The sequence below is a fragment of the Membranihabitans marinus genome (genome assembly GCF_019802045.1).
GTDB classification, from domain to species: domain Bacteria; phylum Bacteroidota; class Bacteroidia; order Chitinophagales; family Saprospiraceae; genus Membranihabitans; species Membranihabitans marinus_A.
Genome location: NZ_JAHVHU010000020.1, coordinates 1 through 82,929 on the forward strand (window position 1 = coordinate 1; position 82,929 = coordinate 82,929).

Annotated in this window: 62 protein-coding genes and 2 tRNA genes; 38 read left to right on the plus strand and 26 right to left on the minus strand. The window is 44.1% G+C overall.

The features are described from left to right. From KUV50_RS17395 to def, 4 genes are all read left to right on the plus strand, one after another. On the plus strand, positions 1–267 hold a 267-nt coding region (locus tag KUV50_RS17395), incomplete at its 5' end, for a T9SS type A sorting domain-containing protein (RefSeq protein WP_222581468.1). Positions 268–1,823: 1,556 nt separating this feature from the next. Continuing rightward, positions 1,824–5,579 carry a T9SS type A sorting domain-containing protein gene (locus tag KUV50_RS17400; protein ID WP_222581469.1) on the plus strand — a complete coding sequence of 1,252 codons (3,756 nt, stop codon included), beginning with the start codon at positions 1,824–1,826 and terminating at the stop codon, positions 5,577–5,579. 139 nt (positions 5,580–5,718) lie between these two features. After that, positions 5,719–6,135 (plus strand): Holliday junction resolvase RuvX, encoded by a 417-nt coding sequence (gene ruvX, locus KUV50_RS17405; protein WP_261395377.1) that lies wholly within the window; start codon positions 5,719–5,721, stop codon positions 6,133–6,135. 7 nt (positions 6,136–6,142) lie between these two features. Then, entirely contained in the window at positions 6,143–6,694 is a 552-nt protein-coding gene (def, locus tag KUV50_RS17410) for a peptide deformylase (RefSeq protein ID WP_222581470.1), read from the plus strand. Positions 6,695–6,735: 41 nt separating this feature from the next. On the opposite strand, the gene KUV50_RS17415 is transcribed toward def, so the two are convergent. Next, the gene (locus tag KUV50_RS17415; protein ID WP_222581471.1) at positions 6,736–7,356 is read right to left on the minus strand and encodes a viroplasmin family protein; all 621 of its coding nucleotides are present in this window, start codon (positions 7,354–7,356) and stop codon (positions 6,736–6,738) included. 44 nt (positions 7,357–7,400) lie between these two features. Between KUV50_RS17415 and dprA the strand changes: the two genes are divergently transcribed. Next, positions 7,401–8,498: a DNA-processing protein DprA gene (gene dprA, locus KUV50_RS17420; protein ID WP_222581472.1), complete on the plus strand. Its 1,098-nt coding sequence runs from the start codon at positions 7,401–7,403 to the stop codon at positions 8,496–8,498. Positions 8,499–8,770: 272 nt separating this feature from the next. After that, a complete protein-coding gene (locus KUV50_RS17425; protein ID WP_222581473.1) occupies positions 8,771–9,436 on the plus strand; it encodes a DUF6962 family protein in 666 nt (221 codons plus the stop codon). On the opposite strand, the gene KUV50_RS17430 is transcribed toward KUV50_RS17425, so the two are convergent. From KUV50_RS17430 to KUV50_RS17445, 4 genes are read right to left on the minus strand one after another with little or no spacing between them, the layout of a single operon-like run. Then, a complete protein-coding gene (locus tag KUV50_RS17430) occupies positions 9,437–11,014 on the minus strand; it encodes a Na+/H+ antiporter NhaC family protein (protein WP_261395380.1) in 1,578 nt (525 codons plus the stop codon). A 1-nt stretch (position 11,015) separates the two neighbouring features. After that, positions 11,016–12,254 (minus strand): aspartyl protease family protein, encoded by a 1,239-nt coding sequence (locus KUV50_RS17435; RefSeq protein ID WP_222581474.1) that lies wholly within the window; start codon positions 12,252–12,254, stop codon positions 11,016–11,018. 35 nt (positions 12,255–12,289) lie between these two features. Beyond that, a complete protein-coding gene (locus KUV50_RS17440; RefSeq protein WP_222581475.1) occupies positions 12,290–13,693 on the minus strand; it encodes a DUF937 domain-containing protein in 1,404 nt (467 codons plus the stop codon). A 39-nt stretch (positions 13,694–13,732) separates the two neighbouring features. Beyond that, a complete protein-coding gene (locus KUV50_RS17445) occupies positions 13,733–14,647 on the minus strand; it encodes a bile acid:sodium symporter family protein (protein ID WP_222581476.1) in 915 nt (304 codons plus the stop codon). Between the two features lie 260 nt (positions 14,648–14,907). Between KUV50_RS17445 and KUV50_RS17450 the strand changes: the two genes are divergently transcribed. Then, on the plus strand, positions 14,908–18,231 hold the full coding sequence (locus tag KUV50_RS17450) for a DEAD/DEAH box helicase (protein WP_222581477.1): 3,324 nt from the start codon (positions 14,908–14,910) through the stop codon (positions 18,229–18,231). On the opposite strand, the gene queE is transcribed toward KUV50_RS17450, so the two are convergent. Continuing rightward, positions 18,232–18,864 (minus strand): 7-carboxy-7-deazaguanine synthase, encoded by a 633-nt coding sequence (queE, locus tag KUV50_RS17455; protein ID WP_222581478.1) that lies wholly within the window; start codon positions 18,862–18,864, stop codon positions 18,232–18,234. A gap of 269 nt (positions 18,865–19,133) precedes the next feature. Then, positions 19,134–20,210, minus strand: coding sequence for a glutamate 5-kinase (gene proB / locus KUV50_RS17460; RefSeq protein ID WP_222581479.1), 1,077 nt, complete (start codon positions 20,208–20,210; stop codon positions 19,134–19,136). Between the two features lie 101 nt (positions 20,211–20,311). Between proB and glyA the strand changes: the two genes are divergently transcribed. Next, positions 20,312–21,586, plus strand: a complete 1,275-nt coding sequence (gene glyA / locus KUV50_RS17465) for a serine hydroxymethyltransferase (RefSeq protein ID WP_222581480.1) — start codon at positions 20,312–20,314, stop codon at positions 21,584–21,586. A gap of 5 nt (positions 21,587–21,591) precedes the next feature. Here the strand turns inward: glyA and KUV50_RS17470 are convergent, their stop codons facing one another. After that, positions 21,592–22,368: a tRNA pseudouridine synthase A gene (locus tag KUV50_RS17470; protein ID WP_222581481.1), complete on the minus strand. Its 777-nt coding sequence runs from the start codon at positions 22,366–22,368 to the stop codon at positions 21,592–21,594. 301 nt (positions 22,369–22,669) lie between these two features. On the opposite strand from KUV50_RS17470, the gene KUV50_RS17475 reads away from it, so the two are divergent. Beyond that, positions 22,670–24,244 carry an ArnT family glycosyltransferase gene (locus KUV50_RS17475; protein ID WP_222581482.1) on the plus strand — a complete coding sequence of 525 codons (1,575 nt, stop codon included), beginning with the start codon at positions 22,670–22,672 and terminating at the stop codon, positions 24,242–24,244. A gap of 278 nt (positions 24,245–24,522) precedes the next feature. On the opposite strand, the gene KUV50_RS17480 is transcribed toward KUV50_RS17475, so the two are convergent. After that, positions 24,523–25,269, minus strand: coding sequence for a glycosyltransferase family 2 protein (locus tag KUV50_RS17480; protein WP_222581483.1), 747 nt, complete (start codon positions 25,267–25,269; stop codon positions 24,523–24,525). Between the two features lie 429 nt (positions 25,270–25,698). Between KUV50_RS17480 and KUV50_RS17485 the strand changes: the two genes are divergently transcribed. The 4 genes from KUV50_RS17485 to KUV50_RS17500 all read left to right on the plus strand — a co-directional run bounded on the left by KUV50_RS17485 (position 25,699) and on the right by KUV50_RS17500 (position 32,769). Then, positions 25,699–27,336 (plus strand): NAD+ synthase, encoded by a 1,638-nt coding sequence (locus KUV50_RS17485; RefSeq protein ID WP_222581484.1) that lies wholly within the window; start codon positions 25,699–25,701, stop codon positions 27,334–27,336. Between the two features lie 148 nt (positions 27,337–27,484). Next, positions 27,485–30,154, plus strand: a complete 2,670-nt coding sequence (locus KUV50_RS17490) for a c-type cytochrome (RefSeq protein ID WP_222581485.1) — start codon at positions 27,485–27,487, stop codon at positions 30,152–30,154. 76 nt (positions 30,155–30,230) lie between these two features. Then, positions 30,231–30,782, plus strand: a complete 552-nt coding sequence (locus KUV50_RS17495) for a ferritin (RefSeq protein ID WP_222581486.1) — start codon at positions 30,231–30,233, stop codon at positions 30,780–30,782. Between the two features lie 511 nt (positions 30,783–31,293). Then, a complete protein-coding gene (locus tag KUV50_RS17500) occupies positions 31,294–32,769 on the plus strand; it encodes a sodium:solute symporter (protein WP_222581487.1) in 1,476 nt (491 codons plus the stop codon). Here the strand turns inward: KUV50_RS17500 and KUV50_RS17505 are convergent. Next, the gene (locus tag KUV50_RS17505; RefSeq protein ID WP_222581488.1) at positions 32,766–33,320 is read right to left on the minus strand and encodes a GNAT family N-acetyltransferase; all 555 of its coding nucleotides are present in this window, start codon (positions 33,318–33,320) and stop codon (positions 32,766–32,768) included. The genes KUV50_RS17500 and KUV50_RS17505 overlap by 4 nt on opposite strands. Positions 33,321–33,368: 48 nt before the next feature. Beyond that, positions 33,369–34,289 (minus strand): AraC family transcriptional regulator, encoded by a 921-nt coding sequence (locus KUV50_RS17510; RefSeq protein WP_222581489.1) that lies wholly within the window; start codon positions 34,287–34,289, stop codon positions 33,369–33,371. 616 nt (positions 34,290–34,905) lie between these two features. Between KUV50_RS17510 and KUV50_RS17515 the strand changes: the two genes are divergently transcribed. The 3 genes from KUV50_RS17515 (at position 34,906) to KUV50_RS17525 (ending at position 42,601) form a co-directional block, all read left to right on the plus strand. Further along, a complete protein-coding gene (locus KUV50_RS17515) occupies positions 34,906–38,277 on the plus strand; it encodes a SusC/RagA family TonB-linked outer membrane protein (protein WP_222581490.1) in 3,372 nt (1,123 codons plus the stop codon). Between the two features lie 12 nt (positions 38,278–38,289). After that, positions 38,290–39,906, plus strand: a complete 1,617-nt coding sequence (locus KUV50_RS17520; protein WP_222581491.1) for a SusD/RagB family nutrient-binding outer membrane lipoprotein — start codon at positions 38,290–38,292, stop codon at positions 39,904–39,906. A 349-nt stretch (positions 39,907–40,255) separates the two neighbouring features. After that, entirely contained in the window at positions 40,256–42,601 is a 2,346-nt protein-coding gene (locus KUV50_RS17525; RefSeq protein ID WP_222581492.1) for a hypothetical protein, read from the plus strand. Positions 42,602–42,820: 219 nt separating this feature from the next. On the opposite strand, the gene KUV50_RS17530 is transcribed toward KUV50_RS17525, so the two are convergent. Together KUV50_RS17530 and KUV50_RS17535 are read right to left on the minus strand one after the other, a co-directional pair. Beyond that, complete coding sequence (locus tag KUV50_RS17530) at positions 42,821–43,210, minus strand: VOC family protein (RefSeq protein ID WP_222581493.1); 390 nt, start codon at positions 43,208–43,210, stop codon at positions 42,821–42,823. A gap of 102 nt (positions 43,211–43,312) precedes the next feature. Continuing rightward, positions 43,313–44,920, minus strand: coding sequence for a beta-N-acetylhexosaminidase (locus tag KUV50_RS17535; RefSeq protein WP_222581494.1), 1,608 nt, complete (start codon positions 44,918–44,920; stop codon positions 43,313–43,315). 35 nt (positions 44,921–44,955) lie between these two features. On the opposite strand from KUV50_RS17535, the gene KUV50_RS17540 reads away from it, so the two are divergent. Then, positions 44,956–45,873 (plus strand): SMP-30/gluconolactonase/LRE family protein, encoded by a 918-nt coding sequence (locus KUV50_RS17540; protein WP_222581495.1) that lies wholly within the window; start codon positions 44,956–44,958, stop codon positions 45,871–45,873. Positions 45,874–46,055: 182 nt separating this feature from the next. After that, complete coding sequence (gene asnA, locus KUV50_RS17545; RefSeq protein ID WP_222581496.1) at positions 46,056–47,081, plus strand: aspartate--ammonia ligase; 1,026 nt, start codon at positions 46,056–46,058, stop codon at positions 47,079–47,081. Positions 47,082–47,237: 156 nt separating this feature from the next. Here asnA and KUV50_RS17550 read toward each other — a convergent pair whose 3' ends face one another. The 3 genes from KUV50_RS17550 to KUV50_RS17560 are packed head-to-tail and all read right to left on the minus strand — an operon-like array spanning position 47,238 to position 51,615. Further along, positions 47,238–47,540, minus strand: coding sequence for an LpxD N-terminal domain-containing protein (locus KUV50_RS17550; protein WP_222581497.1), 303 nt, complete (start codon positions 47,538–47,540; stop codon positions 47,238–47,240). Between the two features lie 24 nt (positions 47,541–47,564). Then, positions 47,565–48,926 carry an McrC family protein gene (locus KUV50_RS17555; RefSeq protein WP_222581498.1) on the minus strand — a complete coding sequence of 454 codons (1,362 nt, stop codon included), beginning with the start codon at positions 48,924–48,926 and terminating at the stop codon, positions 47,565–47,567. Beyond that, the gene (locus tag KUV50_RS17560; protein WP_222581499.1) at positions 48,919–51,615 is read right to left on the minus strand and encodes an EVE domain-containing protein; all 2,697 of its coding nucleotides are present in this window, start codon (positions 51,613–51,615) and stop codon (positions 48,919–48,921) included. The genes KUV50_RS17555 and KUV50_RS17560 overlap by 8 nt, the downstream gene beginning before the upstream one ends. 622 nt (positions 51,616–52,237) lie before the next feature. Between KUV50_RS17560 and rseP the strand changes: the two genes are divergently transcribed. Next, positions 52,238–53,572, plus strand: coding sequence for an RIP metalloprotease RseP (rseP, locus tag KUV50_RS17565; protein WP_222581500.1), 1,335 nt, complete (start codon positions 52,238–52,240; stop codon positions 53,570–53,572). Positions 53,573–54,319: 747 nt separating this feature from the next. On the opposite strand, the gene KUV50_RS17570 is transcribed toward rseP, so the two are convergent. Then, positions 54,320–55,096 carry an NIPSNAP family protein gene (locus KUV50_RS17570; protein ID WP_222581501.1) on the minus strand — a complete coding sequence of 259 codons (777 nt, stop codon included), beginning with the start codon at positions 55,094–55,096 and terminating at the stop codon, positions 54,320–54,322. Between the two features lie 257 nt (positions 55,097–55,353). Here KUV50_RS17570 and KUV50_RS17575 point away from each other — a divergent pair, with 257 nt between their 5' ends. From KUV50_RS17575 to KUV50_RS17610, 8 genes are all read left to right on the plus strand, one after another. Next, positions 55,354–55,695 carry an ArsR/SmtB family transcription factor gene (locus KUV50_RS17575; protein WP_222581502.1) on the plus strand — a complete coding sequence of 114 codons (342 nt, stop codon included), beginning with the start codon at positions 55,354–55,356 and terminating at the stop codon, positions 55,693–55,695. A 21-nt stretch (positions 55,696–55,716) separates the two neighbouring features. Next, a complete protein-coding gene (locus KUV50_RS17580; protein WP_222581503.1) occupies positions 55,717–56,550 on the plus strand; it encodes an arsenite methyltransferase in 834 nt (277 codons plus the stop codon). A 35-nt stretch (positions 56,551–56,585) separates the two neighbouring features. After that, the gene (locus tag KUV50_RS17585; protein ID WP_222581504.1) at positions 56,586–57,203 is read left to right on the plus strand and encodes a low molecular weight phosphatase family protein; all 618 of its coding nucleotides are present in this window, start codon (positions 56,586–56,588) and stop codon (positions 57,201–57,203) included. A gap of 141 nt (positions 57,204–57,344) precedes the next feature. Beyond that, entirely contained in the window at positions 57,345–57,932 is a 588-nt protein-coding gene (locus tag KUV50_RS17590) for a YdeI/OmpD-associated family protein (protein ID WP_222581505.1), read from the plus strand. Between the two features lie 243 nt (positions 57,933–58,175). Further along, complete coding sequence (locus KUV50_RS17595; RefSeq protein ID WP_222581506.1) at positions 58,176–60,923, plus strand: PSD1 and planctomycete cytochrome C domain-containing protein; 2,748 nt, start codon at positions 58,176–58,178, stop codon at positions 60,921–60,923. Between the two features lie 61 nt (positions 60,924–60,984). Beyond that, positions 60,985–62,478 carry a DUF1501 domain-containing protein gene (locus tag KUV50_RS17600; protein ID WP_222581507.1) on the plus strand — a complete coding sequence of 498 codons (1,494 nt, stop codon included), beginning with the start codon at positions 60,985–60,987 and terminating at the stop codon, positions 62,476–62,478. 35 nt (positions 62,479–62,513) lie between these two features. Continuing rightward, on the plus strand, positions 62,514–63,938 hold the full coding sequence (locus KUV50_RS17605) for a c-type cytochrome domain-containing protein (RefSeq protein WP_222581508.1): 1,425 nt from the start codon (positions 62,514–62,516) through the stop codon (positions 63,936–63,938). Between the two features lie 283 nt (positions 63,939–64,221). Then, the gene (locus tag KUV50_RS17610; protein WP_222581509.1) at positions 64,222–64,791 is read left to right on the plus strand and encodes a YceI family protein; all 570 of its coding nucleotides are present in this window, start codon (positions 64,222–64,224) and stop codon (positions 64,789–64,791) included. Here KUV50_RS17610 and KUV50_RS19810 read toward each other — a convergent pair. The 3 genes from KUV50_RS19810 to KUV50_RS17625 all read right to left on the minus strand — a co-directional run bounded on the left by KUV50_RS19810 (position 64,778) and on the right by KUV50_RS17625 (position 65,212). Continuing rightward, a complete protein-coding gene (locus KUV50_RS19810) occupies positions 64,778–64,978 on the minus strand; it encodes a GIY-YIG nuclease family protein (protein WP_222581510.1) in 201 nt (66 codons plus the stop codon). The genes KUV50_RS17610 and KUV50_RS19810 overlap by 14 nt on opposite strands. A gap of 12 nt (positions 64,979–64,990) precedes the next feature. Next, positions 64,991–65,074, minus strand: a tRNA-Leu gene (locus tag KUV50_RS17620). Between the two features lie 54 nt (positions 65,075–65,128). Continuing rightward, a tRNA-Leu gene (locus KUV50_RS17625) sits at positions 65,129–65,212 on the minus strand. 359 nt (positions 65,213–65,571) lie between these two features. Between KUV50_RS17625 and KUV50_RS17630 the strand changes: the two genes are divergently transcribed. Both KUV50_RS17630 and KUV50_RS17635 read left to right on the plus strand, forming a co-directional pair. Beyond that, on the plus strand, positions 65,572–66,378 hold the full coding sequence (locus KUV50_RS17630; protein ID WP_222581511.1) for a sulfite exporter TauE/SafE family protein: 807 nt from the start codon (positions 65,572–65,574) through the stop codon (positions 66,376–66,378). 129 nt (positions 66,379–66,507) lie between these two features. Next, positions 66,508–66,894: a DUF302 domain-containing protein gene (locus tag KUV50_RS17635; RefSeq protein WP_222581512.1), complete on the plus strand. Its 387-nt coding sequence runs from the start codon at positions 66,508–66,510 to the stop codon at positions 66,892–66,894. Between the two features lie 327 nt (positions 66,895–67,221). On the opposite strand, the gene KUV50_RS17640 is transcribed toward KUV50_RS17635, so the two are convergent. The 5 genes from KUV50_RS17640 to KUV50_RS17660 form a co-directional block, all read right to left on the minus strand. Beyond that, positions 67,222–67,734: a hypothetical protein gene (locus tag KUV50_RS17640; RefSeq protein WP_222581513.1), complete on the minus strand. Its 513-nt coding sequence runs from the start codon at positions 67,732–67,734 to the stop codon at positions 67,222–67,224. 35 nt (positions 67,735–67,769) lie between these two features. Continuing rightward, on the minus strand, positions 67,770–68,111 hold the full coding sequence (locus KUV50_RS17645; RefSeq protein ID WP_222581514.1) for a hypothetical protein: 342 nt from the start codon (positions 68,109–68,111) through the stop codon (positions 67,770–67,772). A 104-nt stretch (positions 68,112–68,215) separates the two neighbouring features. Next, the gene (locus KUV50_RS17650) at positions 68,216–68,857 is read right to left on the minus strand and encodes a LuxR C-terminal-related transcriptional regulator (protein WP_222581515.1); all 642 of its coding nucleotides are present in this window, start codon (positions 68,855–68,857) and stop codon (positions 68,216–68,218) included. A gap of 3 nt (positions 68,858–68,860) precedes the next feature. Beyond that, on the minus strand, positions 68,861–70,216 hold the full coding sequence (locus KUV50_RS17655; protein ID WP_222581516.1) for a hypothetical protein: 1,356 nt from the start codon (positions 70,214–70,216) through the stop codon (positions 68,861–68,863). 17 nt (positions 70,217–70,233) lie between these two features. Continuing rightward, positions 70,234–71,328 carry a mannose-1-phosphate guanylyltransferase gene (locus KUV50_RS17660; RefSeq protein ID WP_222581517.1) on the minus strand — a complete coding sequence of 365 codons (1,095 nt, stop codon included), beginning with the start codon at positions 71,326–71,328 and terminating at the stop codon, positions 70,234–70,236. Positions 71,329–71,506: 178 nt separating this feature from the next. Here KUV50_RS17660 and KUV50_RS17665 point away from each other — a divergent pair, with 178 nt between their 5' ends. From KUV50_RS17665 to KUV50_RS17675, 3 genes are all read left to right on the plus strand, one after another. Further along, positions 71,507–72,199, plus strand: a complete 693-nt coding sequence (locus KUV50_RS17665; RefSeq protein ID WP_222581518.1) for a hypothetical protein — start codon at positions 71,507–71,509, stop codon at positions 72,197–72,199. A gap of 49 nt (positions 72,200–72,248) precedes the next feature. Beyond that, positions 72,249–72,935 (plus strand): hypothetical protein, encoded by a 687-nt coding sequence (locus KUV50_RS17670; RefSeq protein ID WP_222581519.1) that lies wholly within the window; start codon positions 72,249–72,251, stop codon positions 72,933–72,935. Positions 72,936–73,108: 173 nt separating this feature from the next. Then, complete coding sequence (locus KUV50_RS17675) at positions 73,109–73,753, plus strand: SDR family oxidoreductase (protein ID WP_222581520.1); 645 nt, start codon at positions 73,109–73,111, stop codon at positions 73,751–73,753. Positions 73,754–73,872: 119 nt separating this feature from the next. Here KUV50_RS17675 and KUV50_RS17680 read toward each other — a convergent pair whose 3' ends face one another. Continuing rightward, complete coding sequence (locus KUV50_RS17680) at positions 73,873–74,619, minus strand: hypothetical protein (RefSeq protein WP_222581521.1); 747 nt, start codon at positions 74,617–74,619, stop codon at positions 73,873–73,875. 214 nt (positions 74,620–74,833) lie between these two features. Between KUV50_RS17680 and KUV50_RS17685 the strand changes: the two genes are divergently transcribed. The 6 genes from KUV50_RS17685 to KUV50_RS17710 form a co-directional block, all read left to right on the plus strand. Further along, positions 74,834–76,150: a vanadium-dependent haloperoxidase gene (locus KUV50_RS17685; protein ID WP_222581522.1), complete on the plus strand. Its 1,317-nt coding sequence runs from the start codon at positions 74,834–74,836 to the stop codon at positions 76,148–76,150. A gap of 165 nt (positions 76,151–76,315) precedes the next feature. Continuing rightward, positions 76,316–77,836 carry a 2,3-bisphosphoglycerate-independent phosphoglycerate mutase gene (gpmI, locus tag KUV50_RS17690; protein ID WP_222581523.1) on the plus strand — a complete coding sequence of 507 codons (1,521 nt, stop codon included), beginning with the start codon at positions 76,316–76,318 and terminating at the stop codon, positions 77,834–77,836. Further along, positions 77,820–78,371, plus strand: a complete 552-nt coding sequence (locus tag KUV50_RS17695; RefSeq protein ID WP_222581524.1) for a hypothetical protein — start codon at positions 77,820–77,822, stop codon at positions 78,369–78,371. The genes gpmI and KUV50_RS17695 overlap by 17 nt, the downstream gene beginning before the upstream one ends. A gap of 91 nt (positions 78,372–78,462) precedes the next feature. Further along, a complete protein-coding gene (gene odhB, locus KUV50_RS17700) occupies positions 78,463–79,719 on the plus strand; it encodes a 2-oxoglutarate dehydrogenase complex dihydrolipoyllysine-residue succinyltransferase (RefSeq protein WP_222581525.1) in 1,257 nt (418 codons plus the stop codon). A 354-nt stretch (positions 79,720–80,073) separates the two neighbouring features. Further along, a complete protein-coding gene (locus KUV50_RS17705) occupies positions 80,074–81,054 on the plus strand; it encodes a nucleoside hydrolase (RefSeq protein ID WP_222581526.1) in 981 nt (326 codons plus the stop codon). Positions 81,055–81,870: 816 nt separating this feature from the next. Continuing rightward, positions 81,871–82,929, plus strand: a 1,059-nt coding sequence (locus tag KUV50_RS17710; RefSeq protein ID WP_222581527.1) for a PKD domain-containing protein, incomplete at its 3' end; no start/stop codon positions are given.

The window sequence follows — 82,929 nt, forward strand, 5'->3', positions numbered from 1 at the left end:
GATTCCGGATTTGCCTTGTACCAAAACACACCAAACCCCTATGCGGGTCAGACTGTGATTGGATTTAAATTGCCTGAAGCATCCAAAGCGACCTTGAGCGTGTACGATGTAACTGGTAAAGTATTGAAAATCGTAGAAGGTGAATACAGCGAAGGCTACAACGAAGTGAAGTTGACAAGTTCAGATCTTAATGCGACTGGCGTATTGTACTATCAATTAGATACAAAAACGTATACCGCGACTAAGAAGATGATCGTGATAGAATAAGTAGTTGCGCATTTGCGCTGCTGCAAAAACATTCAGTCTGGATCATGAGTAACTGATGTTTTGAATGAACCGAGGATATTGAATGATAAAATCGGTTTTTGGGATGGCCTCTCTCCGCCCTCGTTTACGGGGGATTGGAGGGGGGCTTTTTTTATTTAATTATTATAGAGTCTTGTGCTTCCTGTATTGGGGGAGCGTATATCCAAACCGAAGCAGGTGAACGTGGTATGCTCTGCGATTTATACGGTCTTTTTGTATTTGAGAATGACTTTATAGCGCTCGTACGTGCAATGTGCCTGGTTACATCCTGGAAAATATTTTTTACGGCACAGAAAAAGCTTTCATGGACACTGGAATTAGCTCATCAAATCACCTCAACCTAGTTAATGCATTACGTTATCCCTGGGGCGTTTCTTATTTATCAATTATGAATGCCAAGACCCTTGGATATTTTAGAACCAGTTTTAAACTAGGGTTGAATTTTGAATCATACTATTGTTGTCTGGCAGAGCGCTTAGTTTCCTCTCAGTTTCTTACGGATAATCGGGCTAGAGCCTACGGTTCATCACGGCAAGAACGTTTCTTTATTCAATCATCTTTGCACCTGCATAACAATTATTAGTACAATATCGTGGGTTAGCGAAGTAAGTTGCCCACCATGAATGGTACAGCTTAATGCTGTGCAAGGCCGAATTGACCACCCGTACTGACTGCTAATCAAGTTGAAAGCCCAAAAGGGCGAGTTTTGAGCGCTACCAGACTCCTGCCTTTCGAAATTTATATTCCTAAAATAATGTTTGGTATAATCTTTGCTACTTATAAAGCAAATACTTACACCTATGAATTTTTGGTTATTTTTACTAATTCCACTTGTCCTTGGCATGATCAAAAAACAAAAAGATCGTTATTCAAAAGTTTAGTCTTTTGAGCAATTGATTTTTAGTGATCATAAAAATGTCGACTCAAAAACTGTCAAATCTGATCTGGTAAATGGATCACCTCGTTCTTCGTTTGACTTTATATGAACAATACTACCTTGTCGAGAACCCCCCATATGGTATTCCATCCTATCTATTCCTGAACGCTTTTTCACGTGTACCCTCTTTTTTTTAGATGACTTTTAAATCACAGTAGTACAGCGATTAATGTAATTTATTCAGTATATGTGATGCGTTTTTTAAAAGCTTTTCGAGCTCTTAAAATCACTTCCTACACCACCATGTCTTCAGAAAAAGTGTTAAATATTACGCATTATAAAAAAATATAATGTATCATTGCATTAGTAAACAAGGAACTATTAATGATAATTAATTATAATATGTAGTGTTGTTCCAAATATGAAGTCGATTTATAAAGCGTGGTCTACTTTTTCCAGTGGTTTCAAAACTACGATTATCGCATTTTCGCGATAAGTCTCAGCGGCAAAAAAGAGTCCGTTTGAGAATGAAACTAGCTGGCAAATATGGTCTGCTTGCTTATGTAATCATGAATCTTCAAGAAACGGCATATCTGCGTAGAATAATTAATACAACTAATTATTAACAAAATAAGGTCTCATGATGAAAACTATTACACAACGAATAGTACCTGGGAGAGGTGGGTACTATTTCACAGGAATGATTTTATTACTAATGAGTATATTCATTCCACAGAAAGCCTACTCACAATGTCTGACAAATGCACAAGACGACTGTGACAATACAAGTCCGATCGTGCTCCAGCTTGACGCTAGTGATGTATTTACCTTGCGCATATTTGAAGATTTTTATGACAGCGATCCGGTGGGTTGCGATCCGTCAAATTTTATGGTTCAAGTAACGGATTTAACGGGAGACTCACTAATAGTAGATGCCTCACCGATGGATCCTGATTTTGTGTACAACAATGCCTGTAAATATGTTGGTCAAAACATGAAAGCGGAGCTATTTTATACAGGTGGAAATACGATGATCCCGGTCTGTGAGCGAAAAGTTATTTTATTACCTGAAATCACATGTACCAACGCGACCTTCTATTGCAATCACCCTGTATTTGAAGAGAACATGGACGAGCAGGTCCTGCCAATTCAATTTGGCTGTGATAATTATGACCCGTCAAACCTGGATGTGCGAATTAGCAGTGAATATTGGGATGATATGTCTACAATGGATACGCTGTTTCGAGTTTGGGAGATAGGAGTAAACAACAATAAATCAGTCATTACCTGCACAGATACCATTTTAAGAGAGGCCATCCCAATTGCCGATATTATTATCCCTGCTGATACCATCATATCATGCGAAGCATGGAATGGTGTGTCACCTGATCCTGCCGTTACTGGCGTTCCCTATTTTATTGTAAATCCCGAATCTCCGCAGCCGGATACCATTTATTTGGATGAAGGACAAGTAACGCATTGTGTGAACGTCCAATACATGGACGATGTTGGGATACCACTTGATTGTGAGCTCGGTTCTTATGCAAGAACCTGGCAGGTCCGGACTGATGCCGGAACGGTAGAAGGTATCCAAATGATCACAATTATAGATTCAGTGGGTCCGGAAGGAGAATTTCTTTTTACTGCGGTTGATTCTATTGAAACCAATATAGGAGACTCTGTCATGAACCTTCCGGTATTTCAGGTTTCTACAGGAAGTCATGGTTGTGAATCGGACGGGAATTTACCTATTTTATATGCTTCTGACCCTTGTAGCGGAGTTCATGGAGTTTCTGCACAAGTGACTGATGGCAATGGTCAGGTACATTCTTTGACAAACGGTGGTCCTTTCATGGGCTTTGACCAGGGTAAATACCTGGTGACATACACAGCTTCAGATTCGTGTTGGAATCAATCCACTTTTTATATATGGGTAGAGGTCGTGGATTTGGTGAATCCGGTAATTTCACTGAGTACAGAGTACAACATCACATTATCTGACGAGGTTACCTGGCTTAATCTGGAGGATTTTGCTGCACACCATATATCTGATAATTGTGGTCTGGAAATCGTAGTCGGTCGTCGCGTTGGAGATCATGCAACAGCCTGTGGAGCCGATGATTCTACATCGATAGTAGGCATGTATCGTCAAAAGTATGCAGATTGGCTTGAGAGCGATGGTTGGAACTGTACAGAACTTGTAGATGTAGATTCGGGTTGGATGGACAAAATACCGTTCTGTTGTGCAGATCTTGGATCTGAAATTATGATTGAATTAATGGCTATTGACCAATCATGCAACGTAACGCGCAATATGACCGTTGTGGTTCCGATCAGTAAAGGAGGAGCAACAATCTTTGAGCGGTTGCCTGATGTATCATTGGCGTGTGAAGCATGGACTGAGCATTATGAAGGATTGATTTACGGAGATACGCTCCCCAATAATCTTAATATTGATTCTTTGGATAAGTATTTTGGGACCTACCTGCCTTTTACACCTGGGAATAATGTCGAAATAGGAACTATTGTCGTAGAAGATGTAGACTGTTATGTAGAAGAGGGATTGATGGTCAAAGAAGAATCTCTTTTTGAAACGCACAATGGATTGTTTCGATCTTCCTGCGCTGGAGAATTGACGCAAGAAGCCGAATTGGTCTACGATGATGGATGCAATACCTTTACCATAACACGACGTTTTCTAATCAATGGCAATGTCATGGCCGTTCAGGAAATATCTACGGAAATTCGATGTCCGTTTGAGCCGGAATTATTTGATTATCCGGCAAGTGCCGATACCATGATAACTATTTCGGATTCGTCTATATTGAAAGATCCTTCGTACTGGGTTGGGAATCGATTTAACCTGACAACTGAAGGACCGGAATACAAAGGCGCCGATTGTCGGGTGATCGCTACGGGCTATGTAGATAAGCTGCTCGATGATATGTCCAGTAATAACCCCAATGAAGCCTACGCGGTGATCATGCGTACATGGTGTATGGCTGATTGGTGCAGCAGTGATCTGGGACCTGATTGGAAATCATCCATTGGTCAGGACGGTATTATTACCTGGACACAGAATATTAAAATATTTATAGATCCCGATAACCCCGATGTATCTATCGAAAAACCGGATCCGGATAAAGTGGAAGATGATGTAGTGGTACCACCGGTCTCTAAAGATGTAGTTCAGATCGAAGGTCGCATCAGAACCGAAGATGCACTGAATGTAAATAACGTAACTGTTGAGGTGCAGACCTCCAATCACAACGATGAAATGGTGACCAACGAGAGTGGTTCCTTTGAGATGAAAGTCGATCAAGGCAGCCGGGTGAAAATCAGGCCTGTCAAGAAAGGTGATTTAGGCAATGGATTGTCAACCCTGGATTTGATATTGATTCAGCGTCACCTGCTCCGCAAAAAGCTCATAACGTCGCCCTATAAGCTTATTGCAGCAGATGCGAACAATGATCAACGACTTACTCCTGCAGACGTGTTATTTTTACGACGAGTGATATTAAACAAGATGCAGGGATTGGAAGAAATGACCTCATGGAAATTCGTAGACGCCAATTACACTTTTATCAATCAAAAAGCATCGTACTCGGAAGACTATCCGACTGTATTGGATATTGAAAGACTTAGTGATAATCTGAAAAGTGAATTTATCGCTGTAAAACTTGGAGATGTAAACCAATCCGTGAATGTGAGCCGATCTTCCAGCCGGGCAACCCATCCGGTCACAGCGGTGAAAGTACAGGATCAGTTTGTGAAATCTGGTGATGTAGTTGATATTCCATTGAAGATCATGGAAGCTGTTAATCTGACGGGCGTTCAGTTTGCACTTCACTTTGATAATCAAACGCTCGAGGTACTCGATGTCCGGGGGGACCAATTGAATCTAAGTCCGGAAGAATGGACCATCCAGGATGGCATGGTCAAAATGAGCTGGACCGATATCAATTCTTTGGCATTGAAAAAAGGTGATCAGATGGTTACTGTACGGGTTCGTGCCAAACGAAATGTGAATTTGAGAGATGTAGTTTCTTTTAACACAGGAGCAATTGAACCTGAGATTTATGATGAAGCTGATGTAGTTCGAGGGCTAGGTTTGACTTTCAGCAATGCTCATGAAGGGGTGTTTGCGGTTCATCAGAATCGTCCCAATCCTGTCCAGGGTGAGGCGGTCATCGACTATGAACTCGACCAGGAAACAACAGTCCATTTGCAGATACACGATGTAACGGGCAAGTTAATCCACACACAAAAGAGCATGGGTGTCAAAGGATTGAATCAATTCCGCATCCAAGCTGGTGAATTACAGAGTGGGGTATTGTACTATACCATCACAGATGGCCTGCATAGTGCGACCCGTAAAATGGTGGTTATTAAATAAAGCAGAAGTTATTAATTAGACCTTAGTAGTTTTATAAGGCTGTGTCTCTGGGCACAGCCTTTTTTATTGAACTTTGTGCTTGTTTTTTGGTTCAATTGATGGTAGAATTAAAATAGGCGCAATAAATTTATATTTTTGCATGATGGGACGCATGATGGGCATTGATTATGGTACGAAAAAGACCGGAATAGCTGTGACTGATCCACTTCAGATTATAGTTAACCCATTGGAGACTGTGGAGACCAAAACTCTTTTTGAATTCCTGACGGATTATTTTGAAAAGGAAGAAGTAGACAAAGTGATTGTAGGCGAACCATTTATGGCGGATGGTTTTACGCCCGCACAACATCACAAAGCCGTAATGAGATTTGTGGACCAGTTTCGTAAGAAATTTCCGGATTGCGAGGTGGATTTAAGCGATGAGACCTATAGTAGCCGGCACGCGCGTGAAATCATCAATCGTTCAGTTTCGTCCAGGAAGAAACGACGGAATAAATTATTGGTCGATAAAATATCAGCGACCCTAATATTACAACAATACCTGAATCATATTTAGATAATCTATGAAGTTACCGATTTATGCATATGGCCACCCTGTACTTAAAAAAGTAGGAAAACCGGTGGAAACAATGGATGACAGTCTCAAAGCATTTATTAATGATATGTGGGATACCATGTACCATGCTTCGGGGGTCGGGTTGGCAGCACCTCAGGTCGGCGCGTCCAAGCGAATATTTGTAGTCGATACGGTACAGATCATGGATGATGATGAAAAGGACAAAGGCATCAAGCAGGTATTTATCAATCCCGAAAAACTGGAAGAAAGCGGTACTGAATATGCGTATGAAGAGGGCTGTCTGAGTATCCCGGACATTCGCGCAGACGTGCATAGACAGCAACGCATCAAATTATCCTATCTCGATGAAAACTTTGAAGAACAAACAGCAGTTTTTGAAGGACTAAATGCCCGGGTTATACAACATGAGTATGATCATTTGGACGGTGTGTTGTTTGTCGAACGTATCAATCCTTTGAAAAGAAACATCCTGAGACGCAAACTGGATAAGATTCGCAAAGGAAAAGTGAAAGTAGATTACCCGATGGAGTTCGTATAGCTCTTCTGGACGACGGGAGAATACAACTCAATATCAGGACCTTATTTACGACCAAAATCAGCCGGAATCTCGCCCCATTTTTTAGTTTCCCATTTTAGGATCCTATTCTTGATCGGATGGGTTTTGATCCATGCCAGTGCCCGATCGACAAGATCAAATATTTCTTTATTCCGGGCGGTTCGCTGCAGTGTGGTTTTTACTTTTTTGTTCCGTACCCAGGACATGGCAGTACGCGAATCACTATATATGGGGACATCGTGCAGTCCCTGTTTGTCCAGGAGAGCCAATGCATGGACCAGTGCCAAAAATTCACCCAGGTTGTTCGTCCCTTGCTCAAACGGACCCGCGTGAAAAATTTGTTCTTTGTTGTGGGTCCACACTCCTTGGTATTCTACAGTACCCGGATTGCCACTGCTGGCAGCATCAACGCTTAGGCTATGAGGGATGTAAGGTGCATTGGATAGTGGCATTTTTCTACCTTTATTTTTCAATTCCTTTTTCCATCCATTTCGAAACGCAACGGTGGCTTTCTCCAGGGAAGGATATGATTTGTATTTAGCGTTCGGAAAGTCTTTTATTTCAGCTTGAGCCGCAGGCCAGTTTTCATAAATCCCTGGTTGGTGTCCTTCCCAGACCACGTAATATTTTTTCTTTTTTGGCATATAATTGATTATTTTCAAAGCATTCACGTTTAGCCGCTTTAGGAATGCAGGACAAAATTAAATTTATCATCGCATTATCCCAGATTAAGGGCGTCGGATTTCGCCGTTCCCATCAGATTATTCAAGAATTTGGAAGTGCAGAGTCCTTCATTACAACTTGTCTGAAGCATCCAAACCGCATTCCGTCCGTTATTCGCGAAAATTGTACGCGGAGTAATATCACGCAGGCATTGGAACATGCAAACCGACAACTAAACTATTGTGAAAAAAATAATGTTCACGTGTTGGCGTATTTTAATAAAGCCTATCCCTATCGGTTGCGACGGTATGACGACAGCCCGCTTGTCCTTTACTTCCGGGGAAATACAGACCTCAATGGAAGTCGAATGATTGGTATTGTCGGTACGCGGAAAATGACTTCTTACGGAAAGTGGATGGTAGAGAATTTGGTCAAAGACTTGAGAAATTATGGTGTGACTACGATCAGCGGATTGGCTTACGGGATAGATACTCAGGCCCATCGGGTCAGTGTGAAATACGGAATTCCTTCGGTGGGTATCATGGCGACGGGAATAAATCAAGTGTATCCGGAGCAAAACAAGGATCTGGCCGTTCGCATGACCCAATGTGGCGGAGTGCTTACTGAGTACGGAATCAACGTAAAAGCAGAAGCCTACCATTTTCCTGCCCGAAATCGAATCATTGCCGCGCTTTCTGATGCTCTGGTGGTGGTAGAATCAAAAGCCAAAGGGGGAGCTATGATTACGGCCGATCTGGCTTTCGGCTATGGAAAGGATGTTTTTGCCTTTCCAGGTAAAACCACAGATACCTATTCCCGAGGAACTAATTTTCTGATCAAATCCCAGAAAGCCCAGCTTATCGAAAATACTGAAGATCTTCTTATGGCAATGTCCTGGGATGCCATCGGTCTATCAAAGTCAACCCAGCCCACATTATTTGATGAATTGACTGAAAAAGAGCATAAGTTTCTCACGGAATTTGAAAAAAATAAAGCATTTCATATTGATCAGGTTCGGGCCAGACTTCAATACTCCAGCTCAGAAATTGCTGCTATGCTGTTGACACTTGAACTCAAGGGGGTGTTGAAAACTCTGCCCGGCAGCCGGTATATGATCGTGTAGCCGGTGGTTGAGTGCTATTGATCAATGGCTGATGACCATCCAGAGGCCACATGGACTCCATGGGGATTTATTTCGATGATCACATGAAAGGTCTTGTTTTGAAGGGCAGCGTTAAACTGCCTGAATGCTTCTGGATTATACCCTGCAGAATGTCTGTGATTACAATCAAATCGTGCTGGGATATAAATTTCCAATTTCGGGGCAGGAAACTAAATTTATATTTACTTTGTGGGGATTAAAAAAAACGAGTTATAGTTTAAACAAAAACTGAATTGCAACAGCCCTCCATTTATCCCTTTGGAATACGAATCGATGAACCCGTGACCACTCTGACCGATCTGGTCATCGCAGCCATTTGCTTTTATGCTTTTTTTGCCTTGCGAAAAAAGAAAGGAACACATAAGGTCTATTATTTAATTCAGGGTTACTTTCTGTGTATAGGTTTTTCGACCTTGCTCGGAGGATTGATCGGACATGGTTTCCTTTATGCGTTTACGCCCCAGTGGAAATTCCCTGGTTGGGCAATTAGTATGGTGGGAATCAATCTGATCGAACGGGTGATGCTGTCGTTTTCCAAATCATTTATTCGACCCGGTTATGCCCGGTTTTTTTCTATGGTCAACATCGTTGAGTTATTGGTATTTGCTTATTTAACCTTTACAACGCTCAATTTTGCCTATGTAGAAATTCACACCGCGTATGGGTTGATGATTTTTGTGCTTGGATTTAGTTTGTATCACTACTTTAAAGGAAACCACAGTGAAATGATGCGCTATTTTATCTGGGCCGTTTTCGCTGTAATCGTAGCTTTCTTTTTCTTTGCCACCAAGATCGGTCTGGGCATCTGGTTCAATTACATGGACATCAGTCATGTTTTTCTCGCGCTATCAGCCTGGTTGTTTTATAAAGGAGCTGCTGTCATGCTGGAGAAATTGTGATCAGTGCAGGATAAAACCAAACACCAAATACATCACCGTACTGATTCCACCTACGATAAGTGCATAAGGTAATTGGGTTCTTACGTGATCTACATGATCTGTCGCTGATGACATGGACGCTATAATCGTCGTATCGGAAATCGGTGAACAATGATCACCAAATACACCGCCACCCAACACGGCTGCTAAAGAAAGGGAAAAATGTATTCCCGTACTGTCAATGAGTGGGATGGCAATACCGATCATAATGGCAAAAGTTCCCCACGATGTCCCTGTAGAAAATGCGATAAATGCACTCGTGACAAACAATAAAGCGGGAATGATGGCCGGGGTCAGAAAGGACCCTATGAGGTGACTGACATACAATCCAGTGCCAAGTTCCTTGCAAACATTGCCGATCGCAAAAGCTAATAACATCAATAAGGCCAAAGGAACCAAAGCGGCTATTCCTTTCATAATCCAGTCAAAGTTTTCCCGAATCCCCATGATCCCTTGAACTTTGTACATCGTCATAGCGGTCAGGATCGCCAGCGTCACGGAAATTAATACGGCTTTGGAACCGGAACCTTGTCCCAGTGCAATCATTAGTCGGCTACCCAGCTCTTCATCGGTCGGCAGGTCTGTCCATCCGGTGTACAAGAGGATTACGGGCATGGCTGCAATCATGACCAGGATGGGAACCACCATGTTTCCGGCCTTGGGAGTCGCACCATCGGCAATATCTGTTTCGAGCATATCTTCACTAATCATCGGTGTGGCACCCTCCCAGAGAACTTCCCCCCTTTGCGTTCGTTCTTCAGCGCGTTGCATGGCAGGGAGATCCCAGCCGAACCATATTACAGCGGGGACGGTTGCCAATGCCAACAATGCATAAAAATTAAAGGGGATGGCTCCCAACATGGATATAAATGGCTGGTCTACGGACATCGTTGCCAGCAGTCCCATAATAAATGCCCCCCATCCGTTCAGCGGAAATATAATGCAGGATGGAGCCGAACCTGAATCAATGATATATGCGAGTTTTTCACGCGCGATCTTATACTGATCGAAGAGCGGTCTGAAGATGGCCCCAACGGTCAACACGGATATGCTGCTTTCGACGAAGATCAAGACACTGATTACCCAGGCGTACATCTGAACCGTTATTTTTCCATTCTTTGCGTTTTTGAGTTTTTTGCTGACCCATTGAATAAAACCGAGAACGCCACCCGATCGTTGAATAAGAAGGATCAACGCACCCACTAAGGCACTGAACATAATGGTCCGACTGTTCCCAGCGTCAGAGAACACATTAACCAATCCCTCGAGCGTGTCCAGAAACCCACGCGAGATGTTCCAATCATTGAGTATGATCCAACCCAACAATATGCCTGAAAGCAGTGAGAGGTATACCTGTCGCGTTCGGATGGCAAAAATGATGGCCAGGAGTGGCGGGATTAAACTTAAAAATCCATAATCCATGGTCCAAAAATAGGTAAATATTTTTGGATCTTGTTTTTTCAGTCGCCGAAGTAATTCGGAAAAAGATCTGTACGAGGAACCACGTTCATCGCAATGGATAAAACAATCTGATAGCAAATTAATCGAAAAGTGATTTCAGCCGAAATTCTTTTTTGATTTTGTTCCCGTTTCGATCCAGGGTCAACTTTATTCTTTTTCCGACCTTACCGCCCAACTTATAGGTAATGCTATTCAGGTTGTAGAAAAAGGACGGCCAGAAATTGAACCTGCGGATCACATCCCCGGCTTTGATTCCCGCCAGATCGGCCGGACTCCCCGGAATAACTTTTTGTACCTGAATGATTTCAAACTCGGGACCGGTCGCTATCAGGATTAATCCGCTGCGGTCCACACGAAATCGTTTATTGTATTTTTTATTGGGCTTGATATAGAGCATGGAACCGGGGTAGTCTATGTAAACATCAAACCGGGACAGCAAACTATTCCCAATCAAACCATTTCGATTAAGATACAGATGACCTATGCTATCGATATCCAGTTCCTGGAAGCTAGTGATCAGATTTTTAAATTCGTAATCCCCAAATTGCAGATGATCTATTTTTCCCATGTGTCCGGTTAATACGCCACCCAGTCCCATTCCCAGATTGCCAGGGATGAGCGTTTCCGGAAGTTCCAGGTGGTCCATGGTATTGTTGTAGATCAATATGGGGATAGCGGAACCGGAATCAATCAAAAATTTCAGTTCTTGTTCCACATCTCCACCCGATCGGATGGTTGTGGTCAGATAAGGCTTGTTTTTGGTGATGGTGATTGGGATTTTTTGATATTCCGGGCTCGGATCAAAAAATTCTTTTTTAATGAACTCAAGATAGTTTCGTTTATTGTTAATGTGCAGTACATACCGGTTGAAAACATTGGCACCCAAAATCCCGTCAATTTGCATGCCCAGCATTTCGTCCAGGTGTAAAAAATCCTGTTCAAGAACCAGCACATTGGATCGGATGAGTAGTTCATCCTCGATATTGAGATTGGCATTTCTTGAAATAAAAGCGGAAACCTGAGTGCTGAGATCTGATCCATATAAAGGAATCGATTTAAAATAATCCATCTGCAGCAGATACGCCAGTTCTTTTTTTATGATTATGGTGTACTCACTGCCTGTGTCAAAAATGAATTTGGTGGGAAGTGTATTCTCCAGTTTTATATCCAGTATGATAAAATTTTGAACCCGGGAGAAATCGAAGCGTATGGAACGTTTAAACTCATCACCAAAAGTATAACGCCTCGTATCCTGCGCCATCAGAATACAGGCCGGGAGTAGTATCAAAACCAAACTTATCCACAGTCGGTGCATCATACCTGAATATAACACATCGGTGGAAGAATGATCCGTTATTCGTCGATATTTAACGAGTCCGCTGGATTTTCCGGTGCATTATAGAATAGCAAAGCAACTTTTTTATCACTCACTAGGGCTGGTTGACTGGCCGCTTCGAGAACAATGGAATCACCATCTTCCGGCGTAGCCTCCATTTCGGATTCAGAATCCTGTTTTGTGGACAGCTTTTGTGTTTTGAGACTCGATCTGTTGACCCTGACACGCTCCGAATTAATTCCGAACGCTGTAAAATAGTTGGTAAGATTTTTAACCTGTTGACTGACGACCCCTGGTTTTTGTTTTTGAAACGTAGAGTCGTAATATATTTGGATATCCATTTTCAAGGTGGGATAAGATCGTATCACGGATAAGATTTCGGCGAGCTCTTTGTTGGCGGAGGGTGTAAGTACCGCCGAAGAGTCTTGGAATTTGATCGCCGGATTGACAAACCGTAACGTATCATTGACCTGGCCTTCGTTTTGGCTGAGGTGCATGAGCAACGAGTCCGTTATGCTGAATTTGGTCACTTTGAGTATGGTGTTTCCTGGTAAGGTGTAAGATCGTTCATTGTCCTGGATCAGACTGTCACTCTGAATAAAGTTAAATGGATTGTCGGGTTGACTTTCAACAGGCTTACTTTGAAACTTTTGAAGTAAAAATAGCGACAGTGCAGATACTGCGAAAAGCGCTAACCAGGGCCAGACTAATTTTAAAAATAACCTGTGATCTGATAGGGAGGTGGAATTCCTTGGTTCTTTCGGTGGCTCTGGTTTTTCCTTTTCAGTTATTTGAGAAGTGGATTTTTCTTCGGTGTTAGCATTCGGAGCTGCCTCCTTTGGTGCATCCTGGTTGGGTTCTGAAGAAGGTGTGTAGGTGATACCGAGTACTTTTGCCAGACCCGGAAATCGGGAGCCGATATGCGGTTCGTTTTCCAGGAGGAGGGCAGCGACTTGCTGCTCGTTCAGTTCTTCATCATGGACGATCCGGCCGATTAATCCAAGTGAGAACGGCGCAATCATTCTGTTGGCTTCAATCAGATCCTCTTCCGTAGTCTGATATTTTTCGGAAAGGAAATGCTGAATTTTTTCAAAGGCTTTATCGGTCCCTTCATCAAACACAAAAGCCAACAGGCTGTTACCCAGTTTTTTGGTGTCGGATAACCTTTCTTTGGACTCAAATATTTCCGGAATCTGATTGATGATAGCTCCATCGTGATTTCCTTTTTCCAGCAGGTTTTTGATGGTTTTAGCGCCTTTGTCTTTTTTGGCCTTGTCGATCAGACCACCGAGGATGGATGCATGAATAATGGTCAGGTGCTGATAAGTCACCTCGTCGATAGCAAGATTGTCTTTTTTTAATTCATCAAAGAGTGCCGGTTTAATCTCCTGATCGAATATTTCAAGTAAGTTGTGAGTCATATTTGTCCATTATTGCCATACAAATATAAGATTGTTTTATTAATTCAGTTTTTTAACGAATCGCCCGATGATTCCTCTTGACCAATACTCGGATAGGAAAAACCCCGAAACGAGATCCCAGACACCCCACCAACCAGCCACCAAAGCCATTCCACCTAAGCCATTGAAGAAATTAAAGATAAGAATGAGTCCCAGACCGGCGTTTTGAATTCCTGTCTCGAATGCAATGGCACGGGCATTTTCTTCGGATTCACGGAGCCATTTGGCGAAGAAGTACCCTATGAGGTAAGAGCCTCCATTGTGAATCAAAACCAAAGCAAATACCAATGGGAGATACTCTTTGGCATTGGAGATGTTTTGTGACAAAGCAATCACGATGATTATCAAAAGCAAAAGGACTGATAATGGTTTGATAATTTTTCTGATGCGATGCGTCAGACGGGGCATAAAACGGTTAAACCCCATGCCAACAGCGAGCGGGATGAGAATGAGCTGGAGTAAGATTCCGATCATATCGCCCATGTCTACATTGAGCGCTACCTCATGCTGCAATTTGAAAAAATACTGCGAATAAATAAAAAACATAAAGGGTGTGAGAATCACAGAAAGTAGAGTAGCTATCGATGTCAGCGTGATGCTGAGCGCAGTATTACCCCCCGAACGATGGACCAGATAATTGGAAATGTTACCTCCGGGGCAGGCAGCCACTAACAACAGCCCCATCTTCATGCTGTTGGGCATATCCCAGAGGAGCACCAGTATGAATGTAAATACAGGCAGCAGTATGAGTTGGGATACCATTCCGATCAATGTTGATCGTGGAGATTTCACGACACGTCTAAAATCATCTAAGGTTAAGTCCAGGGCTACACCGAACATCATAAACCCCAAACAGTAATTGAGTAAACGTAGCTGACTTTCGTCAAAATGGAGGACCATGCTATCTACATCCATAAAAATTCATTTATCTTAGTCCGTGCAAAGTAAACTAATATCCCGGTATCTATACGCAGGGCTTGTATTACGCTGGTTTTGTTACTATGATTGTGATGGTAACGATGAAAGACTTTTGAAATCAGGCCCAAAATGGTTGCCAAAAAAAACCGGCAGCACGTCCATCGTCGGATCAGTAAAATGAAAGGGGCGTGGATCTGCCGCGCTGATCGTGGCGGATCAAGATCGGGGTCAACGGTAAAAAGATCACACTGAGGTTTATGAAAACTCATGTCTTGCAAATTCTTGTAGATTCCTTACATCGTATTTCTACAATGGAATCCAATGATACGGATAAATATTTCCTTTTATATGATGCTTTTGCTCTGTTTTTGTCGCAAGTAATCAAAGAATATGACCCGTCGTCATTTGAAAGTCATATCTTGCCATATTCACTCTTTGGTTCACTTTGTATTGAGAAAAAGATTCCCGAACATTTGCGTTTTGCTGGGTTTAAGATTTTGCGAACGCATCATGAAGCATCATCCGATTCTTTTTCTCCGCAGTACAATAACCTATATTGGTTGACCATTGAACTCGCCCACCATTTTAGTGAAAAAAAATTACCGGCTGAAATTACAAAAAACCAAGTATTCCCTGCTGATGAATTTTGGGTTGAGCGCATTCCCCGGGTGCATTATTCTGAAACGAAGGTGGTGCTATTGTCCAAAAAAGAGAAAACGGATCTTACATACACGGCGTATTGGGTGGATTACCATGGTCGAATGGTGACCATCCGGCCGGATAAACTGATGCGTATTCGGAATCAGATTCAGGCCTTGAAGGATGCCGATCAGGAATTGTATTTTCCGATTACGGTCCAACTGTTTGATGTCGATGCCCGCCAGGATGTGTTGGTTCCCGCTGCCATGGTTTTTTTGCCAGATTATCTGATCGATATCACAGCGGTGTCCCAGTGTTTTACTCCTTTTGGTGAAGTGCCCTCCAATTATTTGCTTCGAAAGATTCAACCGTTTTCAAGCTCTCATCATTTGTTGATCGGAAATTGTGTGAATCAATTGCTGGATGAGCTCATCTTTCGTCCTGATATGCAATGGGAAGAAGCACTTCCGTTGCTTTTTCGCATCAATGAATTAACCTGGGCCACTTATTCTGATGGGGATACGAGACAACATATCAAGACGATCGCTGCACAATTTAAAAATTTGAAAAATACCATCCGATATGAGTTCATGGAGAACGGGGTACAAAAAGAATACTGTGCGGTGGAACCTAGTTTTTATTCACCGAAGTACGGCTTGCAGGGACGGCTGGACCTGCTTTATGACCACCCTGATCCGACCAGGCCCAAGATAATTATCGAGCTAAAAAGTGGTAAAATATTTCGCCCCAATTCCTATGGATTAAATCATCCACACTATATTCAAACGTTGCTTTATGACCTGCTGATCCGATCCGCTTATCCCGATGACATGGATCCCATTAATTTTATTTTGTATTCAACTGAAGAAAGTAATAATCTTCGTCATGCTCCCGCTATCAAGGATTGGCAATACGAGGCACTGGGCGTCCGGAACCAACTGGTAGTTATGGAATGTCGTCTGGCTCAGTGGACCAAAAACCCCGCCACGCTTTACGACATCCTGAAAGAAAAAAATGAACATCTGGTAGGCTATGCAGACACCGACCGCACGGCTTTTTACACCTCTTATGAAGAGGCCGAACCTGTGATGCGTGCGTACTTTGATGCATTTCTGACCTTTCTTACCCGGGAACAGATGACCGCCAAGCTTGGAACATTCAGTTCGGATCGAAAAGGTCAATCCCAGTTGTGGGCGTCGTCTACAGTAGACAAGGATCAACAATATTTATTGCTGGCAGGTTTGGAAGTAGAGAAAGATCAAAGCCAGGAATCGAATCCTATCGTAACCTTTAGAAAGACCACGGCAACCAATCCTTTAGCCAATTTCAGAACCGGAGATGTGATATTGACGTATCCTTCTGAACGAAAAGATTCCCCGGTGCAAGGGCAGGTGTTTCGGTGTTCTCTGGTGGAGATTTCCGCAGAGCATGTGGTAGTCAGGCTGCGTGCGCGTCAGTATAGACCGATATTTTTGGAGGGAACGTCGTGGTATATAGAACACGATCATCTGGACAGTTCATTCCGCCAGATGAATCAATCCCTGATTCGTTTATTGGATATGCCGCCTGGGGAAGCAAAAGTATTTCTTGGGCTCAACCCACCCAAACGTCCGGAGGTAATCGATGAATCGACCGAGTGTAATTCGATGACCAAAACACAGCAGCACGCCCTAAATGAAATGAAAGCGATCCAAGATTATTATTTGCTGTGGGGCCCTCCCGGTACTGGTAAAACGAGTGTTTTGCTGCGAAATTTTGTCGCAGAAAAATTGCGTAATCCGGCTCTAAAGATTCTATTGGTGGGGTATACCAATCGAGCTGTGGATGAGATTTGTGGAGCTGTCCTGGGGATTGAGCATATTGATCAGGACCAGGTACTTCGGATTGGTTCCCGGTACGGGACGGATCCTGAATACCGTCATCTGTTGATGCGTGAGCGCAATCAGAAACTAAGGAGCCGGGCTCAATTAGTTGAAATGCTGGAAAAAAGTCGGGTGGTGTGCGGTACGATTGCTTCCATTTCGGGACAAGATGAACTGTTTGATCTCATCGGGTTCGACTATTTAGTTATTGATGAAGCGTCACAGATCCTGGAACCCGCGCTGATCAGCTTGCTGAGTCTTGGAATTCCTTATATCCTAATCGGGGATCACAAACAGCTTCCGGCTGTAGTGAATCAATCACTTGATGAGACTTATACGGATGTAGCTTGTCTTCATGAAATTGGGCTGTACTACCTGTCCAATTCTTATTTTGAACGATTGTTTAAATTGGCTCAAAAGAACGAATGGCAATGGGCATATGGAATATTGACCCACCAGGGTCGAATGCATCAGGATTTGATGACCTACCCCAATCTTTATTTTTATGAAAATATTCTTGAAATTCTGCCTTTTCCGGGTGGAAAGCAGACCACAGCACTGGAACCGGTCCGGGAAGTGGAAAATAGGCTTGAACGCGTGCTGATTTCCCATAGAAACCTGTTTATTCCCACGAAGAGCCAGAATTTTATCAACCATAAAATCAATCCGGAAGAAGCAGACCGGATTGTGACCATTATCCGAACCCTCCGGTCGATCCGACCCGATTTACCAGCCTCTGAAATTGGCGTAATTACTCCTTACCGGGCGCAAATCGCAACGATCCGACATGCTATGGCCGAAGCAGGTTTGTCAGATAATGCAATTACGGTGGATACGGTCGAACGATATCAGGGAGGGGCCAAGGATGTGATTATCATATCGTACTGCATCAATTCGCTGTCACAGATACATCTGCTGAAGGAATCGATGACCCCGGAAGGCGTTGATCGAAAACTCAATGTCGCCATGACCCGTGCCCGCGAACAGATTGTGTTTTTAGCCAATGAGGAATTGATGCACGAACATCCGCTTTATGAGGCCCTGCTATATCAATATGTCCGCCATGAGGTGATTTCCTGATCATTTGATACGGATGATCTTGTGAGTTTGTAAGCTGAGGTTCCAAACCGGGTTCTTTAGGCAATACGCGATGCAAGTCTGTATATTTTCTTCTGTATGATCATCATCCATGGGAGAAATGTAGTAGTGTGTGAACTCCAGGTCTTCCCAATCCTTTGGATTCATGCCGCCCTGTGGATAGACGATTTTTAACTCATCGCCCGTTCGTTGAACGATTTCCGTGTTTTCTTTAGGACTCACGCAGATCCAGTCCAGCGGAAGGTCGATTTTGATCGTCCCATTGGTTTCGATGCCTACTTCAAAACCATACTGATGGAACGTATCGACCAGCGGTTGATCCAGCTGAAGCATGGGTTCGCCACCGGTGCATACCACGTACTTCTTCGAAAAGCCATCCGGGTATAACGCTGTTGCTTGCCGAACTACTTCTTCCGCCGTGGCGTATTTACCTCCATTTTCACCATCCGTGCCCCAAAAATTGGTGTCGCAAAATTGACAAATAGCCTTGTGGCGATCTTCTTCACGCCCGGACCAGAGATTGCATCCGGAGAATCGTAAGAATACTGCCGGCCGACCGCTTTGACCACCTTCACCCTGGAGGGTGTAGTACATTTCTTTAATTTTGTAACTCATTCAGATTTCAGATTCTGTTTCTCATTTTCTCCCAAGTCACAAAGGTAAGGAATTGTCAGGAGGTTTGGATGATTGCTTAATTTCTGGAGACGATTACGGTGTGTTCTGAAGATAAAAATAGAATTGGCCTGGTATAAAAAGAGCCCCATTTGATTCGCTTGTTGCTACAGGTCCTCTGCTGCCAATCTCAATTCAAAACTAAAAATTTAAAATTCACAATCATTTCACCATCAATGCCCCTTGATCTAACCCTGACGATCAACAGCTACTTATACCACATACAAATAATCGTAGTGCACCAACGGTTTTTGATGATTCTCACCGATGCGCTCCTGGGCGAGTTCTGAAGCGTACTGCGCCCGTCCTAATGCGATAATTTGACCAGCGGTGTTGACCAGTTCAATAATATCACCTTTGGAAAAATTTCCGTTTATAGCCGTGATACCTACGGGGAGCAAGCTGTTGGCGTGTGAAGATTGCAGTGCTTTTACAGCGCCTTCATTGATCGTGACACGTGCCGCCGTGAAATGCTGGGCATGTGCGATCCATTTTTTACGGCCATCCTTGGTGTCGGATGGAATAAAATGGGTGTGCGGTGTGGTGCCCTCTAAGACCTGGCGAAGTATATCGGGGTGGGTTCCATCGGCGATGTGGACAGCGATCCCCAGTCGGGCTGTTTTTCGGGCCAGGTACACCTTGGTCTTCATCCCTCCGCGACCAAAACTGGAGCGGCCGCCGATAAGAATGGACTCTGAAATGGATTCATCCGGATGAAATTTTTCTACCAATACAGAATCAGCTTCCCGGGGATTTCCACTGTAGACACCAGCAACATTGGATAGAATGATTAAGGCATCCGCGCCTACCATGGCTGCCACAAGGCCGGCCAGCTCATCGTTGTCGGTGAACATGAGCTCCGTTACGGAAACGGCATCATTTTCATTGATGATGGGGAGTATTCCCTGTGCGGTTAACTGGGTGATACATTGCTTTATGTTCAGATAATGACGCCGGCTGCGGAAATCGTCCCGGGTGACCAGCACTTGAGAACAAAGCATATTTTCGGCTTCAAAAAATTTTTGGTATTCTCGGATCATTTTGACCTGTCCCAGAGAAGCCCACACCTGTCGCCGGGCAATTTCGTCCTTTGCATCCATCATCAAACCATAGCTGCGTCCAAAAGCTACTGCGCCGGATGAAACCAGAATCACCTCGAGCCCGGCCTGGGAAAGTGCGGAAATCTGTTGCACCAGACTTTTCATCCGATACAGATCGGGGGCTCCATTTTCCTGACTCAGGACATTGGAACCGACCTTAACCACTATTTTCTGATATGGTGTTTTCATAAGTCGGGTCAAATTTAATGAAAGGCCCCACAAAATCAATCTATTCAATCCGGAATTTAATTGGAAAACGCTACCTTTGCACTCTCAAATCTAAAATCAGAATGAAAGATACTAAAATAGCCCAACTGATCGAGCAGGAACTCCACAGACAACGCAGTGGAGTAGAGCTCATCGCTTCTGAAAATTTTTGCAGCAGCGATGTTATTGATGCCATGGGGAGCGTCCTGACAAACAAATACGCAGAAGGTTATCCCGGAAAGCGGTACTACGGAGGATGTGAAGTGGTCGATGAAGTAGAGCAACTGGCTATAGACCGCCTCAAAGAGCTCTTTGGTGCAGAATATGCCAATGTTCAACCGCATTCCGGATCCCAGGCGAATGCAGCCGTTTATCTGGCCGTGCTCAAACCTGGAGATACGATTTTAGGATTTGATTTATCGCATGGCGGGCACTTGACCCACGGATCACCGGTCAGTTTTTCCGGAAAACATTTTGATGCGCAGCATTACGGTGTGAACAAGGAAACAGGTCGGGTAGAGATGGAACACGTGCGTGAAAAAGCGCTGGAAACCAAGCCTGCACTAATTATTGTTGGTGCATCAGCCTATTCCCGAGATTGGGATTATGAAGCCTTTCGGGCTATAGCGGATGAAGTAGGTGCGCTGTTAATGGCGGATATTGCTCATCCGGCCGGGTTGATCGCGGCCAAAAAACTGAATGACCCGATGCCCCATTGCCACATCGTCACTAGTACCACCCACAAGACCCTGCGGGGCCCCCGGGGGGGAATTATAATGATGGGTAAAGATTTTGACAATCCGTGGGGGCGCAAAACCCGGAAAGGGAAACCGATTAAGATGTCGTCCATTCTCAACAGCGGCGTTTTCCCGGGTATGCAGGGTGGACCTTTGGAACACGTAATCGCGGCCAAAGCGGTGTCTTTTCTGGAAGCTTTGCAGCCAGAATTCAAAGATTATGCAGAGCAGGTTATCGCGAATGCACAAGCCATGGCAGAACGTTTTGTAGAAAAAGGCTACCAAGTGATTTCCGAAGGGACCGACAACCACATGATGCTGATCGATCTTCGAAATAAAGGATTGACCGGTAAAAAAGCGGAGAACACCTTAGTGAAAGCCGACATTACCGTGAACAAAAACATGGTGCCTTTTGATACCGAATCCCCGTTTGTGACCTCCGGTATCCGGGTGGGCGCTGCGGCGGTGACCAGCCGTGGATTGACCGAGGATCATTGCCGTCAGATCGTTGATTGGATCGATGTTATTCTTCAGGATCCCGACAATGACACTATGATCGCGGATACCAAGACCACGATCAATACCTATATGAATGAATTTCCGTTGTATCCTGAACGGTAGGGGGATTATAGATCTTGGATCTTAGATTTTGATTTCATTGATTTCTCGATATATGGATATCGAATATCACTGAGGAACAGTCCATGCGCCGGTACGGACCAGATATCTTTTATTTGCTCGCCCCGGGACATCGCTCTTTCCAGGTCTTCCATAGTGATTCTGCCTTCGGCATAGCGCAGGCTTGCACCGGTAATTAGCCGGACCATTCCTCGTAGAAATCGGTTGGAGGTGATGTGAAGTTCGATGCCATCCTGGGACTCCTGCCATTCACAGCGGGACAGCTGACACCGGTGGTGGTTGACATCAGAGTGCACTTTGGCGAAGGTTTGGAAGTCTTCGTACGTGGTCAATTTTTGGCTGAATTCATTGAGCGTGTCGAGGGAGAAATTAGCGGCCCGGCGGTAGTAGAACGAGTATTTTTCCCGAAATGGGTTTTTGTGAGAATGAATATGGTAGATGTAGGACCGTTCGGTGGCATCAAAGCGAGCGTGGGCCTCTTCGTGCACGGGCCAGATTTTAATGATCGCTACATCCCGGGGCAGAAAGTTGTTCAGACGAAAAAGAAAAGAATCATCGAGTACGGCCTCAACGACCGTGTGGGCAAAAAAGTCCAATGCATGAACTCCACTATCCGTACGGCCGCATCCCATGATGGCGACCTCGGTCTGCAACATCCGGCTCATCCGGTCTTCGATGACTGCCTGGACACTAGTGACATTGGGTTGTCGTTGCCACCCGGCATAGGCCTGGCCGTCATACATGAGCTGTAAGAAATACTTCATAGATCAAAAGTAAAAAATATCCGATATTTGACGGTTGATGACACCTAGCGATTGGGATAAAATATAATTATAGGAATTGACGACGCAATTTTAAATGTAGGAACGAGGAGAAAAACAAGACCACATCCATCCGCGTCTGATGAAGCTACTCAGCGGTACCAGTGGCTCAAGCAACGGTGGTTAATGAAGTGAATGTCCAATAAAGCAAGTCAAAACCGCGAGAGCCCCCATGCTATAGGGTGTTTATTCCGTACAAGTCCCTGAAAGGCACTGCAATTATCGGGTTAAATCACAGAACAGTTTGAATGAATTCTTCAAATATCGTAGCCATTTTATCTTTTGGATGTTGTTGTTCGCGGTAGCGTGGAGCTATAATTACCCGGAAATTCTTTCCAAAGGGCCCTATTCTATTCATCAATGGCGCCAAGCCGATTGTCTTTCGATCACCCAAAATTTTTATGTCGAAGACCGACCTTTCTTGGAGCCGGCCATCCATTGGGTGGGTGAAGCCGATGGACGAACGGTAAGTGAGTGTCCGATTATTTATTATTCGGTAGCAAAGCTGTGGCGGTGGTTTGGTAAAGAGTATTGGATGTTTCGTTTGATCAACATCCTGCTGGTATTTCTGGGGTTGTGGTCGCTATTCCGGTTGACACTTCGGGTAACTTTATCGCCATTCTGGTCCGTGGCGCTTCCACTTTTTCTTTTTTCGTCTCCCATTTTGGCTTATTATACGAACAACTTTATGGCCGATGCACCGGCATTCGGACTGGCGTTGACTGCCGGATACCTGGCTTATCTGGGGGTGGTCGACCGCAAACGATGGGCATATTACCTGGCTTTTTTGGTGTTCCTGGCAGCTGGGCTGATCAAGGTCAGTGCATTGATTTTGTTTATTGCTCTGGGAATGTTGCATGGGAAATATGCTGTTCGGGGACGGTTACACCGGGAATTGACCCGGTGGAGTGCTTGGTGGCCTTATGTCGTAGTGGGATGTGGACTGATTATGTGGTATGGGTATGCGAACCGGTATAATGAAGCCAATGTATCCTGGATTTTTCTGACGGGTTTGTTTCCCATCTGGGACCTGGACGGAGAAGCCATCCGGAGCATATGGTGGGACCTGACGCATACGTTGTTGCCGGCTTATTTTATCCGCCAGGGTTTGTGGCTGTGTGGTATACTATTCGGGATTCTACTCTGGAACTATAAGAAAGGGCAGCGATTCTGGCTGCAGTTAACCTTGTTGATTTCAGCTGGATTGGTGGGATTTGTGTTGTTGTTTTATCAGGCTTTTACCGTTCATGATTATTACCTGACCAATTTGCTCATCATCATTCCTGTGTTACTGTTAGCAGTTCTCGATATGGGAAAAGCGCATTTCCGTCTCCTTTTGAAAAATAAATGGGTGCGTGGGTTTGCTGTACTCGTTGTCACTTTGTTGATATACAAGACAGCACTGACCAACCGGATGAAGTACGATGCCGAAGATCCATGGCTCCAGTACAACTTTGTGATAGCTGATTCGCGGATACAGCATTGGAGGTGGTTTCACTACGATTATCAACAGCATGAAAAGGCCTACGAAACGATCAAACCTTACCTCCGGAGCCTGGGCATCAACCGGGAAGACCGGGTGCTCTCCTACTCCGATCTTAGCATCAATATTTCGCTGTATCTCATGGATCAGAAGGGGTTTTCATCCTTTGGATTTGGGGCGTTTTCTCTGGACGAAAAGATGGCGAAGTACAAGCAGTATGGCGTCCAATATGTGATCGTGGATGAAGCCTCGGACGATCCGGAGACCATCGCACCGTACCTCGGGGAAAAGATCGGGGACTATCAGAATCTGGGAATTTATGAATTTAGATTGTAGATTTCAGAATTGTCCGCACGCTGACATTGAAGCCTGTCTGCCGGCAATTGATAACCATAAAGGTATCCTGGTAGACTTCAGCGCAAGAGTTCATAGCTTTCTTTGATCGATGATCCTTTTAGTAAAATTGATAGTGAAGGAGAAATGAAGTCTTCTACTTTTGAAATTTGTGCTGTTTCACCCCAACGAGTTGACCAAGCTGTGCTTGAGTTAAATGTCGCTCTTTTCTTGCTTGTTTTGTAACATATCCCAATACCAAATCAAACTTAACCACGCCCTCAACCAGAGTGAAAAATCCGGGATTTCACCCAGCCCCATTTGTTCAACCGATAGAGTAGGGAGGTTTTCAGTACGCCCAGGCCATAGCGGGTGCTGCGGCGGAAGTTGATGGAGGAAGCATCGTCAAAATAACGGGTGGGACAGGTGACTTCCCCGATCTCGTAGCCTTTATAAAAGATCTGAGCGAGCATCTGATTGTCGAAGATAAAGTCGTCCGAATTCGCCGACAAATCCAGATTTTGCAATACTTCCGCTGCAAAAGCCCGGTATCCGGTGTGATATTCGGAGAGCTTCTGACGTAAGAGCAGATTTTGAACGAAGGTGAGAAACCGGTTGGCAATGTATTTGTACCGCGGCATACCGCCTTTGAGGGCACCCCGTCCGAGAATACGCGAACCGAGCACCACAGGATATACGTCATTGGCGATGATGGACGCCATAGCCGGGATCAACTGCGGGGTGTATTGGTAATCGGGATGCAGCATGATGATGATCTCCCCACCTAAAGCAAGCGCCTTTTCGTAGCAGGTCTTTTGATTGCCGCCGTAGCCCCGGTTCTTTTCATGAACCAGAATGTGCCGGATCCCCAGTTGACGTCCGTATTCCACGGTGCGGTCTTTGCTGGAATCATCGGTCAGGATGACTTCATCGACAAGGTCATGAGGGATTTCCCCATAGGTCATCTCCAGGGTCTTTTCAGCATTGTAGGCCGGCATGACCACGATCACTTTTTTACCACGTATCATACATATCAGGCTTAATTCACAAGTCAAAGTAAATAAAATTAATTCCTTTCCCGTACTTTTAGGGTTTTGAAAGACAGTGGATTCTTGGAATTGTGAAGGAGCCGGGGACTAAACAAGCTGTTACACCACCGCTAAAGCTTTGCCCTACGCGGTCAGCGATTAAATTTGCTGCTACAGGGAGTAAGTGGTTTTTGATAACCATCTTGGGATGAACGTTTTATTATGGATAGTTTTTTCAGACAGGTAGACCAATATGGTTATAAATTTGGTGCTAATCGAATACGAAAACATGATCTTATGGTGGTGGGTTTGTACATGGAACCACAGTTTATGACCCGATAACTTCCATGGGTTTCCAATGGAAAACGTTTTATAAATTAGGCTCTTGTTAAAAGTCTTTTACGTCGAAAAATATAAAAACAATACATTTTGAAAATAGCCATTGCTCAATTGAATTATCTAATCGGTGATTTTGAAGGGAACGTCCGACAAATGATCGATGCGATCCACCAGGCTCGCGAGAAAAAGGCTGACCTGGTCTGTTTTAGTGAGTTGGCCACCACGGGATACCCACCGCGCGACTTTTTGGGCTTTGAAGATTTTATCGAATTGTCCGATAAAGCCATTGATGAACTCAAACCCCATTCGCACGACCTGGCTATCGTGGTAGGATCTCCCCGCATAAACCCCGTCCTGGAAGGAAAAGATTTGTACAATTCAGCGGTGGTGATCCATCAGGGAAAAATCGTTTTCACGCAGCATAAGACTTTATTGCCGACCTACGACATATTTGATGAGTACCGCTATTTTGAACCGGCCAGTGAATGGGGGGTCTGGGAGTTCCAGGGAAAAAAAATAGCACTGACGGTTTGTGAAGACATCTGGAACGTGGGCAACGAAAATCCCATGTACACCATCAGCCCGCTGGATGAGATGATGAAGGATAATCCGGATTTTGCGATTAATCTGTCTGCTTCGCCTTTTGATTTTGATGCAGCCGGACGCCGGATTAATGTGGTCAAGGCCAATGTGGCCCGCTATAAGATCCCATTCTTTTACATTAATCATTGCGGGGCTCAGACAGAAATCATATTCGATGGTGGGTCGATCGTGGCGAACCAGGACGGGGTGATCGTGGATGAAATGCCTTACTTTGAGCCCACACTCCGGGTGTATGATTTGGATGAAGTACGTCGGACGACCAAGCCTGCCGTGCAGTCTAAAGGGAAGATGGATCTTATCCATCAGGCGCTGGTGCTTGGGATCCGTGATTACTTCCGAAAACTGGGTTTTCGGCGGGCGATAATAGGTTTGTCCGGTGGGTTGGATTCTGCACTGACCTGCGTATTGACGGTCGATGCGCTGGGTGCTGATAATGTGCGGGTCCTTCTGATGCCCGGACCTTTTTCATCGGATCATTCCATCACGGATGCCCGGCAACTGGCAGAGAACCTGGGTATTCGCTATGATATTGTAAATATTAATGACCCGTATGCCGCTTTTAATGAAACCCTGAAACCGTTGTTTGAAGGACGACCTTTTGATCTCACGGAAGAGAATATTCAGGCGCGGATCCGGGGTGTGCTGTTGATGGCTGTTTCCAATAAAATGGGGGATATCCTGCTCAATACCTCCAATAAAAGTGAAGCGGCGGTGGGGTATGGTACCTTGTATGGGGATATGGCGGGAGGACTGGCGGTGATCGGTGATCTGTACAAGTCAGAGGTCTTTGAACTTTCCCGATATATAAACCGACAAACAGTAGTGATCCCGGAGAATACGATACTCAAACCGCCTTCGGCAGAGCTGCGGCCGGATCAAAAAGACAGTGATTCATTACCGGATTATGAAGTCCTCGATGAAATTTTATACAAATACATCGAAGAATCAAAAAGCCCCGAGGACATCGTTGAAGAGGGGTTTGATGGTGATCTGGTGCGCCGGATCTGCCGGATGGTAAATCGCAATGAGTTTAAACGACACCAGTCGGCGCCTGTTCTACGAGTCAGCCGGAAAGCTTTTGGAATGGGGCGCCGAATGCCCATCGTTGGAAAATATTTGTCGTAGTCGGGGGAATCAGTTACATTTGGGTGGTTTGAGGACCATGAGTTTTTACAGATTGGGCTGTTCTTCCGGATTTGTTAAAGCTTAGCGTAGAGATCTGAGCTGGTGTCGGATCGGCACATCTTACTTTAAAAATTAAACATTACAACGCATGTACTGTCATAAACAGATTGTAAGAAATATTCTTTTTATTTTCATGCCCGGCTTATTTATCCTAGGCTGCCAGGAGGAACGGCCTCCCTGTGAACCCAATACCGAAGATGCTCTTTCTTTCCTTACCGATTCATTGAGAAACAACCTGGAATGGCCGGAAGACCTGGTCTTCAATGCGTTCTCCGGACCGGATCTGACGCCCAGTCCGGCTTGTATGGCGGTAGCGCCCACCGGTGAAGTGTATGTTGGTGTGGATATGATCGGATCCCTGGGGAAGGAAATGGGCAATGGAAAAATTGTGCGTTTAGTGGATTGCAACCAGGATGGAATTGTGGATTCACACACTGAATTTGCTGTGCTGGATGATCCACGTGGGATTATCGCGATCGATGATCAGGTTTTTGTGCTGCACACGACCTTTTCAGAAGAAACCAAAAAAGCAACCGGTATGGATCTGATCCGGTTGGAAGACAAGGATGGTGATGGGATAGCGGACGGTCCGCCTCACATATTGATTGAAAATATATGTGCTCCCCGGTATTTGCGGGAACGCGGAACCGATCACGCCACCAATGGTATACGGATGGGAATTGATGGGTGGATCTATATTGCAGTGGGTGATTTTGGGTTCCATAATGCAGTGGACCGAGCGGGGACCACATTGACCCAGCTCGGTGGAGGGATTGTTCGGGTACGTCCGGATGGGACCGGTATGGAAGTATATACCCATGGGATGAGAAACATCTACGATGTAGCTATTGATCCATACATGAATATTTTTACCCGTGGCAACACGAATGACGGAGGTGGTTGGAACATCCGTTTCACGGACCACATCCAGTCCGGAGAATATGGGTACCCCATGTTATTTAAACATTTTACGGAAGAAATCATTCCCGGTCTGGTCGATGTCGGCGGTGGTTCGGGGACTGGTGCTATTTACATGGATGACGACCGGTGGCCTGAGGCATACAATCAGGTGCCTTTGATGGCGGATTGGGGGCGAAGCCATTTGTACATGCATCCGGTGACGCCTTCCGGCGGGAGTTTTACGCAGCAAGAGAAAAAGTTTATTCAATTGCCTCAGATTACTGATGTCGATTTGGATGCTTCGGGAATTATGTATTTATCAGCCTGGGATGGCGCAGGGTATTCTGGAAGTCCAGATAAAGGATATACGGTTCGGGTGATTCCCGAAGGTTTTGAACCGAGCTATTACGCCAGTTTGAAAAACGCCAAAGTGTCCCGGTTGATCGAAGAGTTAAAATCGGGTAGTTCGATTGCGCGGCAATATGCTTCGTATGTGCTGGTCCATGAACAGGCTGAAGCTGCATCAAAAATCTGGAAACTGGTGCAAGATGATTCTCTGCCCATGGAGGCTCGTGTAGCAGCCATGTATACTTATGCACAGATGGCCGGGGCATCAGGTATTGACAATCTGGTGGAACTTTCAGAAGAGCCGGCTATGAGAGAATATGCGCTTCGAGCAATGACGGACCGATTGGATTGGATCGATCAGGTCCCGGTGGAACCTTATTTGTCCGGGTTGAAAAGCGACAATGACCGGGTCAAAATTGCTTCGATTATCGGGTTGGGCCGTATGGAGCGAAAAGAAACCGCATCTGCTCTGCTTGAGATTAAAGTGCCGGATTCGTTTCAGGCACCTGAAATCGGTACCGACGGTCCACATGCGACTCCCAATTCGGAAATTATTCCCGCTCATGTGGCTGTGCGCGCGTTGGTACGAATGGATGCCGTTGATGAATTGCTGGATGCCGTTGAACAAGATAGAAACCCATTGGCTCTTTGGGCACTGCGGTATATTCATGACCCAAAAGTGCCTCAAAGGTTGATGGCATGGTATGAGGAAAGTGATGATGCGAAGTTCCGGGCGGACATTCTGACCCTGCTGGCCCGGCTGTACCATCAGGAAGCCCCCTATGACGGATCCTGGTGGTGGGGAACCCGACCCGATACACACGGTCCATATTACAAAGCGGTAGAGTGGAATGCATCGCCGCAGATCCGTGATTTCCTCATCAAGGCACGACGAAACACGCCATCATCAGATCACGACAGGTTTACGGTCCTTAATAGTAAATATCGATTGGGGATAGAATCATTTGGTGAGCTGGAGCCTAAAAAACCCGTGGAAAAACAACCCTTAGCGGATTTGGAAAAAATTCGGAACAAAAAAGGACAGATCGGGAAGTCCTCCATCGAAGATGTGATGCTTGCGTTGGATAGAATCCAGGGAGATGTGGACGAAGGGAAAAAATTGTTTGTAAAGCAGGGGTGTCAGACTTGTCACAATGTGGAGCCTGGTGAAGTGATGAAGGGGCCTTTTATGGGACAGGTTGGTTCCATCATGAACCGCCACCAAATAGCTGAATCAATCCTCAAGCCCAGTGCATCGATTTCACAGGGCTTTGGAACCGTTCAGATTCGTACCAGTGATGAAAAAATATACGTCGGATTTGTGACCGAAGAATCTGCGGATGAACTGGTGATCCGAAATATTGCTGGTGCAGCCACAACCCTGAAAAAGGACGATATTAAGGAGCGAAATGAACTTGAATCTTCCATGATGCCATCCGGATTGGCAAACGCTTTGTCTTTCCAAGAATTTGCATCTTTAGTGGATTTCCTTAAAAACCAGACACAATAGCTACGTTTTTGATAATCCAGACTTGATCGATTTTTGTTTTCTGTTATTTTCTATATTTTGAAAAAAAAATTAGAATATGGACACAAATCGATTATCAAAAGAAATGGTTGGCATCCTCAACGAGCAGGTAAAGAATGAAGCGCAGGCCGCACAGATCTTCTTATCTTATGGAGCCTGGGCGGATGAGGCAGGGTACGAAGGTGTCGCCAATTTTTTGTTCCGTCATTCCCATGAAGAGCGCAACCATATGATTAAATACATGGAATATATTATGCAGCGCGGAGGACGGGTCAACATTACCGCATTGGATGCACCACCGGCCGATCCGAAGAACCTTCAGGATTGCCTGGAGAAGATTTTTAAACACGAGGTAGAAAATACGGAAGCTATATATAAAATCACCAATCTTGCCCTGGAAGAAAAAGATTGGGCGACCTGGAACTTCAATCAATGGTTCGTTCAGGAACAAATCGAAGAAGAAACGATGGTCATGGATCTGCTCGATAAGCTCAAAATTGCCGGGGGACCCAAAGCTACTGATGAATCTTTGTTTTACTTTGACAATCAATTGGCATCCATGCCCGATGAAGCCGATCTGGCTCGGGATGCAACGATCGATGAGCAGTAGTGGAGGTGTAGGGCGCTTCGCTGTTAGGTGTTAGGGCGCTTCGCTGTTAGGTGTTAGGACGCTTCGCTGTTAGGTGTTAGGGCGCTTCGCTGTTAGGTGTTAGGACGCTTCGCTGTTAGGTGTTAGGGCGCTGTACTTTAGGTTAGGAAGCCTCTTTTTTTAGTGACGTGCAGTAAGCTATTTCAGGTGTATGACAGTTTTTAAATAGTAATCGCCATATGTGTCTGTCTGGTTAATGTAGCAAAAGCATCCTGCTTTTGGAAAATGCTCAATGTCTGGAGGTGGTCCCCAACGTATTGGGACGGGCACTTTCCTTAAGAAAGTACTAGCCCAGGAAAGGATAATACTATTTTGTGAGGTGTTTGTGGGATTTAAGCGTGAAAAACCGGCCGAATGATAGGATATCAGAAATATTATAATATTTTTACTGCGATTGAATCAAAAAATCATGCCATCATTGGGAGTGCATGACTGAGATTCCATATTTTTTAAACAGCTGTAACCCTACTCGATGACCACGATTGACTACGTTCTGTTTTTCACCTATCTGATCGGTATTATCCTACTTGGTGCTTCTTTTTATTCAAAAAATAAATCATCAGATGCCTTCACCACTGGTAATCAAAAGTTCCCGGCGTGGGCAGTGACCTTGTCAATCTTTGCAACATTTGTGAGTAGTATAAGCTACCTCGCTCTTCCCGGCAGTGCGTATATGGGAAATTGGAATGTGTTCGTTTTTAGTCTCTCTTTGCCTATTGCGGCGCTTATCGCAGTCCGGTATTTTGTACCCTTGTACCGGCGTGTTAACAGTCCTTCAGCATATACGTTTTTGGAGAACCGATTCGGTTTGTGGGCTCGAATCTATGTATCAGCGTGTTATCTTTTGACCCAGGTAATGCGCATAGGAACGATATTGTATCTTTTGGCTATTACGGTCCACACCATCACAGACTGGAACATCCCTTTTATCATATTGCTCACAGGTATTTCTGTGTTGATTTATTCGATCATGGGAGGTATTCAGGCGGTGATCTGGACCGATGCCATACAGGCGATTGTGTTGATTGGCGGCGCATTGATATGTATCGTTTATTTGCTGGTGAATATCCCTGGTGGTTGGGATACGTTTGTGACGGTGGGACAAGAGTCGGGGAAGTTTTCTCTGGGCAGTTATGGATTGGAACTGGACGCGCCCACATTTTGGGTGGTGCTGATTTACGGTTTGTTTATCAACCTGCAGAATTATGGCATTGATCAAAACTATGTCCAGCGGTACGTAGCATCATCGTCGGACAAGAATGCGGGTAAATCTGCGCTTTGGGGAGGCTTGCTCTATATTCCGGTTTCTTTAGGATTTTTGTTGATCGGTACCTTGCTTTATGTATACTACCAGACAAGCGGTTCATTACCTACAGATCTGATGGGAGAAGGCCAGAGTGACAAGGTTTTCCCTTATTTTATAGTACAAGAACTGCCGGCCGGGATGACCGGGATATTGATCGCATCTATTTTTGCAGCCGGGATGAGTACAGTATCAACCAGCTTCAACAGCGGTGCTACGGTGATTTATACGGATTATTACAAGCGATTTTTTGCAAAAGAAACGGGTAAGGATCATTCGATGCGTGCGTTGTATGTTGCTTCAGCAGTATTGTCTGTGCTGGGAATGATTGTTGCATTGGCAATGATTAATGTCAAAAGTGCCCTGGACGCCTGGTGGTCATTGGCCTCTATTTTTAGTGGGGGGATGCTCGGCTTGTTTTTGCTCGGAGCCTTTGCCCGGCGAACTACACAGGTCGGTGCTATTGCCGGTGTCGTTGCTGGTTTATTGCTAATCGTGTATCTCAACGTACTTCCGTTTTTTACCGATTCCGGAGAAACATCAGGATTGCATAGTTATCTGACGATTGTCTTATCTACGACCCTGATCTTTTTGGTCGGATTTCTGGTGTCTATTTTTTTTGGAAAGAATGAAAAAAGGGTCTAACTACTCCAGTCCCACAACACAATATCCCAGACCTGGTGCTCCGTAGCGTATTCGTGAACGACCTCAAACTCGATTTTCAAATGCGCATGCAAAGATCTTGGATTACTGCGGGCGATTTCTGTGACAATAAAATCACAAGATGATTCAATTTTACGTTTGGTCCCCCGATACAGCGATCCCAACAAACCTCGGCCCCGATACGCTGCATCGATGCAGCATTGACCGCCGATCATATAAGGATATTGGGAGAGGGCTATTCCACCGATATTGACTTTTTCAAAATTTGCTAACATCGGTTTCAGTACTGGAAATGATTTCGCCCTATGGGGGTACATGGAAAGATTGTACCCGACGACACCGGTTTCATCAACAGCTACCATTTGCGGAGATTCCATCATCATAGCCCGAAGAATTTCAGGGTTATGCTCCAGGGTCACGAAACCATCAGACCAGTCCTCGTTCTCGTTTTCTGGAACCATTAAGTGTTTTTTCTGCAAGGCCAGCATCCCTTCAATATCTTTTTCATCCTTCATTTCTCTGATATGAATCATAAACTCAATGGCTTTGCTCTTTTATAGAAGGTGTAAAAAAGGCTTTTTTTAATCTTGCTGTAAATCGGCCACGACATTGGGGTGTAAATGCGGATTTTGATTTTTCTCGCTATATGCCCTGTAGTATTGACTGGGCGATTGTTTGGTGATTTCCTTGAATTTGCGATTAAAATTGGACACATTATTGAATCCGCTTTCATAGCAGATCTGATTAATGTTGAGATTGTTTTCCAGAAGCAATTTGCAGGCATAGCCCACCCGCAATTCTGTCACAAACTCAATATATGTTTTGGAGGTTCTTTTTTTAAAATACCGGCAGAAGTAATTGGGGCTAATGTGAACATGTTTTGCAACATCCTGAATGGTAATGCCATTTTTGAAATTGCTCAGTGTATACTGATAGATTTCATTGATCTTATCATTGGGGTCTATTTTGTATTGATCTACAAACCCTTGACTTGCGAGGTAGTTCAATTCATTGGATTGGGCAATGATGTCCAGCATATCCAGCAGATGAATCACCCGTTGTGCTTTATGCAAATGGAGAATCTCTTCCATTTTGTTCACGATGGTGTCATGTGTTTTTCCGTGTATTTGAAATCCACGAGTTGCGGCATTAAGTAATTTCTGAATATGTTGATGTTCGGGAATAGCTAAAAACTCTTTTCCCCAGAAATCTTGTTTAAAATGAATAGCGATGGATTCAATATGCTGATCACTGTTTTGATCAAAATAGATGTCATCGTTTCGCCACATGTGAGGAAGGTTGGAACCCAAAAGTATTAGATCGCCATCAGTGAACCGTTCAATACTATCCCCGGCCAATCGGGTTCCTGAGCTCTTTCGTATGTAGGTGAGCTCAATTTCGGGATGATAGTGCCAATAATTGTATAGAAATGGATAAATGTTTTCCCGTACGCTAAACGAGTGTTCGGCATTGGAGTCAACTTTTCGAAGAATGGGTTTCATGGTGTGGAATTTGGTGTCTTAATACGTTCTATATATAGGCGTTGACCTTTAATCAGAGTTTAAGATTTTCTCACAAAAATTATATTCTATTTAAAGGTTTATAACCAATAAAAATTCTGTAGATAGTGAAATATTGATCCTTCGGTCCCTGTAATCATACTTTCTCTATTGAGGAAGCCAATATAATATAAATTATGGCTATTATTTACATAAATGAAAGGTTAATTGTTTTTTAAATTTGGATCAGCGGTAACATTCTGAATCAGAGTCAGCCGTAATACCCTAAAATGAAGTACATGTGAAAAGACTTTATAGCGAATGGTTATTGGATGCATAAAACCAGTAGTTGCTGGTTTGGATTGAATAAGACGGTTCTGCGCACAGGTTCCTGTGCTATTCGTTGTAAATCATTGGTAGATCAAATTTAATCAAAACTTCATATAGGTTTAGTCTAAAGCTCGTGTATTCAGCGATATCTTTATTGTGAATTTGGGAGCTTTCGACCCAAAATTAAGTATTGGAATTAACATTAGACCTTCGAGTAATTTCTTATGCTGTGAAGGTTTTGAAGATGAATGATTTTATAGATCAATTTTTTTATTAAAAAATAACAATGATGAAACACAAATTAAAAATTTGTATGAACTCGGTGTTGATTTTGGCATTAGCTCTGTGGCTCCCACTGGGAGCGCATGCTGGCCCGGCACCTGTAGATCAAATCACCGGTCAGATTACCGATGAAAGCAATGAACCGCTGGTGGGGGTTAATGTCCTCGTAAAAGGAAGTTCAAAGGGAACTTCAACGGATTTTAATGGGATGTATACCCTCCAGGATGTTGATGACGATGCCGTATTGGTAGTAACCTATATCGGTTATGTCAAGCAAGAAATCAATGTCAATGGTCAGTCGACCATTAATATCGTCATGGAATCCAGTTCTCAGACATTGGACCAGGTGGTTGTTACCGCGCTGGGCGTATCCCGCGACAAAAAATCGCTGGGGTATGCTGTTGAAGAGGTGGATGGCGGCAAACTCAATGAAGTCGTACAAGAAAATGTGCTCAACGGTTTATCCGGAAGGGTATCTGGGGTGACCATCAATTCTACTGGTGGTTCTGCTACTTCTTCGGTGAGTATGATTATTCGTGGGGCTTCCTCGCTGACAGGTGATAATCAACCGCTTTTTGTAATTGATGGGGTGCCTGTAAGTAATTCATTGGGCGGCAACACCCAAGAGGTTGGATCCCGGAATGTGGTCGATTTTGGTAACGCAATTTCGGATCTGAATCCTGCAGATATCGAGAATGTTTCGATTCTTAAAGGAGCCGGAGCTGCTGCGCTGTATGGATCACGTGCTGGTAACGGGGTCGTGTTGATCACCACCAAAACCGGAAAAAAGAACGAAAAGATGAAAGTGTCGGTCAACACTAGTGCGGTGTTTGATCAACCCTATGAATACCTTAAAATGCACAATTCTTTTGCCACAGGGGTAACTCCTTTTACGGAAGAGCAGTGGAAGAATCTGACAGGTGGACCGTTGGTCATCGATGAAGGTAGTGCCGGCCGGTTGGGTCCTCAACTCGACATTGGTCAGAAGGCCATACAGTGGAACAGTCCTGTTGATGAAAATGGAAATAAAATACCGACCCCGTTGGTTTCTCACCCCAACAATGTCGCCAACTTTGTCCAAACGGGTATAACCAATACGAATAATATTTCGATTAGCGGTGGTTCGGGTAGCAGTGCCTACCGGGTTTCCTATACGAATATGAACAACCGGGGTATTGTACCCAATTCGGATATGTTCCGGAATTCCCTGAATGTAAGTGGGTCCTATGAAGTGAACCCAAAATTGAACGTAAGCACCAATATTAATATCGGACGATCCAAATCCAATAGTATTCCGGCCACCAACCGGGGCACGAATCCGCTGGAATGGGCTTATAAAGTATCTGGTCACGTAGATATTTTGGATCTCAAGAATTATTGGGCTGAAGGACAGGAAGGCATCCAGCAATACCAGGTTCCTGATCACAACAACCCGTATTTTCTGGCCTATGAAGTGAAAAATGCATTTACGCGGGATCGGGTTTTTGGAAATGCACAAGCCGATTATAAGTTAACACCCGATCTGACGGCATCTTTGACCTTTGCCCTGGATCGATACGATGAAGACCGCAGCAGTCAGATCCCCTATAGTGAAGATCGGAACTCGAGAGGAACTTATGGCATTGAAAGCCTGGCTCGAATGGAAAGTAATACCTCGGTTAACCTGGCTTATGACAAATATTTTGAAAATTTTTCACTGCGAGCGTCAGTGGGTGGAAATTCCATGTATCAGACATACAACGGTAATTCTGCGAAGTCTACTCGAGGTGGATTGGTGATCCCTGATCTTTATACCTTATCCAATATATCCCCATCCAATCTTCAATATGGTAATTACCGCAGTCAGAAAGCCATCTATAGTGCTTATGGAATGGCTAGTCTGGGTTATAATGATATGTTGTATCTTGACGTTACAGCACGGAATGACTGGTCCAGTACGTTACCGGAAGCGAATCGATCTTATTTTTATCCATCGGCTACTTTGAGTGCGCTGGTGAATAATATTTTCCAAATGGGAGACAACATCGATATGATCAAGCTCCGCGGTGGCTGGGCTCAGGTCGGTAATGACACTGGTCCTTACCGGTTGCAGTCAACGCTTGGTAACGCGGGTGCATGGGATGGTGTGACGAGATTGTCCACTTCTGGTACGTTGTTGACTCCGGATCTGAAACCCGAGATTATTTCTTCTATAGAAGTGGGAACAGAATGGATTTTGTTCCAAGACAAATTCCGTTTTGATGTAACCTATTACGAATCGGAGAACCGAAATCAGATTTTGTCTCTGGCTTTGCCCCAGTCCTCGGGGTATGGCAGTAAACTGATCAATGCCGGGCAGGTGAGTAGCCGGGGGGTCGAACTCTCTATTGGTTCCACGGTTTTTTCCACGAATGATTTTTCGTGGGATGTAGATTTTAACTACACCTTTAACCGGACACGTATTGATGAGCTAGCTGATGGAATTGACTTTATCCGATTTTGGAGCGATGCCAAAGGCGGTGCATACACCTGGGTAGGTGAAGACATTGGAAATATTTATGATCGTAAACTGGTTACGGTTGAAGATCCAAATTCACCTTATTATGGTTGGCCGCTTTTGGATGGATCTGGAAGCTGGGATGATAAGAGTGGTGTCAATGATTTGGTCAAGATCGGTAATTACAATCCAGATTTTATTATCGGGATGCAAACAGGATTGCGATGGAAAAATTTCCGACTCAGTGCCGTAATGGATTGGCGACAAGGTGGTGACTTTATTTCGCAAACGTACAGATATTCCGAGTCTGATTTTGCTACACAGCGACAGTTGGACGAAGTCATCAATCCGGACAATGTGCCTGGAGGCAGAGCCGGCATTGCCGAATATCTCAAAAACAATGCTGATGAACTGATTGTCAACAGTACGACGGTCGTTGGCGGACCTACGCCAGAAATGGGCGGGTATGAAATTAACTACCAAGGTATTCCTGTGGGGAGTGGAACGTTCAATCCTGGTGTCATCGGTGAATATGATGACGATGGGAATCTGATTCGGTACGTGGAGAATCTGGGAGGTGAAGGAACACAGTATATTCCTTTGGCCGATAATTATCCCTGGAGCTTTGGTAAGAGCGCTATGTTTGATGCGTCTTTTATCAAATTGCGTGAAATATCCTTGTCGTATACGTTGCCAAGTAGCTTGACAGAGGGTATCGGAATGGACAATCTGGCGGTTTCGGTATACAGTCGAAATATTATACTGTGGACCAAAGCCGATATTGGAATTGATCCGGAACGCGCTTTCCAGCAAGAAGGATATGGATTCAAGCAAGGAATCGAACGGTACAATGTAACGCCGTTTGTATTACCGATAGGAATCAAGCTATCAGCTAACTTTTAATAAAATATGATTATGAAATATTTAAATAAATTATCGATTGTTTTTCTGGCTTTGACACTAGGACTCTTCGTGCAATCATGCAGGGATCTCACGGAGCTCAATGTCAATCCCAATGGGGTTGATATCGAGAAAGCCAATGCGAATCTGATTCTGTCAACGGTCTTGACTCAGACCGCTCAGACGTACAACAACCTCGGCTATGGAGATGCGGCTGGTGTCATGCAACATACTCAAAAAGATGCCTGGTTTGGAGGACACAATAGTTATGATTGGGGTCCTGAAAATTGGGGGCACTATTACAATATCTTGCGAAATAATGAAAAGGTTTATGAAAAAGCGGTCAAAAACGACCTTCGGTTTCACCAAGGTGTGGCACTTGTCATGAAGTCTTTTCTGTTTGCTCAGATCACTGATCTGTGGGGGGATGCACCCTATACCAATGCCTTGAATGGTGATGAAGGTGGCAATGAAAATTTATTGCCAGCTTATGATAGTCAGGAGACTATTTATCAGGGAATTCTGGCTGACTTGGAAGAAGCTGCCGGATTGTTGGCTGCAGATAAAGACTCGTACAAAGAAATCTTTCCCGCTGCAGATGTTATTTACAATGGAGATCCTGCCAAATGGCAAAAATTCGCGAATTCACTGCGCTTGCGCTATCTGATGCGAATATCCAATAAAAAAGATGTGTCCAGCGAATTTGCAAACATTGCACAAAGCGCGCCCATCTTTACAAGCAATGACGACAACGCGTATATGAAGTACCCCGGGTCCAACGACGCCTCAGCCTGGCCGGCTAATACAGTGTTTGACGGTACAAATGGTAGTAACTTTCGACGTATTCGACCAGCCGAAACACTGGTAGAGGCCTTGCGCGAACGCAATGACCCACGTATAGATATTTGGTTTGAGCCCGTTGAGATACCAACCCAACCAAGTACTGAAATTCCAAACAATACCATTGTCGACGGGATTCGATATATGCATCCGGATACCATTGAAAAAAACAATATGAACACCAATCTGGATTATGTGGGGCTGCCAACGCAGTTGAGGTTGCCTTCGGGTTACAATCTTAACCCTACGCCGGGTCAAACCTCCCAGAATAGTTTTGTATCCTACTTGGATGATCGCTACCGGGATGCCGGAGGACCCTTGCTCAATGCCCGGTTGATGTCCTATGCAGAAGTGGAATTTCTCCTGGCTGAGGCGGCACAAAAAGGATGGATCAATGGTGCAGAAACTCATTATAACAACGCCATAACCGCTTCTCTGGAAGAGTGGACCGTTGGCGATCAGGTCTCGGCATACCTGGCTGAGCCCAACGTGGTATACGATGGTACGCTGGAGCAGTTGATTACCCAGAAATGGATTGCAAGCTGGACCGCTACACAGGAGGCCTGGTTTGATTATCGTCGAACCGGATTCCCAGATCTGAGTACCGGCGATCTGGCTAAACGGCAGGCGATACCGTTGCGTTATACCTACGGTAGTAATGAGTTGAATTTTAATCGACAAAATGTATCAAAAGCAATCGAGGATCTGCAATTAACGCAGTATTCGCAAGATGAAAAAAACAGCTCTTGGTCCAAGCCCTGGCTTATCGCCGGGACAGGAAAACCGTACTAAAGAGTTGGGGCGCCTCCCTATTTCCATGACGGGAGATAAACTTCGCTTTTAGAAGTTCTACGTCAGGATTAAGTGTCCTTACCCGCCCGATACAGATGATCAGTCCGGCATTTCCAGTGACATGGGATGCCGGTTTTTTTATTTAATTGCTGGAGACGTTAATTTGTTGAGTGCCACGCGTTTTGTATCCCTTTTATTCTGTGCAATAAATAATTTCAAAAACCCATCCCTAAGTTTCTTTCAAGACCCTAAAAGATCTATTTTCCACCTAAACACCTAAACACCTAAACACCTAAACACCTAAACACCTAAACACCTAAACACCTAAACACCTAAACACCTAATTATAATGTTGAATCTGAATTATCTACTTGTTTTTTTTGTGGTTTTGATCTGTTCTGGACATGGATCAGCTCAGGATCCTGTCGTGGTCCGGTCTTGTTACAGCGCTGCCTCGGTGCAGGAAAAGTACAACGGGACCCCGTTGAACCTGCTTGTAGAGGAAATCAATCAACGGGTTAAAAACAATGTTCAAGTAAGTCACTCCTTCAGAAAGAATGCTGGACAAATTGTATTGTTAGGAGCGGATGATTCTTTGCCCGATGAAATAGTGCAGTCTGCGGAGGACGCATTTCCGTTGCCGGAGAATGAGGAAGGATATCGGATCGTTCGGGCGTCCAACACGATTTTTATACAAAGCCGTGGGCAGCGAGGGCTGCAATTTGGGATTGGTCAGATACTGCGTGAAGCCCGGTATGAGGATGACATGTCCTGGGACGGTGTGTCTGTGTCCACTGCACCTGAAAAACCGATCCGGGGCCATCAGATTGGATACCGGAATACGGCGAATTCCTATGATGCCTGGACCCCGGAGGTGTATGAGCAGTACATCCGGGATTTGATCGTATTTGGAACGAATAGTATTGAGAATATACCTTTTGCTGACCCGGTTCCTATTCATTTTACCATCTCTGCGGATTCGATGAACCGGGAGTTGGGCCGATTGTGTGAAAAGTATGATTTGGATTACTGGATTTGGACTCCGATTACGTTTGACCTGAATGATAAAAAGAAAGCAGAGGCCTATCTAAAAGACTGCGAAGCGCTGTATCGAACGTCTCCCCGGTTGGATGCGGTTTTTGTGCCCGGGGGAGATCCTGGAAACAATCCGCCGGAGCTGGTACTGCCTATGATGGAACGTATGGCTGCGTTGGTTCAAGAACATCATCCGGAGGCCAAAATGTGGCTCTCCATGCAGGGGTTTGATCCGAAAGATGCGAAGTATGTGTATGATTATATGGATCAAAAGTCACCCACATGGATGGGAGGGCTGGTCGCCGGACCCGGTAGTCCGCCGCTTTCGGAGACCAGAGCTGCGTTGCCCGAGCACTATCCGTTGCGTCATTACCCCGACATTACGCATACGGTGCGCTGTCAATATCCCAATTGGTGGTGGGATCCTGCATTCAACTTTACCCTGGGACGTGAACCCATTAATCCGCAACCATTGCGGTATCAGAATATTTTTCTTTACACAGCACCTTATACGGATGGTTTTGTGACCTATTCGGATGGCATGCATGATGATCTAAATAAAATGATCTGGTCTCGACTAGGCTGGCAATCCACTGCTGATATCCATGATGTCGTGCAGGAATATGCCAATTATTTTCTTTGTTCTCCAGCCGCGGAAGAGGTTGCTGATGCGCTTTTTGCATTGGAACGAAACTGGGATGGGGCAGTGAAAAACAATGGTTCAATTCCGGCGACGAATGCTTTTTGGAAAAAAATTGATCAGACGTATCAACTGGACGATAATTGGACGCTTTGGCGGTGGAAGATGTATATGATGCGCGCCGAATACGACGCCTGGATACAGGAGCGTTTTCGTTATGAGGAACAATTGGAAATTCGGGCCAATGACATCATGAGCCAGGTAAAGACATTGGGTGTGGAAGCCACGATGGATTCTGTTCGGTCTATTTTGGCCATGTCCAAAATACACTTTAAGGATCATGAGGGCCGGCGCCGGATATACAATTGGGGGGATGACTTGTTTGAAGTGATCGGATTCCAGTCCAGTGTTCCGCTTTATCAGGCCCGGAACCCTGAACGGGGGGCAATTATCGATTTTATCGACCGGCCATTGAACAATGAATGGTGGATTTTAGCCGAATTTGATCGGATGAAGAACTGGAGCGAGTCTGAGAAAGCGGGGCGTCTCGAAGAAATGGGTCAGTGGGAAGATGCCGGAGCAGGGGGGTATTACGATGACATCGGAAATATTAACAAAAGTCCTCATGTGGTCAAGCTTCAGGCATCCGATACAGATCCATTGTTTACCTGGAGTGATAATCCGGGATTTGATTGGTGGGAAAATGGATATAGTAAAGCACGACTGTCCTGGATGAGCAGTATGCGCTGGCCCTATGGTCTGCATTATCGTCATCTGGATCCGGAAGCAACATACACCCTTCGGCTCACGGGGGTGGGAGATGCCTTTCCTCTGATTGGTGATGTGGAGCTCAAGCCTACAAAATATGGAAAAAAGACAGGAGATATTAAAGAATTTCCCATACCGAAAAACTTTACCCAATCCGGTGAAGTGATGATTCAGTTCAAGGAAATCGACGAAAGTCATCTGAATTGGCGGAAGCATTCCAGATTAAATGAAGCGTGGTTAATAAAAGATTGATGAGGGGTGTTTTATAGAAGATTTGAGAGGAGCTTGGCTTTGTCGGTCTTTGCTAAACGGTATTGGTTTTGTTTTTGGGAGCGGGAAAGTTCTCGGATTTGTGGTGTGGCATCACTCAGTTGGGTTATGATAAACGGTGCCATTAGCCATTAGCTATTAGCCATTAACCATTAACCATTAGCTATTAGCTATTAGCTATTAGCCATTAGCCATTAGCTATTAGCCATTAACCATCGGTCTGGCTCGTTTGCACAGTTGGATCGGGATGCCCCAAGGGTCACGCAGCATGATAATGTGATCTCCTGATGGCGTAATATCATCGCTGTCTTCCCGGGCGCCTGCTTTTTGCAATCGAACTTTGTCCGCTTTGGGGTCGCTGGATACAAATGCGATATGAACGATGAGTGGGTCCTGGTTTTTGTAATCGGGGATGGGAGCAGCATCATTGTGGTAAATTTCAATCATGACCTGACCGCTGCTGTCGGCCAGAAAGGTCATGTATGGTGTTTCTGTTTGCTGGCGGACGATTCGCATTCCAAGATGCTCCACATACCAATTCGCCATAGCGATCGGATCAGGTGCATTGATGGCAAAATGTTCTATTTTCATGATGTAAGGAATATTAATGTTTTAAATGGCTTATCCCATGCTTTTAATATTGATAAAATACATTCCCCGAATGGTTGCATAATAACTTTTAGCAATTCACAATTAACCATCACCTTCCAGCACTGGCGGCTCCGGCGTGCTCTCCGGATCGAAAATATTGAAAAAGTATAGATTGTCATTGTGGTATTGCTTCATCTGTGGCTTCATTCTTTCGAGAAATTGATCATAATTACTTTGACCGGGCATGCTCCAGGCGGCCTCACCCAAAGCAGCAAGTCGTGGAAAAGTCATGTAGTCTAATCTGTTTTTATTAGCAATGCGCTCGGTCCAGATGTTGGCCTGGATGCCCCGGATTTGATCGTTATATGTAGCACTATGCAAGCTGTCCGGCGGGAATTTCCAGACCGATTCTATGTCTGCGTAACGACCGCCCCATTTGCGACCGTCCTGATGATTTTCCGTTTGTACAAAATCAAAATACAACGGAATGCGCGGACACAGCACTACATCGTAGCCTTTGTCCAATGCTTGTGTGAGTGTTTCGGGTTTGTCATGGCGCCACCAGAATACCAAAGAGCCTTCGGTGGGCAGTCCGGCAGTGACGATCTCATCCCAGCCCAGAACCAGGTTGTTCATGGCACGGATCGTATCTGCCATCCGGTTGATAAAGTAGTGTTCCACATCAACCAGGCTCGTGGCATCATTTTTTTTCATCCATGCTTGAATGGCGGGGTCCGTATTCCAGGCCGCATTACCAAAATGAACTTCATCTCCGCCAAGATGGATCATTTGTGCCGGAAATAAAGCATCGACTTCCTGTAGTACATCGGTGAGGAATTCGACGACCGTATCCTTGGTCGGATGCATAGTCCATTCTGGGTACCGATCCGATCCGCCACCACTAAAGACCGGGTAAGCCTTATTTACCGCCGTAGCGTGGCCGGGCATATCGATCTCCGGTACCACGGTAATATGGCGTTGCCTGGCATACCGGACGATTTCCTTAATATCTTTCTGCGTGTAATACTGCGCCGGCAGCAACGGGTTGTGATCATCGCCAATGCCGCCGATCAGTGTGAGATATGGGTATTTCATGATCTCAATCCGCCATCCCTGACTATCGGTTAGGTGCCAGTGAAAAACATTGAGCTTGTAGTACGCCATCCAGTCCAGCAGTTGCTTCACCACCTTTTTGCCAAAAAAATGCCTGGATTCGTCAAGCATGAGCCCACGCCACCCATACCGGGGTTGGTCCGTGATGTCGACGTGTGCCACAGAAATGACGCCAGAATCAGTTTTGTTGGCTTCCATAATCTGGAATAAGGTCTGAGCAGCATAAAAGATCCCCCGCTGGCTGCCCGACATTTCGATGGAAGATCCGATAGACAGCTGGTACGCATCGGAATCCTTTGCCTGAGTCGCATCTGAAAGTTTTATATCAGCGTCATTCTTCTCGTTTATTCGCCCATAGATGCCAAAGCGGCTCATTAATTCCTCCTGGATGTAGTGGCTGGACTGACCTTGGTCAAAATCAGAGTATTGGATGGTGACGTTTTCGGAGAAAACGAATTCACCCGATTGGGTGATCACTGTAGATGGGTATGGAATGACCGGAATTTCTTGTGCGTTGGTTTGATAATTCCACGCAATAAGAAAGAGTGTCAGTAGGCATATGGTACGGACCGAGTGTGTATGTGAAGGATAGAACATTGTGTATATTTGAATTTTAATTTCAATACGACAATATGAATTTACATAAAATAAGAACGACGTTTGTTATTGGTTTCCTCTTTTTATGGTCTTTTAACCTTATTGGACAATCAGGTCGCGATCTTTTCGAACCGAGTGCAACGGTGACAAAACTGGCGGGCGACTTTGCCTTCACTGAAGGACCGGCGGCGGATGAAGAAGGTAATATTTATTTCACAGATCAGCCCAACAACAAGATCTGGATCTGGACTACGGACGGAGAATTAACCTTGTTCACCAATCAAAGTGGCCGATCCAACGGATTGTATGTAGATCAGCAGGGGCGGTTGGTTGCTTGCGCAGACATGGACAATGATTTGTGGCGTTATAATCACGACACCGTGCCTGAAATCCTGGTGGCTGATTACCAGGGCAAGGCGCTCAATGGCCCCAATGATTTGTGGATTCGGGGTGATGGCGGGATTTATTTTACCGATCCATTGTATAAAAGAAGCTATTGGACGCGTGATCCGGCGATGCAGCAAAAGGGCCAGTATGTCTATTTTTTTGATCCTGAGAATGAGACGCCGCCGACCCCGGTGGATCGGGATTTTGTGCGCCCCAATGGAGTCGTCGGCAATCCAAATAATAATCTACTCTACATTGCCGATATTGGTGATGATAAGATATATTCTTATCGGATGAAGAAGAATGGGCAGCTCAAGCGGAAAAAAGTGTTTGCTGAGATGGGAGCAGATGGGATGACGATTGATGAACAAGGTAATGTCTATCTTGCTGGTAAAGGAGTCACTATCTTCAATCCAAAAGGAGAGAAAATCGGACATATACCGGTTCCTGAACCATGGACTGCCAATATTTGCTTTGGGGGGAAGAATCGGGATCAGCTTTTTATCACTGCTTCTACCGGATTGTATGTCCTGAAAATGAACGTAAAAGGCATGCGACGGTTTTGAATCTCTTAAAACGATTCAAGAGATCACGGGCCTAAATTTAAATATGCTAACAAAACTTGATGATTATTGATAAAATGATAAATATTGCCGTATATAGATAGATTATAAAAAATATTTTACCCAATTTATTGAATATAATTGAATTTGGTTGTATCTTTGTGATCGACTAAAAGATATACGTGATGGAAATTAAAACCAAAACTTTGAAGCAAGAACGACTGAGAACCGAAGCTGCGATACAATATGCCAAGGATGTTTTTACCCGACAATTGTCCGATCAACTTAATTTGACGAAAGTATCTTCACCGATCATGGTCATGGATGGAACGGGAATCAATGACGACCTAAACGGCGTGGAGCGATGTGTCCGGTTTGCGATCAAACAAATGGATGATCAGAAGGCTGTGGTGGTCAATTCCCTCGCGAAATGGAAGCGGATCCGGCTGAAAGATTATGAGATAGATGAAGAGCAGGGTATTATCACTGACATGCGAGCGATCCGGCCGGATGAAGATTACAGTCCCATTCACTCGGTATATGTGGATCAGTGGGATTGGGAGAAACGAATTTCCCCGGACGATCGTACAGTGGCGCGACTGAAGACAGAAGTCAAAAAGATTTATAAAGCATTGAAAATAACAGAGCAAGAACTTCGGAGAAAATACACCGATGTGGAAGAACAGTTGCCGGATGATATCACTTTTATTCATGCCGAAGAATTGCGCCGGATTTATCCGGAGCTGACCGGTAAAGAACGAGAGGATAAGATTGCCCGGGAATACGGGGCTGTTTTTATTATTGGGATCGGCGGCGAATTGGGAGATGACCAACCCCACGATGGCCGTGCCCCGGACTACGACGACTGGAGTACAGAGAACGAGGATGGATTCTATGGGCTCAATGGTGATTTATTGGTCTGGAACCCGGTGTTGGAATCCGCTTTTGAGCTGTCTTCAATGGGGATCCGGGTGGATCAGGATGCGCTGGAGCGTCAACTTGAATTGCGCAATGAAACCCACCGTAAAAACCTCCATTTTCATCAACTGTTGCTTCAGGATCAGCTGCCGCAAAGCATAGGCGGCGGGATCGGTCAATCGCGGGTGTGCATGTTTTTGCTGGGCAAGCAACACATCGGTGAAGTGCAGGTCAGTGTGTGGCCCGAGGAGGCGTACCAGGAAGCCAGTATGAAAGGAATATCGTTGCTGTAAGAGATCCGCTTTGAAATCTTACTGAAACGCTGAAATGACAGCAAGCACAACTGGTATTGCTGGCCGACGCCATTTGGACAGATTTTTGGAGTGTAGAATGCAGTGATCTCCGACTGTACATTGTTCTGAAATAACGATGCCGGCTTTTATGACCGGCTATTGATTAGTGAGAGCTTGGGTGTATTCTCTGAATAGGGCAGATTGATGGATGGTGGCTGATTGGCAGATTCTTTCATCGATCCGAAGAGGGTCTCCTGAGAATAATTCCAATGCATTCACTAGCGCCAAATCCGGATTGTTGACCACGATAAAGCAAGGACCTTCTCCTGGTGTCGTATATTCAACTAAATTTTTTTGAATGATGACTGCTTTAGCTGAAGAATTTTCCCATTTTTTCAGATGCTTTTTACTGCCAATAAATGAAATGGAAGTGGTGTTTGAAAAATTTGAAAAGCGCATTAGGTAGCGCGATGGGGATGATTCCTACTGTGAGGGAATCAGTATTTCTTCCATTTTATTTTTCAACTCGCGCCTGGTTACATCAAACAATTCGCTTAAATCCATATTTGATAAGCGTTTATCGAGTAATTCGCGATGGATAATGGGCAGCTGAAAAGCTTTGATCTCTATTTCTTTATCATCAGCTAAAGCATCTTTGATAGTCAATACTGTGTGTCCTTCCTGAGTTTGCAAGACGGTATTGGGATAGAATAGTATAATATTATCGACCTCGAAGCGTATGGCATAGGCCAGCATCTGATAGAGATCTGGTTGAGAAATTCCTTTTTTGGGGTCCTTTTCATCGGAATAGATTATTTTGTACTTTGTATCCGCTATGAGCTGTAGGTTCTCAGTCTTAAGCCATAAATCAGGTAGGAGCCTGAAAGCTTCCTCCTCGTCCAGGTATTTGTCGCTTCGTTGCGCTTTCGCAGTGACTTGTTCTAGTTCTTTGTCAATAAAACCAAAAATAAAGTCTTCGAAGACATATTCCATCGGGAGTAAAAAGGCAAAGAGCTTTAGGTCGTTCTTATAGTCAAACGAGACACAGTGGGTTAGGAATAATTGACAGTAATCACGGACCGTTTCAAATTCTACAAGCATGGGATTAAACGATATCCGGGAGCATTGTTCGGCAGTTGCTTTTTCTTCAGATACTTCGTCCAAAATGAACAAGATTTCCCGTAGGTTTTTTTTGTTGTCCTGACTGGAAGTTGCATTGAACAAGAGCGTAGTCACAAATTTCACGATGCGATTGAATTCATTGTCAAATACGAAAGCATCATAGGTGCAATTCAACTTATGCCATCTGCCTTTGCCCAGGTTTTGCTTGATGTATTCGTTGGTGTGTAGTCTTCCCTTGATGAAGTTTAGCTCCCGATTGACTTCTTCATATTGTTGATAAATGGATGAGCCCAATAATTCGCGGGTGTATTTGGAAAACAAGTAAATGAGCACTTCAAAGAAATCGCTTTTTCTATCACCCAGCGCGGCTTGATAGTTTGGAAATTTAATTTTACGGCAATAGCTTAACCACCAAAGGATATGGTTTTGGATTTGATTGATTTCGATGGTGGAATACGCTTTTTCTGGATTGAAAAAAATTTTTGGCAGGAGGTTGATCTTTTTGCCTTCAAAATGAATGACGCCGACGTAATTGTTGGATTTTAACTCATGGGTTTTATGAAGGAACTGCACGAATCGCTGCGATTCAATTCTTTCATTGTTTCTTTCTGCGTAGTAAGCATTTTTCTCACGGCTGTTCCAGATTTCGTCCAAAAAACCCTCCAGTCCATCCAGTGAATCCGGAACCTCTGCTTTATTTTGATATTCAAACAGATTAATCATCCCTGCCCGTTATTTTCAGTGGCCAGGAGTTTTCTTTGATTACAAGTCCGGCAGATCGTAGAATGTCCTCTACTTCTTTCTGATCGTTCATATAATATTCCAGAAGAAGAGGAATGACTTTATTATTCATTCGCTTGACTAAGTCCTTGTTTTCTCCCATGAAATAGGAATGACCGATTTGAAAATCGTGGCCTTTGGAATCTATGATTTTTATATTGATTTTTTCTAAAATCTCCACGTCGTGTATCTCCGTCCCAACGATATCATATAACGGATACATCGGTTCAAATTCAAACCTTCTACGCAATGCGATATCCAACAAAGCAATGGACTTATCGGCCGTATTCATGGTGCCGATGATGTACAAGTTGGAAGGAACCACAAAAGGATCTCCGGAAGGCAAACGAGCCTCTAGTGCAAGATCACCCTCTGAACGTTTGTCTGGTTCGATCAGCGTAATCAGCTCGCCAAACACTCGGGAGATATTGGCGCGGTTGATTTCGTCGATGATGATGACGTAATTTTTTCTTTCAACAACTTCTGTTCTTCCTGCAGGATCTTTTCCAATTTCAAGAAGCTCATCCAATAGTGGCGAATAATAGGATGAAAGTCCCTGAATGTCAAGTACGGATTCAGCTTCGTACATTTTTCTTAGTGTGCTAATACTTAGAGTGTGAGAAGTTCCTCCACCAGCTTTCCTGAATTCAATCGATATATTAGTGATGGCTGTTATGAAATAAGAAGCTCTCTTCATTTGTATTTCAATCTCTTCTACTTCACCTTCAATCAAAGGTTTAATGAACGTATTAAATGCATCTTCAAAAGATTTTTTGATTAAAAGAGGTCGCTTGGACGCCCTAATGTTCTTCAAAGCCTTATCAGCAATAATTTTAAAAACCCCATCTTTTCTTTCGAAAGTTAGTTGGCTATCATTTTCTGTGTCTGGTCTTAATCCTTGAATAAAGTCTTCATAGCTGTAATTCTGATGAAAAGTGATAAATTCTATTCTATTGTGAAGATTCGTTTTAAATATTTCACGTGCTTCATCATAGGATTGTATGGTGCGGTTCTCTATGATTTCAGCTGCTCTTAAGATGGTGTTGTAGGTTTTTCCCGTACCGGGGGGACCGTAGAAGATGGTGTTGAGTGGGTAATTCATTGGTTGATCAGTTGAATCATTTGCCGTGTCAAAAACATAATTTTCAAAATCCTCATTGTTGTATTTCCGATATCCAGATTTTGTTGTTCTGATGAGCTCCTCTTGTAAGGCTGCCTTTACATTCTCCCATTCTTCTTGAGATGGTTCGAATTTATCATCATAGTAATTATAATAGGGTTGGGGAGGTTCACCGCCATATGGCTTGCTATTTGCCAGTAATCGGTCTTTGGATATAACTCCAAATTTTCTCTTTTTTTCTGAAATGCGTATGCTAAAGCAATATCGTTGACCAATTGTAAAATTTAAACCATTTCGTCTGATGCTAAACACTAGTCTTGGGTCATCCTTTTTAAGTCCAAGTTCACGGTTCGATCTTCGTATAATATTGATGAAGGATTGAAAGATGTCTTGCTCAAACCTTGAACGAATCGTATGAAACTGGGTTTCTGTCTCGATCATATTTACGATCATTTCAAATTCCTCCTGGTTGGAAGTGAAATTAGTTCCTCGGTTTCCGACCTTCAGGTTATCTAATTCCTCAATTCCTTCTATTGCCTTCTTCAGAATCGGGTGGTCTACTAAGTTATGCGTAATTTTGATATCTGCTACCATGTAACTTTGGGTGTCATTTTTCCACAGATGGTCATCCGGAGAGGCTGTTCTGGTGTAAGGCTCGGATGTTACTTCTGCCAAAGCATAACATCCAGCTTCCTGACCCGTAATCCATAAGATAACCTTATCTCCGGACTTGATTTTGTTCTTATGAGCCGTCACAGTCCAACCGGTGAGAACTTCATCGCGTAGCGCAGTTTCAAAATCATAATCATCCGGACTCCCTTGAAAGATCCAGTAATTTGGCTCTACTTTTTTATCCAGCATTTGATAGAGAATGTCTTGTGCTAATAGTTTATGGTTTGTACCATCAGAAAAATCAGGGAGGTAAGTGTTGACTTGCTCAATTAATTCTGTATCGGTTACAAGGTGTTTTTCAATAAAATCTTCAAGTAAATTAAGGTAATGTGCATATCGCTCACCTTTTATCGCAAGCTTAATCCCCAGTTGATTACAAAATTTTTTATAGAAGGAATACTTATAAAATGTATAATTGACGGGGTCGTGATATGTCAAATAGGTTGCAATGGATCGCTCATCCTGATGATGGCTTTTTTTTTCTCCAATTTCTCTGTATAATTTCAGAGTTTGTTTTTCAAATGTTTTTATGCGTTGTGTTAAATCAATTGAATCATTAAATAGATCGCTAAATATTTTCCGAATTTCTTCTGGTTTTTCTTTGCCCAGTTGTCTTATAACCGCTCCTCCCATGTGATAGAGCAAGTTTGAAAAGTCAATGTCACTTATTTCTTGAGCAAAATCTTTGGCTTCAAGGTTTGGACGTCCTCTGTATTTATTGATAAGCTCCCATTTATAGATCTCATCTTTTAGTTGAGTTCTTGAAATATGTTTTTTATATCTCTCAATCATTGAATGCATAAAATAATTGTTGAGGTTTATTTCGATTCGTGTTAACATGGGTGCTAAAATATTACGACGAAAAGACCATAATGGAATCAAATGTGATTAAACATACACAAACTTTCAGGAAGATCAGAATCGATTTAGTGATTTATGTCGGAATTATCCCGTCTACTGCGTTTATTTCTTTTTTTAGATTTGATTTGGCTTCGAAGTGAGAGTTGTAAAGGGCGCCAAAGCCTGGGATAAATGGAGATTTAGCTCGACATGTGTGGTGTTTTTTGTGCTTCGGGAGGCAATCCCCAATAAATTGGGGACAGCTCTTGGCCGAAAACGTTTTTCAAAGAGCAGAGCTTTGGCTTTTCTTCTTTCCTACATAGTACATGATCCCAGATGGAGGTTCAGATACTTGTAGCACTCCTCTTCTTTTAATGGCATATTTGCAGTCTTGTCTCCTTTCACCCTTGGAAACGCAACAAGACACCATGAAGACCTTCTTCCGGTAAGTAGTACCTATGGGGTAGACACCCCTATCAAAAATCAAAAATCAAAACGCTGTAATCTGAGATCAAAAAACTGTAACTTTGCACGCTGTTTTGCGTTAGTAGTATAAATTTATGCGAAATACCTTACGTAACGAGCAGCATAAACAACCTCTTTTTAATTAGATCTGACATATATGGGCGTTATCATAGCACAGTTTGCACTAAGTCTTTCCCTCCTCATCGTACTGCATGAACTGGGGCATTTTTTACCCGCGAAATGGTTTAAAACCCGCGTAGAGAAATTTTATTTGTTTTTTGATGCAGGTTTTTCACTTTTCAAGAAGAAGATTGGAGAAACGGAGTACGGAATTGGGTGGCTTCCCCTCGGTGGTTATGTGAAGATATCCGGCATGGTTGACGAAAGCCTGGATACTGAAGTGCTGAAGGAAGAACCAAAGGAATGGGAGTTTCGATCCAAGCCGGTCTGGCAGCGACTGATCATTATGCTCGGGGGAGTTACCGTGAATTTTATTCTAGGTTTTCTTATTTTCGGTCTGATGCTCTGGCAGTACGGATCGGAGTACCTGCCAGCCAGTGAGCTGACTTATGGATTGCAGGTGGATAGTATTGGTCAGGAGATGGGCTTGCAAAATGGAGATAAAATTCGGGCTGTGGGGACGGTTCCGTTTGAACGATACAATCCCGGCTTGATCCGTTCAGAAATTGCGATAAACAATGCCAAGACGATTACCGTTGAACGGGATGGTTCTGAAAAAATACTGGAGATTGATCCACGCTTTACGCAGATCCTGACCAGCTATGAATATCAGAATGCCTACCTGGTGGCACCGCGTATGCCCGTAGAAGTGATGAAAGTGGTCAAGGGGAGCAATGCGGAAGAAGCAGGATTGCAATCCGATGATAAGATCCTGGCAATTAATTCCGTCGAAACCCGGTTTTTTGATCAATTTTTAAAGGAAATTCGGCAGCACAAGGGCGAGGAGGTGAATTTGACCGTGGAACGATCTGGTCAAAATCTGACCGTTCCCGCGCAAGTTACACAGGAGGGTACACTGGGCTTTCAAAATTATGGTTTTGATCATTTTTTCAATATGGCTACAGAAGATTACACACTGGCGAGAGCTTTACCAGCCGGTGTGGTCAAAGGATGGGATTTTATTGTGACCCAGATTAAAGCTTTTGGACAAATGTTCCGTGGAAAAATAAAAGCCTCCGATAGCCTGGGTGGTTTTGGTACGATCTCCAAACTCTTCCCGGATCAATGGGACTGGCAAACATTTTGGCGCAATACCGCCATATTGTCCCTGATTTTGGGCTTTATGAATTTACTCCCTATTCCGGCTTTGGATGGCGGACATGTGATGTTTTTATTATTTGAAGCGGTCACGGGTCGGAAACCCAGCGATAAAGTGCTGGAAATAGCGACGATCATCGGTTTTGTGCTGGTGATCAGCCTGGTGCTTTTTGCCAATGGGCTTGATGTGTGGCGATGGTGGAAGGGGCAGTAAGGGGTTAGGGCGCTGCGCTTTTAGGGTTAAGGCGCCCCGAATTCTCGGGTCTTTTAGGACGGCCCGATTCTCAGAGCTTAGGGGGAAGGAGTAAAAGCTCAAAGAGACAAGGCAAGCTAAATGGGCCCTATGAACACAGAGCTGTTTCATTGAGGGCGGTTTGCCTGCTTGGAGTTCTTTGTGGTGAAATGTTGAGCTTACTCCGAAAAGTCAGTTTATTGGTTTAGTAGCCCCGTGCCTTTAGGCCGGTGATGATAATGCAAAAATAAATCGGGCTTTAGCCCGGAATGCTTTGTGTTTTAATGGCTAAAGACAATATATGCGTCATGATAGATATCCCGGGCTAAAGCACTGAAGCTAATCATTTTAAAATATGAATTTCTGGAGTGGACTCAAATGATATCCAATCAGCCGTCCGAGTGCTTGCGGGCTAACCCTCAATAGTCAAACGCCACCCAAAATTGGGCTATGTAAAATGCCCAATTTTGGAAATTTAGCAATTGATGCACTGAATATTATGCATCATAATAGAATGACGTGGTGAATAAAGCGGGCTAACGTGCTTCGATCGATGTCATAGGTTTTGGCCAATGACTGTCAGCACGTAAGACTGGTCGCCATAGCTTTATCGATGGCGCACGGAGGATCAAATCCCCAAACAACAAGCTATACCACTCTATTGAGAATGGCACTGCATATGCTGTTTCTCAACGGAAAATGATTCAACAAAAATCGACTCAACTTTAATTAATAATCCGAATAGGCCGTGGGATACAGAAAAAATGTTTTACTGCCGGAAACATTGTTCTGATAAGGCGCCTGATTTTTTAAAGCATGCCATTCGGGAGCATTGCGAAATGCATCCCAATGGGTGTCCCGGCTTTCCTGATCCTTGAATGTGGTCATATACATCAGATTGGGCATATGACAACCTGATAAGACCTGACCATAAAACACCGCATTGAATCCCAGGTCTTCAAAGATTTTTATTTCACCGCCCTTGTTGAACATTTCTACCTTGTTTTCGTGGAGTGCCTCCGTGGCCCCTTCATAGCTACGGAGCTCATATATCCGATCCTTCCTGGGGCCTTCCACAGTGGAGGGCTTCATCTGTGGCATGTGGTCAAATGCACGCAGAACAATGGATTCTATGCGCGCATAGGGCGGTTCGTTGTGTGGTGCGGTGAGGTAGTCTTTTCCTGATTTTGTATGTTTTCTGTCCTGAGCCAGAGCATCAGGAATGGTTTCCAGCTGGGACAAATCGCTAAGTGGAATCAACACGAATGTTTGTGTTTTTTCCTTAGAATGTTCCGGCCGGGTTTTGAAAACACCAACTGAATTGATGCCCAGTCTATGGAGGGCCGGGAGGTACGCGTTTGCCAGATATTCGTCTGTCAGTTTTTGCTGCTGATCATTGTCAAACGTGTATATTTTGATCTGATAATATTCACGGGTTTGACTGTGCAGTTCCGCTCCGCTCATAAATAATAATAGGAAGAAGCCTGCTAACGTACTGATTTTCATAAACTCACTTTAATAAAAATGGAAATGTAATTATTTTCTCAGAAAATGTGTGAAAATTTCTGTGTTATTTAAAGATCACCAAGAGAACCATGCGTTGTGGTAACGTGGTTCTTCCCACATTGACCCAGAATAAAGCATAATGTTAAAAAGAAGCGGTTTGTCCCGGATTGAAAACTTTTTTTATTGGTTTTGTCCATTTTATCGTAATATTGCAATATTACATTCTAGTATACCCCCGAAATTAGAAAAACCAAACCATGGGAATTTCAAAAACAGAACTTTTTTCGGATCAGCACAATGAAATAGCTGCATTGGCCAAAGCTATTGGACATCCCGCGCGGGTGGCTATTTTGGAGCTTCTCAGCGAAATAGAAGGGTGTGTCTGCGGGGATTTGGTCGATGAAATTGGATTGGCTCAACCCACTATTTCTCAGCACCTGGCCGTATTAAAGCAAGCCGGACTGATCCGGGGCGCGATCAAGGGAGCGAATCGATGCTATTGTATTGATCCCATCCGGTGGGAGCAATGGCAAGGATTGATGATGGATTTCCTGGCGCAGTGCAAGACAATTGAGCACCCATGCAAGGCAGATTATTAATTTGATATAAGTGAAAATACCATGAGAAATTCAGAAAATTTAAAGAATATCGTTGTTCAAAAGTATAGTGAAATTGCTACGCAAAGCAAGGAAGAGAATGAAACTTCGTGTTGTGGGGTGAATGGATGTGCTACGGTAGATTATGCTGTATTTGCGGACGATTACAGTAAAACCAAAGGCTATAGTGCGGATGCAGATTTGGGTCTTGGGTGTGGAATCCCCACAGAATTTGCCCAGATCAAACCCGGAGATACTGTATTGGATCTGGGATCAGGTGCCGGGAATGATTGCTTTGTAGCTCGCGAACTGACCGGGGAGTCAGGAAAGGTAATCGGCGTGGATATGACCGATGTGATGATTCGGAAAGCCCGGGAGAACGCGGATAAACTGAATTTTAATAATGTCGAATTTCGGCACGGTGACATCGAAGATCTACCGATTGGTGACGCAACGGTGGATGTGGTTATTAGTAATTGTGTATTGAACCTGGTCCCTGATAAAGTGCGTGCTTTTCATGAAATGGCTCGCGTCCTGCGACCGGGCGGACACTTTAGTGTGAGTGATGTCGTTCTGAAAGGCGATCTACCGGAAGCTTTGAGAAACGATGCCGAAATGTATGCCGGATGTGTATCAGGAGCTATTCAATTGGATGAATACCTGCAGTTGCTTCGGGAAGCTGGTTTTGATGAGGTCAAGGTTCAAAAAGAAAAAGCGGTTAATCTGCCTGATGAAATACTGGACAAGTATCTGGACAGTGGTGACAAAACCGCTTATCGGGCGGGGACATCGGGTGTGTTTTCTGTAACGGTCTATGGTCAGATACCAGCTTGTGTGCCCGGTGGAGGGTGTTGTTGATGTGTCTGGTGGAATAACTTTAAATGCATTTACTAATGTTTGCAGAAATCATAGAAAGCATTCGTGGTTTGGACGAGACACAAATTGCTGCTTCCAGAAAAGCGGAGCTTAAACCATTGATCGACCACATCCGCGAAAAGACGTTGGCGAATCAGTCGATCCGGATAAATTTTATATGTACGCACAACTCCAGACGAAGCCATTTGGCGCAGGTTTGGATGCAAACCCTGGCTCATTATTACAATCTGACAAATATACAGTGCTATTCCGGCGGAACGGAAGCTACGGCGGTATTTCCACAGGTCATCCAAACGTTAAAAGATACCGGGTTTCAGATTAAAGTATTGGGAGGAACTCATAATCCGTTGTATGGGATTAAATATGCTGATCATGAGATGCCAGTACTGGCATTTTCCAAAGAGTATCACCACTTCTACAATCCAGAGACGCGTTTCCTTGCAGTGATGACTTGTGCTCAGGCTAATGAAGAATGTCCGATGGTCATGGGGGCCGATGATCTTTTCTCAATCCCGTATGATGATCCCAAAGTATTTGATGGAGGTTCCCTTCAGATCGAAAAGTATAGGGAGCGGTCTACCCAGATCGCCCGGGAAATGGATTACGTTATCCGACGGGTTGCCCATCGAGTATAGATCAATCGAATTTCTTATTCAGGGATGGAACATAGCGACACAGCATATGCTATGATTTGTGGCGGGGGCCTAATTTTGTTGGCATTTACTCGAAATTGATGTATTTTGACGCGGAGCTTTGGTTTAGCAAAATTTACATTCATGGCAAAAACCGTCGAAGCATATATCGAATCGAATAAGCAATGGGCAGATGCGCTGATCCAATTGCGAAAAATGTGTCTGAATTCTGGTATGAATGAAGCCATTAAATGGGGTGCTCCAATTTATACTTGGCAGGGAAAAAATATAGTCGGTGTTATGGCATTTAAATCCTATGTCGGTCTGTGGTTTCATCAGGGTGTCTTTCTAAAGGATCCGTACCATATGCTGCAACAGTCCAGTGAATCGACCAAAGGCCTGCGTAAAATGATGTTTTACTCACTGCAGGAATTTGAGGAAAAGAAGATGCATATTCCATCTTATATTAATGAGGCGGTTCAAAATCAAAAAGCAGGTAAGGAAATTCCGGTAAAACGATCCGGGAAATTGGAAGTACCGATTGAGCTTCAGCACGCCTTGGACAATAATGAGTTATTAAAAAGCTCATTCTTTCGCTTCACTCCAGGGAAACAACGGGAGTTTGCTGAATACATCCGGTCTGCCAAACAAAATAAAACCAAAGAGCGTCGGATCACGAAAATATCTGGTTTGATCCTATCGGGAAAGGGGTTGAACGATCAGTACAAATAAAATCATGGTATACTTTGGTGACCCGGAGAATACCTACACCCGGGTAGCCCATGTTGGAAAACCAAATCACGTTTTCAGAAGCTTTGTCGACGGTAGTTACAGCCATTAATCATTAGGGTGAGCATTCAAAGTTGATTTCATGCTAATCAATTATGGATTGTGAAAAAATTAATGTAGTTTTCTCTTCTTTAACACTTCTATAAATAAATGGCCTCTTATTGGGGGAGGGTACAAAATCAAGTTATGAGAATAATTTATTCCATTTTACTGATTTTTGCTGTCGGTCTGGGGTATTACTTCTGGACTGGTCAGGATAATCCCGTTGATTACAGTACACAGGTAAAACCGATCATCAACAAACACTGCATCAGTTGTCATGGAGGGGTAAAGAAAAATGGTGGCTTTAGTTTGTTGTTTCAAGAAGAAGCTATGGCCGACACCAAATCAGGCCATCCGGCAATTGTTCCGGGTGATCCGGAGAACAGCCCAATGATTCAGCGCTTAAAAGAAACGGATCCGGAGCTGCGTATGCCTTACCAAAAACCACCTTTGACGAAGCAGGAAATCCGAATTCTGGAGGATTGGATACGTCAGGGCGCTCAATGGGGTGAACATTGGGCTTATATTCCTCCGATAGAACCTTCTGTGCCCGATGAAATCGCTGAAGCCCGAGCAGGATCTGCCAGCTCAGACTTTTTCGTTAATGAAATCGATCGGTTTATCTACCGCGATATGGAGTCCGTTGGATTAAAGCCGAGCCCTCGAGCGGATACGGGGCGACTTGTTCGTCGATTGTACCTGGATTTGATCGGGTTACCCCCGACGACCGAGGTTGTGGATCAGATCAAAAATGGAAGCTTGAGTTATGAAAAAGTGATTGACCAGCTGTTGGATGATCCAAATTTTGGTGAAAAATGGGCGAGTTGGTGGCTTGATCTGGCACGCTATGCAGATACCAAAGGTTATGAAAAAGATCAGTCCAGAGCAATGTGGCGGTTTCGGGATTACGTCATTCAGTCTTTTAATCAAGACAAACCATTTGATGAATTCACCATAGAGCAACTGGCTGGGGATTTAATGGATAATCCGACACGAGAACAGTTGATTGCGACCGCTTTTCATCGGAATACGATGAGTAATGATGAAGGGGGTACCGACGACGAAGAATATCGGATTGCTTCGGTGATCGACCGGGTTAACACGACCTTTGAGGTGTGGCAAAGCACCACTTATGCTTGTGTCCAATGTCATGCGCATACCTATGACCCCTTCAAGCATGAAGAATACTATGAAGTTATGGCATTCTTCAACAACAGTCGGGATGAAGACACTGCGGACAATGAACCTTTGTTGCGAATTTATCCCGATACGATAGCGGCATCCATAGAAGAATTAAAACATTGGATGATACAGAATACCAATTCACCGTCCCGTGTCGAAGATGAAATGCAATTTATACGGACTTTAGAGCCGAAAATCCATACACATCTTTGTACAGATTTTGTGAATGGAGAACTCAGCGATACCAAGTACCTGGCTTTGAGACACAAGGGGCATTGTGCTCTGAATAATACGTACCTGAATAATGCGGAAACCATGGTTATATCCTATTCCTGCTGGAAAGAAGGAGGGCGGATGACCATCCGGGAATCGAACCAGGAAGGGAAGGTAATTACTTCTTTTCCTTTGAAAAAAACGAATGGAAATGCGATAGAATTTATACCCATTGCACCAATGCAAGATTCGGTTGATCTGTTTATAGAGTTTACCAATCCATTGCTGGATGCACAGGAAAATTCCTTCCGGGTGTATTGGTTCGCATTTCGGCCGGGGTTGCCTGGACAATCACAGCCCGAATTTGATAAGATGAACCGGAAATACCGCGAGATTATTCAGTCCAAGCCCGAGGGCGTTTCTGTAATGGTTGAAAATCCGCCATACATGCACCGCGTGACTCAGGTTTTTGAAAAAGGAAACTGGATGGTACTCGGGGATACGGTTCTCCCCGATGTCCCCGAGGTCCTAAATCCATTCCCGGAAAATGCTCCGCGTAATCGACTTGGATTGGCACAGTGGCTCGTTGATGAACGCAATCCACTGACCGCCCGAACCGTGGTAAACCGGATCTGGCAACAAATTTTTGGACAGGGTCTAGTGACCACCGTGGAGGATTTAGGATCGCAGTCTGAACCTTCTGTACATTCAGAATTGCTGGATTGGCTTGCGGTGCGATTAATGAAAACACACGACTGGCACCTCAAACCACTCATACGTGATATCGTTCGCTCAGGCACCTATAGACAATCCTCCATAATTTCGGAACGGAAACGCGAAACAGACCCACAAAATCTGTACTATTCCAGAGGTCCCCGGTTTCGGCTGTCTGCAGAGCAGATAAGAGACCAAGCCTTAGCTGTCAGTGGGTTACTCAGTGACAAACAATATGGGCCGAGTGTGATGCCTCCTCAGCCCGATGGGATTTGGCAAACGGTGTACAGCGGTGAGAGCTGGCGAACCAGTCCGGGTGAAGATCGCTATCGTCGCGGAATTTATACCTTTATTAAACGGACAAGTCCCTACCCCTCTTTTGTAAGTTTTGATGCCGGTAGCCGGGAAATCTGCATTACTGAACGTACACGGACCAACACGCCGCTTCAGGCTTTGGTCACGCTCAATGATCCGGTCTACACCGAAGCTGCTATTGCCTGGGCAAGCCGGTTAATTCATGAAAGGGCATCCCTAGAAGCAATACTGGCCCAGGCGTATTATGAAGCCACTTTTCGGGAAATTTCTTTGGGTAAAAAAGAAGCATTGGTGAAACTATATGATGAGTCTCTCGCTCATTTCGAAGGGAACCACACGGGTGTGAAGGAATATTTAAAAATTGGACCGGATGGGATAACTGGTGTAAACAACCATATAGAATTGGCTGCTCTTTCGGTGGTCTGTTCAGCGATTATGAACCTGGATGAATTTTTGACCAAGACGTAAGCCAGCGTTTAGCTATTTCAAAGGAACGTGTTCCCTTGGGCCAGTGAGAAAGAATAAAATTATGATATCAAAATTAGTTAAAGAATTTCAGAAACGAGAAGTAGAAAGTACGACCCGTCGTCACTTTATCCGGGATTGTGTTTCCGGTATGGGAACAGCTGCTTTCGGAGCGATGATGTTGTCTTCCTGTGGAAGTTCATCCTCGGGTTCACCACAGCTCAGTGCCCGGGATCTTAATCCATTAGCCCCTCAGTCACCCCATTTTGCACCGAAGGCCAAAAGAGTGATCTATCTTCATATGGCTGGCGCGCCGTCCCAGCTTGAATTGTTTGATTATAAACCTGAGTTACAGAAATTGCACAATCAACCGTGTCCCGAGTCCTTTTTGGAAGGAAAGAAGTTTGCGTTTATTCGGGGTGTACCCAATATGCTTGGACCGCAAGCTAATTTTAAACAACGCGGAGAGTCCGGCGCTTGGGTATCGGACAACCTGCCTCATTTTGCGGGTTTAGCGGATGAGGTCAGCTTTCTGAAAGCAGTCCACACCGAGCAATTTAATCACGGTCCGGCACAATTGTTTATGCACACCGGGAATGCCCGGTTGGGGCGCCCCAGTGTAGGGTCCTGGGTGACCTATGGATTGGGATCGGAGAATAATAATTTGCCGGGATTTGTTGTCCTCACCTCCGGTGGGAAGACACCGGATGCTGGTAAAAGTGTGTGGGGAAGCGGTTTTTTGCCATCCGTATATCAAGGGGTTCAATGCCGTTCAAAGGGTGATCCTGTCCTATATATCCAGGACCCGAAAGGCATGGATCGATCACTCAAAGCGAACGTAATCGAGGCGATTAACGATGTGAATCAACAAGAATTTATGGAATATGGCGATCCGGAAATACTAGCCAGAATCAATCAATATGAAATGGCTTATCGGATGCAAATTGAAGTGCCGGAGGTGATGAACATCGATGATGAACCTAAGTACATCCATGAATTGTATGGAACGGAACCTGGCCGGGAAAGCTTCGCCAACAACTGCCTGCTGGCTCGGAAGCTGGTGGAGAAAGGCGTTCGGTTTGTACAGCTCTATGACTGGGGATGGGATTCTCATGGCACAGGTCAAAGCACAGCCATCGATTATGGATTTAGGAACAAATGCCGGGAAATGGATCGCCCCATGTCTGCCTTGTTGCTTGACCTCAAACAGCGTGGTTTGTTGGAAGAAACCCTGGTGGTCTGGGGGGGAGAGTTTGGACGGACTCCCATGCAGGAGAACCGGGAAGGAAAAAAAATGGCATTTCTGGGACGCGATCACCATACGGAGGCATTTACCATGTGGATGGCTGGTGGAGGAATTGCGAAGGGCGTGTCGCATGGGCAGACCGATGAAGTAGGCTATGCCGGCGTGGAGGGAAGAACTTCAGTGCATGATATTCATGCTACGATTTTGCACGTACTTGGTTACGATCATGAACGGTTTACCTACAATTTTCAAGGACGTCCTTTCCGATTGACCGACGTCGGCGGAAACGTGATTAAAAAAATATTGGCGTAAATTGAGTCTACATTATCCACATTCAAAATATCCGGATGTTTGACCTTGAATTATTTGTGGGACGTTTCCATCCTTTGATGGTCCACTTGCCCATTGGTTTTGTGGTAATGGCCGTCTTGTTTAAAGCACTCGATATTCGGTCCAGCACTCGGACTTATCGGCCAGCGTTGAAAGTATCACTGCTTTTGTCCGCTATCGTCGGTATAGTGACCTGCCTGACGGGTCTGTTACTCGCCCGGTCGGGCACTTATCCTGCGGATCAGCTTTTTTGGCATAAATGGACTGGAATTAGTCTGGCTGTGCTCACTGTGTTTTGGTATTTAGTGGAGTTTCGATGGAGCGTCCGCCCAACTGTCTCTTATAGTTTCACAGCTTTGACATTGGTGTTGTTGATCTTAACCGGGCACCGTGGTGGGGTACTTACGCATGGGGCTTCTTATCTGTGGGAAGGCCTGCCTGTGACCTGGCAACAATTTTTTGGACATGACCCCTATGAAGCGGAAAAACTCGAATTTGAAATTTCTAACCTGGATAGTGCCTTGGTGTACGAAGACATCGTGGTCCCCATCCTGGAAGCGCGGTGCTATAGCTGCCACAGCGATCGGAAACAAAAATCAGAGCTCCGGCTGGATAGCCCCGAGATGATTCAAAAAGGCGGTGCGTCGGGGGATCCATTGATCAGATCAGACCTGGACAAAAGTAAACTGTATCATGTATTGACCCTGCCACTGAACGAAGACGAACATATGCCGCCGAAAGGAAAAGCACAACTTTCAAAATATGAGGTGAAAGTCATTGAAGCGTGGATAGCTCAGGGTGGGGAAGTTGAAAAAATGGTCATGCATTATCCCGACCGCAGTGCGCTGGAGGAATGGTATGATGATCTGATGGCCGATCAAAAGTTGTTTTCTAATGAGCTGATCCCTTCACAACCTGTATCCCAGCCAGACCCAACCCTGATTGAGAATCTAAGATCGCAGGGTGTTTTGGTTCAATCTGTAGGAAAGAGTAGTCATTATCTGGAGGTGTCATTTATGAATGTGCCAAATTTAGAGCCTGAGCTCATCAAAGAGGCTGCAAAGATTAAGGAGCAGGTCATATGGTTGGATGTATCGGGGAAAAATCTGAGCGATCAACACCTTAATGAATTGATTAATTTCACTCGGACTACAGACTTAAATTTATCCCGAAGTAAACTTCCTGGTAATAGTTTGAAAAAACTGTCCCAATTGAAAAATATTCAGATTCTGAATCTGACCGGCGCTGAATTATATGGTTCCGCATTGGAAGATCTTCGGGGTTGGCCGGAGCTCAGAAAGGTTTTTATTTATCTTACCGGGATACCATCAGAGTCCGTTGAGCGCTTTTTAGAGACCAATCCCGGCATAATGATTGACACCGGAGGGTATCGCTTACCATCTGTGCCCAGGGATACGATGGTCTTCCGTTTTAAAGGATGATCGGTCGTCCGTACGCAAAACGGCTTGAACGTACTAGTACTTTGCTCCGGAAATTTTTATGAACGGAGGTGCTTATAATGCATATCGCGTTGGTATATCTGCAATGTCAACCATTAGTCAGGTACTATGCACCACAACCACTTGTGCCAAGGTACAGTGTGCCAAAAATTCCCTTCTGTTTTTCTACAGAAATTGTCTTGAATCTATGTTTTCCTGACATCTCGCGAACAATACAAGATTTTTCTTTGTTTAATATTGTGTTGTTTTAATTAAAAAATGAATTATGAAAAATATAAGAATATTAGCTTTATTAAGCGCTTTATTATTGTTTGCACTTACTTCTCAACCTGGCTATGCGCAGAGCCATCGTGGAACTCAAATGTCCTACAAAGTTGATTTTGGACCTGTATACCCCATTGAGGGGCAGAGCATACAACTCAAAGGGGAATTGGGTTTGAATGATACGACAGGTGTTGTCGAGCAACTTAATTTTGAAGTACCTCTCATTTCTTTTCAGGGAACCAATGGTGGTTATCTGGCGTGGGTAGCTAATAGTTGGAACAACCCGGATATGAGATTTGAAAGCAATTCGATCAAGAAAAAGGATGATCATTGGATTGCGAAGGGGACTTTGGAGTTTCGTCGCAGGCATAATTCCGTGGAGATAGAATTTTATCGAAAAAATATTGGCCATGAAATTTTAGTGGAAGGCCACTTCCAGTTGCGACCCCGGGATTTCTTTTTTTCCAGTCCTCCGCTTGATCTGGTTCCGTCTTCCATCCCGATCAAATTTACGATGTTGTACGATCAGCCCGAAGACACTGAGAAGAAGGAGGAAGTTAGTATGAAATAGGATCGGCGCCCAAATTCTCACAAATTGTGCGGTTTGCGTTCCCGAGGTGGAATTCGAAGGGAGTGCAATGTTTGGTTGAATAACTGTAGCCCTTATTGTGTTCCTGAAAACGTCGCTCCAGGTTATTAGTCATGCCCACATAGATGAATGGTGAGACTTTACTCTTAATGGCATATATATAAATCATAATCCAGAAAAGTGCCGCAGGGGGGAGTCGAACCCCCACATCCTCACGGACACACGCCCCTGAAACGTGCGCGTCTACCAGTTCCGCCACTGCGGCATGCCTTTTGAATAAAAACAAAGAGGCTCTCCCTGTGAAGAACCTCTTGCTTAGTACCGAAGGGGGGAATCGAACCCCCACTCTGTTGCCAGAACTGGATTTTGAATCCAGCGCGTCTACCAGTTCCGCCACTTCGGCTTGAGATTATTTGTCTTCAATATCTGAACGTTGACAGATAATTGTCCATTTTGTGCTCATGCAGTTCTGTGTAAACGAACTGACCAGAGGGTGAAATCGGAACCGCAAATATATTTAAAAATTCAAGAACCAACAATATTTTTATTTTTTCATCTAAGGAAAATTTATTTTAAGTCGGTCTGCATGTCTTAAATTCCACACCTCTGATCTATTTTCCGGTGGATGGACAAGGTATGAAGGAGTTGGTTGTGCATTTGAATGCCTGCAAAGAGTCAGGAAGTGATGGAATTTCTGATGTGTAACAAATGTTACGGGCATCCTTGATTTGTGCAATTATCTTTGTGTCGTAATTTAATGATATGGATATTTATCAAGTGATAGGCTATTTCGGCGCATTGACCATCGGAGTCGTGCTTGGGCTAATCGGGGGTGGTGGTTCAATCCTGACTGTGCCGGTATTGGTCTATCTGATGTCAATCAATCCGGTGACTGCCACAGGATATTCCCTTTTTATAGTAGGGACAACCTCATTGGTGGGTGCTGTTCAAAACATAGTGAAGCAACTCGTTGACATCCGGACCGCTATTGTCTTTTCCATACCTGCCTTTATCGCGGTGTATGCTACACGCATGTTTCTCGTTCCTGCTTTGCCGGAAGAGTTGTTTTATATCGGAGGTTTTAGGGTTACCAAGGATCTCGGAATTATGGTGTTTTTTGCGCTGATCATGTTGTTAGCCTCTGTTTCGATGATTCGAGATAAATGTGATAATTGTGATGATGAAGCTGTGGTTGCTGAATACAATTACCCATTGATCATCATAGAAGGTATCGTGGTGGGTGTTTTGACAGGTGTTGTCGGAGCTGGTGGTGGATTTTTGATCATCCCGGCGTTGGTGATGTTGGCGAAGCTCCCCATGAAAAGAGCGGTAGCTACTTCGTTGTTGATTATTGCAGTCAAATCCCTGATTGGCTTTCTGGGTGACGTGCAGAATCTGGAGATCAGTTGGGGTTTTTTATCTTTCTTTACCGGCCTTTCGGTGGTGGGCATATTCATTGGTGTCTGGCTTAATAAATTTATCGATGGCTCCAAGTTGAAGAAGGCCTTTGGCTATTTTGTTCTGGTCATGGGGATATATATTTTGTTTAAAGAGCTGTATATGAGCTAAATAGATGTGTTTTTAGCATGGCTCCTGATCAGGATGCAATCGCTGTCCATGTGTAACCCAAGTCACTGTCAATCACAGCTTTGTTTCGTATATTGAAAACATTAAATAAATCATTAAAATAATAAGAGTATGAAGTATTACATGAGTAAGATAGTTGGTGGGAATTTTGATAAAGTCATCGCTAAAGTGACTGAGGAACTAAAAAAAGAGGGGTTTGGTGTGCTGACTGAAATTGATATTAAGGGAACCCTGAAGAAAAAACTGGATGTCGATTTCAGAAATTATAAAATACTGGGGGCATGCAATCCGGAGTATGCATACAATGCATTGCAGTCTGAAGATAAGGTGGGTACCATGCTGCCGTGCAATGTTATCGTCCAGGAAACTACCGAAGGGGATATCGAAGTAGCTGCGGTGAACCCCCAGGCATCCATGATGGCGATTGAAAATGAAAAACTGAAAGATCTTGCCGGTGATGTGAATCAAAAATTGCAACGAGTGATCGATGCGGTTTGAATTTGCAGGTGTTTGAGAAGCCTTGGGTAAAATCCGAGAAAAGTTTTGGGATACTGAATAATTGATGCAGCAAAAGATGGATCCTGATTATATCTAAAGGGAGAAAACAGAGAAGCCGGTTATGTTATTTATGGCTCATTCCCGAGGTGCAGATGAAAGTACAATCAATGGGCCAATTGCAATGCCGGCCCGCAAATATGTCCTATGTCCGACACCATGCACTCTACACCTTAAAAAAAAATGGATTGAATCGTTTACGATTCAATCCATTGTAATAAGTAGGGGTATATAAAAATCCGGTTAGGGCATTTTTATCATTGTTTTATGTTACAGTTTGAGTACGACACCAGCCTTTAACCAGGCATAGCTGTTCCCCAACTCTGCATATACACCGAAACTATCCGAAAAGTAATATCGGGCACCTGCGTGAATTCCGGCGGTGATTCCACTGCCCAATCCAAAATTAATGCCGGAAACATTGAAGCTTCGATAGTAAAGCCCCAATCCACCATACACATCCCAGGCCTCGTCCTCAATATTAAACAGATCATTGAAATGGTAGGATCCTTTGGCTCCGATATAGAAGACGGTGAGTCCCCCACCGGAAGCAAAACCAGCTTCGCCACCGACACCGATGGCATCCGTGATGCCGTATTCTACACCACCGCCGAGGGGTATTCCCAGAGAGCCTGTAAAGGCAAATGTTGTTCCGAGTCCCAGTCCTGCATTGATGACCACATCACCTTCCTGGAAAGACGTGTTCACATCCTGTGCCATCGTGGATTGACTAAGAAACAGGAAACTTGTTAAAGCAATAAATGTAAAGTAAAGTTTTTTCATAATAATTCAATTTTCAGTTTTGGTTAAGTAGGTTATTATTGACAGTCAAGATCGCTTAAAGCCGTACGCGCTGAGTTAATAAATGATCTCCAATCTTCGATACTTCCGTATTCCAGGGCACATTTTTCATAAATCTCCAACACATCAATATACGAGCTCATGGCATCTTTATACCTGTTGCAGGTCTCGGGTGTGGGATCTTGAGCATAATCAGCTGCTGCATTGGAGTATTTCTCGACTTCTGCAGAGGTGACCTGATGCAAACTAAATCCAGCATGACAATCGGTATTGGTGCTTGTTTTTGAACAAGCACTAAGCCAACATACGGCACATAAAAGTATAAAAATAGAATGAATTTTGAAAGTAAATTTGGTCATAAATTTATCGCTGGTTATTTTGCAAAGTTAAAAATTTGACAACGATTATTTTCATGGAAAATATCTAGTTTGTAAAGTAGCTGAAAACAGGGATGCGGAGCCGTTTAGGAATAAACTAAGTCTTTGTGAATGGCTTCACGGACCATGCTGGCTACATTATTGACATTGAGTTTGCTCATGATGTTATTTCGGTGGGATTCGATGGTATGGGGGCTCAGATGCAATTGATCAGCTATCTCCTGCGTGGTTCGACCTGCAACAATGAGTTCCAGTACTTCCCGTTCCCGACTTGTGAGGATGGGGGGCATGTCATTCGAAGATCGGTTTTTCAACTTCTGTTCTAATAAAATTTCCTTGAGTTCTTTCTGAAGGTATTCTTTTCCTTGACCCACCGCCAGGATCGCTTCCGTGAATATTTTAGGCGGGGCGGATTTTAAGATATAGCCCGTTCCACCGGCACACAAAAACGTTTTGATCATTTTGAATTCATCAAATGCTGAAACACCCAGTATTTTTAATTGCGGGTGTTGCTTTTGCAGCATTCGGCACCACATTAGTCCGGTCTCTCCATGTTTCAAATGCATATCCAAAATCAATACATCGCACGGCGATTTGGCTAAAAAAGCCAATAGATCTTTACCGTCTGTAAATCCACCGGCAAACGTCATGTCACTTCGATTGCTCAATATAGCTGTGTATGCCTCCAAAATTAAAGGATGATCATCCAGTGCTACAACTACTACCATGATTTATTGATTTGATGTCAAGGAATGCCTTGTATTCGTCTGATCGTTGTTCTGGGTTTTATTCTTATTCCAGTTGTCAAACTCGTCTTGCCAAGTGATAACACCTCGAAGTGGTTTTTGGTTCGAATCATAGAGCGGCATTGCCAGCTTTTTATTATTCAGGTAAAAATTATATTGATGAACCAGAAATGTTTTTAGTTTTTTAAGACCTGTTTCAGATTGTTGAAACAAAGTGCCCCGATTTGGCTTTGATATCAGTTCGTCAAGCTCAGGGTCAAAATTTCCGTTGATGAGCGCCACGATCGGTGCCTCAGCACCCAGGTACTCAAATAATTTTCCTGTTAGTATTCCTGAAACGTCATCGGAGGCCCAGCTCAACAATACATTGATGTGTGATTTCTGTTGTATTAGAAGTGACTCTTTATGCGGAATGATTTCATGGTTTACCAGTATTTCACCAATCCCATATGATTCCAGTAGTTTTTCCCAATACAGACCATCTTTACCGGCATTCACAAATTGCAGGTGCCTCTTTTTGATTCGTCCCTCGTTGATCAATTCCTTCAGAGCCCTGGCCAGCAGTGTACCGTCCTGTGCGTCGGGGTAAATGCTGCCGGTGTATGCCAGTGTAAATAATTTATATTTTGGTATTTGTCTGGAAGAGGTCAGTGGATGGTTAAGTCCGTTCCGTACCACGTGGACCCGGGGATGGAATACAGATAAGCGTTTTTTTATACCACTGGATACCGTCGTGACTTCATCTGCTATGGAGAGAAATTGAAAATGTTTATTTTGAAGGTGACTGAATTGAGGCGTGGCACGCAACATCGGATCCGAAAAAAAATCCCGGTAATCAGCAATCCAGTATAGATGGGGGTATCTCTTTTTTAGTCGGAACGCCAATCTATGGGCATCAAAGGGCAGGTAGGAAGAAATTATAATATCTATTTTTTCCCGCTCTATGATTTTACGACATAATTTATAGCCCCGGTGAACAAAGTAAGAACCACCTTCATCCAAATGCCGGGCTATAAACGAGTTCTTGAAGCGTTCTTTCCAGTGGGGCAACCATTTGTGCGGCGTCTTATCCTGAGTCACGATCAGAGATCCTTCGTCCCCAGTGAGAAAATGGTAAATCGTTCGGAAATCGTAGGTTGGAATTTCGATCACATCTTCCGGATCGAATCGAAATTGATCTATAGGCAAAAATTTCCGGTTGGATGTCGTAGCTACAAAAACTTTGCGTGCCACATTCTTAAAAGATTGGTAGAATTTTGCATTGCGAAGTGTTCCGATACCTTTAATAGGCGGAAACTTGTAATAGATGAACAATACGTTTTTACCTTCAAATCGATTCATTCCTTGATTTTAAGTTGCTATTCCACATTCCACTTGGAACTAAGTTCCTCACGCATGGTTTTGATTTCCTGTTCTGCTTCCAGTGGCCAGATCATAAGTATGTCTTCCTGGTCGATGACGATCATGTTTTTCAGACCCTTGATCAACATCTTTTTTCCTGGCAGCGAATGAATCATTAAGGAATCGGATTGTGTGATGTAGTAGTCATCTTTTGGGTTATTGGTTACAATGTGATCAGATGTTCCCCGTTTGAGTTCATGCAGACTTCGCCAGGTGCCGATGTCGCTCCACCCAATATCAACGACAAAACAGACGATATTATTGGCTTTTTCCATAATCGCATAATCAATGCTGATCGATGGTGTTTTGGGGTAATTATCCTGTATAAACGTGGTCTCCGCTTTGCTGCCATAGGCTTTCGGGGCATTGAGTATATTGTAAATTTCGGTGGCGTGCTGCTCGAAGGCCGTGATCATGGTGGCGACACTGGAGATGAAAATCCCGGCATTCCATACATGGTTCTGGTCCTCCAAATAAGTCTTCGCAACCGACAGATTGGGTTTTTCCTTGAATGCATCGACATGTCGAATGTTTTTCTCTCCGGTAGCCTGCCCAAGCTGGATATAGCCGTATCCTGTATCGGGTCGATGGGGGGCCATTCCCAGGGTGAGAATGTCTGTATGATCGGTCACATATTCCACCGATTGTATCAGGGTATTCTGGAAGATTTGCTCTCGTGTGATCAGATGGTCAGCCGGAAGAATGACCATATTCGCATTGGGGTTTCTGGCAGCAATATGGAACGAAACATAGGCGACGCAAGGGGCCGTATTTTGGCGGCTGGGCTCGACGAGGATGTTTTCTGAAGGCACTGCTGGTAGATGTTGTCTGACTAAAGACCGGTATCGTTCATGGGTCATGACAATAATTTGATTTGCAGGAACCAGAGGACTGATGCGATCATAAGTCATCTGAATCAGAGATCGGCCCGTTCCCAGCACATCTAAAAATTGTTTGGGCATGGCTTCCCGGCTGGCAGGCCAGAATCTGGAGCCGATACCCCCAGCCATGATCACGAAATACGTATTGGTAATGGAATTTTTAGAATTCATGGTCACTTTTATAGTTTCAGAGATCTAAGCTAAAAGAACTTTTTCTAAATGCGAACCAGGAGTCGTTTGTTAATTGTTAAACTACCCAAAAACACGGTATATATAATTTCCCGTATGGACATCTTTGGTTTCCTGTGTACCTTTGTGCATTTATTTTAATTTCGGTTGATTTCTATTTATGTTTGAACTTAGTGGTAAGATATTGACCAGTCGATACTACGCACGGAACCTACCCCTACTAGCGTGGAAGGTGTACGAGATGAGCCATGTAAGAAAGTCATCGTTTTGGTATAAAACGATTCCATTCCCGACTCGGCTAATCGATCTCAACAGTGATTTTTGGGATGGGTATTCCCGTCGACTGCAAAAATATCTCCAAAACATTGATGCGGAGAACTTCGAAGTACGGCGACCTGATTCTATACCGGACTTGATGGATATCTATCAGTCGGTGATGGATGATAAAAGCCTTGCAGCGATCCCGCCGGGCTATTTAAAAACCGAAAACACGTACTTTTATTCTGAGATTTACCACAAAGACCTGGGACGATTGGCTGCCCATGTGAGTATCGGGGATCGCGATGAACAAAAAGTATTTGGCTTGATCAATGCGTCCGATTTTCGGTCTTACGAATCAAAAAAAGACCAGCGTCTGTGCAGTACGGCCAATAAATACCTGTTTCATGTCGATATGTTGTATTTTCAGTCCCTGGGTTATGTCTATTATGATATGGTGGGAACCCGGGAGCCGATGAATCAGATGAAGAAGGAATTTGGCGGGGACATTGTGATGACTTATACCCATGTGCCCTATCCGATTTACTTTTTGCAGAAAATACAACGGTGGGTGTCTTCTTGGTTCAAATGGTAAGCGACTTTGTATATTTGGAAAATGATTGCATCACTTTACTATTTAAGTCATGTTTGAACTCAAAGGGAAGTATCTAACCAGCCGTTTCTATGCCCGGAGTATTCCATTGGTGTCACTTCGGTATCGGTATGATATGAGTCGTGTGGAGAAGTCTTCATTCTGGTATAAAACAACGCCTTTTCCCACTCGGCTGATCGATTTGCAAAGTGATTTTCAAGAAGAATATAGTAAAGGATTGCAGTATTATTTCCGAAAAGCAGAAGAAATAGGATTTCAGATCAAGCGGCCTGAGTATTTGCCAGATTTGATTAATATGTATCAGCCAATCATCGAAAGTAAAAATCTAAATCCTGTACTTGGACATACTTTGAAGAAACAATCGAATTATTATTATTCCGCGATTTACCATCCCCAGATGGGGCGATTGGCTGCCCATCTTAATATTGGTGATTGGGAAGAACGGAAAGTTTTTGCCTATCTTAATGCCTCTGCATTTCGTTCATTTTCAGATAAAAAGGATCAACAATGGTGCAGCACTGCCAATAAATATCTCTATCATCAGGATATGATTCATCTTAAATCAGAAGGATATCAGTATTTTGATTTCGTCGGAACAAAGGAACCTGTTAATCAAATGAAAAAGCAGTATGGTGGAGACATTGTGATGACTTATACCCATGTACCGTATCCGGTTTATTTGCTGAAAAAGTGGCGCAAATTGGTCTGGAGTAGATAGGGAAGGATAAGGTTGAGGTTAAAGCTAAGGATTAGCTTTTGCGTATGCGTAAGGTCAACCCCACCTCTTCCTGGTGCAGGTCCTTTACGGGAACTTCCGTGGAACGATACTCAGAACAATCTTACTGATTTATTGTATAACCTAAAAGAATTATTCAACACAAAATCAACACAATGAAGGTATTAGTTGTCGGTGGAAATGGACAAATCGGTTCATTATTTCTGGAACAAGTCAGGGAATCAACGGACTGGGATCCTGTCGCCATGATCCGGAAGAAGGAGCAAGCAGATAAATTTGATCAAATGGGGGTGTCGACCGTGGTGGGAGATCTGGAATGGCCCGTGGAAGAATTGGAAAAGGTGGTGCAAGGGCATGATGCCGTGGTATTTACAGCCGGTTCCGGTGGCAGTACCGGTGCAGACAAAACTTTATTGATTGACCTCGATGGGGCGGTCAAAATGATGCAAGCTGCCGAAAATCAGAATATATCCCGATTTGTGATGGTCAGTGCGCTGGGTGCGTCATCAAGGGATCGATGGAATGCCGATTTGAAACCATATTATGTGGCCAAACACTTTGCCGATGACGCACTGGTACGAAGCTCACTGGATTATACCATTGTTCGTCCCGGTCGCTTGTTGAATGAAAAGGGGACAGGTCGCATAGAAGTCGGAGAAGAAGTGGAACGTGCTTCTATTCCCCGGGCTGATGTGGCATCGGCACTGATCGAAGTCCTCCGACAGCCTGGAACGATCGGTAAGTCTTTTGACCTAATTTCCGGTGAGCAGGATATTTCCAAAGCGATTGAGGCCTTGTAACTTCCATAAAACAAAGCCATAGGCGGATGCCAGTACTGAACATAAGAAACTGAACGGGCTAGAACCGAAACAACCCAGACTTCCCGTTCCGAAGAGGAAATTGGCGCAGCACGGTCTTCTTAATCTGCTTTACCAGTGCAGGAATAGGAACTGATGATGTACTCTCCATTCTGGTGATAGAGGCTGATTCGAAGTGGATGATCTTTGTTCCGGAGAACGAATTGGTGCTTGAGGCCACTTTGCTGCAAGAATTTTGGTTCGGACATATAGGTGGCCTTTTGGTCAAAATAATTGGAGTAAAGGGCCATCATCAATTGGTAAGCTTCCGCATATCGGACGGTGGGGATGTGATAGGTCTCAAGCAGACAATTTTCAATGTTTTTCATATTCCAACGGATCCCGTTTTCAAACCGGATGTCCCGGCTTTGGCCTTCACTTACATTCCCGGGCTCATAAGAACGTATGTCTTTCGACACCAGGTCATCGCTCGGGAAATTTTCGTACGCCAAGTCAATTCCTGAGGCATCCGAACGCAGATCGAAAGTTTTGAAGTGTGATAGATATCCGTCAAAGATGTAACCGGTGTCTTTTTTGACAATGACCTTGATCCAATGGCCCTGCACCTTCAGTCCCGGTTGGATTTCTATAGTCGTAGGATGCTCTCCAATGTTTTTATCGACGACTCGTACCGCACTACCATAGTAGGATTTGCTGAGAATCTGTCCGTCGGGTGCAGGTGTCTTGGTAACATTGGCTCCGCGCATTTCCCAGACATACAGGGTGTCGTTGAATATATAAGTCTGTCCAAATGCTATAGAACACAGAGCGACCAGAAGGAGAGTGAGTAAAGAGCAGCAGTATTTCATGGTAGTTGGGTTTTTCCTGTACATAAACCGGGATTGGATCCCATTTATTACGGCATTGAATTAAAATGAAATTCTCGGGGCGTTATTGATCTGTTAAAACTCACGGATCTCCCTAAAAATAGGATCGCGGGAATGAGATTGTATACACTGATAGAAACGTCTTTTTAAAATATACTGTATCTTTATGGTTGTATTTAAATAGTAGGGAGCTTGCATGAAATATCTTTATGGTCTGGTGGTCGCGTTGTATTTCACATCCTGCGTGTCAGATCACGCTTATAAGAACAATTTATATGATTCGGAATACTTTCACCGATCGGTGAAGAAGCTCACAGATATCATGGTTTATGATATCTTTTCTCCGCCGGTGGCCAGTCGTACCTATGTATACCCGGCAGTAGCCGCCTATGAGATTATGGCACAGTTGGATGATGGTTACTCGGCATTAGCCGGTCAATTGAATGGTCTGACACCGATTCCTAAAATAGATACCTCTTCCTTCGAAGATCCTTATTTATCTGCGATCGAAGTATATACCATTCTGGGGCAGCGCCTTCTTTTTTCCGAAGACAAAATGGAAGAGTTTCGTTCAGATCTGGATAAAGGTTGGAGAAAGATGGGGGTGCCAGAACAGGTCATCCAGGCTTCGGAATCATACGCCCAAAGGGTAGCGGATCATATTTTTAAGTGGATTGATCAAGATGGGTATAAACAGACCCGGACCATGCCCAAGTTCAGTATCCAGTCTGACCCGGGGCGATGGGAGCCGACTCCACCGGATTATATGGAGGGCATTGAACCCCATTGGGATAAAATCCGAACTTTGGTATTGGATTCAGCTGCTCAATTTATTCCATTACCACCTCCTGTTTTTGATACGATACCGGGATCGGCCTTTTATGAACAGGCTCGAGATGTATATGAAGCGGTGAATTTGGAGGACGAAGAATTTATTGCCATTGCTAGTTTTTGGGACTGCAATCCTTTTGTTTCTCATCACAAGGGTCATGTGATGTTTGGCACGAAGAAAATATCCCCCGGGGGACATTGGATGGGTATTGCTGGTTTGGCTGCCAGGCAATCCGGATTATCACCGATGGAAACCATTGCCACTTATACCTTGGTTAGCATTGGATTATTTGATGCTTTTATCAATTGTTGGAACGAAAAATACCGATCCAATCTGATTCGGCCGGAAACATATATAAACAAATACCTTGATCCAATGTGGCGTCCAGTGCTCCAGACCCCGCCTTTTCCAGAACATACCAGTGGTCATTCTGTGATTTCCACTACTGCAGCGGTACTTTTAACTGCCCTTTTTGGTCCGGATTATGCCTTTGAAGACACCGTAGAAATGGAATATGGCTTACCTGCCCGGCAGTTTGATTCTTTCATACAAGCTTCTCAGGAAGCGGCGATTAGCCGGCTTTACGGGGGTATTCATTACATGCCGGCGATCACGGAAGGTGTAAAGCAGGGGGAAGGTGTTGGAAATTTTATTATTCAAAATTTGATGTTTAAGAAGTAAATAGTTTCTGATAAAATAGCTGAAGAAAGTGATTGATCGATTTATACTGCTTATTTTTGAGGGCAGAATTTTAAGATGCATCCTCTAGAAATCGGATGTCTATTGATATAAACATTGTATTTTTTAGAACGTTATAAAGCTTTCAGGAGCAAAATCAGGAATAAGATGAAAAAAAACCTTTTGATGATACTAGATGGTTGGGGCATTGGGCCCGATAAAGATCGCTCCGCCATCGCGCAAGCCAATACACCCTATGTGGATTCATTGTATGAGCGATATCCTCATGCCGAGTTGGTAACCTATGGAGAAAAAGTGGGACTGCCGGAAGGGCAGATGGGGAATTCCGAAGTGGGGCACCTCAACATTGGTGCTGGTCGGATCGTGTATCAAGAATTGGCCCGCATTAATAAGGCGATCTCCGAAGGAACATTCGCTCAGGAGGACGCTATACAGCATCTTATAAAATATTGCCATGAGAACAAGGAGCCTGTACATCTCATGGGTTTGCTCTCGGATGGCGGAGTACATTCCCACATAGATCATTTTTTAGCGGCGGTTGATGTATTCTCGGAGCAAGGGATTCCGGTATATATCCACTGTTTTTTGGATGGACGGGATACTGACCCGAATGGTGGTGTAGGTTATTTGGAAAGATTGCAAGACCATATTCAGGATAAAAATGCCCAAATTGCTACAGTGGTTGGGCGATATTATGCCATGGATCGCGATAACCGATGGGAGCGCACATCGGAAGCTTATCAACTCATCGTTCACGGGGTAGGAGAGAAAACAAGTGATGTCGTCGAGGCGGTAAAAGCATCGTATGAGAACGGTATAACCGATGAATTTGTGCAACCACTAGTGGTTACCGATGAAAAGGGAGCGGCGATTGGTTCCCTGAAACCTAATAACGCCTGCTTTTTTATAAATTTCAGAACGGACCGACCCCGGCAACTCGTATCGGCATTAACACAAAAGGAGTATGCCGAACAGAATATGAAACCCCTGGATCTATACATGGTGACGATGGCTCGTTATAATCAGGCCTTTGAAGGAATCCATGTCGTATATGACAAAAAGGATATCGAGAATACCTTGGGAGAGGTTCTGGCTGATCAGGGAAAATCGCAATTGAGAATTGCGGAAACTGAAAAATACCCGCACGTGACTTTCTTTTTCTCCGGAGGAAGAGAAAAACCTTTTAAAAATGAAAGCAGAATCCTGGTTCATTCGCCGAAGGTGGCCACGTATGATTTACAACCTGAAATGAGTGCGGTCGGGATTACGGAGAAGGTGATAGAAGATATGGGAACCAACCAACCAGATTTCATTTGTTTGAATTTTGCCAATGCGGATATGGTCGGTCATACGGGAGTTTTTGAGGCGGCTGTCAAAGCAGTGGAAACCGTCGATCAATGTGCCAAAAGAGTTTGTGAGGCGGCATTGGAAGCAGGTTATTCGGTTATTGTAATTGCGGACCATGGCAATTCGGACTATATGGTCAATGAGGATGGTAGCCCCAATACTGCGCATACCACCAACCCGGTACCGATATTTTATCTCGATGAAAATCCACGCTATTCCACCATAAAAAACGGAAAGTTAGGAGATGTAGCACCCACTATTTTAACCTTGATGGAGCTCAACGTTCCTGATGAAATGACAGGCGATGTTTTGGTACAATAGCTCCAGGTGGTTCGGCGGGTTTCTGATGCTTCTGGTCTTCGGATGTGTCGAGCCCGAAGACGTTACCACTTTTGACACGGATTTAATTAGCCTGCCTGCGGTGGTGGATTCTGTTTTTAACAATGGCATGGACAGCCTGTTAAATGTCACGAAAACGATCACAGTAAATGATCATCCTCCCGAGTCGAAAAAACTGGTAAATTATAACATTAAAGAGGATCTGCGTATATTAATTGATTATAATGTGGCCACCCCGAGATGGGCTGATTTTATGGAGGTCCAGCGGACAGATAGTGCCGGGCTTCAATTGATCAGATATACTACGGACAACAAAAAAGCACCGGTTCGAAACATCAGGGTGGTCAAGAAAGGCAATGATATAATAGCCGTTAAAATCCGAAGCAATAAAAAGAATCTGATTTCGGAACAAGCGCATACCATAGTCTGGAACCTGGGAAAAAGTTATTCGATTCAAAAGACGTCAAAGCTGTTGATCCGTAAACCCAGTATATTTCGTTCCGTGGTTTCTTATTAAATCTTTTGATGTGATCATTGGGTTAAACCACCTGGTAATCCATTAAAATTTTATAATTTTACAACATAATAGATATTCAACGAAAAGAATCATGAGCATAGTCGAACTTAAAGTACCCACCATCGGAGAATCCATTACTGAAGTAACTTTATCTGCCTGGTTAAAGGAGGATGGAGCATATGTAGAACTGGATGATCCGATCTGTGAATTTGAATCTGATAAAGCCACACTGGAATTTCCTTCAGAAGCAAGCGGAAAATTGATTTATGTCGCCGAAGAAGGACAGGATTTGGAAGTGGGAGAACTGGTGGCAAAAATCGATACTTCGGTGGAAGCACCTGATTCAGAGGGAGGTGATCAAGGAGATTCAGAAGAAAGTTCTGTACAGAAGGAAGATGAAGAAGGCAGCGCTGGGGAGTCTCAAACTCAAGTTGATTCTGAATCTCAATCCTATGCCAGTGGGCACCCTGCTCCGGCTGCTCAGAAAATACTTGACGAAAAAGGGATAGATCCGGCTACGGTCAAGGGCACTGGAAGGGATGGACGCATCACCAAAGAAGATGCTCAAAAAGCGACTCAACCTGAAGCGCAACCTGAGAAAGAGCCTTCAAGTCAATCAGAAGCTCAACCTCAAACCCAGCCTTTCTCGCGAGAAGAACGCACAGAAAAAATGTCACGGATGCGCCGGACAATTGCAAAACGATTGGTTTCTGCCAAGAATGGAACCGCGATGTTGACCACATTTAATGAAGCGGATATGTCTGCTATCATGGATCTTCGTAAAACATATCAGGAAAAGTTCGTTGAAAAATATGGGATCAAACTCGGTTTTATGTCCCTCTTTGCCAAAGCATGTGCAGTGGCCTTGCAGGAGATGCCTCAGGTGAATGCTCGAATTGACGGAGACAATCTGATTTACCACGACTATGTAGATATATCCATCGCCGTCTCTACGCCCAATGGATTAGTTGTACCTCCGGTAAATAATGTCGAATCGTTGAATTTTCATGAAATTGAGCTGAAAATCAAAGAGCTGGCTGATAAAGCACGGGAAGGAACACTGAGCCTTGAAGAAATGACTGGAGGTACCTTTACGATCACGAATGGGGGAATATTTGGTTCTATGATGAGTACCCCTATTCTCAATGAACCTCAATCTGCCATTTTGGGTATGCACAATATAATACAGCGTCCCGTTGCGATCGATGGCGAAGTGAAGATCCGCCCCATGATGTATCTGGCGCTCTCCTATGACCACCGAGTCATAGATGGCAGTACTTCGGTCACCTTTTTGGTCCGTGTGAAAGAGCTCCTGGAGAATCCGGTTCAGCTTATGATGGGAATCTGATTAATGGTCGTTGGGTATCGGTTGTTGGTCAGCTGTCCACGGTCTACCCGTAAACTTTGAGTCTGCTCCGAAAAGTAGGTTTTACGCGAAAGTAACCCCGTGTCTTTAGACCGGGGTTAAAACAGGAGAATATTATTGAGCTTTAGCTCTTTATGAAGCTTGTTTTAATGGCTAAAGCCAATATTTTCGTTACGATAACATCCCCGGGCTGACCGCGTGCGCTAAAGCTATAGCGGTGGCGCAAGCACCGGGGGTATAGTTGTCAAAAGAGACTTTCTGGAGGGGGCTTAACTTTTTAAACCTGATAAACTTCATTAACCATATCAACGCTAAATACATATAACCAAAAAGACGATGTCCAAAATCTTCCATTTTCTTATATTTTTTGCAGCAATGATTCCGATCCAAATGACGGGACAAGCTGTACCGCAGATCATTTTTGATACCGATATGGGCCCGGATTACGATGATGTGGGGGCGTTGGCGGTTCTGCATGCTTTGGCAGCACAGGGAGAGTGTGACATATTGGCTACAGTAGCCAGTGACGGCCATCCATCAATTGCACCGACCATAGAGGTATTAAATCGGTATTTTGAAAAACCAGATATTCCGATTGGATCTCCTTCAAGGAATGCGCCCGCTTTTACCGCTGAGAATAGCTGGAACGATTCGTTGATTCATCGTTATCTTCCCCAGGTAAAAACCAATTCAGAGTACCCGCAAGCGGTTAAGGTGTATCGAAAAATACTTGCTGAATCTGCAGATACGAGTGTGACCATCGTGACGGTTGGATTTGTGACCAATCTGGCCGATCTATTGCGTTCGGGACCTGATGAATTTTCATTGCTTTCCGGCAAAGAATTGATTCGAAAAAAAGTCAAGAACTATGTTGCTATGGCCGGTGTGTTTCCCGAAGGAAAAGAATTTAATGTGTACCAGGATTCAGTTTCTTCAAATGTGGTTTTTAGTCAATGGCCAACGCCCATATTGTTTAGTGGTTTTGAGATCGGAGCCCGAATTGGAACCGGACGACATACCGCTCATATGAACGTTAGAAACAGTCCGGTGCAATGGGCGTACAAATACAATTTGGAAACATTCGGTGGGGGCAAGGCGCTCTCTCGCCCATCTTGGGATCATACGGCCGTTCTGGTCGCGGTACGTCCGGCTGGTGATTACTTTTATATCAATGGTCCGGGCCGCTTTATCATCAATCCGGACGGAACCAACAGTTGGGACCCGGCCACGGACGCAGGACACCATTTCCTGACCCATAAATATCCGTACCGCATCGTGGCGGAACTACTTGAAGGATTGATGATGTATACGCCTTAATCCAAGCACGTAATACACAACTACAAAATAATTGAATACTGGAATTAACCATTTCTGGCAGAATTACCACATGAAATTTGCATAACTAAAATCCTAATAGCAACAACATATGCATTTGCAGACCGGTAAATATGTTAAAATTAGGTATTAATTTAAGTAAAAATTTGTTAGTTTAAATTTTATTCATATATTGACATCGGTACATGGTTTTAGGCGTTGCCCCTTAGCGCCTTTAAGTAAAAACTCTTTAGAAACTAAATACCATATTCTTACGCTTTTGCACTGTTGTGTGATTTCTGACTGGAATTGTTTGTCGCAAAATAAGCGACGAGTGTTGTTCTGTGTTGGATTTGGTTGCACACCTTATGTAACGGGGTTTGGATGTAGGTAGTAAAATCAGATGTAACCTTTATAATCACAAAAGAAACATGATTATGAGATACGCACTTACTTAATCACACTTTTTACATTGCGGATACTCAGCTGGGAAAATATCAGATTAGTATTTTCTTCTGGCGGGTAGACTTCCTAATTGACTTTGTTGATACAAATAATAATTGCACTTGCATTTAATGGGGTCTGCTGTGTCTCGTGAATATACCCTTTTACTATTCTCTTCTGAGTGTTCCAATTCTTTTAGTATTCATGCAAAGTGAATGCCTGGTATAGTATGTAATTAACAAATAATTAATTGATGTACTGGCTTGCGCATTGGACTGGGCTCGGGGTCGGTGTGCTCCAGAACTCCATAATCTAAAAGAAACATTTTTAAAACAACTGCACAGATTACCTACATAAGAAATTAACCCTCTAATTATGCAATCCACCACTTCTACCTTCGACACTCAAAATTCTTTTTTTTCTTCATGCTTTAGAATCATTCATGTAAACAAAAATACTTTTAGAAAGATCGGATGGAGTAATTATGGAATTCGATTTGTGTTATTTGTGCTTCTTGTCATAATCTTTTTTCAAACAGTACAATCGCAGAATCTCTGCAGTTTTAATTGCTCCACAAACAATGTTACAGTTGACGATGCTTATATCGGAGATGCAAATGGTAACCCCATTGGAAGCTGCAATGTACCAGACAATACACAAGTTTCCATTTGGTTAGAAATTCCTTGGAATTCAAATGCTAATAGATATTGTCTAGCCATGTATGCGAGACTTTTAATTACTAATCCTGATAATTCCCAGATAATAACTGATTTAGATGGACTATTGTTAAAAAAGACGATTTTGCCAGGTGTTAATTTGGTTAAAATTTATGACTTTTCTTATATCTGTGGACAAAAAGTGGAGCTTGTTTCACTGCCTGCTTATGCGAATAACAATGGTATTGGCCCAAGATTTGGGTGGCGTACAAATAATAATAATACATGTTCTTCTGGAACTGAGGGTGTAAGTTTTGTGAGTTGCCACACATCCCCTGGTCAAACTGCCTGTGCTCCTAATATTCTAGTCAATCCACCCCTTCAGGCTAACTTCTCATATGTAGCTGAATGTGACGGAGGAGGTTTTCAGTCGGTGACATTTACGGATGAAACACAAGGCGGAGATGGGAATCATACCTATGACTGGGATTTTGATGTTAGTACAAATACCGCTTCACCAGCCACATCCAATACTGTCGGTCCTCATTCGGTGACCTATTCATCTGGTGGTTCTAAGACCGTGAAGTTAACCGTGGTGAATGGTGGTGAATCCAGTGAACTAGAAATAGATATCGAGGTTAAGTCATGTTGTTCCGCATTGACCTGTAGTACGACACCGACGGATGCGAGCTGCAACAGCGGGAGCGATGGAAAGATCACTGTGACAGCCGGAGGAGGAACTCCCGGTTATACGTATAGCATTGATGGTGGTCAGAAC

Coding starts and splice junctions, on each gene's coding strand:
- proB (WP_222581479.1), bottom strand. CDS start 20,210: ATGAAAACACCATATCAGAAAATAGTGGTTAAGGTCGGTTCCAATGTC.
- KUV50_RS17630 (WP_222581511.1), top strand. CDS start 65,572: ATGGATATTTATCAAGTGATAGGCTATTTCGGCGCATTGACCATCGGA.
- rseP (WP_222581500.1), top strand. CDS start 52,238: ATGGGCGTTATCATAGCACAGTTTGCACTAAGTCTTTCCCTCCTCATC.
- KUV50_RS17610 (WP_222581509.1), top strand. CDS start 64,222: ATGAAAAATATAAGAATATTAGCTTTATTAAGCGCTTTATTATTGTTT.
- KUV50_RS17675 (WP_222581520.1), top strand. CDS start 73,109: ATGAAGGTATTAGTTGTCGGTGGAAATGGACAAATCGGTTCATTATTT.
- KUV50_RS17560 (WP_222581499.1), bottom strand. CDS start 51,615: ATGTTAACACGAATCGAAATAAACCTCAACAATTATTTTATGCATTCA.
- KUV50_RS17550 (WP_222581497.1), bottom strand. CDS start 47,540: ATGCGCTTTTCAAATTTTTCAAACACCACTTCCATTTCATTTATTGGC.
- KUV50_RS17685 (WP_222581522.1), top strand. CDS start 74,834: ATGAAATATCTTTATGGTCTGGTGGTCGCGTTGTATTTCACATCCTGC.
- gpmI (WP_222581523.1), top strand. CDS start 76,316: ATGAAAAAAAACCTTTTGATGATACTAGATGGTTGGGGCATTGGGCCC.
- KUV50_RS17585 (WP_222581504.1), top strand. CDS start 56,586: ATGTTTGCAGAAATCATAGAAAGCATTCGTGGTTTGGACGAGACACAA.
- KUV50_RS17480 (WP_222581483.1), bottom strand. CDS start 25,269: ATGATACGTGGTAAAAAAGTGATCGTGGTCATGCCGGCCTACAATGCT.
- KUV50_RS17515 (WP_222581490.1), top strand. CDS start 34,906: ATGAAACACAAATTAAAAATTTGTATGAACTCGGTGTTGATTTTGGCA.
- KUV50_RS17590 (WP_222581505.1), top strand. CDS start 57,345: ATGGCAAAAACCGTCGAAGCATATATCGAATCGAATAAGCAATGGGCA.
- KUV50_RS17495 (WP_222581486.1), top strand. CDS start 30,231: ATGGACACAAATCGATTATCAAAAGAAATGGTTGGCATCCTCAACGAG.
- KUV50_RS17440 (WP_222581475.1), bottom strand. CDS start 13,693: ATGACTCACAACTTACTTGAAATATTCGATCAGGAGATTAAACCGGCA.
- KUV50_RS17450 (WP_222581477.1), top strand. CDS start 14,908: ATGAAAACTCATGTCTTGCAAATTCTTGTAGATTCCTTACATCGTATT.
- KUV50_RS17595 (WP_222581506.1), top strand. CDS start 58,176: ATGAGAATAATTTATTCCATTTTACTGATTTTTGCTGTCGGTCTGGGG.
- KUV50_RS17605 (WP_222581508.1), top strand. CDS start 62,514: ATGTTTGACCTTGAATTATTTGTGGGACGTTTCCATCCTTTGATGGTC.
- odhB (WP_222581525.1), top strand. CDS start 78,463: ATGAGCATAGTCGAACTTAAAGTACCCACCATCGGAGAATCCATTACT.
- KUV50_RS17400 (WP_222581469.1), top strand. CDS start 1,824: ATGATGAAAACTATTACACAACGAATAGTACCTGGGAGAGGTGGGTAC.
- KUV50_RS17575 (WP_222581502.1), top strand. CDS start 55,354: ATGGGAATTTCAAAAACAGAACTTTTTTCGGATCAGCACAATGAAATA.
- glyA (WP_222581480.1), top strand. CDS start 20,312: ATGAAAGATACTAAAATAGCCCAACTGATCGAGCAGGAACTCCACAGA.
- KUV50_RS17570 (WP_222581501.1), bottom strand. CDS start 55,096: ATGAAAATCAGTACGTTAGCAGGCTTCTTCCTATTATTATTTATGAGC.
- KUV50_RS17415 (WP_222581471.1), bottom strand. CDS start 7,356: ATGCCAAAAAAGAAAAAATATTACGTGGTCTGGGAAGGACACCAACCA.
- KUV50_RS17580 (WP_222581503.1), top strand. CDS start 55,717: ATGAGAAATTCAGAAAATTTAAAGAATATCGTTGTTCAAAAGTATAGT.
- KUV50_RS17535 (WP_222581494.1), bottom strand. CDS start 44,920: ATGTTCTATCCTTCACATACACACTCGGTCCGTACCATATGCCTACTG.
- KUV50_RS17600 (WP_222581507.1), top strand. CDS start 60,985: ATGATATCAAAATTAGTTAAAGAATTTCAGAAACGAGAAGTAGAAAGT.
- asnA (WP_222581496.1), top strand. CDS start 46,056: ATGGAAATTAAAACCAAAACTTTGAAGCAAGAACGACTGAGAACCGAA.
- ruvX (WP_261395377.1), top strand. CDS start 5,719: ATGATGGGACGCATGATGGGCATTGATTATGGTACGAAAAAGACCGGA.
- KUV50_RS17640 (WP_222581513.1), bottom strand. CDS start 67,734: ATGAAAAAACTTTACTTTACATTTATTGCTTTAACAAGTTTCCTGTTT.
- KUV50_RS17655 (WP_222581516.1), bottom strand. CDS start 70,216: ATGAATCGATTTGAAGGTAAAAACGTATTGTTCATCTATTACAAGTTT.
- KUV50_RS17445 (WP_222581476.1), bottom strand. CDS start 14,647: ATGGATGTAGATAGCATGGTCCTCCATTTTGACGAAAGTCAGCTACGT.
- KUV50_RS17705 (WP_222581526.1), top strand. CDS start 80,074: ATGTCCAAAATCTTCCATTTTCTTATATTTTTTGCAGCAATGATTCCG.
- KUV50_RS17555 (WP_222581498.1), bottom strand. CDS start 48,926: ATGATTAATCTGTTTGAATATCAAAATAAAGCAGAGGTTCCGGATTCA.
- KUV50_RS17660 (WP_222581517.1), bottom strand. CDS start 71,328: ATGAATTCTAAAAATTCCATTACCAATACGTATTTCGTGATCATGGCT.
- KUV50_RS17635 (WP_222581512.1), top strand. CDS start 66,508: ATGAAGTATTACATGAGTAAGATAGTTGGTGGGAATTTTGATAAAGTC.
- KUV50_RS17435 (WP_222581474.1), bottom strand. CDS start 12,254: ATGATGCACCGACTGTGGATAAGTTTGGTTTTGATACTACTCCCGGCC.
- KUV50_RS17520 (WP_222581491.1), top strand. CDS start 38,290: ATGAAATATTTAAATAAATTATCGATTGTTTTTCTGGCTTTGACACTA.
- KUV50_RS17525 (WP_222581492.1), top strand. CDS start 40,256: ATGTTGAATCTGAATTATCTACTTGTTTTTTTTGTGGTTTTGATCTGT.
- KUV50_RS17505 (WP_222581488.1), bottom strand. CDS start 33,320: ATGATTCATATCAGAGAAATGAAGGATGAAAAAGATATTGAAGGGATG.
- KUV50_RS19810 (WP_222581510.1), bottom strand. CDS start 64,978: ATGATTTATATATATGCCATTAAGAGTAAAGTCTCACCATTCATCTAT.
- KUV50_RS17500 (WP_222581487.1), top strand. CDS start 31,294: ATGACCACGATTGACTACGTTCTGTTTTTCACCTATCTGATCGGTATT.
- def (WP_222581470.1), top strand. CDS start 6,143: ATGAAGTTACCGATTTATGCATATGGCCACCCTGTACTTAAAAAAGTA.
- KUV50_RS17695 (WP_222581524.1), top strand. CDS start 77,820: ATGTTTTGGTACAATAGCTCCAGGTGGTTCGGCGGGTTTCTGATGCTT.
- dprA (WP_222581472.1), top strand. CDS start 7,401: ATGCAGGACAAAATTAAATTTATCATCGCATTATCCCAGATTAAGGGC.
- KUV50_RS17645 (WP_222581514.1), bottom strand. CDS start 68,111: ATGACCAAATTTACTTTCAAAATTCATTCTATTTTTATACTTTTATGT.
- KUV50_RS17670 (WP_222581519.1), top strand. CDS start 72,249: ATGTTTGAACTCAAAGGGAAGTATCTAACCAGCCGTTTCTATGCCCGG.
- KUV50_RS17530 (WP_222581493.1), bottom strand. CDS start 43,210: ATGAAAATAGAACATTTTGCCATCAATGCACCTGATCCGATCGCTATG.
- KUV50_RS17650 (WP_222581515.1), bottom strand. CDS start 68,857: ATGGTAGTAGTTGTAGCACTGGATGATCATCCTTTAATTTTGGAGGCA.
- KUV50_RS17665 (WP_222581518.1), top strand. CDS start 71,507: ATGTTTGAACTTAGTGGTAAGATATTGACCAGTCGATACTACGCACGG.
- KUV50_RS17470 (WP_222581481.1), bottom strand. CDS start 22,368: ATGAAGTATTTCTTACAGCTCATGTATGACGGCCAGGCCTATGCCGGG.
- KUV50_RS17510 (WP_222581489.1), bottom strand. CDS start 34,289: ATGAAACCCATTCTTCGAAAAGTTGACTCCAATGCCGAACACTCGTTT.
- queE (WP_222581478.1), bottom strand. CDS start 18,864: ATGAGTTACAAAATTAAAGAAATGTACTACACCCTCCAGGGTGAAGGT.
- KUV50_RS17540 (WP_222581495.1), top strand. CDS start 44,956: ATGAATTTACATAAAATAAGAACGACGTTTGTTATTGGTTTCCTCTTT.
- KUV50_RS17680 (WP_222581521.1), bottom strand. CDS start 74,619: ATGAAATACTGCTGCTCTTTACTCACTCTCCTTCTGGTCGCTCTGTGT.
- KUV50_RS17490 (WP_222581485.1), top strand. CDS start 27,485: ATGTACTGTCATAAACAGATTGTAAGAAATATTCTTTTTATTTTCATG.